Annotated in this window: 116 protein-coding genes and 5 tRNA genes (1 of these 121 only partly in view); 74 read left to right on the top strand and 47 right to left on the bottom strand. The window is 57.7% G+C overall.

The window, feature by feature from the left end; translation table 11 throughout:
- The 3 genes in view from C3B54_RS00610 to ppsA are tightly spaced (at most 15 nt apart) and all read right to left on the bottom strand, a layout consistent with a single transcriptional unit that may run on beyond the window.
- Positions 1–385: the start of a quinone oxidoreductase family protein gene (locus C3B54_RS00610; RefSeq protein WP_104912783.1), read on the bottom strand. 584 nt of this gene lie to the left of the window's left edge; 385 of the gene's 969 nt are visible here — the first part of the coding sequence; its start codon is at positions 383–385; its stop codon lies beyond the left edge, outside the window.
- Between the two features lie 15 nt (positions 386–400).
- On the bottom strand, positions 401–1,234 hold the full coding sequence (locus tag C3B54_RS00605) for a pyruvate, water dikinase regulatory protein (RefSeq protein WP_104912782.1): 834 nt from the start codon (positions 1,232–1,234) through the stop codon (positions 401–403).
- Between the two features lie 7 nt (positions 1,235–1,241).
- Entirely contained in the window at positions 1,242–3,620 is a 2,379-nt protein-coding gene (ppsA, locus tag C3B54_RS00600; RefSeq protein WP_104912781.1) for a phosphoenolpyruvate synthase, read from the bottom strand.
- 172 nt (positions 3,621–3,792) lie between these two features.
- Here ppsA and C3B54_RS00595 point away from each other — a divergent pair, with 172 nt between their 5' ends.
- A complete protein-coding gene (locus C3B54_RS00595) occupies positions 3,793–5,814 on the top strand; it encodes a bifunctional copper resistance protein CopD/cytochrome c oxidase assembly protein (RefSeq protein ID WP_245867951.1) in 2,022 nt (673 codons plus the stop codon).
- 25 nt (positions 5,815–5,839) lie between these two features.
- Here C3B54_RS00595 and C3B54_RS00590 read toward each other — a convergent pair whose 3' ends face one another.
- The gene (locus C3B54_RS00590) at positions 5,840–6,778 is read right to left on the bottom strand and encodes a zinc ribbon domain-containing protein (RefSeq protein ID WP_104912780.1); all 939 of its coding nucleotides are present in this window, start codon (positions 6,776–6,778) and stop codon (positions 5,840–5,842) included.
- A 66-nt stretch (positions 6,779–6,844) separates the two neighbouring features.
- Between C3B54_RS00590 and C3B54_RS00585 the strand changes: the two genes are divergently transcribed.
- On the top strand, positions 6,845–8,143 hold the full coding sequence (locus C3B54_RS00585) for an ATP-dependent DNA helicase (RefSeq protein WP_104912779.1): 1,299 nt from the start codon (positions 6,845–6,847) through the stop codon (positions 8,141–8,143).
- Between the two features lie 30 nt (positions 8,144–8,173).
- Here C3B54_RS00585 and C3B54_RS00580 read toward each other — a convergent pair.
- A tRNA-Gly gene (locus tag C3B54_RS00580) sits at positions 8,174–8,247 on the bottom strand.
- Between the two features lie 46 nt (positions 8,248–8,293).
- Between C3B54_RS00580 and dcd the strand changes: the two genes are divergently transcribed.
- Entirely contained in the window at positions 8,294–8,884 is a 591-nt protein-coding gene (dcd, locus tag C3B54_RS00575; protein WP_104912778.1) for a dCTP deaminase, read from the top strand.
- Here dcd and idi read toward each other — a convergent pair.
- The gene (gene idi, locus C3B54_RS00570; RefSeq protein ID WP_104912777.1) at positions 8,851–9,411 is read right to left on the bottom strand and encodes an isopentenyl-diphosphate Delta-isomerase; all 561 of its coding nucleotides are present in this window, start codon (positions 9,409–9,411) and stop codon (positions 8,851–8,853) included. The two genes, dcd and idi, sit on opposite strands and share 34 nt — an antisense overlap.
- A gap of 86 nt (positions 9,412–9,497) precedes the next feature.
- Between idi and C3B54_RS00565 the strand changes: the two genes are divergently transcribed.
- Genes C3B54_RS00565 through C3B54_RS00545 form a run of 5 tightly spaced genes read left to right on the top strand, consistent with a single transcriptional unit; the run spans position 9,498 to position 13,559 of the window.
- Positions 9,498–10,406 carry a phytoene/squalene synthase family protein gene (locus tag C3B54_RS00565; protein WP_104912776.1) on the top strand — a complete coding sequence of 303 codons (909 nt, stop codon included), beginning with the start codon at positions 9,498–9,500 and terminating at the stop codon, positions 10,404–10,406.
- Positions 10,403–11,992 (top strand): phytoene desaturase family protein, encoded by a 1,590-nt coding sequence (gene crtI / locus C3B54_RS00560; RefSeq protein WP_104912775.1) that lies wholly within the window; start codon positions 10,403–10,405, stop codon positions 11,990–11,992. Before C3B54_RS00565 ends, crtI begins: the two co-directional genes overlap by 4 nt.
- 9 nt (positions 11,993–12,001) lie before the next feature.
- Positions 12,002–12,328 (top strand): lycopene cyclase domain-containing protein, encoded by a 327-nt coding sequence (locus tag C3B54_RS00555; RefSeq protein WP_104912774.1) that lies wholly within the window; start codon positions 12,002–12,004, stop codon positions 12,326–12,328.
- Entirely contained in the window at positions 12,325–12,666 is a 342-nt protein-coding gene (locus tag C3B54_RS00550) for a lycopene cyclase domain-containing protein (protein ID WP_104912773.1), read from the top strand. Before C3B54_RS00555 ends, C3B54_RS00550 begins: the two co-directional genes overlap by 4 nt.
- Positions 12,663–13,559 (top strand): prenyltransferase, encoded by an 897-nt coding sequence (locus C3B54_RS00545; RefSeq protein ID WP_104912772.1) that lies wholly within the window; start codon positions 12,663–12,665, stop codon positions 13,557–13,559. The genes C3B54_RS00550 and C3B54_RS00545 overlap by 4 nt, the downstream gene beginning before the upstream one ends.
- Before the next feature lie 45 nt (positions 13,560–13,604).
- Here C3B54_RS00545 and C3B54_RS00540 read toward each other — a convergent pair whose 3' ends face one another.
- Positions 13,605–15,011 (bottom strand): MFS transporter, encoded by a 1,407-nt coding sequence (locus C3B54_RS00540; protein WP_104914167.1) that lies wholly within the window; start codon positions 15,009–15,011, stop codon positions 13,605–13,607.
- A 209-nt stretch (positions 15,012–15,220) separates the two neighbouring features.
- On the opposite strand from C3B54_RS00540, the gene dnaK reads away from it, so the two are divergent.
- Genes dnaK through C3B54_RS00510 form a run of 6 tightly spaced genes read left to right on the top strand, consistent with a single transcriptional unit; the run spans position 15,221 to position 21,971 of the window.
- Complete coding sequence (gene dnaK, locus C3B54_RS00535; protein WP_104912771.1) at positions 15,221–17,077, top strand: molecular chaperone DnaK; 1,857 nt, start codon at positions 15,221–15,223, stop codon at positions 17,075–17,077.
- Positions 17,077–17,694, top strand: coding sequence for a nucleotide exchange factor GrpE (locus C3B54_RS00530; protein WP_104912770.1), 618 nt, complete (start codon positions 17,077–17,079; stop codon positions 17,692–17,694). The genes dnaK and C3B54_RS00530 overlap by 1 nt, the downstream gene beginning before the upstream one ends.
- Positions 17,695–17,754: 60 nt before the next feature.
- Positions 17,755–18,729: a DnaJ C-terminal domain-containing protein gene (locus C3B54_RS00525; RefSeq protein WP_104912769.1), complete on the top strand. Its 975-nt coding sequence runs from the start codon at positions 17,755–17,757 to the stop codon at positions 18,727–18,729.
- 24 nt (positions 18,730–18,753) lie between these two features.
- Positions 18,754–19,224 (top strand): heat shock protein transcriptional repressor HspR, encoded by a 471-nt coding sequence (locus tag C3B54_RS00520; protein ID WP_104914166.1) that lies wholly within the window; start codon positions 18,754–18,756, stop codon positions 19,222–19,224.
- On the top strand, positions 19,224–21,386 hold the full coding sequence (locus tag C3B54_RS00515) for an ATP-dependent Clp protease ATP-binding subunit (protein ID WP_104912768.1): 2,163 nt from the start codon (positions 19,224–19,226) through the stop codon (positions 21,384–21,386). Before C3B54_RS00520 ends, C3B54_RS00515 begins: the two co-directional genes overlap by 1 nt.
- A 9-nt stretch (positions 21,387–21,395) precedes the next feature.
- Entirely contained in the window at positions 21,396–21,971 is a 576-nt protein-coding gene (locus C3B54_RS00510; RefSeq protein WP_104912767.1) for a nitroreductase family protein, read from the top strand.
- Between the two features lie 69 nt (positions 21,972–22,040).
- Here C3B54_RS00510 and C3B54_RS00505 read toward each other — a convergent pair whose 3' ends face one another.
- The 3 genes from C3B54_RS00505 to C3B54_RS00495 are packed head-to-tail and all read right to left on the bottom strand — an operon-like array spanning position 22,041 to position 24,947.
- Positions 22,041–23,105, bottom strand: coding sequence for a threonine aldolase family protein (locus tag C3B54_RS00505; protein ID WP_104912766.1), 1,065 nt, complete (start codon positions 23,103–23,105; stop codon positions 22,041–22,043).
- A gap of 21 nt (positions 23,106–23,126) precedes the next feature.
- Positions 23,127–23,960 (bottom strand): exodeoxyribonuclease III, encoded by an 834-nt coding sequence (locus C3B54_RS00500; RefSeq protein WP_104912765.1) that lies wholly within the window; start codon positions 23,958–23,960, stop codon positions 23,127–23,129.
- Between the two features lie 3 nt (positions 23,961–23,963).
- Positions 23,964–24,947, bottom strand: coding sequence for a hypothetical protein (locus tag C3B54_RS00495; RefSeq protein WP_158665443.1), 984 nt, complete (start codon positions 24,945–24,947; stop codon positions 23,964–23,966).
- Positions 24,948–25,049: 102 nt separating this feature from the next.
- Between C3B54_RS00495 and pyrE the strand changes: the two genes are divergently transcribed.
- From pyrE to C3B54_RS00470, 5 genes are read left to right on the top strand one after another with little or no spacing between them, the layout of a single operon-like run.
- Positions 25,050–25,556, top strand: a complete 507-nt coding sequence (pyrE, locus tag C3B54_RS00490) for an orotate phosphoribosyltransferase (RefSeq protein ID WP_245868024.1) — start codon at positions 25,050–25,052, stop codon at positions 25,554–25,556.
- Positions 25,553–26,164, top strand: a complete 612-nt coding sequence (locus C3B54_RS00485) for a septum formation family protein (RefSeq protein WP_104912762.1) — start codon at positions 25,553–25,555, stop codon at positions 26,162–26,164. The genes pyrE and C3B54_RS00485 overlap by 4 nt, the downstream gene beginning before the upstream one ends.
- Positions 26,165–26,203: 39 nt before the next feature.
- The gene (locus C3B54_RS00480; RefSeq protein WP_104912761.1) at positions 26,204–26,857 is read left to right on the top strand and encodes a TrmH family RNA methyltransferase; all 654 of its coding nucleotides are present in this window, start codon (positions 26,204–26,206) and stop codon (positions 26,855–26,857) included.
- Positions 26,858–26,897: 40 nt separating this feature from the next.
- The gene (locus C3B54_RS00475; protein ID WP_104912760.1) at positions 26,898–28,190 is read left to right on the top strand and encodes an adenylosuccinate synthase; all 1,293 of its coding nucleotides are present in this window, start codon (positions 26,898–26,900) and stop codon (positions 28,188–28,190) included.
- A 23-nt stretch (positions 28,191–28,213) separates the two neighbouring features.
- Complete coding sequence (locus C3B54_RS00470) at positions 28,214–28,510, top strand: chorismate mutase (RefSeq protein ID WP_211286298.1); 297 nt, start codon at positions 28,214–28,216, stop codon at positions 28,508–28,510.
- Here C3B54_RS00470 and C3B54_RS00465 read toward each other — a convergent pair.
- The 8 genes from C3B54_RS00465 to purD all read right to left on the bottom strand — a co-directional run bounded on the left by C3B54_RS00465 (position 28,490) and on the right by purD (position 35,918).
- Positions 28,490–29,083, bottom strand: coding sequence for a YqaJ viral recombinase family protein (locus tag C3B54_RS00465; protein ID WP_104912759.1), 594 nt, complete (start codon positions 29,081–29,083; stop codon positions 28,490–28,492). The two genes, C3B54_RS00470 and C3B54_RS00465, sit on opposite strands and share 21 nt — an antisense overlap.
- Before the next feature lie 12 nt (positions 29,084–29,095).
- Positions 29,096–31,402, bottom strand: a complete 2,307-nt coding sequence (purL, locus tag C3B54_RS00460) for a phosphoribosylformylglycinamidine synthase subunit PurL (protein WP_104912758.1) — start codon at positions 31,400–31,402, stop codon at positions 29,096–29,098.
- A gap of 5 nt (positions 31,403–31,407) precedes the next feature.
- Positions 31,408–31,875, bottom strand: a complete 468-nt coding sequence (locus C3B54_RS00455) for a DUF3817 domain-containing protein (protein ID WP_104912757.1) — start codon at positions 31,873–31,875, stop codon at positions 31,408–31,410.
- Positions 31,872–32,567, bottom strand: coding sequence for a phosphoribosylformylglycinamidine synthase subunit PurQ (purQ, locus tag C3B54_RS00450; RefSeq protein ID WP_104912756.1), 696 nt, complete (start codon positions 32,565–32,567; stop codon positions 31,872–31,874). Before purQ ends, C3B54_RS00455 begins: the two co-directional genes overlap by 4 nt.
- Positions 32,567–32,821, bottom strand: coding sequence for a phosphoribosylformylglycinamidine synthase subunit PurS (gene purS / locus C3B54_RS00445; protein WP_104912755.1), 255 nt, complete (start codon positions 32,819–32,821; stop codon positions 32,567–32,569). The genes purQ and purS overlap by 1 nt, the downstream gene beginning before the upstream one ends.
- Positions 32,822–32,867: 46 nt before the next feature.
- Positions 32,868–33,662, bottom strand: coding sequence for an SGNH/GDSL hydrolase family protein (locus C3B54_RS00440; protein ID WP_104912754.1), 795 nt, complete (start codon positions 33,660–33,662; stop codon positions 32,868–32,870).
- A 149-nt stretch (positions 33,663–33,811) separates the two neighbouring features.
- The gene (locus C3B54_RS00435; RefSeq protein ID WP_104912753.1) at positions 33,812–34,675 is read right to left on the bottom strand and encodes a phosphoribosylaminoimidazolesuccinocarboxamide synthase; all 864 of its coding nucleotides are present in this window, start codon (positions 34,673–34,675) and stop codon (positions 33,812–33,814) included.
- On the bottom strand, positions 34,659–35,918 hold the full coding sequence (purD, locus tag C3B54_RS00430; RefSeq protein WP_104912752.1) for a phosphoribosylamine--glycine ligase: 1,260 nt from the start codon (positions 35,916–35,918) through the stop codon (positions 34,659–34,661). Before purD ends, C3B54_RS00435 begins: the two co-directional genes overlap by 17 nt.
- A gap of 39 nt (positions 35,919–35,957) precedes the next feature.
- On the opposite strand from purD, the gene C3B54_RS00425 reads away from it, so the two are divergent.
- Together C3B54_RS00425 and C3B54_RS00420 are read left to right on the top strand one after the other, a co-directional pair.
- Positions 35,958–36,332, top strand: coding sequence for a sterol carrier family protein (locus C3B54_RS00425; protein WP_104912751.1), 375 nt, complete (start codon positions 35,958–35,960; stop codon positions 36,330–36,332).
- Positions 36,333–36,336: 4 nt separating this feature from the next.
- On the top strand, positions 36,337–36,648 hold the full coding sequence (locus C3B54_RS00420) for a hypothetical protein (protein WP_104912750.1): 312 nt from the start codon (positions 36,337–36,339) through the stop codon (positions 36,646–36,648).
- Here C3B54_RS00420 and purF read toward each other — a convergent pair.
- Positions 36,645–38,102 carry an amidophosphoribosyltransferase gene (gene purF / locus C3B54_RS00415; RefSeq protein ID WP_104912749.1) on the bottom strand — a complete coding sequence of 486 codons (1,458 nt, stop codon included), beginning with the start codon at positions 38,100–38,102 and terminating at the stop codon, positions 36,645–36,647. The two genes, C3B54_RS00420 and purF, sit on opposite strands and share 4 nt — an antisense overlap.
- 155 nt (positions 38,103–38,257) lie before the next feature.
- Positions 38,258–39,823 (bottom strand): hypothetical protein, encoded by a 1,566-nt coding sequence (locus C3B54_RS08840; protein WP_211286297.1) that lies wholly within the window; start codon positions 39,821–39,823, stop codon positions 38,258–38,260.
- Positions 39,824–40,175: 352 nt separating this feature from the next.
- Between C3B54_RS08840 and purM the strand changes: the two genes are divergently transcribed.
- Positions 40,176–41,279 (top strand): phosphoribosylformylglycinamidine cyclo-ligase, encoded by a 1,104-nt coding sequence (gene purM / locus C3B54_RS00405; RefSeq protein ID WP_104912748.1) that lies wholly within the window; start codon positions 40,176–40,178, stop codon positions 41,277–41,279.
- On the opposite strand, the gene C3B54_RS00400 is transcribed toward purM, so the two are convergent.
- The 3 genes from C3B54_RS00400 to C3B54_RS00390 form a co-directional block, all read right to left on the bottom strand.
- The gene (locus C3B54_RS00400; RefSeq protein WP_104912747.1) at positions 41,276–41,446 is read right to left on the bottom strand and encodes a DUF3073 domain-containing protein; all 171 of its coding nucleotides are present in this window, start codon (positions 41,444–41,446) and stop codon (positions 41,276–41,278) included. The two genes, purM and C3B54_RS00400, sit on opposite strands and share 4 nt — an antisense overlap.
- A 133-nt stretch (positions 41,447–41,579) precedes the next feature.
- Positions 41,580–41,963: a CrcB family protein gene (locus tag C3B54_RS00395; RefSeq protein ID WP_104912746.1), complete on the bottom strand. Its 384-nt coding sequence runs from the start codon at positions 41,961–41,963 to the stop codon at positions 41,580–41,582.
- The gene (locus C3B54_RS00390; RefSeq protein ID WP_158665442.1) at positions 41,960–42,433 is read right to left on the bottom strand and encodes a fluoride efflux transporter FluC; all 474 of its coding nucleotides are present in this window, start codon (positions 42,431–42,433) and stop codon (positions 41,960–41,962) included. Before C3B54_RS00390 ends, C3B54_RS00395 begins: the two co-directional genes overlap by 4 nt.
- Positions 42,434–42,495: 62 nt before the next feature.
- On the opposite strand from C3B54_RS00390, the gene C3B54_RS00385 reads away from it, so the two are divergent.
- A complete protein-coding gene (locus C3B54_RS00385) occupies positions 42,496–43,215 on the top strand; it encodes a hypothetical protein (protein ID WP_158665441.1) in 720 nt (239 codons plus the stop codon).
- On the opposite strand, the gene yczE is transcribed toward C3B54_RS00385, so the two are convergent.
- Positions 43,188–43,796 carry a membrane protein YczE gene (yczE, locus tag C3B54_RS00380; protein WP_245867950.1) on the bottom strand — a complete coding sequence of 203 codons (609 nt, stop codon included), beginning with the start codon at positions 43,794–43,796 and terminating at the stop codon, positions 43,188–43,190. The genes C3B54_RS00385 and yczE overlap by 28 nt on opposite strands.
- Positions 43,797–43,818: 22 nt before the next feature.
- Entirely contained in the window at positions 43,819–44,691 is an 873-nt protein-coding gene (locus C3B54_RS00375; RefSeq protein WP_104912743.1) for an EamA family transporter, read from the bottom strand.
- 98 nt (positions 44,692–44,789) lie between these two features.
- Between C3B54_RS00375 and cysK the strand changes: the two genes are divergently transcribed.
- The 3 genes from cysK to C3B54_RS00360 are packed head-to-tail and all read left to right on the top strand — an operon-like array spanning position 44,790 to position 46,982.
- Positions 44,790–45,725, top strand: a complete 936-nt coding sequence (gene cysK, locus C3B54_RS00370; protein ID WP_104912742.1) for a cysteine synthase A — start codon at positions 44,790–44,792, stop codon at positions 45,723–45,725.
- Positions 45,726–45,728: 3 nt separating this feature from the next.
- The gene (gene cysE / locus C3B54_RS00365) at positions 45,729–46,268 is read left to right on the top strand and encodes a serine O-acetyltransferase (protein WP_104912741.1); all 540 of its coding nucleotides are present in this window, start codon (positions 45,729–45,731) and stop codon (positions 46,266–46,268) included.
- Positions 46,269–46,271: 3 nt separating this feature from the next.
- Complete coding sequence (locus C3B54_RS00360; RefSeq protein WP_104912740.1) at positions 46,272–46,982, top strand: lysophospholipid acyltransferase family protein; 711 nt, start codon at positions 46,272–46,274, stop codon at positions 46,980–46,982.
- A gap of 19 nt (positions 46,983–47,001) precedes the next feature.
- Here the strand turns inward: C3B54_RS00360 and trxA are convergent, their stop codons facing one another.
- A complete protein-coding gene (gene trxA / locus C3B54_RS00355) occupies positions 47,002–47,385 on the bottom strand; it encodes a thioredoxin (protein WP_104912739.1) in 384 nt (127 codons plus the stop codon).
- A 122-nt stretch (positions 47,386–47,507) separates the two neighbouring features.
- On the opposite strand from trxA, the gene C3B54_RS00350 reads away from it, so the two are divergent.
- The 8 genes from C3B54_RS00350 (at position 47,508) to C3B54_RS00315 (ending at position 54,413) form a co-directional block, all read left to right on the top strand.
- The gene (locus C3B54_RS00350) at positions 47,508–49,154 is read left to right on the top strand and encodes an amidohydrolase (RefSeq protein ID WP_158665440.1); all 1,647 of its coding nucleotides are present in this window, start codon (positions 47,508–47,510) and stop codon (positions 49,152–49,154) included.
- Between the two features lie 26 nt (positions 49,155–49,180).
- Entirely contained in the window at positions 49,181–49,645 is a 465-nt protein-coding gene (locus C3B54_RS00345) for a methyltransferase family protein (RefSeq protein WP_104912737.1), read from the top strand.
- Between the two features lie 61 nt (positions 49,646–49,706).
- Positions 49,707–50,450: a TetR/AcrR family transcriptional regulator gene (locus C3B54_RS00340; protein ID WP_158665439.1), complete on the top strand. Its 744-nt coding sequence runs from the start codon at positions 49,707–49,709 to the stop codon at positions 50,448–50,450.
- 24 nt (positions 50,451–50,474) lie between these two features.
- Positions 50,475–50,657 carry a hypothetical protein gene (locus tag C3B54_RS00335; RefSeq protein ID WP_104912735.1) on the top strand — a complete coding sequence of 61 codons (183 nt, stop codon included), beginning with the start codon at positions 50,475–50,477 and terminating at the stop codon, positions 50,655–50,657.
- Between the two features lie 79 nt (positions 50,658–50,736).
- Positions 50,737–51,894, top strand: coding sequence for a Re/Si-specific NAD(P)(+) transhydrogenase subunit alpha (locus C3B54_RS00330; protein ID WP_104912734.1), 1,158 nt, complete (start codon positions 50,737–50,739; stop codon positions 51,892–51,894).
- Between the two features lie 3 nt (positions 51,895–51,897).
- Complete coding sequence (locus C3B54_RS00325; RefSeq protein WP_104912733.1) at positions 51,898–52,209, top strand: NAD(P) transhydrogenase subunit alpha part 2; 312 nt, start codon at positions 51,898–51,900, stop codon at positions 52,207–52,209.
- Positions 52,206–53,579 carry an NAD(P)(+) transhydrogenase (Re/Si-specific) subunit beta gene (locus tag C3B54_RS00320; RefSeq protein WP_104912732.1) on the top strand — a complete coding sequence of 458 codons (1,374 nt, stop codon included), beginning with the start codon at positions 52,206–52,208 and terminating at the stop codon, positions 53,577–53,579. The genes C3B54_RS00325 and C3B54_RS00320 overlap by 4 nt, the downstream gene beginning before the upstream one ends.
- Before the next feature lie 18 nt (positions 53,580–53,597).
- Positions 53,598–54,413: an SDR family oxidoreductase gene (locus C3B54_RS00315; protein ID WP_245867949.1), complete on the top strand. Its 816-nt coding sequence runs from the start codon at positions 53,598–53,600 to the stop codon at positions 54,411–54,413.
- 86 nt (positions 54,414–54,499) lie between these two features.
- Here C3B54_RS00315 and C3B54_RS00310 read toward each other — a convergent pair whose 3' ends face one another.
- Entirely contained in the window at positions 54,500–55,204 is a 705-nt protein-coding gene (locus tag C3B54_RS00310; RefSeq protein ID WP_104912731.1) for a LuxR C-terminal-related transcriptional regulator, read from the bottom strand.
- 119 nt (positions 55,205–55,323) lie between these two features.
- Here C3B54_RS00310 and C3B54_RS00305 point away from each other — a divergent pair, with 119 nt between their 5' ends.
- Together C3B54_RS00305 and C3B54_RS00300 are read left to right on the top strand one after the other, a co-directional pair.
- Complete coding sequence (locus C3B54_RS00305; RefSeq protein ID WP_104912730.1) at positions 55,324–56,169, top strand: UbiA family prenyltransferase; 846 nt, start codon at positions 55,324–55,326, stop codon at positions 56,167–56,169.
- The gene (locus C3B54_RS00300; protein WP_104912729.1) at positions 56,166–57,578 is read left to right on the top strand and encodes a phytoene desaturase family protein; all 1,413 of its coding nucleotides are present in this window, start codon (positions 56,166–56,168) and stop codon (positions 57,576–57,578) included. Before C3B54_RS00305 ends, C3B54_RS00300 begins: the two co-directional genes overlap by 4 nt.
- Before the next feature lie 66 nt (positions 57,579–57,644).
- On the opposite strand, the gene C3B54_RS00295 is transcribed toward C3B54_RS00300, so the two are convergent.
- Positions 57,645–58,262, bottom strand: coding sequence for a nucleotidyltransferase domain-containing protein (locus tag C3B54_RS00295; RefSeq protein WP_158665438.1), 618 nt, complete (start codon positions 58,260–58,262; stop codon positions 57,645–57,647).
- Positions 58,263–58,552: 290 nt separating this feature from the next.
- Here C3B54_RS00295 and C3B54_RS00290 point away from each other — a divergent pair, with 290 nt between their 5' ends.
- Both C3B54_RS00290 and C3B54_RS08965 read left to right on the top strand, forming a co-directional pair.
- Positions 58,553–58,837 carry a ribbon-helix-helix domain-containing protein gene (locus C3B54_RS00290; RefSeq protein WP_104912727.1) on the top strand — a complete coding sequence of 95 codons (285 nt, stop codon included), beginning with the start codon at positions 58,553–58,555 and terminating at the stop codon, positions 58,835–58,837.
- Positions 58,834–59,157, top strand: a complete 324-nt coding sequence (locus tag C3B54_RS08965; protein ID WP_104912726.1) for a type II toxin-antitoxin system RelE/ParE family toxin — start codon at positions 58,834–58,836, stop codon at positions 59,155–59,157. The genes C3B54_RS00290 and C3B54_RS08965 overlap by 4 nt, the downstream gene beginning before the upstream one ends.
- Positions 59,158–59,327: 170 nt before the next feature.
- Here C3B54_RS08965 and C3B54_RS00280 read toward each other — a convergent pair.
- From C3B54_RS00280 to C3B54_RS00270, 3 genes are all read right to left on the bottom strand, one after another.
- Positions 59,328–59,400 (bottom strand) — tRNA-Phe (locus C3B54_RS00280).
- A gap of 57 nt (positions 59,401–59,457) precedes the next feature.
- Positions 59,458–59,531: transfer RNA gene (locus C3B54_RS00275), tRNA-Asp, on the bottom strand.
- Between the two features lie 20 nt (positions 59,532–59,551).
- Positions 59,552–59,624: transfer RNA gene (locus C3B54_RS00270), tRNA-Glu, on the bottom strand.
- A gap of 102 nt (positions 59,625–59,726) precedes the next feature.
- On the opposite strand from C3B54_RS00270, the gene C3B54_RS00265 reads away from it, so the two are divergent.
- The 3 genes from C3B54_RS00265 to C3B54_RS00255 all read left to right on the top strand — a co-directional run bounded on the left by C3B54_RS00265 (position 59,727) and on the right by C3B54_RS00255 (position 63,831).
- On the top strand, positions 59,727–60,974 hold the full coding sequence (locus C3B54_RS00265) for a Mur ligase family protein (RefSeq protein WP_104912725.1): 1,248 nt from the start codon (positions 59,727–59,729) through the stop codon (positions 60,972–60,974).
- Positions 60,971–62,524 carry a poly-gamma-glutamate biosynthesis protein PgsC/CapC gene (locus tag C3B54_RS00260; protein ID WP_104912724.1) on the top strand — a complete coding sequence of 518 codons (1,554 nt, stop codon included), beginning with the start codon at positions 60,971–60,973 and terminating at the stop codon, positions 62,522–62,524. The genes C3B54_RS00265 and C3B54_RS00260 overlap by 4 nt, the downstream gene beginning before the upstream one ends.
- A 92-nt stretch (positions 62,525–62,616) precedes the next feature.
- A complete protein-coding gene (locus tag C3B54_RS00255; RefSeq protein ID WP_104912723.1) occupies positions 62,617–63,831 on the top strand; it encodes a M23 family metallopeptidase in 1,215 nt (404 codons plus the stop codon).
- A 72-nt stretch (positions 63,832–63,903) separates the two neighbouring features.
- On the opposite strand, the gene ppa is transcribed toward C3B54_RS00255, so the two are convergent.
- Entirely contained in the window at positions 63,904–64,392 is a 489-nt protein-coding gene (gene ppa, locus C3B54_RS00250) for an inorganic diphosphatase (protein WP_104912722.1), read from the bottom strand.
- 52 nt (positions 64,393–64,444) lie between these two features.
- Between ppa and tilS the strand changes: the two genes are divergently transcribed.
- From tilS to C3B54_RS00180, 14 genes are all read left to right on the top strand, one after another.
- The gene (gene tilS / locus C3B54_RS00245) at positions 64,445–65,530 is read left to right on the top strand and encodes a tRNA lysidine(34) synthetase TilS (protein ID WP_245867947.1); all 1,086 of its coding nucleotides are present in this window, start codon (positions 64,445–64,447) and stop codon (positions 65,528–65,530) included.
- Between the two features lie 42 nt (positions 65,531–65,572).
- Positions 65,573–66,139, top strand: a complete 567-nt coding sequence (gene hpt / locus C3B54_RS00240) for a hypoxanthine phosphoribosyltransferase (protein WP_104912720.1) — start codon at positions 65,573–65,575, stop codon at positions 66,137–66,139.
- 218 nt (positions 66,140–66,357) lie between these two features.
- Positions 66,358–68,454, top strand: coding sequence for an ATP-dependent zinc metalloprotease FtsH (gene ftsH / locus C3B54_RS00235; RefSeq protein WP_104912719.1), 2,097 nt, complete (start codon positions 66,358–66,360; stop codon positions 68,452–68,454).
- Between the two features lie 69 nt (positions 68,455–68,523).
- Positions 68,524–69,135, top strand: coding sequence for a GTP cyclohydrolase I (folE, locus tag C3B54_RS00230; RefSeq protein WP_104914162.1), 612 nt, complete (start codon positions 68,524–68,526; stop codon positions 69,133–69,135).
- 11 nt (positions 69,136–69,146) lie between these two features.
- Positions 69,147–69,959, top strand: a complete 813-nt coding sequence (gene folP, locus C3B54_RS00225) for a dihydropteroate synthase (RefSeq protein WP_104912718.1) — start codon at positions 69,147–69,149, stop codon at positions 69,957–69,959.
- Positions 69,959–70,333 (top strand): dihydroneopterin aldolase, encoded by a 375-nt coding sequence (gene folB / locus C3B54_RS00220; protein ID WP_104912717.1) that lies wholly within the window; start codon positions 69,959–69,961, stop codon positions 70,331–70,333. Before folP ends, folB begins: the two co-directional genes overlap by 1 nt.
- On the top strand, positions 70,330–70,929 hold the full coding sequence (gene folK, locus C3B54_RS00215) for a 2-amino-4-hydroxy-6-hydroxymethyldihydropteridine diphosphokinase (RefSeq protein ID WP_104912716.1): 600 nt from the start codon (positions 70,330–70,332) through the stop codon (positions 70,927–70,929). The genes folB and folK overlap by 4 nt, the downstream gene beginning before the upstream one ends.
- On the top strand, positions 70,926–71,426 hold the full coding sequence (locus C3B54_RS00210; RefSeq protein WP_104912715.1) for a DUF3180 domain-containing protein: 501 nt from the start codon (positions 70,926–70,928) through the stop codon (positions 71,424–71,426). Before folK ends, C3B54_RS00210 begins: the two co-directional genes overlap by 4 nt.
- Positions 71,423–71,995, top strand: a complete 573-nt coding sequence (locus C3B54_RS00205) for a PH domain-containing protein (protein ID WP_245867946.1) — start codon at positions 71,423–71,425, stop codon at positions 71,993–71,995. Before C3B54_RS00210 ends, C3B54_RS00205 begins: the two co-directional genes overlap by 4 nt.
- Positions 71,992–73,716 (top strand): PH domain-containing protein, encoded by a 1,725-nt coding sequence (locus C3B54_RS00200; protein WP_104912714.1) that lies wholly within the window; start codon positions 71,992–71,994, stop codon positions 73,714–73,716. Before C3B54_RS00205 ends, C3B54_RS00200 begins: the two co-directional genes overlap by 4 nt.
- The gene (locus tag C3B54_RS00195; RefSeq protein WP_158665437.1) at positions 73,713–74,507 is read left to right on the top strand and encodes a DUF2520 domain-containing protein; all 795 of its coding nucleotides are present in this window, start codon (positions 73,713–73,715) and stop codon (positions 74,505–74,507) included. The genes C3B54_RS00200 and C3B54_RS00195 overlap by 4 nt, the downstream gene beginning before the upstream one ends.
- Complete coding sequence (panC, locus tag C3B54_RS00190; protein WP_245867945.1) at positions 74,507–75,382, top strand: pantoate--beta-alanine ligase; 876 nt, start codon at positions 74,507–74,509, stop codon at positions 75,380–75,382. The genes C3B54_RS00195 and panC overlap by 1 nt, the downstream gene beginning before the upstream one ends.
- A gap of 276 nt (positions 75,383–75,658) precedes the next feature.
- Positions 75,659–77,170, top strand: a complete 1,512-nt coding sequence (lysS, locus tag C3B54_RS00185; protein ID WP_104912712.1) for a lysine--tRNA ligase — start codon at positions 75,659–75,661, stop codon at positions 77,168–77,170.
- 23 nt (positions 77,171–77,193) lie between these two features.
- Positions 77,194–79,248 carry an acyltransferase family protein gene (locus tag C3B54_RS00180; RefSeq protein WP_104912711.1) on the top strand — a complete coding sequence of 685 codons (2,055 nt, stop codon included), beginning with the start codon at positions 77,194–77,196 and terminating at the stop codon, positions 79,246–79,248.
- A gap of 68 nt (positions 79,249–79,316) precedes the next feature.
- On the opposite strand, the gene C3B54_RS00175 is transcribed toward C3B54_RS00180, so the two are convergent.
- The 3 genes from C3B54_RS00175 to C3B54_RS00170 are packed head-to-tail and all read right to left on the bottom strand — an operon-like array spanning position 79,317 to position 80,531.
- Complete coding sequence (locus C3B54_RS00175; RefSeq protein WP_342749543.1) at positions 79,317–79,505, bottom strand: hypothetical protein; 189 nt, start codon at positions 79,503–79,505, stop codon at positions 79,317–79,319.
- The gene (locus tag C3B54_RS08960; RefSeq protein WP_281256238.1) at positions 79,502–79,636 is read right to left on the bottom strand and encodes a hypothetical protein; all 135 of its coding nucleotides are present in this window, start codon (positions 79,634–79,636) and stop codon (positions 79,502–79,504) included. Before C3B54_RS08960 ends, C3B54_RS00175 begins: the two co-directional genes overlap by 4 nt.
- A 25-nt stretch (positions 79,637–79,661) precedes the next feature.
- Positions 79,662–80,531 carry a pirin family protein gene (locus C3B54_RS00170; protein ID WP_245867943.1) on the bottom strand — a complete coding sequence of 290 codons (870 nt, stop codon included), beginning with the start codon at positions 80,529–80,531 and terminating at the stop codon, positions 79,662–79,664.
- A gap of 1,390 nt (positions 80,532–81,921) precedes the next feature.
- Between C3B54_RS00170 and C3B54_RS00160 the strand changes: the two genes are divergently transcribed.
- The 3 genes from C3B54_RS00160 (at position 81,922) to C3B54_RS00150 (ending at position 85,799) form a co-directional block, all read left to right on the top strand.
- Positions 81,922–84,399: an ATP-dependent Clp protease ATP-binding subunit gene (locus C3B54_RS00160; RefSeq protein ID WP_104912709.1), complete on the top strand. Its 2,478-nt coding sequence runs from the start codon at positions 81,922–81,924 to the stop codon at positions 84,397–84,399.
- A 72-nt stretch (positions 84,400–84,471) separates the two neighbouring features.
- Positions 84,472–85,017: an amino-acid N-acetyltransferase gene (locus C3B54_RS00155; protein WP_245867942.1), complete on the top strand. Its 546-nt coding sequence runs from the start codon at positions 84,472–84,474 to the stop codon at positions 85,015–85,017.
- A gap of 182 nt (positions 85,018–85,199) precedes the next feature.
- Positions 85,200–85,799: a hypothetical protein gene (locus C3B54_RS00150; RefSeq protein WP_104912708.1), complete on the top strand. Its 600-nt coding sequence runs from the start codon at positions 85,200–85,202 to the stop codon at positions 85,797–85,799.
- On the opposite strand, the gene C3B54_RS00145 is transcribed toward C3B54_RS00150, so the two are convergent.
- Entirely contained in the window at positions 85,800–87,098 is a 1,299-nt protein-coding gene (locus C3B54_RS00145; protein ID WP_104914156.1) for an ATP-binding protein, read from the bottom strand. It abuts the gene before it with no gap.
- 226 nt (positions 87,099–87,324) lie between these two features.
- Positions 87,325–88,668 (bottom strand): DNA repair protein RadA, encoded by a 1,344-nt coding sequence (radA, locus tag C3B54_RS00140; protein WP_104912707.1) that lies wholly within the window; start codon positions 88,666–88,668, stop codon positions 87,325–87,327.
- 212 nt (positions 88,669–88,880) lie between these two features.
- On the opposite strand from radA, the gene C3B54_RS00135 reads away from it, so the two are divergent.
- Positions 88,881–88,967: transfer RNA gene (locus tag C3B54_RS00135), tRNA-Ser, on the top strand.
- 125 nt (positions 88,968–89,092) lie between these two features.
- Here the strand turns inward: C3B54_RS00135 and C3B54_RS09025 are convergent.
- Positions 89,093–89,317, bottom strand: coding sequence for a sigma factor-like helix-turn-helix DNA-binding protein (locus C3B54_RS09025; RefSeq protein WP_104912706.1), 225 nt, complete (start codon positions 89,315–89,317; stop codon positions 89,093–89,095).
- Positions 89,318–89,545: 228 nt separating this feature from the next.
- Between C3B54_RS09025 and C3B54_RS00125 the strand changes: the two genes are divergently transcribed.
- Entirely contained in the window at positions 89,546–90,466 is a 921-nt protein-coding gene (locus C3B54_RS00125; RefSeq protein WP_158665436.1) for a putative nucleotide-diphospho-sugar transferase, read from the top strand.
- Positions 90,467–90,470: 4 nt separating this feature from the next.
- Here the strand turns inward: C3B54_RS00125 and C3B54_RS00120 are convergent, their stop codons facing one another.
- A complete protein-coding gene (locus C3B54_RS00120) occupies positions 90,471–91,172 on the bottom strand; it encodes a sulfotransferase family 2 domain-containing protein (protein WP_104912704.1) in 702 nt (233 codons plus the stop codon).
- 126 nt (positions 91,173–91,298) lie between these two features.
- Here C3B54_RS00120 and C3B54_RS00115 point away from each other — a divergent pair, with 126 nt between their 5' ends.
- The 7 genes from C3B54_RS00115 to C3B54_RS00085 all read left to right on the top strand — a co-directional run bounded on the left by C3B54_RS00115 (position 91,299) and on the right by C3B54_RS00085 (position 98,053).
- Positions 91,299–92,012 (top strand): hypothetical protein, encoded by a 714-nt coding sequence (locus C3B54_RS00115; RefSeq protein WP_104912703.1) that lies wholly within the window; start codon positions 91,299–91,301, stop codon positions 92,010–92,012.
- 67 nt (positions 92,013–92,079) lie between these two features.
- Positions 92,080–93,033 (top strand): hypothetical protein, encoded by a 954-nt coding sequence (locus tag C3B54_RS00110; RefSeq protein ID WP_158665434.1) that lies wholly within the window; start codon positions 92,080–92,082, stop codon positions 93,031–93,033.
- 115 nt (positions 93,034–93,148) lie between these two features.
- Positions 93,149–93,841, top strand: coding sequence for a sulfotransferase family 2 domain-containing protein (locus C3B54_RS00105; protein WP_104912701.1), 693 nt, complete (start codon positions 93,149–93,151; stop codon positions 93,839–93,841).
- 492 nt (positions 93,842–94,333) lie between these two features.
- On the top strand, positions 94,334–95,068 hold the full coding sequence (locus C3B54_RS08725) for a sulfotransferase domain-containing protein (protein WP_245868023.1): 735 nt from the start codon (positions 94,334–94,336) through the stop codon (positions 95,066–95,068).
- An 11-nt stretch (positions 95,069–95,079) separates the two neighbouring features.
- On the top strand, positions 95,080–96,042 hold the full coding sequence (locus tag C3B54_RS00095; RefSeq protein ID WP_158665432.1) for a glycosyltransferase family 2 protein: 963 nt from the start codon (positions 95,080–95,082) through the stop codon (positions 96,040–96,042).
- Positions 96,035–97,150, top strand: coding sequence for a hypothetical protein (locus tag C3B54_RS00090; protein WP_104912698.1), 1,116 nt, complete (start codon positions 96,035–96,037; stop codon positions 97,148–97,150). The genes C3B54_RS00095 and C3B54_RS00090 overlap by 8 nt, the downstream gene beginning before the upstream one ends.
- Positions 97,151–97,213: 63 nt before the next feature.
- Entirely contained in the window at positions 97,214–98,053 is an 840-nt protein-coding gene (locus tag C3B54_RS00085) for a hypothetical protein (protein WP_158665431.1), read from the top strand.
- Between the two features lie 131 nt (positions 98,054–98,184).
- On the opposite strand, the gene aspS is transcribed toward C3B54_RS00085, so the two are convergent.
- A complete protein-coding gene (aspS, locus tag C3B54_RS00080; protein WP_104912696.1) occupies positions 98,185–99,528 on the bottom strand; it encodes an aspartate--tRNA(Asn) ligase in 1,344 nt (447 codons plus the stop codon).
- Positions 99,529–99,578: 50 nt separating this feature from the next.
- Between aspS and C3B54_RS00075 the strand changes: the two genes are divergently transcribed.
- The gene (locus C3B54_RS00075) at positions 99,579–100,799 is read left to right on the top strand and encodes a pyridoxal phosphate-dependent aminotransferase (protein WP_104912695.1); all 1,221 of its coding nucleotides are present in this window, start codon (positions 99,579–99,581) and stop codon (positions 100,797–100,799) included.
- Positions 100,800–100,879: 80 nt separating this feature from the next.
- On the opposite strand, the gene C3B54_RS00070 is transcribed toward C3B54_RS00075, so the two are convergent.
- The 6 genes from C3B54_RS00070 to cysD form a co-directional block, all read right to left on the bottom strand.
- Complete coding sequence (locus C3B54_RS00070) at positions 100,880–102,055, bottom strand: UDP-N-acetylmuramate dehydrogenase (RefSeq protein WP_245867940.1); 1,176 nt, start codon at positions 102,053–102,055, stop codon at positions 100,880–100,882.
- Between the two features lie 43 nt (positions 102,056–102,098).
- On the bottom strand, positions 102,099–102,536 hold the full coding sequence (locus C3B54_RS00065) for a MaoC/PaaZ C-terminal domain-containing protein (protein WP_425440305.1): 438 nt from the start codon (positions 102,534–102,536) through the stop codon (positions 102,099–102,101).
- Positions 102,533–102,979 carry an FAS1-like dehydratase domain-containing protein gene (locus C3B54_RS00060; protein ID WP_104912692.1) on the bottom strand — a complete coding sequence of 149 codons (447 nt, stop codon included), beginning with the start codon at positions 102,977–102,979 and terminating at the stop codon, positions 102,533–102,535. Before C3B54_RS00060 ends, C3B54_RS00065 begins: the two co-directional genes overlap by 4 nt.
- 120 nt (positions 102,980–103,099) lie before the next feature.
- Positions 103,100–103,996, bottom strand: a complete 897-nt coding sequence (locus tag C3B54_RS00055; RefSeq protein WP_104912691.1) for a phosphotransferase — start codon at positions 103,994–103,996, stop codon at positions 103,100–103,102.
- Positions 103,997–104,287: 291 nt separating this feature from the next.
- Positions 104,288–106,201 carry an adenylyl-sulfate kinase gene (gene cysC, locus C3B54_RS00045; protein WP_104912690.1) on the bottom strand — a complete coding sequence of 638 codons (1,914 nt, stop codon included), beginning with the start codon at positions 106,199–106,201 and terminating at the stop codon, positions 104,288–104,290.
- Entirely contained in the window at positions 106,201–107,673 is a 1,473-nt protein-coding gene (gene cysD, locus C3B54_RS09020; protein ID WP_245867938.1) for a sulfate adenylyltransferase subunit CysD, read from the bottom strand. Before cysD ends, cysC begins: the two co-directional genes overlap by 1 nt.
- An 80-nt stretch (positions 107,674–107,753) precedes the next feature.
- On the opposite strand from cysD, the gene C3B54_RS00035 reads away from it, so the two are divergent.
- The 6 genes from C3B54_RS00035 to ccsB all read left to right on the top strand — a co-directional run bounded on the left by C3B54_RS00035 (position 107,754) and on the right by ccsB (position 113,535).
- Complete coding sequence (locus tag C3B54_RS00035) at positions 107,754–108,557, top strand: sulfite exporter TauE/SafE family protein (RefSeq protein ID WP_158665430.1); 804 nt, start codon at positions 107,754–107,756, stop codon at positions 108,555–108,557.
- 120 nt (positions 108,558–108,677) lie between these two features.
- A complete protein-coding gene (locus C3B54_RS00030; RefSeq protein WP_104912688.1) occupies positions 108,678–109,364 on the top strand; it encodes a histidine phosphatase family protein in 687 nt (228 codons plus the stop codon).
- Positions 109,361–110,065 carry a TlpA family protein disulfide reductase gene (locus C3B54_RS00025; protein WP_104912687.1) on the top strand — a complete coding sequence of 235 codons (705 nt, stop codon included), beginning with the start codon at positions 109,361–109,363 and terminating at the stop codon, positions 110,063–110,065. The genes C3B54_RS00030 and C3B54_RS00025 overlap by 4 nt, the downstream gene beginning before the upstream one ends.
- Positions 110,066–110,154: 89 nt before the next feature.
- Positions 110,155–110,895: a cytochrome c biogenesis CcdA family protein gene (locus C3B54_RS00020; protein ID WP_104914153.1), complete on the top strand. Its 741-nt coding sequence runs from the start codon at positions 110,155–110,157 to the stop codon at positions 110,893–110,895.
- Complete coding sequence (gene resB, locus C3B54_RS00015; protein WP_245867936.1) at positions 110,873–112,528, top strand: cytochrome c biogenesis protein ResB; 1,656 nt, start codon at positions 110,873–110,875, stop codon at positions 112,526–112,528. Before C3B54_RS00020 ends, resB begins: the two co-directional genes overlap by 23 nt.
- On the top strand, positions 112,525–113,535 hold the full coding sequence (gene ccsB / locus C3B54_RS00010; RefSeq protein WP_245867935.1) for a c-type cytochrome biogenesis protein CcsB: 1,011 nt from the start codon (positions 112,525–112,527) through the stop codon (positions 113,533–113,535). The genes resB and ccsB overlap by 4 nt, the downstream gene beginning before the upstream one ends.
- Here the strand turns inward: ccsB and C3B54_RS00005 are convergent.
- Positions 113,524–114,561, bottom strand: coding sequence for an o-succinylbenzoate synthase (locus C3B54_RS00005; RefSeq protein ID WP_104912686.1), 1,038 nt, complete (start codon positions 114,559–114,561; stop codon positions 113,524–113,526). The two genes, ccsB and C3B54_RS00005, sit on opposite strands and share 12 nt — an antisense overlap.
- Between the last annotated feature and the right edge of the window lie 138 nt (positions 114,562–114,699).

The raw sequence follows: 114,699 nt of genomic DNA, 5'->3' as shown, positions 1-114,699 counted from the left end.
ACAGGTAGTGCGCTGTCAGACCTTGAAGCATCGCGGCTGCTGCTTGGGAAAAATCAATGGAATCCGGCACCTTGTTCAACGCCTCAAGGGGGACGGCAACGTATTCGGCGTAACTACCACCGACCATTGCCCAACAGACTCGGTCACCAACCGACCATTCGGAAATGCCCGGACCAACCTCCACAACCTCGCCGGCGCCTTCTTGACCAGGGGTGAAAGGCAGTGGCAGCGGGTAGGCACCTTCTCGGTGGTAGGTGTCGATGTAGTTCACGCCGATGGCGTGAACCTTGACGACGACTTCGTTGTCTCCCGCTGAGGGTGGATCCAGTTCCACATATTCCAGAACGTCAGGCCCACCGGTGTGTGAAATCTGTATTGCCCGCATCACGCCATTGTTGCACTACGGAACAAAACGATTGTCAGAGTTCAAGCGGTGAAGGAAACCCAGAATCACGGTAGAAATTTCTTCGATCGACCGTGTGCTGGTGTCTAGGTAGGGAATGTCGTGTGCGGCAAACAGGCGTTTGGCGGCAGAAATTTCAAACCGGCACTGTTCGAGCGAGGCATAGGTGGAGTGCGGTCTGCGTTCAGTGCGCACTTGGTGGAGGTGTTGCGGTGAAGAGACCAAACCATACAGTGTGCCATGCAGTTCGCGGAGGCTTTCGGGTAGCACTTGAGCGTCAAAGTCTTCATCGAGCAGTGGGTAGTTTGATGCCCGCACACCGTGGTGGATAGCCAAATACATGCTGGTGGGGGTTTTGCCGCAACGGGAGGGCCCGACCAAAACGACGTCGGATAGTCCGAGTACTCGAAGCGATTGGCCGTCATCGTGTTCGAGGGCGAACTCCACAGCGGCCATGCGGTCGCGATAGGTTTCCGCATCAGCAATTCCGTGAGCTTGCCCATAGCGCCTGGTCGCGGTTTGGCCTAGTGCACTCTCTAGTGTTTCCAGGCCATGGTTGACCAGGTCAATGACGATTCCCGGTAGACCCTCTAAGGCGTGGCGAACATTACGGTCCATCACCGTGAGAAACACAATGGGTTCCGAGTGTTCTGCCGCTGTGTGTACTTCGCGAACCACATGGTCTGCCTCTGTGGTGTCTAAGACGAACGGGTAGCGGCGTTTGTCGTAGTGGCCCACAAATTGGGTGAGCAGAGAGTTCCCTAACGTTTCTGCGGTAATTCCGGTGCCATCGGAAATGAAAAAGACGGGTCGACGCTGTGGCTCGCTCACCGGGGCACTACTTTCCGTAATGCTGTGCCAGTTGCTGCCATACCGGAACGACACTGTCGGGGTTGAGTGAGAGCGAACTAATTCCTTGATCTGCTAACCAAATGGCTAACTCTGGGTGGTCGCTCGGTCCCTGCCCGCAGATTCCAATGTATTTGCCCCGTTCAACGCATGCGGTGATGGCCTGGCTCATCAGTCTGGTCACCGCGTCATTTCGCTCGTCAAACAGTTCCGCAACAATTCCTGAGTCGCGGTCGAGACCCAAAGTCAGTTGGGTCAAATCGTTTGAGCCGATGGAGTATCCATCAACGTGTTCGAGAAACTGGTCGGCCAACACCACGTTGGAGGGAATTTCACACATCATGATCACTTCCAGCCCATTCTCGCCCCGGGCGAGGCCTTGGCCGGCGAGAAGTTCATTGACGGCAATCATTTCGTCCACTGTTCGGACAAAAGGAATCATGATTTTGACGTTGGTTAGCCCCACATCGTTTCTGACATGGCGGATTGCGTCACATTCCATGTCGAACGCGGGGCGAAAGTGTTCCGACGTGTAACGAGATGCCCCGCGGAAACCGATCATCGGGTTTTCTTCATGGGGCTCGAACGCCACGCCGCCCAAAAGGTTGGCGTATTCGTTGGTTTTAAAGTCCGACATGCGAACAATGACCGGTTGGGGGTAAAAAGCGGCTGCAATCATCGCCACACCACTGGCCAATGTCTGCACGTAAAAATCCCTCGGCGTGGGATAGTGAGCCGTCTTGTGAACAATCGCGTCACGGGTTTTCGCATCCTGGCCATCGGGGTCTAATAGTGCGAGGGGGTGAATACCGAGTTCCCGATTGATGATGAATTCCAGACGGGCCAAACCCACTCCCTTATGGGGCAGGTGAGAAAAGGAAAAAGCTTGGTCGGGTGTACCAACGTTCATCATGATGTCGACGGGAATCTCCGGCAAGGCTTCCAGCGAGCGCTCCTGCACTTCAACAGGAAGCAGACCTTCGTAGATAAAGCCGGTTTCGCCCTCTGCACACGACACCGTGACATCCCCCGCATCACGCAGCGAATCCGTCGCACCCAGTGCGCCCACCACGGCAGGTATGCCGAGTTCTCTGGCGATAATCGCCGCATGGCAGGTGCGACCCCCACGATTGGTCACGATGGCGGCAGCTCGTTTCATGATCGGCTCCCAGTCGGGGTCGGTCATATCTGCAACTAACACGTTGCCTTCGGTGAAGTTCACCATCTGGTCGATGGACTCCAACACAGTGGCCCGACCTTGACCAATTTTTTGACCGATTGCGCGGCCCTCAACCAGCAGCGGCCCCTTCTCGCTCAGGTGGAATGTTTCCTGAATTCGACCCTGTCGCTGTGAGGTGACCGTCTCCGGGCGGGCTTGGAGGATGTAGAGCAGACCATCAACACCGTCTTTGGCCCACTCAATATCCATCGCCCGCCCGTAATGGTCTTCAATGGTGACGGCATGCTGCGCTAGTTCCAGTACTTCGTCGTCGGTGAGGGAAAATTGGCCTCGCTGTGCAGGGTCGACATCGAAAAAGTCGATTGATTTGCCGAGCGCAGCGTCTTCGGTGTACATCATCTTGACGGCCTTTTCGCCGAGTGATCGACGCAGGATGGAGCGGTGGCCTTCGCGCAGTGTCGGTTTAAACACGTAAAACTCGTCGGGGCTGACAGCACCTTGGACGACAGCTTCACCTAAACCGTAGGCGGAGGTAATAAAGACGGCCCCATCGAAACCCGATTCGGTATCGACGGTGAACATCACGCCGGAAGAAGCCACATCAGAGCGAATCATTCGTTGGACACCCGCAGAGATGGCGACTTCACCGTGTGCAAAACCGTGGTGCACTCGGTACGCAATTGCCCTGTCGTTGTAAAGGGACGCGAAAACTCCGCGCAGAGCCTCTAAAACTCCGTCTTCGCCCCGGACGTTGAGGAAGGTTTCTTGCTGTCCCGCGAACGACGCTTCAGGGAGGTCTTCGGCGGTGGCACTGGAGCGGACCGCCCAGGAAGCAGCCTGCTCGTTGGGGAGCGATTCGGCCATTTGGGCATATGCGGCGCGCACATCTGCTTCTAGTTCAGGTGGAATGGAGCCGGCGAAAATTATTTCCCGAATGGCTGAGCCCACTTTCGATAACTCAGCAACATCTTCTTCGTCGAGGCCGTCAATTGTCTCTGCGATCTTCTCGGTCAACCCGTTGTAGTCGAGGTATTCCCGGTAGGCATCGGCAGTGGTGGCGAAACCTTCAGCAACCCGCACACCTAACGGAACCAGCTGTTGGGCCATCTCACCCAAAGACGCATTTTTGCCTCCCACTTGGGGTACATCAGTCAAAGACAACTCGGTCAGCATCTTCACTAGGCGCATGTGGCCAGACTACGGATAACTATTCAATGTCTCCAGAGTCCAGGCTGGACTTTCAGTAAGCCAGCCTTTTCTCACTCGATGTGAGGTGTTGATTCACGGTGTCCGTCGTTGGCGACCAGGCTGTGTATCTCGCTCCGGGCAGTTGTGTAGCGGGGTGTCTTAGCCTGAAGGGGTGAGTGTGACAACGCCGGCGACGACCAGTCGTCTTCCCCTGGCACTGTTGGTGCTGGGTGGTGTTCCCGCTGTGGTGTTTGGCCTCGTGTGGGGTGGCGGTGCCTTGGCTCCTTTGGTGGTCGATCCGGGTGTGGCCGTGAGGTTTGGTTTGCCAGGGGCAATGTTGGTGTTGCGTCTCGCCTCCGCACTGACTCTGGGTGCACTGATGTTTGCCGCTGTGGCACTACCCAAAGATGAGCCTGCATACGAAAAGACCATGCAGATCGCGGGCTGGTCCGCGGCAACCTGGACGATATCCAGTGCCCTCGCGGCATTTCTCACTTTCCAGTCGGTGTATTTGGAGCCCATCGCCGCCAATGATCGTTTCGGAAGCCTACTGGCGCTGTTTTTTAGCCAAACAGAGTTTGGTCGCGCGTGGCTGATCTCCACCCTGTTGGCGGCGACTGTGACCATTGTGACTATCGCTTCGAGGGCTTACGCTCCTGTCTTTGTTGCGGGTCTTCTCGCCGTGGCGGCTCTGTGGCCTCTTGCAGAGTTGGGTCACACCGCGGGTAGTGCGTCGCACAATCAAGCACTCACATCAGCGTTTTTGCACTACGTCTTTATCGGTTTCTGGGTGGGCGGTCTGGCCGCTTTTGCGTTAGTGTTCAACACCCTTCGCCGCCGACCCACTCTGTTGCTGGCCGCACTGAAACGGTTTTCGAGCATTGCGCTGATTTCGGTGGTCGTCGTCGCGTCTTCTGGTGCGCTGAACGCCTACATTCGGGTGGGCTCTTTTGCGGAACTATCTACCCCCTACGGCCAGTTGGTCATTGCGAAGACCGCGGCGCTCGCGGTGTTGATTGGGGCGGGTGCGTGGTATCGCACTCGAACAATTAGGCAGGTGGCCGCGGGGGGTGTTTCGGCGCTTGGTTCCCTGTGGCGGACAATTACTGCCGAATTGGTGGTGATGGGTGTCGCAGTGGGTTTGGCGGTCGCTTTGGCGAGAACCGAAACACCGGTTGACGACACCCCAGCCAGTGAACTGCTTTCTCCCACCCCTGCCGAATATCTGACGGGAAAGCCTCTTCCTCCGGAGTTTGACTGGACGAAGGTCTTCACCGTGTGGGAGTTGGATTTGTTGTGGGCTCTCATTGCCGTCATGGGCACGGCTTTTTATCTTCAGGGCGTCTGGCGTCTGCGAGCCAGAGGTGACCGTTGGCCGATCAGCAAAACACTGTTTTGGGTAATCGGTATGGCCCTGCTGTTGTTCACCACCAGCTCGGGGCTTTACGTGTACGGGGTGTTTCTCTTCAGCGTGCACATGGTGGCGCACATGATTCTCAGTATGGCCATTCCCCTTCTGTGGGTGTTAGCCACACCGGTGACTCTGGCGGCGAGAGCGATAGAGGCGAGAAAAGATGGCTCCAGGGGTCCCCGGGAGTGGATTCTCACTGCCGTGAACTCGCGGTATTTGGCCATCATTGGCCACCCTTTAGTGGCGGCACCCTTGTTCGCGGTGTCTCTGATTGTGTTCTACTACTCACCACTGTTCGCGTGGGCCTTGGAGGACCACCTCGGGCACGTCTGGATGACGCTGCACTTCCTGCTCAGCGGTTATCTTTTTGCCCAAGTGCTGGTTGATGGTGACCCACACCCACACCGACCGGCGTATCCCCTTCGATTAGTCATCGTGTTGGCCACTATGGCGTTCCACGCCTTTTTCGGGCTCGGGTTGATTATGGGTGAAGCTCTTTTGGTCCCTGAATGGTTTGGTGCGATGGGCCGTGAATGGGGACTACCCCCCTTAGAAGACCAACAGCAAGGTGGCGAGTTGGCCTGGGGTTTGGGCGAAATCCCCACCCTCGTCTTGGCCATTCTGGTGACTTGGGCGTGGAGTCGAGGCGATGAGCGGGAACAAAAACGTCGTGACCGTCTGGCGGATCGGACCGATGACGCCGAACTGCAGGCCTACAACGCCATGCTTCAACAGCGCGCCGCCCAGGATGAGCGGGTGCCCAATCGGCCGGGCCCACGTTAGCTGGGTAATCGCTCGGGGGGCACTCTCAATCAATGCGCAGTGCTGGTGAATTCGAATCTATGCCTGTGACGTCACCGGTGAGCCCAAAGGACACCACTTCGCTGTAGGAGCGAAGCGAACCGTCAAACAAAGACTGCAAGGTCGCGTCAATGGTTGCTCGGCCACCTAGCGCCACCATGTCCCACGTGCCGTCGTCGTTGGTAGGTGCGAGCGAGACCGCAGGAACCTGTGAAATTGACCACTCGGGCAAGGTGTAGAGCCGATCGGTCACTTGAACACCGAACGGGCACGATGACGGCTGCAGCACTTCCCGCATCGCACACTCCCCGAGGTATTCGGTGAGTGCCAGATTGACTTCATCGAGCAGGGCGCTGGTGGGTTGGGCTCGTAGGTCCACGCTCCACACTGAAGCCGGTTCAGACACAACAGCCGTATACGACTCGGTTTCCAACCATTGGGTTTTTGCCTCCACGGTGTAACTACCGGGAACAAGAACGGTGGTGTTGAGAGAGCCCTCCGTCGGGAAACCGAGACCCGAAATGATGACCCGATCTAAACCGGTCAGTGTCGTCTCAATGGTGGCAGTGGGGGTGAGAGAAAACTCCCACTGGTCAAAAAGCCCCCACACGCGGCCTTGACGAGAGAGCGTAAAGACAGAGGATTCAGCGGTGTCGGCCATGAGGTATTCGGCACGAATCAACACCCGGTTGTCTTCTGTGTCCTGCACACCCGTAATGGCAATACTGGTGAGTTTCGCTTCAGCAACGGGCGACACTGCCGGGGTGGCCTCGAGTCCAGCAATCGCACTCGCGGCGAGCACATCGCCGTCTTCTAGGGCCTCCAAATAGTCCGTAACGAGTGCCTGTGGTGAGTACACGGTGGCGTTAAGCCACGACACCCCACCCGCCCACAGGGCAACCACACCGGCGAGCGCTACTGCCCAGGTGATGATGACTCGCCTCATCACCCCAGTCTAGGAAGCCGGTGGTGTCAGCCCGGTAGCCTGGTCACAGGGAACAGTCGGGAGACCATGACTACCGCGTCAGACCAGAACGAGGACATCCTCGCGTTATTGGAATCTAGTTTCGACCACGTGTTTATTACGGGTCCAGCAGGGACCGGTAAAACCACGCTGCTGCACGCGTTTGTTGAACAGACCAATAAACAGGTCGTTGTCGCAGCGCCCACTGGTGTGGCGGCTCTGGCGGTAGGCGGCCAAACACTGCATTCGCTGCTTCGACTGCCGCTGGGGATTATTGGCGACCGCGATTTAGGTTTCTGTCCAAAAGAAGTGCTGCAAATGCTTCGCGCTGCTGACGCGCTCGTGATTGATGAAGTGTCCATGGTTAGTGCTGACATGTTGGACGCTATCGACCGGCGACTTCGACAGGCTAAGGGCCGAAAGACGGTTCCTTTCGGCGGGGTTCAATTGATTATGTTTGGCGATTTGTATCAGTTGGCTCCGGTGGTGAGCGGCGATACGGAAAAACAATATTACCGCGACCGCTACGCCTCTGCCTGGTTTTTTGACGCCAAAGTGTGGCAGCAGGCGGGCCTCCGGACCGTGGTGTTGGAAACAGTGTTTCGCCAGTCAGACCCCGTCTTTCAGGCGGTATTGAACTCCCTGCGCGATGGCAGCATCGACCCTGACACCGGTCGGATGCTCAACGAACGGGGGTCCATTCCTCCCGATGACCCCGACACGATTACGCTGGCCACGACCAACGAGACGGTGCGAAGAATTAATCACGCACGCCTCGATGCGCTGTCGGGCCAAACCCAAATCGCCGTTGCGGATATTGAGGGAGATTTTGGTAAATCCCGCCAATTCCCCGCAGATGAAGAACTTGCCCTCAAACCGGGCGCCCAGGTGATGTTTTTACGAAACGACACCGGGAATGATCACGGCCCCCGCTGGGTGAATGGGTCATTGGGTGTTGTCGAAGATATTGCGGACACGGTCGTGGTGAATATTGACGGTGAGTCAGTAGAAGTGGAGCCGGTCACCTGGGAAAAAATTCGTTACGAATACAACCCGGGTACGAAAGAAATCACCAGCGACGTGGTCGCCGAGTTCACACAGTTTCCGCTGCGCCTCGCCTGGGCGGTCACTATTCACAAGGCGCAGGGTAAAACGCTTGACCGGGCCATTATCGATTTAGGCCCGAGGGCGTTCGCGGCTGGACAAACCTATGTGGCGTTTTCCCGACTCACAAGCCTCGACGGCCTGCACCTTGCTCGGCCCCTAAAACCTTCAGACATCATCGTCGACGGGGATGTCAAAAGGTTTTTCGCCACCGCATCGGATGAGGCCCACGCGCTCTGGTAGTCCCACTAACGGGTGAGGGCAGTTTTTCTGTGGAGCGAGTGACGGGAATCGAACCCGCGCTATCAGCTTGGGAAGCTGAAGTTCTACCATTGAACTACACTCGCCGGCGCCAGCCGGGGCTGGTGGCCAGCAGTCTACTAGGCTCTCTTCATGCTCTTATCGGATGGTGACATTCGCGCTGAGGTTAGCGCCAAGAGGGTGTTGTTGGACCCGTGGGATGAATCGATGGTTCAGCCCTCCAGTGTCGATGTGCGACTGGATCGATTTTTTCGACTTTTCGATAATCACAAGTACCAACACATTGACCCAGCAATCGACCAGCCCGATTTGACCCGGCTGGTCGAGGTTGAACCGTCTGAAGCGTTTGTTTTGCACCCGGGTGAGTTTGTCTTAGGCGCCACCTACGAGGTGGTCACACTGCCTGACGATGTGGCGGCCAGGTTGGAAGGAAAAAGCTCCCTGGGGCGTCTGGGCCTATTGACCCACTCGACGGCAGGTTTTATTGATCCTGGTTTTTCGGGGCACGTCACCTTGGAGCTTTCCAACGTGGCCACACTGCCCATTACCCTCTGGCCGGGGATGAAAATTGGCCAACTGTGTTTCTTTAGACTGTCATCTCCCGCGGAACACCCTTACGGTTCCGAGCGTTACGGAAGCCGATATCAGGGCCAGCGCGGCCCCACCGCATCACGCTCGTCGGCGAATTTTCACCGCACCGACGTCTCCGACGCCGCGCGGTAGTCACCGGGCCACGCCTCGAGTTGCATTGCCAGCCACGGGCTAAACGCAAACGGTGTTGCCCGGACGGCTTGTTGCAGCTGGGTCGGGTCAACCCATTGCCACTCTGAGACTTCATCGTCTAACGGTGTGGGGTCGGAGTCGGTAAGAGCAGTAAAGACGGGACAGATTTCGTTTTCCACCACCCCGGAGGCGTCCACTGCCCTGTATCGAAAGCCAGGAAGCATCGGCTCGATGTGAGAAATTCTGAGCCCAATTTCGTGTTCGACCCGTCTGGCAACCGCTTCACGCATGTCCTCACCCGGAGCGGGATGGCCACACACCGCATTGGTCCACACCCCAGGCCACGTCTTTTTCCCCAATGCGCGCCTGGTCACCAGGACGTGTCCTTCGCCATTAAAGATGTGGCAGGAGAAGGCAAGGTGCAGGGGAGTGTCCGTGTCGTGCACGGTGGCTTTATCGGCCACACCGATTGCGGTGCCCTGCTCGTCTACTAAGACGACCTGCTCGGAGGATTCTGTTTTCTCCACGCGCTACCCTTCAGTTGGACACGTCTGGTGACGTGTTGTCCTGCCAGTATTGAGCCTAACCACGCACGATAGAGAGGTCAGTGTCGATGACGCAGTTGGACACTCGAATTGACCTTTATACGAGGGCTGCGGAAGAAACTGCGTCGGGTGTCATTCGGCTTTATTCGACATCGTTTGGTTTGGCCTCCCGCCTGCTTGACCCGCTGTGTCGTCGACACATTGAAAACATTTATTCCCTGGTGCGCTTAGCGGACGAGGTGGTTGACGGTGTGGCCGGCGAGGCGGGAATTGATCAGGCCGAAGCGGGTCACATGCTCGATCGGTTGGAGTCGGACACTGAGCGGGCAATGGAAACCGGCTACAGCACCAACCTCATTGTTCACGCTTTCGCCCATTCCGCCCGCAGTGTGGGAATTACGCCAGAGCTCACCGGGCCGTTTTTCGCGTCGATGCGCGCTGACCTGTCGGAAACCTCCCACGATGAGGAAAGCTTCTCCCTCTACGTCTACGGCTCAGCCGAAGTCGTCGGGTTGATGTGTTTGAAAGCGTTTGTGAAAGACCTCGACTACAGCCCGGCTCAACACGAACAGATGATTTCTGGAGCCAGGGCGTTGGGTGCAGCGTTTCAGAAGGTCAACTTTCTGCGCGACCTTGCCGTCGATTTTGATGCGTTGGGGCGAAGCTACTTCCCCGGCGTGACTCCTGATTCGATGGATGAGGACACAAAAAACCGTCTCCTCGATGACATCGATAAGGATTTGGCTGAATCGGCGAGAGCGTTGCCGCTGTTGCCGGCGCGCTCGAGGAAAGCGGTCGCCCTTGCCCAAGCACTTTTTGACGAGCTGGGTGTGAAACTGCGACAGACACCTGCCGAAAAACTGTTGACCCAGAGGGTCAGTGTTCCCAGTGCCAGAAAAGCCCAGTTGGCGGTCGCGGTTGCGGCTGGTTGGTTGCCGGGTGCCAAATGGAGACAAGAGAAAAGGAATAACGCATGACACAACGCGTGGTCGTCATTGGTGCCGGTATGGGCGGTTTGGCTTCGGCTTCACTGCTCGCGAAAGACGGTTACGACGTGGTGTTGCTGGAAGCGCTAGATCACGTCGGTGGTCGCGCGGGCAATTGGGAAAAAGACGGTTTCCGTTTCGACACGGGTCCGTCCTGGTATCTGATGCCGGAAGTCTTTGATCACTTTTACAAACTGATGGGCACCAGCGCTGCCGAACAGTTGGATCTGCAACGACTCGATCCCGCCTACCGGGTGTACTTCGAACCCGAAGAGGGCAAGCCGGCAGATTCGGTCGATGTGATGGGTGACCGGGAATCCAACCTGCAAATGTTTGAACAGTTGGAGCCCGGTTCCAGACCCGCGATGGAGCGCTACCTCGATTCGGCAAAAGAAACGTACGACATTGCCAAAAAGTACTTCCTCTTTACGTCATTCCAAGACCTACGGCCACTATTTGTTGGCGAGGTGTTGAAGCGGGTGGGAACCCTGTATCGCCTGCTAACAACCCCCATCTGGAGTTTTGCGTCCAAACACGTGAAATCACACCGAGCCCGCCAATTATTGGGTTACCCCGCAGTGTTTTTGGGCTCCAGCCCCTATTTGGCGCCGGCAATGTTCCACCTGATGAGCCACCTCGACTTGGAAGACGGCGTGCTCTACGCACAGGGTGGTTTTAACCGGGTGATGGAATCGATTAAAGACATCGCGGTTGATCACGGTGTGGACTTGCGGCTGAATTCTCGTGTGACGGGAATTGAGACCGAAAAAGGCTCTGGCAAACCGAAAGTCACCGCGGTGACCTATCAGGACACCGACGGTGTGACCCACCGGGTCGAAGCAGACCTTGTGGTCTCTGGTGCTGACCTGCACCACACAGAAACCACCCTGTTGGATACGGCGGAGCAAACCTACGGCGAGAGCTACTGGAAAAAGCGCACCGCTGGTCCTTCCGCCGTGTTGTTGTATTTGGGTGTGAAGGGTGAGGTGCCCGAGCTTCTCCACCACAGCCTGTTCTTCACCGAAGACTGGGAGGGAAGCTTCGGCAAAATTTTCGCCAGCCCGCCCCAGATTCCAAACCCTGCCTCTCTCTATGTCTGCAAACCCAGTGTCATCGACCCTGATGTTGCACCGGACGGTCACACCAACCTGTTCGTCTTGGTGCCGATGCCCGCCGATGTGTCGATGGGTAAGGGTGGTCTCGATGGTGCGGGTGATCCGGTCGTTGAAGAAATTGCCGATCGCGCTATTGAACAAATCGCCAAGTGGAGCGGCGCGGATGATTTGGCTGAGCGTATTGTGCTTCGTCGTAGTGTGGGGCCGGCAGACTTCGAATCGCATTTGAACGCGTGGATGGGTTCTGCGTTGGGCCCCGCCCACACGTTGACCCAGAGTGCACTGTTTAGGACAGGAAATGTCAGCAAAAAAGTGGACGGTCTGTATTACGCAGGAAGTTCAACCATTCCGGGAATTGGCCTCCCGATGTGCATCATCTCAGCAGAGGTGATGTTGAAGCGCCTGCGCGGTGACACCTCCACTACGGCCCTGCCCGAGCCTCTGGTGCCACAGCACCGTTAGGACGTCCCGGTGTTGTCATTTGCCTACCTCACCGCGTTAGTGGTGTCACTGTTGGGCCTTGGCTTAATTGATCGGCGACACCGGTTGGCCCTTTTTGCCGGCAACGTCACACGCACGCTCATCACCGTTTTGGTGGGTGTGGTGTTTTTCCTCATCTGGGATGTGGTGGGTATCGCACAGGGTGTTTTTTTCCGGGGTGGTGGCCCCTACCAAACGGGGATACTCATCGGCCCTGAGTTGCCGTTGGAGGAAGTGTTTTTCTTGACGCTGCTGTGTTACGTCACACTGTTGTGTTATCTGGGCTTTGAGCGGTTTTTTGCGAGGGCGAAGCGATGACGTATTGGTTCATCAACGTGTGGTTTCTGCTCGCCGCAGTGCTCATCGCCGTCGTCGCGCTGCTACTGACCCGGCAATCACAGGCCGCGGGCACACGCACACGCCCCGATATCCGGGCCGCGTTGGGCGCCCTCGCGGTGGTGTTAGTACTCACGGCCATATTCGATAACGCCATTATCGGTTTCGGCATTGTGGATTACGACCCCAGCAAAATCTCCGGCGTTCGGTTGGGTTTTGCCCCGCTAGAAGATTTCGCGTACACGGTCGCGGCCGCCCTGATTGTTCCTTCGGTGTGGGCATTCTTGGCTAAGCGTCCGAATCGTTCGGAAAGCTCATGAGTGTTCTCCAGTCGCTAGTGCTGAGCTCTAGGCCGCTCAGTTGGGTCAATACGGCTTTCCCGTTTGCCGTGGCCTACTACGTCAGCACCGGACAATTCGATGCGCTGTTCCTCGTGGGGACAGTGTTTTTCCTGATCCCCTACAACGTGTTGATGTATGGAATCAATGACGTTTTTGACTACGAATCCGATGTTCTCAACCCCCGAAAGGGTGGTGCGGAAGGCGCCCTGTTGCCTCCGGAACTACACCGCCCCATGTTGCTCACCTCAACACTCTTGGCGTTGCCTTTTGTGGTGTGGTTGGTTTTCCAGGGGAGTTGGCCGTCGTGGGTGATGCTGGCTCTGTCCCTCTTTAGCGTTGTGGCGTATTCGACGCCACCTTTGCGGTTTAAAGAAATTCCTGGCCTGGATTCGGTGACCTCCAGTGTGCATTTTGTATCCCCCGCGCTCTATGGTTTGGCCCTCGGTGGTGGCCTGTGGGGCGACGGCCTGTGGGGTGCTGAGCCGCCCAGTTCCACCACGGCGCTGGTGTTGAGCGCCTTTTTCTTGTGGGGGATGGGTTCACACGCTTTTGGTGCCGTGCAGGATGTGATTTCTGACCGCGAAGCGGGAATCGGTTCGGTGGCAACCATTTGGGGGGCGAGAACAGCGGTCTGGATCGCCGTCGCCCTGTATGCCATTGCGGGCGGGCTCATGCTGTTGGCTCCCTGGCCGATTGCTCTGACCGCCATTATTGCTGTGCCCTACTTGGCGGCAGTGCTTCCGTTTGTCACCATCACTGATGAGAGTGCCACTAAAGCCCATGGCGGGTGGCGCTGGTTTCTAGGCATCAACTTTTTCGCGGGGGCCGTGGTCACCCTGGTCGGGATTAACGCCGGGTATCTACCCGGCTAAATACTCCACACGTGTTTAGCGCCCAGGTGTTTAGCCCACACGTCTTCAGCGCACGTGGGTGGGGAGTTTCACCAGAATCATGAGGACCAGGCCGATGGCCAGGACCACCATGATTCCGAGAATCCCCCAATACTGGGCACCACCAATGGCGATAAACAGCGACCACAGGGTCGGAGTGAGGAAACTCACCGCTCTTCCAGTGGTGGCGTAAAGGCCAAAGATTTGGCCTTCTTGACCGGCGGGAGTGACCCGGGCAAGAAACGACCTACCGGCTGCTTGAGCGGGGCCGACCGACGCCCCGAGGACAAGCCCCCCAATCCAGAACGCTAACGCTCCGGCATCCCGCAGGAAAAACAACGCCAGACCGGAGGCGAGCAGCAGGGTCAAGGATCCGATGATGACCGACCGGGGTCCGAACCAGTCATCTAGTTTCCCGGCAGCCATGGTGGAGATGCCGGCAACCAGGTTGGCCACAATGCCGAAGATGAGTACCTCGGTGGCAGAAAAACCGAAGGTAATTGCGGCGAGGACACCACCAAAGGTGAACACACCTGCGAGGCCGTCGCGGAAGATGGCGCTCGCCAGAAGAAACCAAAAAGTAGTGCGGGCGGTGCGGTAAAGGTGGGCGATGTCCTGAAAGAGCACACGGTAGCTGGCGAAGAAACCGGTTTTGGGTAACCCCTCGGCTGAGTGCACTTCGGGCACAGAGATCAATATGGGGATGGCAAAAATGACGGTCCATGCGGCACAGGCGACAGCGATTGCTCGAATATCGATTCCGTTGTCAGAACCCAACCCGAATACGTCGAATTGGATGAACCCGAAGTAGGACACCAGCAGCATGCTGATGCCGCCGAGGTAACCAAAACCCCACCCCAGCCCGCTTACTCGACCCACGGTGCGGGGTGTGGCCACTTGGGTGATGAGCGCGTTGTAGTTGACGTTGGCAATTTCGGAAAAAATGTTGCCAATGGCAACCATGGTGATGCCAAAGATGAACATGTTGGGTTCGATGGTGGCGAAAAAGAGGCTCGCTTGAACCGCGACCAACAACACCGTGTTGATGGCGAGTAGTCGTTTGCGCCGCCCGGAACGATCGGCACGTTGGCCGAGGACGGGGGCGAGGATCGCGACCGCGATGCCGGCTATGGCCACAGCAAACCCAAAATCTCGGGAGAGGACAGATAACGCCAAGTCATATTCGGCGCCACTGCCCAAGGCCCGAATCTCGTCGGGAAGGAACAGTTCCGAGGTGAGGTACACACTGAAGACAAAGGTCGTGATGACTGTGGCGAAGGGTTGGGTGGCCCAATCCCACAGGGCCCAGGCAAATACTCGGCTTTTGGGGATAGCGGCACCGTCGTTGGCGGCCAGTCCCATGACCGGCAGGGTGTCGTTGTCGATTGCAGGCGGGAGCTTTCGCGGGGGGCGTGCCTCGCCACGGGCGTTCATACCCCCAACCGTAGCCAAAGCCTGGGTCTTTGGAGCGATCTGGCGTTGAATTGTCAGTGAACCGGGGCCACTTCGTCCGCTGGTGGCGAAATATGAGCCAACATGACTCATATTTGTCGATTCAGACTTGACGAACGCCCCTTCCCTCTGCAAACTTGATTTGTGCCGACTCAAGTTGTCGGCCCCACGACATAAAAGGAGCACAGTAGATGTCCCGTGCAGTAGGAATTGACCTCGGAACCACCAACTCGGTGGTCTCCGTACTGGAAGGTGGCGAACCCACCGTAATTTCCAATGCCGAAGGGTTTAGGACCACCCCCTCAGTGGTGGCCTTCACCAAAGATGGCGAAGTTCTCGTCGGAGAAACCGCCAAACGTCAAGCCGTCACCAACGTCGAGCGCACCATGTCCTCGGTGAAACGCCACATGGGGACCGACTGGACCACGCAGATTGACGACAAAAAGTACACCCCGCAGGAAATTTCTGCCCGTATCCTGCAGAAACTGAAGCGTGACGCCGAACAGTACCTCGGCGAAGCCGTCACCGACGCGGTCATCACCGTTCCTGCATACTTCAATGACGCCGAGCGTCAAGCAACCAAAGAAGCCGGCGAAATCGCCGGACTCAACGTGTTGCGCATCATCAACGAGCCCACCGCTGCAGCCCTCGCCTACGGCCTGGACAAAGGTAAAGAAGACGAACTCATCTTGGTCTTCGACCTCGGTGGCGGAACCTTCGACGTCAGCCTTCTCGAAGTGGGTAAAGACGACGACTTCTCCACCATTCAGGTGCGCTCCACCGCCGGTGACAACCGACTCGGTGGTGACGACTGGGACCACCGCGTCATGGACTACCTCGCCGAACGGTTCAAAGACACCACCGGTGTGGACATCTCGAACGACAAAATTGCCAAACAGCGCCTGAAGGAAGCCGCAGAGCAAGCCAAGAAGGAACTCTCCGGATCCAGCCAAGCCCAAATTCAGTTGCCCTACCTGTCACTGACCGAATCGGGTCCGGCGAACCTCGACGAGACGCTCTCACGCTCGAAGTTCGAAGAGCTGACCGCCGATCTGCTCGAGCGCACCCGCAAGCCCTTCCAAGACGTCATCAAAGAAGCCGGTGTGAAAGTCGGCGACATTGCCCACGTCGTCTTGGTCGGTGGCTCCACCCGTATGCCGGCGGTGACCAAGCTGGTGACCGAGCTCACCGGGGGTAAAGAACCCAACAAGTCGGTGAACCCCGATGAGGTAGTCGCTGTGGGGGCCGCCCTGCAGGCTGGTGTGTTGAAGGGTGAGCGAAAAGATGTGTTGCTCATCGATGTCACGCCGCTAAGCCTCGGAATTGAAACCAAGGGTGGCATCATGACCAAACTGATCGAGCGCAACACCGCGATTCCGACCAAGCGCAGTGAAACGTTCACCACCGCAGAAGACAACCAGCCCTCCGTGTCGATTCAGGTGTTCCAAGGTGAGCGCGAATTCACCAGGGACAACAAACAACTCGGTACCTTCGAACTGACCGGAATTGCCCCCGCTCCGAGGGGCGTCCCCCAGGTCGAGGTGACCTTCGATATCGACGCCAACGGCATCGTCCACGTCAGTGCCACCGATAAGGGCACCGGTAAAGAACAGTCGATGACCATCACCGGTGGGAGCTCCCTCGCGGAAGAAGACATCGAGCGGATGGTGCGCGAAGCTGAAGAACACGCCGAAGAAGACAAAAAGCGTCGTGAAGCAGCGGAAGCCCGCAACAACGCCGAACAGCTCGCTTACTCGGTGGAAAAAATCCTCACCGACAACGACGAGAAGTTGCCTGACGATGTGAAGTCTGAAGTCCGCACCGACCTGGATGCTCTAAAAAGCGCACTGGCCGGCGAGGATGCAGATGCCGTTCAAAAAGCAGCCGACACTCTCGCAGCAAGCCAAACGAAACTCGGCGAAGCCCTCTACCAAACCGGAGAAGACGCTCCCGCCGACGGTGCCACCGAAGACGAATCAGACGAGACCATCGTGGACGCCGAAGTGGTCGACGATGAAACCGATGAGAAGTCGGACGACAAGAAGTAATGGCCAAGCACAGTAATAAAGGCCCCGATCAGGAGCCTGAAGAGCACGAAGAACCCGTCGTGTTTGACAAGCGCCGGATCGACCCGGAGACGGGGGACGTGAGGTCCCCCTCTCCGGAGGGCGAACCGGAAGCGTTAGGCGACGAGGATCTGGAAATCCTGGATGAGGCTGAACGTGATCTGGTGGCCGAATACCGTGACCGTGCGGCCAGGGCAGAAGCAGAGCTCGCGAACTTCCGCTCTCGGGTGGAACGCGACCGTCAGTCCAATCGCGAAGCCATCATTGTCGAAGTGATTCGGTCACTGCTGCCCGCAATTGATGACTTAGATCGTGCGGAAAAGCACGGCGACCTCGCCGGAACACCGCTGGAAATCGTGGCGCAAAAGATGCGTCAATCTTTTGAGCGCTACGGCATGAGCGCCGTGGGTGAAGCCGGCGAAGCATTTGACCCCGCCATTCACGAGGCCATGGTGCACATGCCCTCCGATGAGGTTCAGGTCGACACCGTTGCCGATGTCATCGAAGTGGGATACCAACTGGGTGAGCGACTTATTCGCCCGGCCAAAGTGGCTGTGTCCTCACCGCCACAACAGTCCACATCAGAAAACGACAAGTAACGCCGCTTCACAGTAGCGGCACCGCAGTTTGCGACAACACATTCGGAAGGAGGAGTCACCATGGCAAGTCAAGACTGGTTAGAAAAAGACTTTTACGCCATCCTTGGCGTGTCCAAAGACGCCTCCGAAGCGGAAATTAAGAAGGTGTACCGCAAGCTGGCGCGGGAAAACCACCCCGATTCCAACCCGGGTGATGACAAAGCCGAACAGCGCTTCAAAGAAATCTCGGAAGCCTATTCGGTACTGTCCGATGCTGAGCAACGCTCCGAATATGACCAAATTCGCGCCATGGCTCAAGGCGGCCCCCGTTTCACCGCGGGCGGTCAAGGAGCAAGCGGCTTCGAAGACATCTTCGGAGGCATGTTCGGTGGCGGAGCGCCACGAGGTGGCCCAGCCGGTTTCGGTGGCGGCCTCTTCGATGGACTGTTCGATGGCGGTATGGGACCCGGTGGTCCCGGAGGTTACCCCCGCTACCGCGAGCCCACTAAAGGCCAAGACGTGCAAGCCCGTATCACGCTCGACCTGGCCACCGCTGTGGAAGGGACAACCGTTTCGGTTGATACCGCGTCGGGGAAAAAAGTGTCCGCCAAAATTCCGGCAGGAGTAAAAGACGGACAAAAAGTGCGCCTACGCGGTAAAGGGCGACCAAGCCCGGACGGCGGAAAAGCCGGTGATGTGATCATCACCGTCGGAGTTCCCAAACACCCCGTGTTTGCCAGGGAAGACCAAAACCTCCGAGTGGTCGTTCCGGTGACCTTCCAAGAAGCAAGCCTGGGCGACACCATCGAGGTGCCTACCCTCTCGGGTGACATTGTGAAAGTGAAAGTGCCGCCTGGAACCCAAAGCGGTCAAGTGATGCGCGTTCGCGGCCGTGGAGTTACCTCCAGCCAAGGCCTTGGCGACCTGTTAGTCGAAATCCGTGTCGCTGTGCCAAGCCACCTGTCAAAAACGGCTAAAGCCCACCTGGACAAACTCTTCGAGACGCTCCCGCAGGAAAACCCGCGGGATGACCTGATTGCGAAAGCCAAAAGGTAGGAGGTGAACATGGTCTCGCCCGATATGGATGAGAACACTCCCCTGTTTGCCATTGCTACCGCAGCGGAACTCAGCGGATTACACCCCCAAACACTGCGTCAGTACGACAAGTTGGGGTTAGTGAGCCCCACCCGAACCGCAGGGCGCACCAGGCGGTATTCGATGCGTGATGTAGTGGCACTTCGAGAAATTCAGACACTCAGCAACGAGGGGTTAAACCTCGAGGGCATTAAGAGAATTTTGGAGCTTCAACGAGAAGTGGGTGACCTCACCGCTCGAGTGCGGGAATTAGAAAGTGCGCTCGCTGACGAGGTGCTCAAACGCCAAGGTCGGCGAGTCTTTGCAGCCGGAGCAGAGGGTGAAGTAATACCCCTCCGAGCTGGTGAGCGGGCTCAACGCGGTGGCCAAATGGTGGTCTGGAATCCGCTGTGGCGAATGTGGAATGAATGGTTTAGTCCCCCCCGTTCTGGTGGGACAGAAGTGGAGAAGCGCTAATGGCAGAGGCACAACCCCAAGGTGGGGAGAACCAGTCTGCGTTAGAACAGTTTGGCCAAAACCTGACCGAGATTGCCGCGCAAGGCAAACTCGACCCGGTGATTGGGCGCGATCAAGAAATCCGTCGAGTGTCCCAAGTGTTGACCAGGCGCACCAAAAATAATCCTGTCTTGATCGGTGAACCCGGTGTGGGAAAAACAGCTGTCGTTGAAGGGCTCGCGCAGCGCATCGTCGCGGGCGATGTGGCCGATTCGCTGAAAGACAAACAGCTCATCGCCCTCGACATGGCCGCCTTGGTCGCCGGTGCGAAATATCGCGGTGAGTTTGAAGAGCGCCTGAAAGCCGTGTTGAAAGAAATCAACGACGCCGAAGGCCAAATCATCACCTTTGTCGACGAATTACACACCCTGATGGGTGCCGGCGGTGGTGAAGGATCGGTCGCTGCCGCCAACATGCTGAAACCCATGCTGGCCCGTGGTGAATTGCGGCTCATTGGGGCCACCACCTTGAACGAATACCGCGAATACATTGAAAAAGATGCCGCTCTGGAGCGACGATTCCAACAGGTCTTTGTCGGTGAACCAAGCGTCGAAGACACGGTCGCCATTTTGCGCGGTCTGAAAGACCGCTATGAGGCACACCACAAGGTGGCAATCGCTGACAGCGCGTTGGTTGCCGCGGCCTCCCTGTCCAACCGCTACATCCCGTCGAGGCAACTACCCGATAAAGCAATCGACCTGATTGATGAGGCGGCCAGCCGCCTCAAAATGGAGATCGAATCATCCCCGGTCGAAATAGATGAGCTTCGGCGGATCGTCGATCGCATGAAAATCGAAGAGCTCGCCTTGAAGAAAGAAAAAGATGAGGCGTCGAAAGAACGCCTCGCCAAACTTCGCGAAGACATGGCCAAGCGCGAACAAGAGCTCGGTGCCTTACAGGAGCGCTGGGCCAGTGAAAAAGCGTCCCTCCAAGACGTGGGTGAGTTGAAAACTAAGCTCAGCGAAGCGCGCATCGACTTAGACCGAGCCATGCGCGAAGGCGACTACCAGCACGCCTCCAAACTGAACTACGAAGTGATTCCCGGTATCGAAGCGTCCATTTCGGAAGCGGAATCTGCGGAGCGCTCTGAGGAGCGCATGGTGAACGACCAAGTAGGCGACGAAGATATTGCCGCTGTGGTGGCGGCATGGACGGGGATCCCCGTCGACAAACTCACCCAAGGTGAAACCGAGCGCCTGTTGCACCTCGAATCCGAACTGGCCAAACGGTTAGTCGGCCAGAAAGATGCAGTGCGCGCGGTGAGTGAAGCAGTCCGGCGCACCCGGGCGGGCCTATCTGACCCGGATCGGCCCACGGGTTCGTTCATGTTCTTAGGCCCGACCGGTGTTGGAAAAACAGAACTCGCGAAAGCGCTCGCAGATTACCTTTTTGACGACGAAAAAGCACTCATTCGTATTGACATGAGTGAATACGGTGAAAAGTTCTCCGTCTCCAGACTCATTGGTGCCCCTCCGGGGTATGTCGGTTACGAACAGGGTGGCCAGCTCACTGAAGCGGTGCGCAGGCGCCCCTATTCGGTCATCTTGCTCGACGAGGTCGAAAAAGCACACCCCGAAGTGTTTGACCTGTTACTTCAGGTACTTGATGACGGTCGACTGACGGATGGTCAAGGTCGGACCGTGGACTTTAGAAACACGATTCTCATCCTGACCTCGAACCTGGGCTCTGGCTATTTGACGGATTCGACGTTGAGTTGGACCGAAAAAACCGACGCTGTGCACCAGGAAGTGCGCAAAGCCTTCAAGCCGGAATTTGTGAACCGGCTGGATGACATTGTCGTGTTTTCTTCCCTGTCCACCGAAGAGTTGGGGCAGATTGTCGAAATCACCATCGATCGACTTCAACACCGTCTTGCAGAGCGCCGGCTCGAGTTGGCGGTCACTCCGGCGGCGAGGGCGTGGTTGGCCGAAAACGGGTTCGACCCGACTTACGGGGCGCGCCCGCTTCGTCGACTGATGCAACGACATATCGATGACAGACTGGCGACCAAGCTTCTCGCTGGCGACATTCATGACGGTGACACGGTCAAAGTCGACATCAATGATGACCACAGCGGGCTTGAGCTGACGCGCTTCGACCTTTCCGCTAGCCCCGAACACTAGAAAGAGACCATGGACACTTCTGCCCACACCGACTATCCACTGATGCCGGAATTGGCCAGGCGCCACAGCCCCAGAGCGTTTGATCACGATGCGACTCTTACTGATGAACAGTTGGGTTCACTGCTGGAGGCTGCGCGCTGGTCGGCGTCGTCATCGAACTCACAACCGTGGCGGCTGTTCGTGGCAAAGCGCGGAACACCACTGTTTGATTCCATGGTGGACGCCTTGGCGTCGGGTAATCAGGCGTGGGCTGTCCACGCATCAGCACTGATTGTGAATGTGGCCAAGATGGTCACTGACGAGGGAAAAGACGAGAAGTGGGCGGTCTATGACATCGGTCAAGCAGCGGCACATTTGAGCATCCAGGCCACCCACATGGGCCTCATCGTGCACCAAATGGGTGGTTTTGACAAAGAAGCGATGCATGGCGCCCTGAACCTGGATGACGCTCACCAACCGTGGGCAGTCCTCGCAGTGGGGCACCAAGGGGATCCTGCGCTTTTGCCAGAAAAGCTCCAAGAACGAGAGAAAAACCCCCGCGTGCGTAAGCCTCTCGATGAAATTGCTCCAGGCTGGCGCCAGTAGTTTTCTCGCCGCGAAAGGCTGTTCTTTTACTGGTGGCTGTGCGGGCTCACCGTCCGCCACGGTGGCGCTTTACTGATTGTTCAGTGCGGAGATGATGTCGCCCACAAACGCTTCGATGTCGTCCTCGGTGGTGTCAAACGCACACATCCAACGGACTTCTCCAGCCGGTCGGTCCCAGTCATAAAACTGGTGGGTAAGCCGCAGCCGGTCCGCTGCCGCATTGTCTAAGACGGCGAAGACAGCGTTGGCCTGCGTGGGGTGGGAAAAGTCGAGACCTGTGATGTCACCACTTTCGATTGCCGCGTCCAGACGGCTGCGCAACATGCGGGCCATCGCATTGGCGTGACTGGCGAGCTGGAGGCCCAGTTGATCGTCGAACAGGGCTTGGATCTGTGCAGAGAGAAAACGCATTTTGGAGGCCAGCTGCATACTGAGCTTCCTCAAATACAGCATCCCGTCCACAGCATCGGGATTAATCACCACGATAGCTTCGGCCGCCATCGCGCCATTCTTGGTCGCCCCCAAACTCACGAGGTCGACCCCAACATCGGTGGTGAATTCGCGAAAGGACATCCCCAACGCGGCTGCGGCATTCCACAGCCTCGCACCATCGACGTGAACGACCATTCCGCGCTCGTGGGCGAGACCCGCCAGGGTGCGAATCTCGTCTGGGGTGTAGAGCGTACCGAGCTCTGTGGACTGGGTGATCGATACCGCTAAGGGTTGGGCGTGGTGTTCATCACCGCGCCCCCCAGCTTGGCTGAGTAACCCCTCCGGGGTGAGCTTTCCTCCCACTGCGGGTGTGGTGAGAAGTTTCAAACCACTCACACGTTCGGGTGCACCACCTTCATCGGTGTTGATGTGTGCCGAGTCGGTCGCGATTACCCCGCCCCACCGGGGCATTGCCGCAGTGAGGGCAATGACGTTTGCTCCTGTGCCGTTAAACACGGGGAACACTTCAGCCTGTTCACCAAATTCGACCCGGATAGTCTCGGCAAGTTTCGCCGTCGTGTCGTCTTGGCCGTAAGAGGTCTGGTGGCCCCCATTGGCAGCTTCCATCGCTTTCAACACGGTGGGGTGAACACCCGCGTAATTGTCGCTGGCGAAACCTCTCGAATTCGCGGGAGTGCTCACTGTGTAGGCCTCTGCGGGTGACTAAAACACCATGGGTGCATCGAAATCTTCTTCCTCTTCGTGTAGGTCCACGACGACGGGAACGTGGTCACTGGGTTGTTCACCGGTGCGCTGGTCGCGTTCAATGGAGGCGCCGACCACAGCATCGGCCACCGTGTGGTTCCCGAAGAGAAAATCGATGCGGATGCCGTGGTTTTTTCGAAATTTCCCCTGCTTGTAGTCGAAGTAGCTGAATCCTTCGGGAACAAGTGGCCGCACCAAGTCGCTGAGGCCTGCCGTGTGGAGCATCGAATCGAGCGCTCCACGCTCCGCGGGGGAAATATGTGTCGACACCCCTTCGACAAAATCGGGATCCCCCACATCTTCTGGTTGTGGGGCGACGTTGAAGTCACCGCCGACAAGTGTTCCGATGTGAGGATTTTCTTTCGAGTAGTCAGCCATGGCCTGGCCGAGTGCTTCTATCCAGTCCAGTTTGTAGGCCATGTGGGGGTCGTTTAGCCCGCGACCGTTTGGTACATACACACTCCACAACCGCATGTTTCCGACCGTGGCTGAGACTGCTCTGGCTTCTGGTTGTGGGTCAGTACCGTTCTTGTCGAAACCGGGCATGCCGACAAAACCCTGTTCGCCGTGGCTGATGCCGCGGCGAGACACGATCGCCACACCGTTCCATTGGTTCAGACCCCAATGGAACACTTCGTAGCCGGCAGCCTCAAATTCTTCCAACGGGAACTGTTCGTTGGTGCATTTGGTTTCTTGTAATAGGGCGACATCAATGTCGGCGTCGACAAGAAAATCCACGACCCGAAGTTTTCGCGTCCTAATGGAGTTCACATTCCAGGTGGCGATCCGCACCGACTACCCCCTTTTTGCCTTAGAGGTGTGCAGAGCTTTTCGCACCCTGGCCGCTAGCTCTAACGCTAACCACTGCCATTTCAGGTGACGGTAGTGGCGAAGGGCGTCACCTGGGGCGAGGCGACCCCGACGGGAAATTTTTTCGAGAATGAACTTGTCGACCGGCAGGTGAAGCATGAAATGGTGTGCGAAGGTGCGAAACGGAGCTTGGTGGTGTTTCGTCGGCATGTTCCAATACCGGGCCACCAATCCGAGGGTTCCCGCATCGTCGATGCGGTAGCCCTCATGTCGAAGAATGTCCAAGGCGGCAGCCTGGTAGGGCTCGTTGCCCACCCTTGCGGCAGAGGGAATGAGTTCGAGGTAGCGCTCGTAGATGCTCTCCGAAGCGCGAGTGAGCGCACTAAAAAACTCCGGTGGCCCGGCCAAGAATTCCCCGCCCGACCAACGGCCCGGACTGGGCCGGCCCAAGATGTCCTCTAGTTGGTTGCGCAGCGCATCGGGTGTGGTGGAGGGAGCCACTTGGGCAGTGATGTCATAAGCCAGCGCGACGCCATTTTCGACGTAGTAGCGAAGAGATTCGGGGGGCGGATTAATTGCCAGCATGTCCAGATCAATCGCCGCCATGTAGCGGTGTGTGTGTTGGCCGAGGTAGCGAAAAACATCCAGTTTGTAATGACCGGAAAAGAATCGCACCCCTTCGGGCACGTGGGTCGAAAAGGGGATTTCGACCACATTGACTTCATTGGCCGCCTCAGGGTGTGCGGTACGAATCAGCTCAGGCTGGTTGGTCAGAAGAGTAAAAGGGAGGTCGTAAGCCGCCAAGGATCGACTGACCGTGAGCGCGTTAGAGGCGTAAATGCGCACTTGATCGAGAAATGACGACACTTGCACGTTCACGGTGGACTGTTGAGAGTCGCGAAGGTGAAGAAACCCGTAAAACTGGATATCCATCATCGCGATTGCCCCCGCCTCATGCCGACTCCCCATCCTACGAGCCAAAGTGGCCAGTCGCTGGGTCGGCGATACACTAACCCCGTGACAGGCCACGACACGAAGTCCCGGGAACAACTCGCCACACACATCTCTCAGATGGCCGTGCAGCGGGGAGATTTCACCCTCACCAGTGGCAAAAAGGCCACCTTTTATATCGACTTGCGCCAAGTGAGCCTCGACCACCGGGTTGCTCCACTAATCGGTGATGTCATGCTCGAGCTTTTGGACGAGTTTCCCGAAGTGGAAATCGTCGGAGGGTTGACCATGGGGGCCGACCCCATAGCGTCGGCCATGTTGCACCGAGCCGTAGTGCGCGGGCGAGCGTTAGATGCCTGCGTGGTGAGAAAAGAACCCAAAGATCACGGCATGGGTAAACAGGTTGAAGGCCCTGATGTGGCGGGCAAAAAAGTGGTCGTTGTCGAAGACACTTCCACCACGGGTGGCTCACCGTTGAAGGCAGCCGAAGCGTTAGAAAAAGCGGGGGCAGAAATTGTCGCCGTGTTGGTGGTTGTTGACCGCGACACCGGAGCCAAGCAGGTCATCGAACAAGCGGGCTACCCCTACCGGGCGGCTTTGGGACTAAGCGACCTCGGCTTGGCGTGACCGAGCGCCCACACTTGCTTCGCTCCCGGTGGTTCATTGTCACCGCCGTGGGCGTGCTCCCCGCGCTCGCCGTGGGCTACTGGCTCAGTGTGTCCGAAGCCAATCAGAACCAGAGCGTGGAGGATGTCGCGACCGCCGAGCCGCCCATTTCTGAAGCCACTACAGGGACCCCGCCGGGTGAGGCGTCCACACCGCCAGTGGTGGTCGATTTTCCCGCCGTGGGAAGCGGCCCACGGCCTGCGGGGTCGTGGTCTTGGGAGGAACTTCTGGGCGGTGAATGCCTGACATCTTTTGACGGACCGTTTGCCGCTGAATTTGAGGTGGTCGGCTGCGAGCAACCCCATCAGGCAGAGTTTCACCGAGCACAACTACTCAATGACGATCCGGATGCCGACTACCCCGGGGATCAATTCGTGCGTGATCAGGCCAGTGGGTTGTGTGAGCAGTGGGACCTTGCGGATTTGAGGGAACCAGAACGCTACGACGATCTTGTTGTGGTCCCCAGCTATTCGATTGGTCAGACCCAATGGGAAAAGGGCCAGCGGGTGGCGGGCTGCTTTATCTACCGTGAGAGCGGGGAGCTGCTCGATGATCAACTGGTGGACTGAGGGGGCATCACGATTCTCGCTGGCGCTTAGGCTGAGGCCGTGACTGATCAGCCAGAGAGCCACCCTGAACGCTCCACCCACGGAGTAGGACCATGGGTGGGTCCTCTTCCCACCGGGCCGGAATATGACGCTGAGCTTCTCGCGCACGGCGATTCGAGGAACGTTGCCGACCATTACCGGTATTGGAGCATGGAAGCAATCGTCGCTGACCTGGATCAACGCAGGCATTCGTTCCATGTCGCCATCGAAAACTGGCAACACGATTTAAACATTGGCTCCATTGTCCGCACGGCGAATGCTTTTTTGGCCAAAGAGGTCCACATTGTGGGACGCAAGCGCTGGAACCGCCGGGGCGCAATGGTCACCGACCGCTACCAGCACGTCCAACACCACCCCGAAGTACAGGGCTTTGTCGACTATGCCGAGGGCGCGGGCCTCAGCATTATCGGTGTCGACAATGTGCCAGGCTCGACCCCCATTGAACACACTGTTCTACCCGAAAAGTGTGTTTTTCTTTTTGGACAAGAGGGACCGGGATTGTCCGAAGAAGCCTTGGCGGCGTCCGACCAGGTCATCGAAATCACCCAGTTTGGGTCGACCCGCTCAATTAACGCCTCAGCGGCGGCAGCGATAGTGATGCACCAGTGGGTGATGCAAAACCGTTTCGGTGTGGCACCCGCGCCTGGCGACTAGACTGAAAAGGTTGATGCCTGAGGTTAGCTGAGGATTTTGCATGTCTGCAGTGGTGATTGTGGGCGCCCAATGGGGCGACGAGGGCAAAGGGAAAGCGACTGACCTTCTGGGCGGGCGCATTGACTATGTCGTCAAATTCAACGGCGGTAACAACGCCGGTCACACCGTCGTCATCGGCGATGAAAAATACGCACTGCATCTTCTCCCTAGCGGCATTTTGACCCCTGGTGTGATCCCCGTAATCGGTAACGGCGTCGTAGTCGATTTGGATGTCTTGGCCGAAGAGTTAGATGGCCTGATCGAGCGCGGACTCGATGTGTCCAAGCTGTTGGTGAGCTCCGACGCGCACGTCGTTACGCTGTATCACCGCACGTTGGACAAAGTCACGGAACGATTCTTGGGGAAGCGCCAAATTGGTACGACGGGCCGAGGAATTGGTCCCACCTATGCGGACAAGATCAACCGAATCGGTGTGCGCATCCAAGACATTTTCGACGAAGGCATCCTTCGCCAAAAAGTCGAAGGTGCCTTGGATGTCAAAAATCATCTACTGGTGAAGGTGTACAACCGCAGAGCAATCAGTGTCGACGAAGTCGTTGACGATTTGTTGGCCCACCGTGAGCGTTTAGAACCCATGGTGGCGGACACCGCACTTGAACTACACCGCGCCCTAGATCGCGGTGACACCGTGCTGTTTGAGGGCGGTCAGGCCACCATGTTGGATGTTGACCACGGCACATATCCGTTTGTGACGTCGTCTAACGCCACAGCAGGTGGTGCAGCAACAGGTTCCGGTATCGCCCCGGGGCGCCTCGACACGGTCGTGGGAATTGTGAAGGCGTACACCACCCGAGTCGGCTCAGGGCCTTTCCCCACCGAATTAGAAGACGAGTGGGGCGACTGGTTGCGTGAACGTGGTCACGAGTTTGGAACCACCACGGGACGGCCCCGCCGCACCGGTTGGTTCGATGCACCGATTGCCCGCTATGCGACCAGAATCAACGGCATCACCGATTACGTGTTGACCAAATTGGATGTGTTGACCGGGTTGGAAGAAATCCCTGTCTGTGTTGGCTACGAGGTTGACGGTGTCCGCGTGGATGAGGTGCCCTGGTCGCAAAGTGATTTCCACCACGCCACCCCCGTGTACGAATCGCATCCCGGTTGGAGTGAAAACATTGAGGGCGCCAGGGAATTTAGTGACCTTCCCCAGGCCGCGCAAGATTACGTTGTCGCGCTTGAGCAGATGATTCACCAGCGCATTTCGGTGATTGGTGTGGGTCCTGGTCGCGATGAGGTCATTGTTCGACACGATTTGCTGGGTGGGGCTTAAGCCTGCGGGTTAGGCTGTCACACATGTCCTTGGATCCCATGGCCGAACTGCACGAACTGCGTGGCAGCATCGACAACATCGATGCGGCACTCGTTCACCTGTTGGCGGAGCGGTTTAAAAACACCAAAAAGGTGGGCCGGCTGAAAGCCGAATCGTCCATGCCGCCGTCTGATCCGGCGAGGGAAGCCACACAGATTGCCCGCCTGCGCCGTTTGGCTGAAGAAGCCGATCTCGACCCGGCCTTTGCGGAAAAATTCTTAGAATTCATTCTTGCTGAAGTCATTCAGCATCACGAAGCCCTAGCTGCGGATAGCGAGTAAGTCTGCGTAGAGGCGGTGGGCGGTTTCTTGAAGCCGCTCAATCAGAACTTCATCTCGGGTGACTTCCAGAAATTTTGGTCCAGGCCAGGCCGGTTCCATCACACTGCCGCGCTTGACGCGCAGCATCCAGGCGAAAATACACACCTCTGCACCGGTGACAAAAAGTTGCCATTGGACTTGCCGGTGATAGTTACCGGGAACTTTGGCCCAGCGCTCCCAATCACGCCCAGTCGTTTTCACCTCAGCAATCACATCGTGGTTGCTGGATAGCCCGTCAGGGGTGGCCATCATCCACTTTTTCTCGCCCGTGTCTCTGGAGATCAGCCAGTCGTTCGGTTGAATATCGACAAGTGACTGCAATTTTTCAATGATGGGACCTTCTTGTTCCCGCCCGAAACGCATGTAGTCGTTGTCGGGAATGTCGGTCGGTTTACGCAACTGCTCGAGAACTTCACGGTAACCATCAGGGGTGACCGCTTTTGATACTGCGGTGGCGGTGACGCCCTGTTGGCGCACTTCCAACCACTTTTCGCGCTGACTGGAGGGGACGAGGAATCGCTCTTGTTCAATCACGGTGACTTTAGGTTAGACCTGTCCACCGACGACGGGTCCGAGGACGCCCGGGAGGGTTGATTCGTGGAGCTCACGAAGTTCGTCAAGGCTCAGTGTTCCCACGTCGGCGATATCCAGGGCCATTCCGGGTGCGTCGGTTACACCAATGCGCATTACGGGGACACCCCGGCCGGCACACAGGCCCCGGAACTTCACGTCGTCTTCTCTCGCGACGGACACGATTACCCGGGTTTGAGATTCGGAAAACAGTGCCGTCACCAAATCAACGTTGTCTTCTTCCAACATTTCGCCGAGCCACACCCTGGCTCCCACACCGCGGCGCAGGCACGCCTCGGTGAGCGACTGGATCAAACCACCAGTGGAGAGGTCGTGAGCGGAAGTGACTAACCCGTCGTGGGCTGCGTGGTGGAGTAAGCCAGCGAGGGCTTTCTCTTTGGTGAGGTCCACTCGGGGTGGCGTGCCACCGAGGTGCTGATGCATGGCATCGGCCCAGATCGAACCATCGAGTTCTAACCCCGTGCTTCCCAATAGGTAAATGTTTTCACCGTCGTCTTGCCAGCCTGATGGTAGACGCCTGGCGACCTCATCAATGACACCCATGACGGCAACTACAGGGGTGGGTTGGATGGGGGTGGACCCGGTCTGGTTATACAGACTGACGTTTCCGCCGGTGACAGGGATTTCAAGGACCACGCAGCCATCGGCGAGACCGGTGACCGCTTCGGCGAACTGCCACATCACTTCCGGATCTTCCGGGCTTCCAAAGTTCAGACAGTCGCTCACAGCGACCGGTGTCGCGCCGGTCGCGGCGACGTTTCGATACGCCTCGGCGAGAGCAAGAAGGGCGCCCTGGCGGGGGTCGAGTTGGCTGTATCTGCCGTTGGCGTCAGTGGCGAGGGCGACACCCAACCCAGACTCCTCATCCACGCGGAGCATGCCACCATCATCTGGAGTCGACAGCGCAGTGTTGCCCAACACGTACTGGTCGTACTGGTTGGTAATCCAGGCCATCGACTGCAAGTTGGGGTGGGTGAGCACCGCTCGAATCTGCTCCATCACCGCGGGGGGTTCATTAGCCCTGGTGGTGTTGTGGATGGTGTCGGCTTGGAGGGCATTCAGCCAACCAGGTCGCTGCATGGGCCGGTTATAGACGGGGGAGTCGATGGCGACTGTTTTCGGGTCCACATCGACAATGGTGTCGCCACGCCAGTGGATGACCAGTCGGCCGGTGTCGGTGACTTCACCCAACACACTGGTTTCGACATCCCATTTGTCGGTGACGGCGAGGAATGCGTCGAGTTTGTCGGGCGAAACGATGGCCATCATCCGCTCTTGCGATTCCGACATCAGGATTTCTTCTGCCGTCAAGGTGTCATCGCGCAGGAGGACTTTGTCCAAGTCGACCACCATGCCGGTGTCGCCGTTGGCGGCCAGTTCACTGGTCGCACAACTAATTCCGGCAGCGCCCAGGTCTTGGATGGCTTCGACCAAGCTGCCCTGGAATAACTCCATGCAGCACTCAATGAGAACCTTTTCGGCAAACGGGTCACCAACTTGAACGGCGGGGCGCTTCGCCGGCCGACCATCATCACCGAAGGTTTCACTGGCGAGGATAGAAGCCCCGCCAATACCGTCCCCGCCGGTCCTCGCACCAAAGAGCACCACTTTGTTTCCCGCACCGGTGGCGTTTGCGAGACGTAAGTCTTCGTGGCGCATCACGCCGACTGCGAGTGCGTTGACCAGAGGGTTTTGTTGGTAGCTGGCGTCAAACCAGGTTTCGCCACCAATGTTGGGCAGGCCTAAACAGTTGCCATAAAAACTGATGCCGGAGACCACTCCGGGCAGCACGCGGGCGGTGTCCTCATGCTCGAGTTCACCGAAACGCAGAGCGTCCATCACTCCGATGGGCCGTGCGCCCATCGAAATAATGTCGCGCACAATGCCGCCGACACCGGTGGCTGCCCCCTGGAAGGGCTCAATGAAACTGGGGTGGTTGTGGCTTTCGATCTTGAACGTGACCGCCCAGCCTTCACCCACATCGACCACACCCGCGTTTTGGCCCATGCCCACCATGAGGTTTTTCCGCATCGATTCGGTCATTTTTTGACCGAATTGTTTGAGGTGCACTTTGGAGCTCTTATAGGAGCAGTGCTCCGACCACATCACCGAATACATGGCTAATTCGCCTGAAGTGGGTCGCCTACCGAGCAGGCCGACAATGTCTTGATACTCCTCGTGGGTGACCCCGAGCTCCGTGTAGGGAAGCTCGCGCTCCGGAGTGTTTTCCGCGTTGGTGACCGAATCAACTGTGTGAGACATTGTGCCTATCCCCACTCTCTGGGAGGGCCAAGGGCGAGAGCGACCGCGGTCAGCACCACGACGACGCCGAGAATAGTGAGCATTAACAACACCGGACGGGCGATAAACCAGCGAAACAGTGGGTCGGGGAAGCGTTGATCACGCGGGTCATCACTGGCAGTGGTGCGCCAGTCACCTTCGAGGAGCCCTAGTTTATGTAAGGAGCGGTCAAAGGGCACCGTCAGGTAGGGCGGAATGGCGGACGCCAAAGCCAGTAGGAGGCGACCCAGTGACCAGCGTTGATTGTGCCCCACAATCAACGCCACCGTGCAGTAGGCCAAAAACACTGTGCCGTGCGAGATCCCGGCATAGAAAAACCATGGACCGTATTCGCCAAAGCCGTAGCGAATAATCATCGCGACAATCAGACCCGTCCAGGTGACCATTTCGGACACCGCCACAATGCCGTAAAGGTTTTTCGGCTTCAGCGTCATCGAAGGACCCCCTCCAACGCCACTGATGTGAACATGGTGAGTCCGTCAACACCGCTTCGCATTGCCAAGTCGGTGTCTGGCCCAAAGCCTGGCTCAGCGGCGTGTTCCGGGTGTGGCATCAAACCCACGACCGTGCCTGACTCGTTTCGAAGACCCGCGATGTCGTGGAGTGAACCGTTCGGGTTTACCCCCCAATAGCGAAAGACGACCAAGCCGTCGCCTTCGACCCGCTTCAGCGTGTCATCGTCAGCGATGTAACCGCCTTCACCGTTTTTCAGCGGGATCGTGATGTGTTGGTTGTCGTGAAAACCACCCGTCCACGCCGTCGAAGTGTTTTCCACCACCAGTTCTTGGTCGCGGCAGACAAATTGACCGTGGTCGTTGTGGATCAGGCCACCGGGAAGTACACCCGCTTCAACCAAAATTTGGAACCCGTTACAAATACCCAAGACGGGTGTTCCTTTAGCGATGGCGTCCAGAATGTCGCTCATGATGGGTGAGCGGGCGGCAATCGCCCCACATCGCAAATAGTCGCCGTAGCTGAAGCCGCCCGGCAAGACAATGGCGTCAACATTCTGCAAGTCGTGGTCTTTATGCCACAGTGCTACCGGGGTGTGGCCGGCAAGTCGGACAGCCCGCAAGGCATCGCGGTCATCGAGTGAACCAGGAAAGGTGACAACCCCGACTCGCATCAGGGTGTGTCCTCCACTCGGATTGCGACCACGTCTTCAATCACCCCGTTGGAGAGCAGGTCGTCTGCCAGCGCACGTGCCTTCTCGAGGTGCACTTCGGTGACATCGCCGTCAATGGTGAGCTCGAAGCGTTTCCCGATTCGCACGGCAGCGATGTCGCTGTGACCGTCTTGTTGCAGTGCGCGGTGAACGGCTTTGCCGGCGGGGTCAAGAAGTTCACGCTTGGGCATCACGTCGATGATGATGGTCGACACCAGATGTCATCCCCTAGGCCTGTGTGGGCAGTAAGTCAGTGACAGTCTACCGGGAGGCAAGGTGGGCAAACCCGCCTCGACCCGCGACATAATCCAACGCAAAGCCCGCCCAGATGCGGTATCCCTCAGCACTGGGGTGAAAACCGTCAGAAGCAAAGAAGCCGGGCGGGTAGTTCGGTGGTGGAGGTGTCATTACCGCGAAACGCCTCGCTTCCACCAGAGGTCGCGCCGATCGCTCAATGGATTGAGCGTGGCCGGCGATGATCGAACGCAATGGTTGCGCCAATGTGTCGAAAAGGTGGAAGGCGGGTAGCGACGACGCAATGACCAGAGCGTTCGGGTAATGCTGGTGAAGGGTGTCGATGATGCGGACAATGTTGCCTACTGCACGGGAGGCGGACACCAAATTTTTCGCATCATTGGCCCCAATGGACAACATCACTACATCCACATCGTCATGTTCGTCCAGTGCCAAGGGAAGGTAGTGGTCAAGAAGCTGCGCGCTGGTGATCCCTCGTTGCCCGACACTGTCCCACTCCACACCCCGGGAAGTGTGCGCGTAGAGGGCTTTCGCAAACTGCGAGGTGAGACCCAACATGGGGTTGTACACTCCCACACCGGCGATAGTTGAATCGCCGAGACCAAGAACGCTCAACGCTTTGGGTCCCTCGATTACTCCGGACCACGGCATGGGAGCGTTTGGTAGCCGGCCACGTTTGGCCCGAGCGAGGCGTCCCTGTCCAATGAGCAGAGGGGCGAGGGCATGTCCGGCAGGTCGTGCCAACTTGTGCCAGAGCTGTGCTGGCTGCACGCGGGGACCCGAGTCGAGATTGACAACCATCTTGTTATTGTCTCGCTAGTTCTTTGAGTGCTTACCCACACTGTTCATAACCACACTGTTTATTCCCACACTGTTCATTCCGACGCAGTCCCTCCACGCACTGGGCTCGCCACCAAGACGAACGTGTGGGAGCACGCCGCGAGGGCGCCTTAGCCCCGAAGACGTCTTTCCAGTTCGAGGTAGCGCTCCTGAGTGGTCGCCACAATGTCTGCCGGCAGGCGTGGCGGAGCGCCGGTCTTGTCCCAGGTGCCGGCCAACCAGTTGCGAATCACCTGTTTGTCGAAACTGTCTAACCGGTCGTCGCCGCCTGCGCGGTAGCGCTCCACATCCCAGTAGCGACTGCTGTCAGGGGTGAGCAATTCGTCGGCTAGAACAATCTCACCGGGCTCACCCCCGCGACCAAATTCGAATTTGGTGTCTGCCAGTATCAACCCGCGCTCCCAAGCAATCTGATGGGCCCGGTTGTAAATGTCGAGGCTGGTGTCGCGAAGGGCGTGGGCGTCTTTTTTCCCCACGAGTTCGAGGACTTGTTCGAAGCTGATGTTTTCGTCGTGGTCTCCGATGGCCGCTTTCGTTGCCGGGGCGAAGAGGGGCTCCGGAAGCTTGTCCCCTTCGTGTAATCCGGGGGGTAGTTCAATGCCGCAGATGGTGCCGGTGGCCTGATAGTCCTTCCACCCCGAGCCGACCAAGTACCCCCGAACAACACATTCCACTGGGAGCATGGACAGGGAACGGGCGACGACAGCGCGATCAGCCACCTCCTCAGGGGGGCGCTCATCCAGCAGATGGTGAGGAATATCAGCAAAGGTGGACATCCACCACGCACTGACCCGCGTGAGTGCAGCGCCCTTACCGGGGATGTTTGGCTCGAGGACTACGTCGAAAGCGCTCACTCTGTCACTGGCGACAATGAGCAACCGATCGGCATCAGCCGCACTAGATGCGCTATGTGGAATATAAATATCCCGAACCTTGCCCTGGTAGGTGAGGGCCCAATCAGCCAGAGTGGTCATCGCTCACTCGTTGGGCAATGTCGAGGCGATAGTGGCCACCCTCCAGGGTGATGGCCTGGAGGGCATCGTAGGCACTTTTTCTGGCGCTATCGAAGGTAGTGCCTGTGGCAATCACGCTTAAGACTCGACCCCCTGTGGCAATGAGTCCATCGTCACTGTGGGCAGTTGCGGCGTGGGCAACGGTGACACCGGGGATGGCCAACGCGTCATCAAGCCCGGTGATCACTCGACCGGTAATCGGTTTTTCGGGGTAACCCTCACTGGCGAGAACCACAGTGAGGGCAACATCATCGGAAAAGGCGGGTGGTTCATATTCGCCCAATGTGCCATTGGCAGCAGCCAGAAGTAGTGGGGCTAAGTCTGAGGTGAGCCTTGCCAAGACGACCTGGGTTTCTGGGTCACCAAAGCGAGCATTGAATTCGATGACTCGGACACCTTTTGCGGTGACGATGAGGCCGCAGTAGAGCAGCCCCACAAAAGGAACACCCCTGCTGGCTAGTTCGTTGATGGTGGGTCTGGCCACGGTGTTCGTGACGAGTTCCACAAAATCGTCGTCCAACCAGGGAAGAGGGCTGTAAGCACCCATGCCTCCCGTGTTAGGCCCCTGGTCACCATCAAATGCGCGTTTGTAATCCTGCGCGGGTGCTAAGGGCACCACGGTGTGACCATCGGAGAGGAAAAACAGCGACACTTCTGGGCCGTCAAGAAACTCTTCGACGACCACAGTTCCGTCTTGCAGGTAATAGGCGGCGTGGTCGATGGCGGCTTGACGGTCGTCTGTCACCAACACCCCTTTACCGGCGGCAAGGCCGTCGGCCTTCACCACATAGGGCGCACCCATTCGATCGAGTGCCGCAACAAGAGTGGCTTCGTCCGCGACCGTTTCACTCTCACCGGTAGGGACACCGGCGGCGGCCATGACGTCTTTGGCGAAAGATTTGGAACCCTCAATTGCTGCTGCTTTGTGGCTGGGCCCAAAGACAGGGATGTTTTCGTTCTTCAACGCGTCTGCGACACCGGCAACAAGGGGTGCTTCGGGTCCGACAACCACGAGATCCACATCCAGATCTTTGGCAATCTGGGCCACCACAGACTTGTTTGTCGGATCGAGAGCCACATTTTCTGCCCACTCTGCGGTGCCGGCGTTTCCTGGTGCGGCGTAAAGAGTGTGGGCGTTTTCTTTGGCGAGGGCCATAATCAGCGAATGCTCTCGTGCGCCAGAGCCCAGAACCAATATCTTCACGACGCCACCCTACACAGCCCCCATTGTTAGCGTGGGGCTATGTCCAGAAGGAAGATTCCCGATACTGAGGGGATGCAGGCGGTCAACGCCTGGAGCGCGGGTGGGCACGGTTCCGAGCTGGATCCAGACGTCCTGGCCCTCGCCGTGCGCTACACCCTTCAGGTGCTCCAGGTGCGCGCACCGGGGCGAAGTGTCGAAATTCGAGTGCCCCCTTTCGGGGCAGCCCAGATTGTGGAGGGCACCAGACACACCAGGGGGACACCGCCGGCGACGGTCGAGTTGAGCCCTGACGCGTTTCTTCAGTTGGCGACTGGCCAGGCTCACTGGTCGCAGTTGAGCGAAGCGGGGGCCATCCAGGCCTCTGGGGAGCGCTCAGACCTCCGAGAGTTTTTTCCACTCTGGCGGTTAGGCTAACCGCGTGAGCCAGACCCCAGGAGAAGACCAGTCCGCACCACCTGCAGCGGATGGTAACGAGCAGCCGATGCGCCTTCGGCGCGCACCAAAGCTCGCACCGTTTGTCCTGTTGGGTGCAGGGGTGGGGCTGATTGGGACACTGGCGGCGACGTCACTGTTTCCCGCCGATCCGAGCGTTGGCTTTTCTGTTCTCGCGGGCTATTTTTCCCTCTACGGCGTGACGGGCGGAATCGGAGCCGGGATAGTGGTGTGGTTGGTGCTCGATCGCCGGTCGAAAAAGCGTGAGCGTCAGGTTACTGCGGAGCGTGAAGACTAACTCGACTGGTTGCCCTCTAACCAGTCCAAGTATTCCTGGTCGACGTTGCCGGTGCAGTATTCACCGGTGAAACAGCTCATATCAAGCTCCGTGATGTCGGAGCCTTCGAGGATGGCGTCCTTCATGTCCTCAACTTCTTGATAGATGAGGTAGTCCGCACCAATTTCTTGAGTGATTTCGGGAATGGTTCGCCCCGCGGCGACCAATTCACTACTGCTTGGCATATTGATGCCGTACACGTGGGGGTAGCGCACCGGTGGCGCCGCTGAGGTAAACGTCACCGATTTGGCACCTGCACGCCGTGCCATTTCCACAATCTCTTTCGATGTGGTGCCCCTGACGATGGAGTCGTCGACAATGAGGACGTTTTTGCCCTCAAATTCGCTGGGGAGGGCGTTGAGTTTCTGTTTCACACTTTTTGTCCGCTGGGCTTGACCCGGCATGATGAATGTCCGCCCGACGTATTTGTTCTTATAGAAACCTTCGCGGTATTCGATGCCTAAGCGTCTGGCGACCTGCATCGCGGCGGGTCGCGCGGAGTCCGGAATGGGCATCACCACATCGATGTCTTTCACCGGGGCATGTTTGGCGATGGTGGCGGCGAGTCGGTCACCGAGTCGAAGCCGGGCTTCGTAAACCGAAATACCGTTCATGGTGGAGTCTGGTCTCGCCAAATAGACGTATTCAAACGAGCACGGGTACATCTGCGGGGAGGGTGAACACTGTTGTTCGAAAAGTTCACCTCCAGTGGAAATAAACACCGCTTCGCCGGGGGCGATGTCTTTCACAATGTCGTAGTCGCCTGATTCGAGTACGAGCGATTCACTGGCGACAACCCATTCGGTTCCCAAAAGCCCTGCTTGCCGGCGCCCTAACACCAGAGGTCTGATGCCAAACGGATCCCGAAAAGCCAACAAGCCATGGCCCGCGATGAGGGCAATCGCCGCATAGGAGCCCTCGACTCGTTCGTGAACGCGAGTGATTGCCGTGAAAAGCTGTTGTGGGTTGAAGTCTTTGCCATCCTGGGCAACTTGGAGCTCACGGGCTAACACGTTGACCAAGAGTTCCGTATCCGAGGTGGTGTTTAAGTGCCTGCGGTCTTGGTCGTGAAGTTGGGCGGTTAACTCGCGAGTGTTGGTGAGGTTCCCGTTGTGCACGAGCACGATGCCAAACGGCGAGTTCACGTAAAAAGGTTGTGCTTCTTCTTCTCGTTTCGCACTTCCCTTGGTGGCATAGCGCACGTGACCAAGACCCGTCGTACCGCGCAGTTTGCGCATATCGCGGGTGCGGTAAGCCTCTTTCACTTGGCCTTTGGCCTTGTGGATGTGAAAGCCGCCACCTTCGAGGGTGGCCATCCCGGTCGAATCTTGCCCGCGGTGTTGGAGTAGGGCCAAAGAGTCGTAAATGTCTTGATTAACCGGGCCCGTAGAGACCATGCCCACAATGCCACACATGCCCCGGCCAGACTCCCCTTCGGAGGTCTCCTGATCCGCACCAGGAGAATGAACCTTGACCTTAAGTGTGGCACACCCACCCGGGTTGGTGTGGGTGCACGTGGTGGTCACAACGCCCTGGCCATCGCCCAGACACTGGCGGGCCTCAGCCCGCCCTAATAGGTCGGGCGTTGTGGCTCTTTTCTGCGCTTCCAGGCTAACAACACGGCCCAGCTAATGAGCCCCCCACCGGTGGCGACCCACACCCACCAGAAACTCCGCCACAGGTTGAGCTCTGGTGGCGCGGCAACTTCACTCGCCTCAGGCAGTTCGGGGCTCTCGGGTAGCGGCGTCGTGGGTCCAGAGTCTTGAAGCTGGAAATCGGGCTCTGGGGTGTCTTCCGCTTCTAAACCCGAATCATCCACCAATTCGGGCGTCACTGGTGATGGTTGTGGCGCCGGGATCGGCGCCGGCATTGCCGGTGTGAGTGGCACGATGAGCGCCTCGGAGTCATCGTCGTCTTTCGATGAGGAGCGCTTATCCAAACGGGAAACAGGCGGGGTTTCGGTTTCGGGTTCCGGTTCCACTTCTGGCTCTGGCTCTGGTTCTGGTTCTGGCTCGGGAGACGGTGGCGGTGCGGCGACTGTGAGAGAGATGTCGGAAATGAGTGGCGCTTCGCGCAGTGTGGTCTCACCGCTGGGTGTTTCTCGCCAACTGCGCAACGTGAGCGGGTAGGTACCGGTGGTTTCTTCCGAGCGGGACGTGAGCGAAAGTGTGGCGGGCTCACTCTCGAGGTCGATGCTGGAGTTGAGGAAGCTCGGGAGGCCCTCGATCGAAAATCGACGGGTGGTGCCTTCGGGGTCAGACAGAGCGTTGTCGAGGGCGAGTGAGATGGTCTGGGCTTCCTCCACACCACTGGTGTATTCCCACGTCGTGTTGCTCACGCATTCTGAGTGGACAGGGATCACTTCGCCAAACCAACTTGTCGGGTCTGCAGCGATTGCTTCTGCAGTAGCGAGAGCGGCCTGTTTGGCACACGGTTCATAGTCGATGACAAAAGCGTGGACGGTGACAGTCAGACTGGCGCCAGTGATGTTTCGCACATACGCGGTGGCTTCGGAATCGCCGTCTGCCAGCGGATCGGTGTGTAGTGTGCGACCTCCGATGACGGCGTCGCCGTCATCGGAATCGACGTGGAGCACGACGAGTGCTTTCTCATCCGAACTATCGGCGGCAATGACTGCCTGTGGGACGGAATCGTCGTAGACGATGGTCCCACCGGCAGCGAAATCGACGTTCAAGTACACCCGCTGGCTGCTTATTGAGTTTGGTCGCTCATCAGCGAAGTCGATATCAAATCGCAGCGAACTGCCTTCAGCGGTGATGGTGGGTTGTACCTGGGCCCTGCGAGTGCCATCAATGATGATGCGGTTATCCAATTCCATCGTGTGGATGACGCCCTGTTCGATGGTGGTCGTCTCATTCCGGTTGACATAGTCCACCCGCCGCGAATCGATTCCGGGGAAGGTCATCGCGAGACCAAACTGGCCAATCGCACTAAAGGGTGCGTCGCGCCAACCGTTTTCTTCTCGCACAAAATCGACGGGAGCTCCACCGGTCCAGATGGCGGTATCCGAGTCTGCGCTATCCCACTTCACACTCGCCGTCTGGAGGACACCCTTATCGGCCGCCAGCGCTACAGGGCTGCCGGCCCCAATCACCAAAAGCAACGCAAGACACATGGTGAGGGCCGTGAGAATTGACCGGGAGGGGTCCCCGACCCCAACATGCGACGCTCGCGGCGTGGCGTTGCTGCCCCACGGGCGTCCGTGATTGCGGGGTGGAATCAGCTGGTGGGGTGAGATCGGCTGGTTCGGTGACATGGGGCCCTCCGGTTGTGACAACACGTGCGGGCTCGAGCGTAGGAATGGCTTTTCTTCGGTCGTCAGAATTATCCACAGAACACTTTTTGTTGACTACTGAGCGAAGCCGAGTGTCGGCCAGCCGCGCCGTCCTTCACTCCCTGATTCGGTGTGGTGTTGTTGACCCGTCCACGACGAATGTGGGGTGGCTTGTCTCGGCTAGGCTTCAGGTGTGAGTGAGCCCACTGCCTATCAGCGCTCAGGTGTGGACACTGCCGCCGGAGATTTGGCCATCGAATTGATGCGCGCCGATGTGCAAAAAACTCACAGCGGTTTGGTCCTGGGGGGTGTCGGCGGCTTTGCGGGATTGTTCGACGCGAAGGCGCTGAAAGATTTCGACCACCCCGTCTTGGCCACCTCCACAGACGGCGTCGGCACCAAAGTGGCGATTGCTCAAGCCTTAGATCGCCACGACACCATCGGTCAAGACCTGGTCGCCATGGTCATCGATGACATCGTCGTTGTGGGGGCGACCCCACTGTTTCTCACCGACTACATTGCGTGCGGAAAAGTCTTTCCCGACACGATTGCCTCAATCGTGTCGGGCATCGCCCGTGCCTGCGCGGCAAGTGGTGTTGCTCTGATCGGCGGAGAAACTGCCGAACACCCGGGACTTTTGGGCGAGCGCGAATACGACGTGGCGGCTGCGGCTACGGGTGTAGTCGAAAAAGATGCGCTTTTGGGGCCGGAGCGGGTCCAACCAGGCGATGAAGTCGTCGCTATTGCCTCTAGCGGTCTCCACAGCAACGGGTATTCCCTCGCTCGAAAAATCGTGTCTGATGCGGGCTTGTCTTTGCAGGAGTCCCTCTCTGGCCAACAGCAAAGCCTTGGGGACATGCTGCTGGAGCCCACACTGGTCTACACACCAGGAATTCTCGACGTGCTTCGGCGCATGCCGGGCGTTGTTCACTCCGCCAGTCACATCACCGGTGGCGGTATTGCACAAAATATTCAACGCGTGTTGCCACTGGGAACAGCGCTCACCTTGGAGCGAGGCAGTTGGGCTCTCCCTTCAGTGTTTTCTGTGCTGACCGCCCATGGCGGCTTGGGCCTGGACGATGTGGAAGACAGCTGGAATCTCGGGATGGGCGCAGCCTTGATGGTGAAAGCCGGTTCAGCTGGCGACGTGGTCTCGGTCCTCGCCGAGAAAGGCTTTCACGCACAAGTGGTGGGCACGGTGCGCGATGCCACCGAAGTGCCAGGCGCAATGAGCGCGGAAGCAGCGAAGGGCGTTAAAGGTGGCGCTGTGCGCCTAGAGGGGCACTGGCCGAACTAGCGGTCTTCGTCCGCGTCATCGGCCCAGCGGTCCACATACTGGTCTTCACCTTCACCCGACTGGGCGGCAAGTTCGCGCTCCAGTTGGGTCAAGTCAGTGTTCGGGCTGCTGTATTTGAGCTCCCGAGCGACTTTTGTGTGCTTTGCTTTCTGACGTCCGCGACCCATGCCACTCCTTGAAAAAGGTCACCGTTTCCCAGCGAAGGGACGCGCCTCAGGGGGCGCGAAATCGATGACACTGTAGCACGCACACCCTTGAGTGGGGCGAGGATACCTCCACAACACGTGCTGTGTGCCAGTGTCACAGCGCGGACGCTAAGACCATTCCCGCCCCGACACCCAACGCGCCACCCAGTACGTGCAGGAGCAAAAGGGTGACACCTGATCGAAGTCTCTTGGTGACAGAAAACTCCACCACATCGACAGCGAGAGTAGAAAATGTGGTGAGTGAACCCCACAGGCCCGCAGCTAACACCATCCCCCACACACCCCAACCGCCGGCAAGACCCCACCCGGCAGCACACGCACCCACACTGTTCACCACCACAATCATGAGAGCTCGCGGGTAACTGGTCACCCAAGCACTCATTGCCCAGCGCAAGAGCGCGCCCAGTGCCCCTAGACCGGCGACTAGGAGCCATTCACTGCCGCCCACGACGCTGATCCCAACGACGCTGCCGCTCATGACGCCACTTTCGTCTTCGCCACACCAGAGCGCAGTCCCCACCACGCGGCAGTAAGGCCTAACACGAGGGTCAAGAAGAGGTAACCAATGCCCAGCATCCAATGACCCCCACCGTGGAGGACGGCGAGTTGAACCATGACAGCAGACCAGGTCGTAAACGCACCCAGAAAACCCACCGTGAGCCCTGAATAAAGAAATCCTGTGGGCCTGAGCGCCTGTGGGCGGCGAAGCAGGCCCAAGGCGAATGCCCCCACCGTGTTGATGCCCAGGGTGATGACGAGAGTGCTGGTGGACGAAGCATCTGCTCCGAACCATTCGCTCAGACCTACTCGAGCCAGTGCACCTAGTGCTCCACCGATAGCGATGGCCAGTGCGGTGAGCAGGCCCGTGGGTGCTGTCGCCTGGCCGGAGTCTCGACGCGGGCTGGAAGGCTCACCGTCTGGTGTGGCTCCTATGGAAAGTCCGGACACGTGTAGAAGGGTACTGTCTCCGATTTAGACTGACGAGTGTGACAAAGGATCCGTCAAGAGAGGTGTCAAGAGACACAGCAGCGGGAGCCCGCGGTGGTTCACGCTCAGGACGAACCGTCGGAGCTTCCCCCTCGGTGTTTCGCCGGCTGGGGCGTGTCGTGCTGTGGGGGATCGCCGGTTTGTTAGTGCTCGCCCTCGCCTTCGGTGTGTATGTGGCGTGGCCAATCCTCTTTCCCGGTGCCATTGGTGTATCAGGGCAACAGCCGGTCAGTGGCTATCCCACAAGTGTGGTCGCCACTGGTGAAGACGGGCGCACCCGCACCCTTTCGGTCACCGCAGAGGATGGTTCGGAAATTGACCTGTCCATGCTTCGCCCGGGTGATCGTGTGGTGGTGACTGGTGCGGGGTTTAACCCGCAGCGAGGCGTTTATGTCGCGGTGTGCCGCATTCCTGATGCCCCCACGAGCCGGCCAGGGCCGTGCCTTGGCGGGGTACCGAGTGCTGATGCGGCGGACGCTGACACTGATGTCGATGGTGAACGGGTGGCCCAGTGGGCTCCAGCGAACTGGATTAATGATGACTGGGCGTGGAAACTTTTTGGTGCCCGCGGGTTTGATGACCGCGAGTTGGGCACCTTCACTGCCTACATCGATATCCCTGCGGCGGCCGATGAGTATGTGGACTGCACCCGCGAAGACTGTGGACTTTTCACCCGAAACGACCACACCGCGTTAGATAACAGGATGCAGGACCTTTATTTGCCGGTGTCTTTCACCGAGTAGGGCGGGACCCGAAGCGCGGGGATGGTGCGGTGGACGAGCGGCCCGATACTGAAGGCAAAGACGATGGTTCCGAGCCCAAAGTTGCCGCCAAGTGCCCAACCAATCAGCAACACCGTCACTTCGATACTGGTGCGGACAATCCAGATGGGCCAACCGAAGCGTTTATTGGCTCCCGTCATGAGCCCATCTCTTGGTCCTGACCCAAAACCGGCACCGATATAAAGGCCACTGGCGATCGCGAGCATCAATACTCCGGTGAGAAACACCAACCACCGCTGAACGAGCGTGTCCGGTGTGTCGATATACAACAGGCCAATTTCCATGAACGGCCCCACCAGAAGGGCGTTCAACACGGTGCCGAAGCCAGGCCGCTGTCGAAGGGGAATCCACAACAGCAACACCACCAGACCCAAAATGACCACCCACCAGCCGATGCCAATACCGGTGGTAAGCATTAACCCCTCGGCGAGTACTGTCCACGGGTCGACACCTACTTGGGCGCGAAGCATCATCGCGGCGGCAAAACCAAAAAAGAACAGTCCGATTAAGAGTCGGACCATTCTGTGGGTCAGGTGGAACACCCTGGCGGCCTTTTGGGCAAAGTTATTGGGCAAGGAGCATGCTCGCAATCAGAGCGAGAGCCAAGCCCACCCATTGGACGGGTTGGATACGCTCACGCAACACCACGGCGGCCAACAAGATGGTGCCCGCCGGGTAGAGGGCAGTCAACACGGCGACGATTGTCATGTCGCCCAATCGGAAGCCGGTAAGAATCAAAATGTTTGCTGTGGCGTCGAGCACACCGCCAATGACGACGAGGGTCCACAGTTTTTTCCACGACATCACCCACTGGGTGTCGGGCTTAATCAGACTGGCAAAACCTTTTCGGCTCACCAGCACCAGAAGCAACACCACGACCAAAGTGGTTTGGATGCCTCGGTTTGCGACCAAGGGGGTAATGCCCGAATCGGCCGGGGCGATATCAATGAAAATATAAAACAGTCCGATGAGCAGTCCAGATCCAACAGCCATCAGCAACGCGGTGGGTGTGGGTCGAACCGCCCGCTCGTCCGGAATAAATCCGACCAAGACTGCCGCAACCAACGCGAGCGCTAACGCGGGGTAGACAAAACCAGAAAGTGCCTCACCGGTGAGTGCGCCCCAAGTCATCGGAACGAGCGCGGACAGAACCGCTGTTGTGGGTGAAAGTACGCTCATGGGCCCACGCGCCAAACAGGCGTAGAGCAACCCGATCGCACCGAGGCCCGCAAGGCCAGACAGCCCGCCCCACAATAAAGACTGTGCACTCCACTGATCGGCGGAGAGTAGTGAGACGCTCACGAGGACAATTAAGCCCACTATGGCGACGACACCGGTGACAGCTAACGCATGGAGTCTCTTTGTACCCATACCGCCCGCGAAATCGGCAGCCCCGAAAGAAAGTGCGGCGAAAAGACCGATGAGGACAGTCAGCATTTCCGAACCAGCATGACTGTAACTCTATGTCGTGTTCAGCCCGTAAGGCCTACGCTGGAGGTGCTCTCGCCGGGACCCCAATACCCCAAGGAGGAGAAATGGCAGCGGTATACGGTGACATCACCGAAGCATTCGGTCAGACTCCCCTGGTGCGACTCAATCGAGTTCCGGGTGACACCCAAGCGACCGTGCTCGCCAAACTCGAGTTCTATAACCCTTCAGCGAGCGTGAAAGATCGCTTAGCAATCTCAGTGGTTAATGCTGCTGAAGCGTCTGGTGAGCTTCGCCCCGGCGGGACCATTGTGGAGGCAACCAGTGGTAACACCGGTATCGCGTTGGCCATGGTGGCCGCCGCGAGAGGTTACAAGGCGATTCTTGCGATGCCCGAGACGATGAGTACTGAGAGGCGCATGCTGCTTCGCGCTTACGGCGCCGAATTGGTCCTCACTCCGGGCTCTGAGGGCATGTCGGGGGCGCTCACGGTAGCGGAAAAGATTGTCGCGGACACACCCGGTGCGGTGTTAGCCAAACAGTTTGCCAATCCAGCAAACCCCGAAATTCACCGCAAAACGACGGCAGAAGAAATTTGGCGTGACACCGACGGCAGTGTTGATGTGTTTGTTGCCGGTGTGGGCACCGGGGGCACCTTGACCGGGACGGGCCAAGCGTTGAAAGAAAAGAAACCGTCTGTGCGGGTAGTGGGTGTTGAACCCGCCGAATCGCCCCTGCTCAACGGCGGTGAGCCCGGCCCACACAAAATTCAAGGAATTGGTGCGAACTTTATTCCCGAGATTTTGGATCGGGACCTCGCGGATGAGGTCATTGATGTCTCCAGTGAACAGGCCATGGTGATGGGCCGGAGGTTGGCGGCTGAAGAGGGAATCTTGGGGGGTATTTCGTCTGGTGCCACCGCCCACGCTGCGGTCGAACTGGCGAATCGTCCCGAATTTCAGGGAGCTACCATTGTGGTGATTTTCGCCAGTTACGGTGAGCGCTACCTGTCAACCCCGCTGTTTGAAGGACTCGGCGACTAGTTGATGTCCCCTCGCACTCGCCTCGGTGACGATATCCAGGCCACGCTGGCGCGCGACCCTGCCGCGAGGGGTGCCCTCGAAGTGTTTCTCACATCTCCGGGGGTTCGTGCGCTGTTTTGGCATCGCATCTCGCATCGACTGTGGCATTCGGGGTGGATGCTCCTTGCCCGAATGATCGCTGCGCACTCAAGGCGGCGCACGGGTATTGAAATACATCCGTGCGCAACCATCGGGCGTCGTTTAGTGATCGACCACGGTATGGGTGTGGTGATTGGTGAAACGGCCGAAATTGGGGATGACTGTCTGATTTATCACGGGGTGACGTTGGGGGGTAAAAAACCGGGGGACCGCAACCACATTCCGGGTAGGCGCCACCCCAAGGTGGGCTCGAACGTGACGATTGGTGCAGGAGCCCTTTTATTGGGCGATATTGTCGTGGGTGACGATGCGCGGATTGGTGCGCAATCTGTGGTCACCATTGATGTTCCTCCCGGTGCGTTGGCGCTGGGGGTGCCAGCGACAATTCGAGAAGGGCAGGCCTAGCGGATGTTGAAACTCGCGTCGAGGGCCTTCCTCACCCCCCTTGTGCGGTTGTTGTTCCGAGCCAAGGTCGAAGGTAAGAAGAACGTGCCCATGCAGGGCCCGGTGATTTTGGCCAGCAACCACCTGTCGTTTATCGACAGTGTGGTGATTACTCTTCTCGCGCCACGAACGGTGTCGTTTTTGGCCAAAGACTCTTACTTCAACGGCACTGGTCTCAAAGGGTTTGCCTCGAGAGCGTTCTTTCGCTCCATTGGAGCGATTCCGGTCACCCGCGGTGTGGGGCAGGCCGCCCAAGATGCCCTGGATGCGGGCTTAGAGCTACTCGAAGAGGACAAAGCGTTTGCGATTTATCCAGAGGGTACTCGCTCCCTGGATGGCCGGTTGTATCGGGGTCGAACGGGTGTGGCGTGGTTGGCATTGAAATCGGGTGCACCGGTGGTCCCGGTAGGAATTGACGGCACCGACAAAGTGCAACCCCCCGGTTCGAAGGGCATTTCGTTTGCGCGAATCAGAATCCGTTTTGGTGAACCGTTAGACCTCACGACCTATGGCAAAGCGGAGTCGGGCAAAGCCCGACGCCACGGAACCGATGCGGTGATGGCCGCCATTGCAGATCTCACCGGTCAAGAAGTGGTTCCCCACTACAACGAACCGCCTCCCAAGGGTCTTGTGGAGACGGTTCGTAGGCGGTTCTTCGAGCGCTTCAGGCTCTAAAGACCGATCACATTAAGGCCTAGGCCTGGTCGGCGTTTTGTTTCGCTTCTGCTTCGGCAAGTTGTTTGCGCACATCGTCCATGTCGAGGTCTTTCACCGCGGTGATGACCTCTTCGAGGGCGGGTCCGGGCAGTGCGCCGGGCTGGCTGAAGACCAGGATTCCGTCACGGAATGCCATCAGCGTGGGGATGGAGCGGATGTTGGCGGCACCGGCCAGTTGCTGTTCCGCTTCGGTGTCGACCTTGCCGAATCGGACGTCGGTGTGTTGATTACTCGCTTCCTCATAGACGGGAGCGAACGCTTTGCAGGGGCCACACCATTCGGCCCAAAAATCGACCAGGGTGATTCCGTCTTTGGTGACGGTGTCTTCAAAGTCTGCGGCGGTCAGTTCAATCGTTGGCATTACTGTCCTTTCGTCGCCACCAAGTATACCCCTTGGGGTATAGCCGTCAACGGGCTGTGCCTCGCTCGTAGCGAACAGTGACCATGCGTAGCATGGGGCAACCCCAAGAAAGCAGGTGGCGTGTGTGGAGCGTTGACAAAGTGGTGACCGGTGGTCTCATTTGGACAATGAATCCCGCTCAGCCGGAAGCTCACTGGATGGCGCTTCACCAAGGCCGGGTCGTGGCTGTGGGTACCCGCGACGAGGAAGCACCCCAGGCCCGAGTGGTCGAGGATGTTTCTGGGCAGACCGTCTTACCCGGTTTTCACGACGCCCACTGCCACACCATGTGGTTTGGGCTGTCCCTCGGTGAAGTCGATGCGAAAGCCCACTCGAACCTCGATGCTCTCTATGGCGCGCTCGCGGAGCGGGCGCGCCAGACGCCTGCTGGTGGTTGGGTGTTAGCGACTGGGTACAACCAGGAAGCCTTCGGGGGTGAGTATCCCGACATTCGCGCGTTGGATCGGGTGTTACCCGACCACCCGCTCTTTATGCGACACACGTCCGGGCACTCCTGCATTGTGAACACCAAAGCGCTGGAGGCGTCGGGCATTAGCGGCGCCCAGTTATCGGAGGTCGACCTAGCCGGCGGGGCGATTGTGTTGGACGAGCACGGGAAGCCAACGGGGGTGCTGGAAGAGCGCGCCCAGTCGGTTATTCAGCAATTGTTGTTGCCGAAATCGATGGATGACATGGTGCAGGCATTGGCCAGAGCGAGTGCGCGCTATTCCCAAGAGGGTCTCACCAGTTTCACCGAAACGGGTATCGCCGGAGGCTGGATCGGCCACAGCCCCAGGGAGTTTGCGGCCTATCAACTGGCCAAGCAGCAGGGCGTGCTGGCTCAAAGGGCGCAACTCATGGTTGTCTCCGACGTCTTCCACGACGTGGAGGGTCACCCCAATGACCCAAATGTGTTGTCCCTAGATGCCGGCATTCGCACAGGCCTGGGTGATGACCACCTCTCTATTGGCCCGGTGAAAATCTTCCTTGACGGTTCCATGTTGGCGTGGACGGGTGCCGTGTCTGAGCCTTTTTCTGCGGGACCACCGGACAACTACGGATATTTCCAAGCCGAAGAGGAAGCCCTCCGCGAGACGATGCTCCGCGCCGCAGCGGCGGGGTGGGCGGTTGCCGCCCACGCCATAGGCGACCGCGCGGTGGCACTCGCTCTGGATACTTTTGAGAAAGCACTGTCTCGCTTTGGTGCACCAGTGGTGCCCCACAGAATCGAACACGGCGGGGTAGTCACCGATCAGCAAGTGGTGCAGGCGGCACGACTCGGTGTGGCGATAGTGACCCAACCGGGTTTCATGCCGGAGCTCGGGGTGCAAATGCGGGCGGCAATGGGTCCACACCGTGAGGGGTTGATTCACCGCCACCGGTCCTTGCTGGATGCCGGCGCGATGGCGACGGGCAGTTCTGATCGCCCAGTCGCTACAGGTGTTCCGTTGGAGATTATTCAGTCGATGGTGCAACGCATCGATGCAGAAGGTGTGGTCGTCGGTGAACACGAGCGGGTGAGTGTGGAACAGGCGCTCTGGAGTTACACCGTCGGCTCAGCACAAGCCACAGGTTCTGCCGATTTCAAGGGCATGCTGGCGCGCGGGATGCTGGCTGATTACGTGGTCCTCGCGAAAGACCCACTCGCGACAGCGGTGGAAGAGTTATCTGCCATTTCCATTTCGGGGACCGTGGTGGGTGGCCAGCGAGTTTTTGGTGAACACGGCTAAGGGTTTTCGGCGTAACGTGGGGCGTTGTGAAACCAGTCAGCGCGTGGAGCCTTGTCGCTCTTCAGTTTTTCTTTATTGCCGCCCTCGTGGTGTTACCCCAGGGTGGTCTGTGGCCTGGCGGAACACTGGTCACCGTCCTGGGCGGTGTCTTGGTGAGTGTCGGCGTCGCGATTGGGCTCGCAGCCGTTCTTCGTTTGGGTAGGACGCTCACTCCTAGCCCGATTCCTCGCGAAGATGGCCATTTGGAGACCACTGGGGTGTATGCCTGGGCACGGCACCCGATTTATACGGCACTGTTGACGCTGTCTTTGGGTCTGGTGGTGTGGGGGGCGTCCACCGGGCATGTGGTGGTTTTCGTGTTTCTCAGTATGCTTTTAGGGTTGAAAGCGCGAGCTGAAGAGAAAATGCTTTTCACGAAATATGAGGCCTATGCGGAATATGCCGCCCGGGTGGGACGGTTTTTTCCGGGGATTGGCCTGTTGAAAAAGTAGTGAGATAGGCAGATCTCGAAATCGGGTGTCAGAGACAGTCAAGTTTGGTAAAGGTGGGGCCATGGCACGCAGAAGACTGAGTGACACCTCTCACCCCGACACCACACTAGATGATGAGTATTGGCTGCGTTTTGGTGAACTCCCGCAGCCGTCAATGCGCGACAAAATCATTTTCTTGACCTCAGAGGAAGGGGCCACCGTCGGTCCGGCGGTGTTCAACGTCGCGAGTGTGTGTGATCGACTGGGCGTCACCCATCCGATGGTGAACCACTATTTCGGGGGTCGGGATAGTTTGCTGGCCGAGACCGCGTTTGTTGTTTACCAGCGCTATATCGACAGCCTGTGGAAGGCGGTGCGCCTGGCGCCCGCCGACCCGAGAGCGCGGCTTCGTGCCTGGATGGTGCAACAGATTGAAGGGACCGCTGATCTTGGTGGGTGGGGTGGCATTTTGAACTACCCGTCAAGCTCAATGCACATCAGCGGGTTGCTCGAAGAGCGCTACGGAGGGGACATGCGGCGTCTGTTTGAAACCAACATCATTCGATTGGGTGTGTTGATTGAAGACTCGCGCAACAACGTAAACACCGCGCTCGACCAGATTGATGTCAGTGCCTTGCGGGCACAGTTCTTGGCTGACCCGCAGACTATGTCCAGAGCAGCCACCATGGCGTGGTCCACTTTGGGTGTGGCGGTGTGGAACGCGGGTCAACATCTGGCCTCCGCAGGAGTCACAGAGCTTCAAGCCAACAAGGAAGCCCTCATTGAGGGGCACATCGAACGAATGATTGCCACTATCTTAATTTGATTTAGTTAATGGTAATCTGGGGCTGTGCTCGTCGCCGTCATCGATTTTGGTGTTGCCGTACCCGTCGCGGCGGGGCTTTTTATTGGCGCACTAATTCTCGCCACACTGGCTGCTGCTGTCCACCGAAGAGAAAACCCACCGAGCGAAAATATTCGCCGGCGCGGCGAAGCCTCCCGTGTGACTGAGCGAGACAGTGAAGTTCGTTAACCCCATCTGCTAGCGTTACGACGTCGCTGTCCATGGCGCACCGCACTGAGGCGGTGCTAGCGAAGGCTGGGAGAACAAGATGATTGTCGGTGTTCCCACCGAATCCATTAGCGGTGAAAACCGCGTGGCACAAACCCCTGAGACGGTGAAACAACTCGTCGACATGGGGCTGAAAGTCCAAGTCCACAAAGGTGCAGGAGTCGCGGCGGGGTATCCCGACAAGGACTACCAAGACGCCGGTGCCAGCATCGTGGCCACCCTCAACCTCGAAAAAGTCGACGTGCTCACCCACGTACGTCCTCTGTCGACCACTGTGGTGAACAAGCTGCCGGCAGGAACCATCACCGTCGGCCTCGGTTCACCGGCCTCTGAGGGCCCCGTCGTGAAAGCACTTGCTAAAAAGAAGGTGACGTCTTTTGCGCTCGAATTAGTGCCCCGTATCTCCCGCGCCCAATCGATGGACGCCCTCACCTCACAAGCCCTTGTTGCCGGATATCGCTGCGTGTTGGAGGCAGCGATGCGCTTCCCCAGGTTCTTCCCCCTCTACATGACCGCTGCCGGCACGGTGCCGCCGGCCAACGTGTTGGTACTCGGAGCGGGAGTGGCTGGCCTTCAAGCCATCGCCACGGCGAAACGCCTGGGCGCAAAAGTTCAGGCGTATGACGTCCGGGCTGCCAGCGCCGATGAGGTGCGCTCGATGGGTGGACAGTTCATCGAACTGGACTTGGACGCCCAAGCCGATGGCCAAGGTGGTTACGCCAAAGAACTCTCCAGTGATCGCCAAGCGCGACAGCAAGAGCTGCTCACTCCCTATGTCACCCAAGCAGACGTGATTATCACGACGGCTGCCATTCCTGGCCGACCGGCACCCCGCCTGATTACCAAAAAAATGATGGCTGACATGAAACCAGGATCAGTACTCATCGACCTCGCAGCAGAAACCGGCGGAAACGTCGAAGGCTCTGTTGCCGGTGTGGACACCCCGGTGAAAGTCCAAGGCGGCAAAGGTCACGCCACCCTGGTGGGCATGAAAGACGTACCCTCCGCGATGGCCTATGACGCCTCCAGGCTTTACGCGAAAAACATCGCCAACCTTCTTGCCCTGATGAACGTGGATGGCACGATCCAGCCCGACTTCGAAGACGAAGTCGTCGCGGGAGCATGCCTCACCCATGAGGGCGAGATTCGACACGAACCCACCCGTGAGGCGTTGGCCTCACCGAAGAAGGGGGCTTAGGCCATGGACGCCATTACCCTGTTGACCTTCTTTGTGCTGTCGGTGTTTGTCGGCTTCGAGGTCATCTCGAAAGTCTCCAGCACCCTGCACACCCCACTGATGTCGGGGGCAAACGCCATCCACGGAATCATTTTGGTTGGCGCCATCCTGGTCGCCGGCCAAGCAGAAAGTGCTTTCATCCTCGCGGTGGCACTGCTCGCAGTGCTGATGGCGACGGTAAACCTCGTCGGAGGTTTCGTTGTCACCGACCGCATGTTGGAAATGTTCTCGGGTAAGAAAAAACCCAACCCAACCACTGAAGGGGCCGCCAAGTGAACGTTCTTAGCCCCACTATTACCGCGCTCGCCTACCTTGTCGCTGCGGTCTTATTCATTCTCGCCCTGAAGGGGCTTAGCTCACCGAAGTCCGCGAGGCGCGGCAACCTGCTCGGTGCACTCGGTGCACTGATCGGTGTGGTCACCGTGTTCTTGTCCCACGAGTTGGAAAACATTGGCTGGATTCTGGGCGTGATTGCGGTGGGTGCGGTGCTCTCGGTGCCCGCCTCCCGCATGGTGCAGATGACCCAAATGCCGCAGCTCGTCGCACTGTTCAACGGTGTCGGTGGTGGCGCAGCTGCCGTCGTGGCCCTGCTGGAGCTCCAACACGCTGACACTTTGGGCTTCCTCATCGCGGTGGCGTTCACGGTGTTTGTCGGAAGCGTGTCCTTCTCCGGCTCTGTCATCACCTTCCTCAAACTCCAAGAGCTGATGACGACCAGGCCGGTGACTTTCCCCGGACAGCAGTTCGTGATGATCGCGTTGGTCGCAGTGGTCGGCGTCGGGTCATACTTCGTGATTGCCGATGCCAGTTACACCTGGGCGATTGCTCTGATGGCACTGGGTCTTCTCGGCGGCGTCCTCGTGGTGCTGCCAGTGGGTGGCGCCGATGTGCCCATTGTGATTTCACTGCTGAACGCCTTGACCGGTTTGGCTGTTGCGGCATCTGGTCTGGTGCTCGGCAACACCCTGCTGTTGGTCGGTGGAACCCTGGTCGGTGCCAGTGGAACAATCCTCACCCGCGAAATGGCCCAAGCCATGGGACGCAGTGTCTCCAACACCATCTTCGGTGCCTTCAAGGGCGGATCAACTGCCGGTTCGACCGAAGCGTCTGACCGGCCGGTGCGCTCCAGCTCCGCTGAAGACATCGCCATTTTGTTGGGCTACGCCAACCGGGTCATCATCGTTCCCGGTTACGGTCTCGCTGTTGCCCAAGCACAACACACGATTTCCGAGCTGCAACAGGCCCTCGAAGCCAAAGGCATCGACGTGGTCTACGCCATGCACCCTGTGGCGGGACGTATGCCCGGACACATGAACGTGCTGTTGGCCGAAGCGAGTGTGCCCTACGAGCTGCTGGTGGAAATGGACCAGGTGAACCCGCAGTTCAAGAACGCCGATGTGGCGCTCGTGGTGGGGGCAAACGACGTGGTGAACCCGGCAGCCAAGACGACACCCGGTTCCCCCATCTACGGCATGCCAATTTTGGATGTGGGAGAGGCGCAGCAGGTCGTGTTCCTGAAGCGCTCCATGCGCCCAGGATTCGCCGGCATCGAAAACGAATTGCTCTTCGAGCAAAACACCACACTGCTCTTTGGTGATGCGAAAGATTCGCTCACCAAAGTCCTCGGTGCGGTGAAATCGCTCTAGGACGATTCCCTCATTGCCGTGACGACACAGGCTGACCAACGCGCTCACCAGCCCGCGAGACGCGTGCTGGTGACCGGAGCGAGCTCCGGTATTGGTGCGGCGACCGCCACGCTGTTGGCCGAGCGGGGTTGGTATGTGCTGGCGGTTGCGAGGCGAAAAGACAAACTCGATGAGTTGGCCACCCACCCCCAGATCGACTCCTATGTCTGCGATATCACTCACGATGATGAGGTGGCGGCCCTAGCGTCTTGGGTGGAGCAGGGCGGCGGCCTGGACGTGTTGATTAACAACGCTGGTGGGGCCATCGGGATGGATTCTGTTGAAGGCGGGTCCATCGACGAGTGGCGCTGGATGTATGAAATCAACGTGCTGGGGACAAAGCGGATGATTTCCACCTTCCTGCCGATGCTGCGTAAAGCCGCGGACAGCAGTGGTGGTGCCGATATTCTCACCGTCACCTCAACCGCAGGGTTCACCCCCTATGAGGGGGGTGGGGGTTACAACGCCGCAAAATACGCCGCCCACGCGATGATGCAGGTGTTGCGTCTGGAATTAAACGGCGAACCCATTCGAGTAATCGATATTGCACCGGGCATGGTGAAGACCGACGAATTTGCCCTCAACCGTTTTCGAGGCGACAGTGCCCGTTCGCAGTCGGTCTATGCCAATGTGGATCGGCCGCTGCTTGCTGAAGATGTGGCGCTCACGATTGCTTCCGCCCTGGAATTGCCCGCGCACGTGAACCTCGACTTGGTCACCGTGAAACCTGTGGCCCAATCAGCGCAACATAAGACGCATCGCGGTCCACTGAGGACTAAACCTTCAGACGCGTAGCCTCTCAACGAGCCAACGTGGTGTGGTCCAATGGCTGTGACGTCGGCGCTTACGCGCCTATGAGGGCCACCATCAGATGGGCGGTGTTACGCGGTGTGAGCGAGGGGTCGCTCCATCTGGGGGGAACAGGCGAGGAGGAAGTGTCTGGCTGCTAATACCCGTCTGTTTCCGTCACCTCCGGGGAAGTGAATCTCAAGTTGATCGAATGTGCGGCCGATGAGTGCTTCCACTGATCGCACTTGGGTACCCCGAAGCGCCGCAATTTCTTTATTCGAGTGACCCTCGGCGATTAGCCGCAACACATCAATTTGTTGGCTGGAGAGGTGTTCCCAGCCTGCTGCGTACTCCCGATCGTGTCGAGGGACATCGGCTCGCCCTCGAAGTACTCCATCCAGTGCCGACACAATTTCTTCGGTTCCCGATAGGGACGATTTGTGCAGGAACGCCGCACCTCTTGGAAGGTCGCCGCGTTCAGGGTCAATGATTTTTGGGTGTCTCACGCCGGTGAGGAACACCAAGCCGATTCCCGGAGAGAGTTCAAGCATTGCTTCGGCGAACTCCACACCGCTCTCACAAGAGTTGATGTTGAGCTCCAGTAGAACGGCATCAGGGTCATGTTGACTGATGCCCCGCCAGGCCTCTTCCGGGGTGCCAGCACCGTAGGCGTCAAAGTCGGCGTGTTTCAAGCTACACACCACGAGGTCCCGGAAAAGGGGTTGAGGGTCGAAGACGAGCACGCGTCGTTGGACCAGTGGGTCACCCACCGACATCCCGAACAAAAAGTTTTCCACGATACACCCTTCCCTACTAACTATAGTGAGTTTAGTTAGTGGTCTGCCAGGAAAAGGCCATAAATAATCCGTTTTGTGCCCGGGATTGGGCCTTAAGGGGAGGGGGCTAGAGTGAAGGGGTGCTTCGCCGCCTCGTGGAAATTTCTCGGCCCGTTCTGTGGGTCAACACGATTGGCACCACGGTCATTGCGATGTGGTTGTCGGGTTACCTCTGGACCTGGGACATTCTTCCCATCCTCATCTGGGTGACTTTTCCGTTCAACCTGCTGATTTACGGCATCAACGATATTTTCGATCGAGAAACCGACGACCCCAACGCCCGGAAGGGTGGTTACGGCGGAGCGAAGATTGTCGACGGGGAAGTCCGAGCCATCGCCTGGGGAGTGGCGCTGACGAACATCCCCTTCCTTGTCTACTTTGTGGTGACCTTGCCGTGGCCGGCTTGGGCGTGGATGCTCGCCTATGCGTTTTCTTTCTGGCAGTACTCTTCAACCCCGCTGCGCTTTAAAGGTCGTCCGGTGTGGGATTCGATATCTAACACCGATTACGCCTACCCACTGGTCTTTGTCCCCTTCGCACTCGGCGAGCAGCCTGTCTGGGCGGCTGCCATTGGCCTGATGGCGTGGAGTATGGCCAAGCACGTCTACGACGCCATCCAAGACATCGACGAAGACGCTGATGCCGGGATCAGGACCACCGCTGTGGCGTTTGGCACCAAAGGTGCACTGATCTGGTCGGCCGTGTTCTGGGTAATCTCCACCGTATTTTTCGCCCTCGTGAACTGGCCGGTGGCGATTGTGAACGCGCTGATTGCCGGATGGTTGGTCATTGCCCTGTGGCGAGAGCCCACCACCCCTAAAGCGCGGGACCTTTACCGATTCTCTGTGGCTTTCCCCTACGTGGCAGGCGCTGTCGCCGGATTCCAGCTGGTTGTCGGCCTTGTTGTGGGAAGCTACCCCGCATGAGTCGTCGCGTCATCATCATCGGCGCGGGCCTCGGAGGCCTAGCCACCAGCGCATTGCTTGCCAAGGCAGGCTTTGACGTCACCGTGTTGGAAAAAAATGACTGGGTGGGTGGCAAATCCCGCCGAATCAGTGTCTCCGGCCAGCGCATCGATACTGGCCCGTCGCTCGTGACCTTCCCCCAAGTGTTGGAGCGCTTCTTTGACCGCTACGACTCGCTCGGTCCCGGGGTACCCGCCAGAGAAATCGCCGCCTTGAATTTAGAGCGGCTTCCCGAAGTGGGTCGCTATTTCTACCGAGGGCACGTCACCGATATTCCTGTGGCCCCCAATCACCCGTGGGCAGAAGCCTGGGCAGCATTCCAATCCGAACACGCGACGCTGGGCCCGGCGATTACCGACCTGCTCACGACCGATCCGCTCGGAGCGGGAGTGATGGCACCAGCGGGCAAACTCGTCTCCTCCTACGGCAGGCACCTAAGCACAAAGGCCTACCTGGATCATCGCTTGGACCTCCCCGAGCCACTGCGCGACATCATCGCCATCCACACTCTCAATGCGGGTGTGGCTCCCGAACAGACCCTCGCCCTCTACGCCACTATGCCGGCAGTGATGGCCGATGAGGGCGTCTTCGTTCCCACGGGAGGTGTCTGGGAAATTGCGAACTCCCTTCACCGCCTAGCTGAAGCTGCTGGAGCACAGTTTCGACTCTCCGAAGGCGCTACTGCGGTCTCAAAAAAGTCGGTGACTACAGAACAAGGACACTACGAAGCCGACTTCGTCGTCAGTGCCTTGGACGCGGGAGTGTTGGAGCGGCTGATGGGCCACCCCCGACCTGACCCAAAGAACCTGTCCTGCTCTGGGGTCGCCGTCTTTGCTGCACTTAAAGAAGACCTACCCGATGACACGGTCACCCATTCGGTGGTGTTGCCCGATGAGCCTGATGAGCTTTTTGACAGCGTTCTGAACAGACGCATCCCACAACAAACGATGGCGTTTGTGAACTATTACAAAACCGGCCACATTTACCCGAACGACAAAGCCACAGCAGCATTCCTGCTGACCGCCCCGGCTAATGGCGAAAGCGCGGGAGTGGCCGATGACTGGGTGTCGAGCGAACTGCAGCGCTCGCTCGATGTGATGGGCATTGATGCCAAATGGTCCGACATCGTCGAGGACTACACCACCTTGCACCCGGAGTATTTTGAAAGCTTTGGCGCAGTTGGCGGCGCCTTGTATGGGGCGGGACGCCCCTGGTGGCAATCGGGTCCCTTCCACAGCCCCGGCTACCACTCCCTTCGACACCGTTGGTTGTGGCGGGTCGGAGCAAGTGTTCACCCTGGAGGCGGAATCCCCGCAGTGCTCGGTGGATCACTGATTGCGGGCAACCGAATGGTTTCCCACTACAGCTAAAGAGGCCCGCTCGTCTTTTCGTCCATGAAGGGGCTGTGTGCGGACCGCCGACTTACTGGGTCGGGGTCATCGATGCTCAATGGATGACGAAAAGTCGCGCCTGGCGCCGACAAAGAAAAGCCCCTCTCGCTCGATGTCGGATAGGACCGGTTCGAGATCTTTTGCTCCCGTGAGGGACTTTTCGGGGATTACCAGCGCCTGCACGTCGTTTCCCGTCCAACGTGACGCTTCGGCGCAAAGCACATCAACCTGTTCGGAGAAGGTGTCGTCGTCGGCGTTGATTGGCTCAACGATGAAGAGGTCAATGTCGCTTTCTGGGGTCATTTCGCCTCTCGCTGCTGAGCCAAATAGCGCAGCGAACACAGGGGGGCTATCCCACGAGGCGCAACGCTGGACAAGTCGATCAAGGAAGCATTCCTGGGCCTCGGCGATTTCCACTACTGCCGATGCGAGGAGATGGTCACGATTGAGGGAAAACACCCGCGATCTGCCAAAAACCTTTTCGAGGAGTAGGCCGTGCTGGACCAAGCGAGTGAGGGTCTTGCGAATGCCCTCGTCGGAGCGCTCGGGCAGAAGAGCGTGAATCTGAGGAACCGAAAGCCAGTCGGTGGCGCGTGCTACTCGGGCGAGGACGTCCCCGTCGAGGCTCGGGGTCACACTGAGAAACGGTTTTTTAAGAATCATGACGCTACCAATAATACTTGGTATTGACCAAAAATAATTGGTTAAGGGATTAGTTCTAAGAGGGCTTGGGCGGAGTGTGTTGGGGATGGCCATGCGGGGACAGTAAATCCCACCACCGACAAGTGGAGGAAGTGGTGATTTCGACCGCTCTTGATCGGGTGATTACTGCCGTGTTGATAATCACGACGCCCCCACCGAAACACGTCTTCTACTTCTTCGTACCTACTCGGAGGTGGTCTGTATTGAGAACGAATAGTAGGATTGAGTCATACTCACCGAGAGGGCCGATTATGCGCACCACGAAGCAGCTCAGCATCACGCTCCCTAACAACATGGCTGAGGCGTTGAAGGAGCGCGTCGCCTCTGGCGCCTATGCGAGCGAAAGCGAAGTTATCCGCGACGGACTCCGTGCGCTGTTCTCACAAGAAGAGGCTGTCGAGCGGTGGCTGCGAACCGAGGTGGTGAACTCGGTTGAGGCGATGCGAGCCGACCCGGCTCGGGCACTCAGTGCCGAAGACATGCGCGCCTACCTTTCAGGCCTGAGAGCTAAATATGACGCTGAAAATGACTCGTGACGTATCGGGTCACCTACTCTCCTGAAGCTCAGCAGCAACTGACCGATATCTTCCTTTGGGTCGCGAATCAGAGATCATCCGAAGCAGCGGAACGCTTCGTGCTATCGGTCTATGACTTCTGCGACAGCTTGAGTACTTTTCCTCATCGGGGCATCGCGCGAGACGATCTTTACCCTGAAATGAGAACCTTGGGTTTCAGGCGACGGGTAATGATCGCGTTCATCATCAGTGAGCGGGAGGTCAAGATTTATGGCGTCTATTACGGCGGTCGGGATCACGAAGGCCTCATCAAAAACACACTTCCGGATGGCGGTTCCTAGAACTCGGATCAAGGCAGAATCGCTCTGTATTGGCGGGACTTGTCTCTGGCGAAAGTAACCCCGAAAGAGCGTCTGGTTACCCGTGGAGGGAAACAGGCGCTGGACGAAGCTGGATCACGAGTCCGAGAATGAAACAATCCTCGCGGTGTGGGGACTCCGCGAGGGTCCGGTGGCTCCGACCGGCATCGATCCGGTGACCTTTCGATTTTCAGTCGAACGCTCTACCAACTGAGCTACAGAGCCAAGGACACTGATTGTGTGTCCTCACTAAAGAGCCCCGCTGGGGGGCTCTTTAGTTCGCGACCCTGACGGGACTTGAACCCGCGACCTCCGCCGTGACAGGGCGGCACGCTAACCAACTGCGCTACAGGGCCTTGCGATATTAAATTATACGTGACCCCAACGGGATTCGAACCCGTGCTACCGCCGTGAAAGGGCGGCGTCCTAGGCCGCTAAACGATGGGGCCGAGCTGGTTTCAGCGCTCTATGAGTGTAGGTCGACGGGGATGGGAATGCAAACAGGGATATCGACCACTAATCTGGGCCCACGTCAGTAAGGGTGCTATGCCATGGGAAATGCCGTCGATTTTGGCAGTTGGGTTGCAGGGTGGACCGCGCTCGCTTTCGTCGTTTCTTACGGGATTTTTGTCTTGGTGAATGCCCGCGCCAACCATCGCGCCCGGGAGGCGTTGGACTATCGGATCCTTGTGACGGGCTCTAGGGGAAAGTCGGGAACCGTTCGGCTTGTTCACGCAGCGCTATCGGGAGACTTCCGGGTGTATTCGAAAGTCTCCGGTGTCGCCGCACGTGAGCGGCGCGGGGATGGCAGCGAAATCCCCACACCCAGGGCAGGGACCACTTCGGTGTGTGAGCTTCCCCAAGCGATGCGGCGGGCGGCGAAAGATCTGGCAGATGTGGGGGTGTTCGAATGCATGGCGGTCACCCCGAGCCTTATCGAGCTGGTGCAGAAATCTCACATTCGTGCCCACATGGTGGTCATCCCCACTATTCGCCTCGACCACCTAGAAGAGGAGGGGTTGAGCGAATTCGAGATCGGTAAAAGCATTTTCGATTCGATCAACCGCTGTGATGTGGTCATCACCGCAGTGACCCAGCCAGACATTGTGCAGTACTACCGCGAACAGTCTGAGCGACACAGTATTGAACTCATTGAGGTGGACCCACGAGAAGGTGGGGTTGCCATCAGGGGCCACCACCCCACTAACGCTGTGCTCGCGTTGCAGGTTGCCGAGTATTTGGGGCTGGAGCTACGCCACGCCCGCAGCAATATGGAACGGGCAAGCCTCGAGCCCCACGCTCTTGAGGGCTACCAGGTGAGAAGGGCAAACGGTCACACAGTGACCCTCATCGACTTGGGCAGTGCCAATGACCCGGAGTCCTCGTGGGAGGCATTTGCGAGCTTGGAGCGAGAATCGCAGGTGCTTGTGCCCGTGATGGTTAATCGGTGGGAGAGACCCCTACGGGCCATTTCTTTTTTTGCCAGCCTTCGCCAACATTTTGAGGTGGTGGGTGTTGCTGGCGGTTTAGCGCGTTGGATGAACACCCGCCACCACCATCACCTTTACCGCGATTCGGTAGTGCACACCCCCACCACATTTTTTTCACTGACCAGGTCATTGGTGCGGGACCCCGAAAAGCTCGCTCAAGAAATGAGTAACCACTTAGGTCAAGACGTCGAGCAGTTAGCCCTCGTGTTGGTGGAAAACGTCCACGAACCCACCGCAGACATTTTGCGCAACACGTTTAGACGCCGGGGAACTATGGTGCGCCTGGACCAGATGGGCGCCCACGTATGACCGGTGTGGATATCGAAATGGCTCGGGCCATCCTCGTCATCGGCTTGGTCCTCTCCGCGATGCTTTACAACGTGTCGCGGATTGCCAGTGGCGGCATTGTCACCGGCCCCTACCTGGCGCTCATGGTGCTGGGTGAGCAGTGGCTGACAATTGCCGGATGGGTGGTCTTAAGCCTGGTCGGTATTGCCGCCGTGACGTGGGCGGCCAAGACGTGGCCACTGCCGCGAGCATGGTTGTTCGCCATTGCCGTCCTCGTACCAGCCGGCGTGCACGTGTTGTTGATGTGGCTTGCGGGTGCACCCGCACTCAGCAACCTTTCTCCGTACTTGGCAGCCGGACTGTATGTCACCAACGGCCTCACCGCTTACGACGCAAAACGGCAAGGAACGCTGAAGACTTTCACTGCCGCCGCCGGGGTTGGACTCATCACCTACCTGGTGATCCTCCCTCTGGGCTGGGCGCTAGAGGAGGTGCGCGATCGCCCGCCGCTGGTCAGCGCACCGAGCCTTCAAGAGCCGCTATTGGTGTTCGCCACCATTGCGATTGCGCTCGCGGTGCGGGTCGCACTCGGCTGGGGCAGTGCAGGAATTATCGGCGCACTGTTCTTCGTGGACCTACTCAACCCCACGTCGGCGATTGTGGTGGTGGCGATGGCGCTGATCGGTGCCGTCATTTACCGGGCCGTTGCCCGGTATGTGGGGCTGAGCCCCAAACAACGCCTGTACTCGATCATGATCGTCTCCGCGATTGCCTCATGGTTTGGCCTGTTCTGGGCCGACTGGTGGGGGATACCCGGTGCAGAAATTGCCCAACAGTACGCGGTGGAGCCCCTGTTAGTGACCGGGCTAATGGTGAGCGAAACGGTTCGTCGGGGTATCCCTCGAATGCTGGGCGGTGGTGTGCTCGTGGTGGGCCTCACATTTGTGGCCCAGTGGTTACTGGCCGAGCACCCCCGCGGGGGTTTGTTTGTGATTTTGGGACTTGTCGCACTCGTGGTGTGGGCATTTGGTTTCGCAGCCGGCGCGATGCGCAACACGTGGATTCGAGTCCTCCGAGAGTCCGATCACTACGGCCCGGACAATCCGGGCCAAAAAGCCCGGTACCACCCGCGCAGGGTGGCCAGAGTTGACCGCGAGCGGCGACACCACCCGGTTGCTTTTCGGCCGGTGGAACATGTCGCCCTCGCCACATCCGTTGCCTTAGTGGTTGTGTTCTCGGTGGTCGGTTATGTCAGCGGACGGCCCGACCAGGTCGTTACCCAAGACCCGGGGCAACTGCAGGTCAACACGGTCGATGTGTTGGCCCTGCAACAGCTAGTGCCTGAACTGGAGTCAGCCGAGCGGGTGCGCATTGTGGGTTTTCCGCTTAGTCCACGCTTTGGCGAACCCGCCGTATACCCCAGGCCACTCGCGGCCCAAGTGGAAACTTATTTGCGGAAACTCGCCGGTGAGCGCTCATCTGATATTCAATGGCTGGTCACCCCCGATGCCACCACCACGATGAGTTGGGTGTTGACACCAAAAACTGTGGTGGAAGTGTTTGTTGAATAGCTCGCACTCGTGCCTGGCGGAACTGTCGGCCTCCGCGCCACACCCCACTGGCTCCCGGACTCGTGTGGTTGGTGTGACTATCGTGATATTTCGTGCGAAGCCTTCGTGACAGTGTTATTAGCCTGCCGATCATCACATCGGTCGTTGCCGCCTTGGTGCTGAGTGTCACCATTGTCTGGCACGAACAAGCCTTCGCCAAAGAGTATCCCTCCTGGCAGGACGTTTTAGAGGCCCGGGAGAACGAAGAAAAAACCCAAGAAAAAATCGAAGAGCTTCAAGGCCTGATCGAAGAGCTCGCCACCGAATACCAAGCCGCTGAAGAAGAAGCGGCCAGGCTTGGCCAAATTTTCGTTGAAGCCCAACAAGACCTCGACGACGCCATTTACACCCAAGAACAACTCCAAGCAGAAGCAAATGCCGCAGCGGAAACCGCTGAAGAATCCCGCATGCAAGCGGGCCAATTCGTCGCCGAATTGGCCCGGGTGGGCGGTGGTGACCTCCAGGCCACCATTTTTGTGAACGCTGATGAAGCAGACGGCTTACTGCGACGGTTGGGTTACGCCTCCAAAATTGCCGAACAAACCGACGGCATCTACTCCAAAGCGCTCGCGGATCAAAACACCGCCCAATCGTTAACCGACCAAGCCGAGGTCGCTTCCGACATTCGAGAAGAGCTCCAAGTCGAAGCAGAAGCCACCTTCGAAGTGGCCAATGCTGCGGCAATGCGCGCCGCCCAAGCACTCGACGAACAACTAGAAGCCTCCGCCACCCTCGAAGCACAGCTCGCTGTCCTCATCGAGGAGCGAGAAGCCACCGAAGAGGACTACCAGGCGGGTGTGATCGCCAGACAGCTTTCCGAAGTGCGGGGAATGATCGACCCCGGACAAATTTCCGGGGCAGGGTGGGCACGTCCCACCGGGGGTTACATTTCTAGTCACTTTGGAAACCGCATCCACCCCATTTATGGCACCACCCGCTTCCACGCCGGCATCGACCTTGCCCACCCCTGTGGGCAACCGGTCTATGCCGCAAGGGAAGGCACTGTGTCGTATGCCGGATGGTTGGGTACCGGTGGAAACTTCATTCGCCTCAACCACGGCAACGGGGTTACGACCGGCTATATGCACCTCCAGTCGGGCTCAATGTATGTGAACTTTGGTGAACGGGTGCAGACCGGGCAACTCATTGCCCGCGTGGGCACCACCGGTGGGTCCACGGGTTGCCACCTGCACTTTGAAACCAGGCGTGACTGGGACCCGGTGGACCCGTACTACTTCATGGGTGACCGAGGCGTTCGACTCGGTTAATACCGTTAGGGCACCAAGACAGAGCCCGACCTACTGTCGGAACTGCGTGAATACCGGCAACCCCGGTAGGGGTTACTTCGCGTCGTTGTAGGCCTTCACCGATTCTTCGATGATTTTCTCGGCTTCAGCCTTGTCACTCCAGGCCTCAGTCTTGACCCACTTACCGGGTTCGAGGTCTTTGTAGTGTTCGAAAAAGTGCTCGATTTCTTTCTTCGTGTACTCGGGCACATCGTCAATGTCTTGGATGTAATCCCAGCGGGGATCCCCGGAGGGCACACAGAGCACTTTGGCGTCGACACCACCGTCGTCGGTCATGTTGAATACCGCCACCGGGCGGACTTTCAGACCCACACCGGGAAACAACGGATATTCGGTCATCACGAGGACATCGACCGGGTCGCCGTCATCGGCAAGAGTGTGCTCAATAAAGCCGTAGTCAGCGGGGTACACAAATGACGTGTAGAGCACGCGGTCGAGAAACACTCGACCGGTTTCGTGGTCTACTTCGTATTTGTTGCGTGATCCGCGGGGGATTTCAATGACGGCGGGGTAGTCGGCCATGGGAGTGCTCCTTGAGGGGGTCTCGCAAAAACGTGTCAAGTAACCTTACCGGGTGGCACTAGAGCCCCCAGAAGCCCCCCGGCGCCCCCGGCTCACCCCGCCGATGGCTGATGCCAGGCGGGCCATCACCGACTGCCTAGAAGCAGAAGATGCCGCCCGACCGGGCGGCATTGCCCCTGGTTCTTTGTTTCTTATTGCCGTGAGCGGTGGTGCCGATTCCCTGGCACTCGCCTACGCCGCATCGTTTGTCTTTGCCAGAGCGGGACACCGCGTAGAAGCCATCATCATCGACCACCAACTCCAACATGACTCCGCCGAAGTCGCCCTCACGGCCCAAGAGACCCTGAAGACCATGGGTGTCGACGCTCACATCGTGCCGGTGGATATCGGGCCAATGGATATCAGGTCAGGGGACAGCGAGTCAGGTGATGTGATGTCACGCGAGGTTGCCGGCAACGCCGGCAACATCGAATCGCGTGCACGCGATGCCCGCTACGAGGCCTTGTCTGCTGTGGCGGCATCTCGCGGGGCAACGGCCGTGTTACTCGGTCACACCAAAGACGATCAAGCAGAAACCGTTCTTCTTGGTCTGACCCGTGGGTCTGGGCCACAGAGCATCGCTGGGATGCAGAGCGTCTCTGGACTGTGGTGGCGACCGTTTTTGGGACTCTCCCGGGCGGCAACCGAGCAGGTGTGTGTCGATGCGGGGCTCGCCTGGTGGTCTGACCCCCACAACAGTGAGGATCGTTTTGTCAGACCACGCATTAGACACCGCGTGATGCCGGTGTTGGAGCAACAGTTGGGCCCCGGTGTGGCCGATGCCCTAGTGCGCACTGCGGAACTGGTTCGCCAAGACGGTGAAGTGTTGGATCAGATGGCGAACGACGTCTACGAATCGTTGGGAGACCAGGCCAGCGCAGGAATCGTTCCGGTGGGGCTGTGGCAATCGCAGCCGGCGGCCGTGGTGTCCCGGGTGTTGCGCTTGGTGGCAAAGAATGCTGTGGGGTCCCACCTCAGCCACACCCACACGGAAGCGTTGATGCGCCTGGTCACCCACTGGAGGGGGCAAGGCCCAGTCGATATTCCCGGCGGTAGGGTGGTCAGGCAAGGAGATGAGCTGAGGTTTTCACCCCAGTAAGGCCCGCCACCACAGGGAAGAGCACACCGATGGACACTGTTAATGGACACTGCTGACGTTCAGGGCGATTTAGAGGACATTCTGCTCACTCCGGAGCAGATTTCGACGAGGATCGCCGAAATCGCCCGGGAGATCGAATCGGATCTGGAGGGTGAAACCCCGCTGTTGGTGGGGGTGTTGCGTGGTGCGGTAATGGTGATGGCCGATTTGTCGCGCGAGCTTCGACTGCCGCTGGAAATGGATTGGATGGCGGTGTCCAGTTACGGTAACGACCACAAATCCAGCGGTGTGGTGAAAATTTTGAAAGACCTCGACACCGCCATGGAGGGTCGACACGTGTTGATCGTGGAAGACATTGTCGACTCGGGGCTTACCCTCTCCTGGTTGTTAGAAAACTTCCGCTCCCGCGGGGCACAGTCATTGCGGGTCATGACCCTTCTTCGTAAACCAGACGCCATGACGGTCGATGTGCCGTTGGACTATGTGGGCTTTGATATTCCCAACAAATTTGTTGTCGGTTACGGCTTGGACTACGCCAACCGCTATCGAAGCCTCACCTCAGTGGCTGTGTTGAAACCTGAGGTTTACGGCGGCAACCCGCCAGAGTAAAACTCGCCCGAGTAAAACTCGCCTGAGTAAAACCCGCTGTGGGGGAACCGCCTGGTGGGACAGTCCGAAACCCGAGTAGGAACCCCGCCCCGGAAGGCCAGTGCCAGAAACCGGCACTTAGCCCCCGGCGAACGCTCCGGGGCATCGAACACGCCTGGACGATACTCTTAAGCGTTGGTGTCACCAGCCCCCATCTTGTGAAGTGAGGCATCCGGCCAATGGCCAAAAAGAAAGAGTTTTCCTGGAAGTCGCTTGTGCGCGGACCCATCCCCTACATCGGCGCCGGAGTGTTGGTCGTTGTGGTGGGCCTGTCACTGCTGAACCTCGGTGGTTACCGAAGTATTTCCACCCAAGAAGGCCTCGGGCTCTTACAAGATAACCGCGTGCAAGAAGCCACCATTATCGACATCGAACAACGCGTCGATCTGGAGTTGAAAAACTCGTACGAGAACCAGGGCAACTTGGTGCAGTTTTACTATGTGGCACCCCGCGGTGACGAAGTTGTCGCTGCGGTCAATAACTCCCAGGTGGAATCCTTCACCGACGAAGTTCCCCAAGGAAACTGGTTTCTTAGTTTCCTGGGTCTGATGTTGCCGTTTTTGATTATCGGCATCATCTTCTGGTTCCTGCTCACCTCCATGCAGGGTGGCGGCTCCCGGGTGATGCAGTTTGGAAAATCTAAAGCCAAGCTGGTCAGCAAAGAAACTCCGACGGTAACGTTTGAGGATGTGGCCGGGGCAACAGAAGCCATAGAAGAACTCGACGAAATTAAAGACTTCCTCAAAGACTCGGAGCGGTTTACCAAAGTGGGGGCAAAAATCCCTAAAGGTGTCCTGCTCTATGGCCCACCCGGAACAGGTAAAACACTGCTCGCCCGGGCTGTCGCCGGCGAAGCCAATGTCCCGTTCTATTCCATCTCAGGTTCCGACTTTGTCGAAATGTTTGTCGGTGTGGGAGCCAGTCGTGTGCGCGACCTGTTCAACCAGGCGAAAGAGAACGCCCCGGCGATCATCTTTGTTGACGAAATCGACGCCGTCGGTCGACACCGCGGTGCCGGTATGGGTGGCGGACACGATGAGCGTGAACAAACTCTCAACCAGTTGCTGGTCGAAATGGACGGGTTTGATCCGAAACTAAACGTCATCATGATTGCGGCGACAAACCGGCCCGACATTTTGGACCCAGCACTGCTTCGCCCAGGCCGGTTTGACCGACAAATCCAAGTCGACGCACCGGATATGAAAGGCCGTGCGGCCATTTTGAATGTCCACGCCAAAGGAAAACCGATGGCCAAAGACGTCGACCTCGACGTGTTGGCCAGAAAAACCCCCGGTTTCACCGGGGCAGATTTGGCCAACGTGTTAAACGAAGCCGCACTCCTCACCGCACGCGGTGGGAAGAACAAGCTCACTAACGAACTGCTTGATGAAGCAGTCGATCGGGTGATGGCCGGACCGCAGCGGCGAAGCCGCATGATGTCGGATCAAGAAAAACTGATTACTGCCTATCACGAGGGCGGCCACGCTTTAGCTGCTGCGGCGATGCGTAACACCGATCCGGTCACGAAGGTCACCATTTTGCCCAGAGGCCGTGCACTCGGTTACACCATGGTGGTTCCCCTCGACGACAAATATTCGGTGACCAGAAATGAACTTCTCGATCAGTTGACCTACGCCATGGGTGGCCGTGTTGCCGAAGAAATTGTCTTTCGGGATCCCACTACGGGTGCATCTAATGACATTGAGAAGGCCACCAGTATCGCCAGGCGCATGGTCACCGAATTTGGCATGAGTAGTGACGTCGGTGCGGTGAAACTGGGTCAAGCAAGCGGTGAAGTGTTTTTGGGCCGTGACATGGGACACCAAAGGGACTATTCGGACTCGGTGGCGGAACGTGTCGACCAAGAAGTGCGGGCGCTGATTGACAACGCCCACAAAGAAGCGTGGAAAGTCTTAAGCGATAACCGCAGCATTTTGGACCGCCTCGCCACGGAACTGTTGGAAAAAGAAACCCTCGACCACCACCAGTTGGCTGACATTTTTGACGGCGTAAAGCAGCTGCCCGAGCGGCCACTCTGGCGCTCCTATGAAGGCCGTCCGCAGTCGAAAAAGCCACCGGTGAAAGTACCGGAAAAACCCAAAGCTCCGGCGAAAAAAGCTCCGGCTAAAAAGGCCGCTCCAAAGAAGCCTGCCGCGAAGTCGACGGCCAAGTCGGCGACAGCAGGGAAGCCGGCCGGCACAGGCTCTCGCAACACTTCCAGTTCCGATGGTTCCCCTTCCCAAACCACCGGTTCCGATACCCCATCGGGTGCGTAATGCTCACCCACCAACAGGGCACTGGAGCTCACCGGGTAGACGCGCTGAGTGTGGCAGGTGGGTCGTTTCGTGGATGACCAAAGGCTCCAGGATGCCGTCACCGAACTGCTAGAAGCCTTGGGGGAAAACCCCGAGCGTGATGGTTTGCAGGGCACACCAGGGCGGGTCAGCAAGCTGTTCCAGGAGCTCTACCGCGGTGTCGGGATTGACCCAGTGACTGTGCTGGAGGAAGCACGGCCTTTGGCCGAAGCAGAAGATCAGTTCGGTGATTTTGTCGCCCTTCGCGGCATCGCTTTTAGTTCCATCTGTGAACACCACCTTCTGCCTTTTCGGGGCACAGCGGATGTGGGGTACCAACCGGCAGACAAACTGGTCGGTTTGGGAATCCTGGCCGACGTTGTCGAAATCGCCGCGTCCAGGCCACAAATGCAAGAGCGCCTGGGCGACATGGTCGCCGACGCTCTTGTCCGCTCCGGCGTTGCCGCCGGTTCGGTAGTGGTCTTGCGTGGAGAGCACGGTTGTGTCCAGCACCGCGGACCAAAACTGTCCGAATCAGAAACCGTCACCGTGGCGACCGCGGGAAGCTTTCGTGACCCGGCCGCCAGGCGAGAAGCACTGTTATCGATGGGTAGTGCACCATTAGCTGACGCTGACCCGACGCTCCCACACGGAAGCAACTAGGGGCTGAAGTAGTGAGCGTCCAGGTCCCGGCGTTGTGGGGAGTGTTAAACGTCACCCCCGATTCGTTTAGTGACGGAGGCCTCTACCTTGACCCGGATGCAGCCATCGCCCGGGGTGTGCAGATGGCCTTGGATGGTGCGAGCGTCATTGATGTGGGTGCCGAATCCACGAGGCCAGGTGCCACACGAATCGATGCGGACACAGAGATTGCTCGACTGGAACCCGTGGTGCGGGGCCTGGTGGAAGAAGGAATCATTGTCAGTGTCGACACGATGCGCTCGGACACAGCACTGCGCATGGTGGAGTGTGGTGCGGACATCATTAACGACGTATCCGGTGGCCAAGCCGACCCGGAAATGTTCCACCGCATTGCGACAGCCGGTGTCGACTACGTGATGATGCACTGGCGTGGCCACAGTGACCAGATGGACTCTCTCGCCCACTACGGCGACGTCGTCAGCGACGTAGTCGCTGAGCTTGGCACGCGCCGTGATGCTGCCGTAGACGCCGGTATTGACCCTGAGCGGATCATGCTGGACCCAGGGCTAGGTTTTGCCAAAAACACCGAGCACAACTGGGAGCTTCTTCGAGGTATCGAGGCCATCGCCCAGATGGGACACGACGTGCTCGTGGGAGGCTCCAGGAAACGATTCCTCGGAGCACTGCTGCCTGAAGGACACACTGCCACTGAGCGAGACGGAGTCTCCGTCGCGCTCAGTGTCGCGCTCGCCGGTAGGGGAGTGCGAGCACTTCGGGTCCATGAACCGAGCCAACACCGGGTGGCCCTTGAGGTCTGGCGCCGCGCGCAACCAGGAGGTGAGTAGTGGCTGATCGGATTGTCGTGACCGGGTTAGAACTGTGGGGCTACCACGGGGTGTTTGACCATGAAAAACAAGACGGCCAGCGCTTCCTCATCGACTTAGACATTGAGTTGGACACTGCTGTGTCCGCCGACAGTGAGGATGTGGCAGACACCGTGAACTATGCCGAACTCATCGACGCGGTCGAGGCGGTCGTCACCGGAGAGCCGGTGGACCTGATTGAAACCTTGGCAGCGAAGGTGCTGGGTGTGGTGTGGGAATTTCCACAACCTGTGGCCGCAACGGTGACCGTTCACAAACCGGGTGCCCCGCTGTCACAGAAGGTGGCAGATATCGCTGTCACCGTGACGAGGAATCGACCAGAATCGACACCATGAGTCACGAAGATATCCCGGCTGCTGCCACACCGGTCGAACATGAGGCGCGTGATCGGGCCTTGCTGCCCCGCGAACATTGGCATCACGCAGTGGTGGCTCTGGGCAGCAACCTGGGTGACCGGGAGGAAACACTGTTCCAGGCTGTTGCCGACCTGAGGGCCACTGAAGGAATTCGTGTCCTCGTTGAATCTGGCCTTCACGAGACGGTGGCGCTCACCGCATCCGGTTATGACGACACAGCACCGGGCTATGTGAACCAAGTTGTCTTGATCGAAACGGCATGGCAACCAGAAGCCCTGTTAGACATTTTGTTAGGAATCGAAGCTCAGCACGGCAGAACGCGCGATGGAACCGCGTATGCCAACCGCACACTCGATCTGGACCTCATCAGCTACGACGATGTCCAGTCACACTCGTCGCGGCTCACTCTTCCCCACCCCCGCGCGCACGAACGAGAGTTCGTGCTTCGCCCGTGGAGTGAAATCGATCCAGAGGCCACCCTTCCGGGCCTTGGCCCGGTCAGGCAACTACTCAGCCATTTAGGGGACCAGGTAGTTTCCCAGGCCAACCCCACCGGAGCCCAGGAGCAGGCGTGACTCCCACTCGCCCGGGGATCATCACAGCGTTGTTCGCCGTGGGGGCGGTAGTCATGTTTGTGGCCGAAATGGTGTTGGTGCGAATGGGCGAACCGGTGTTCACCCCATCACTCACCCTCGGAGTCACCCTGCTACTTATTGGGGGACTCTTGCCGGCACTGGCCTGGCCTATTCGACAGGCCACGAAAGACAGGTCGGACGCTAAAGACGATGCGCCCACGACAAGGGCACCCGCAATAAATCCCTTTTACGCGATGAGGGTGTTACTTCTCGCGAAAGCCGGATCCCTCACAGGCGCCCTATTGGCCGGTGTGGGCGTGGGTGTTGTGGTCTTTTTCTTGGGACGAATGGTGGTCGTCTGGGATTCGGTGATTGTCGCCGCTGTGACAGGACTCGGCGGAGTCATTCTGGTGGTCGGTAGTCTGCTAGCCGAGCGCTGGTGTCAAATACCACCCAGCGACGACGACAATTCCGCAGTGGAAGGAGAACTCGCATGAGTGACACCGAACCCACTTCGCCCTCAGAAGGCAACGCTGGTAATGCCGCTGTGCATGCCGGTCCCACCGATTCTGCGGTGGCCAATAGTGAGCAGGAAGAGATTACCTGGCAGGGCATTTCACCCAAACACATGGTCGACGAATTTGTCACCCTCGGCTTTCTTTTTGCGCTCATTATCGGCGCCACCCTGCTGCCACTCCTTCGCCCCGACGTGCTGCCACCATTTCTGGCGTGGATTGTCTTTGGACTGGCCGTAGTCGTCGGAGTGGGAAACCTCGTCCTGGTGCCCTTCAGGGTTCGAGCCATGCGCTACTGGCTTCGAGATGACGACTTTGTGTTTCGCCGCGGAGTGATCTTCCAACGTCAAGTCGCTGTCCCCTACGGCAGGTTGCAATTGGTCGACATCAACCGCGGGCCCTTGTCTCGCCTTCTCGGTTTGGCAGAAATTCGACTCGTTACCGCAGCGGCAAGCTCCGGCGTCACGATTCCAGGAATCGTGATGGCCGATGCGGAAGTGCTCCGTGACGACCTTGTCGCGCTCGCCGAATCGAGGCGAGCAGGACTGTGACGGAGGCGGCGAATGGGCCAGCCCCCACCAAACGCGCCCAGACATACGCCGATGGGGACTGGCACCGACTACACCCACTGACCCCAGTGCTCCGCGGGGGTTTAGCAGTAGCCGCCGTTGCGGGTGTGTTTCTGGCTACCGTGTGGGACCAAGCCCTATCAGCGTTCTCGAACTACCTGGTCTACCAAGAGTTTCCGGACACCGAAATTGGTGAATTACCTCCACTGCCATTTGGGGGTTCCCTGCTGGTGGGGACAGGACTCATCCTGTTGGTGGCTGCTTTAGGTGCCGGGTGGCTGTGGCTGACCTGGTTTATGCACACCGTGCGCATTGACGATGACGTGATTGAAGTGCGAGACGGGGTGCTATTTCGCACACACCGCCGTGCACGGCGAGACCGAATCAACAGTGTCGCCATTTGGCGACCACTCATCCCCAGACTTCTCGGTTTGTCAAAACTGGAATTCCAGGCAGCAGGATCTGACGCGAACGTCAGCCTGTCCTACCTCGCCTACCCAGTGGCAACCGAACTTCGACGCATTGTCGTGCAGTCAGAGCACAGCCACAGGGAGCCAAGTCAGAGCCAGCACAGCCAGAGCATGGAGGGTGCCACCGATGCAGAGGGTGGTAATTCCGCCGCAGTGGGTGACTCTGTCGATTACGCCACGGTTGCTTTGGGGGGAAGCGACGGTGTGGAACCGGACGTGGTCCGCCACGTCGAAGTGCCCTTCGGTCGACTTTTAGGTTCGCTGATTGTGAGCTTGGAAACCTTTTGGTTCGTTCTGGTGTTTGCGGTGATCATCGGGGGGTTCGTGATCACCGGGGATCTGGAGTGGTGGATTGGGGCGTTTCCTGCTGCCTTGGTCTATGTGATCTCCATTGCCAGGGGGTGGACTAGGGCCAGCCAATTCCGGTTAGAAACAGTGGGTGATTCGGTTCGAGTCAGCTACGGCTTGCTCTCAACAACCGCTGCCAGTATTCCCCCCGACAAGGTTCACGCCCTCCACATCTCACAACCGTGGCCGTGGCGGCTTTTTGGTTGGTGGCGAGTCGAAATACACCGCGCGATCACCCCAGGCCAGTCCGAATCAAACCAAGGCCCCTCACACCAAATGGTTCTGCCCGTTGGCCACCTAGATGACGTTCGCACTGTGGCGAAGTTGTTTGTTCACGAAGCTCTAGGCGACCGCGGCCTCGCTGCCATCGAGGCCGGAGCGACCGGCTCGCTCGCCCAGACACTGGCGGCGGACAACACATCCTTGGATCACGACACCGCGGGACGCGGTGGCACAGACGACCTCATCATTCGACCGGGCAGGATGGCACGCCTGCGCCTCATTTTGTCCTTCCACGTTCACAGCCTCGGGATTATTGAGGGCGCCCTGTGGCTTCGCACCGGAGTTCTGGTGCGAAAGTTGGGGATTGTGCCCCTTCGCCGCATTCAAAGCGCTGCGCGCTTTCGCGGCCCGTGGCACGCAATTACCGGTTTAGACGGGTTGGAATGCAATATCGTTCCAGGGCCCGGAGTGACACGCATGGTGGGGTTTGAAAAGACTGACGCCAGACCATTCTTGGAAACTCTTTCCACGCGAATAGTGCGAGCAATTGAACACAACCGTGAAACCAGCACCGGGCACCTCACCCCACCACGCCCAGACACTGTGAGCCCCACTGCGTTAAGTGCCACTGCAACCACGCAACAGATAGGCCACGAATCGTGAATCACGACGCCAGGATGGGCATTGGGTTAGTCGGTGACTCACCGGCTGGAGCCGTCATGGCGCAAGCGTTGGCCGGAGCCGGTCACGCACTGATCGGTAGGAGTGCCCCACCGGAAGATCGTGCCGACCACGTCGAAGCACTCTTGCCCGGTGTACCGGTCATGGACATTGACGACATTATTCGCCGCAGCGAGATGGTGATTCTCGCCACTGATGGCGACGCACTCGCCCATGTGGTGGACGACATTGACACCAAGAAACTCTGCCAACCAGGCCAAATTGTCTGCCAACTCTCCGCACACGACTCCCTTGAGTCACTGGCACCCGTGATGGCCCAAGGGGCCATCACGGTGCGCCTTGTGCCCTTGTTGCCACTGACCGGACATTCGTTAGATATCAGGCGCCTAAGAGGCGCATGGTGTGGTGTGGTGGCGCACGGCCCAGTAGCGCCCATCGGTCAAGCCTTGGCCCTCGAGATGGGGATGGAAGCGCTCGTGATTAGCCCCGAAGCGGAAACGGCTTTTAACGAGAGCGTGGCGCTCGCGACGGAGCAGACCCAACGTTTCGTTAACGCGTCCCTCCAACCGCTGCTGGATGCCGGTGTTGACCACGCACCACAGGCGCTTCAAAGCCTCCTGCACGCCACCATTGACGGCATCATTCGAAGTCACTCAGTAGACCAACCTGATGGTGTGACTGCGTCTGAACTGCTCGACATGGACGGCTTTGGCCCAGAAATACCAGGCAGTGACCCCACTGGCCAGCAACCGCATCATCCAGAGGCCCGGTAGTGATTACCAGCGCCCAAGACATGCAGGCGTGGTCCAAGCGTGTCCACGGTGCGGGGGAAACCATTGGTTTTGTCCCCACAATGGGCTCACTACACCGCGGGCACCTCTCGTTAATCGAAAAGGCTCGAGCTGCAGCCGACCATGTCGTAGTCAGTATTTTCGTGAACCCCCTGCAATTTGGCCCAGGAGAAGATTTTGAGCGCTACCCGCGCTCACTCGAATCAGACCTAGAAGCCCTCCGCCACAGTGGCGTGGATGTGGTGTTCACCCCAGGACTGTCCGACATTTATCCGGATGGGCCAGAAAACACCCCCACGCTGAGCGCGGGGGAAATCGGTGATGTGTTCGAGGGAGAACACCGCCCGGGCCATTTCGACGGTGTCCTCACCGTCGTGGCCCGGTTGTTTCAGCTTGTGGCCTGTGACGTGGCAGTGTTTGGCAAAAAAGACGCCCAACAACTCATCGCTATTGAACAGATGGTTGCTCGCGAAGGGTTCCCGGTAAAAATCATCCGTGGAGATATCGTCCGCGACGATGACGGTTTGGCGCTGAGCTCACGAAACGTGTATCTCACGCCGGAGGGAAGGGCTGATGCCCTGATCCTGCAACGGGAACTGCGCGCCATTGAAAACGCCTCCAACACAACTGACCCCACAGACTCACTGGAGCGAATCAAACAGGCACGCCAGGTGCTGCGCGAAGCCCCAGGGATTGAACTTGATTACCTTGAGGCTGTATCCAGTGACACCTTCACACCCTGGGAGCAGCACCCAACCGGCGAAATGGTCGTTGTGGGGGCCATTCGGGTCGGCACGACCCGACTACTCGATAACGTGTGGATGCCGAGCGTTGGAGCGCACAGCTCAGGCCAGTAAAGCCCAGCCCAGTAGAGCCCAGCCCAGTAGAGCCCAGCCCAGTACAGCCCAGCAGGGCCCAATGCCACCGCACGCAGCAAACCAGCGTATGACGCTCCATCAGCCGACGGGTCTCAGTAGGCTGGAGGGCGTGCGCCCCTGCACACCTTTTTGGTGGTAGTGGTGAATGCGGTAGTCCTCAATAGCGGCCAACTGGTTTAGGGATTAAGACTGCTGCACGGGGGCCCAAGCCCCGCACTACAGCGAAGCTCCACCCAAGCGAAATTGAGACATCACATGGAACAACAGCCCACCGGTTCAGAGTCGGCCGCCGATGACGCCTTCGAAGATGTTGTCGAACAGCAGGCCGTGCGTATGGCAAAGAGGGCCGACATGCTCTCTGCCGGTGTGGAGGCCTACCCGGTGGAGTTGCCCATCACCACCACCATTCCGGAGGTGCGGGAGCGCTTCGGCCATTTAGAGGCCGAAGCGAAGACTGGTGAACATGTTGGGGTCGCCGGTCGTGTGATGCATGTGCGATTGACCGGGAAGCTTGCTTTTGTCGCCCTGCAAGATGGTGCGGGCACCCCACTGCAGGCCATGGTGTCGTTTGGTGAAGTGGGCGAAGAATCTTTTGGCCACTTTCGGGACTGGGTAGACCTTGGCGATCACCTTTTCGTCTCCGGTGAAGTGGTCACTTCAAAACGCGGTGAGCTATCTATCTGGGTATCCACCTGGCACATTGCCGCTAAGGCACTGTTGCCTCTGCCCAACCTTCACAGTGACCTGAACGAAGAAACACGGGTTCGACAGCGCTACCTGGACCTCATTGTCCGGCAACAAGCCAGGGACACTGTGCGCACCAGGGCATCGGTGATGCGCTCCCTTCGAGACACCTTCGCAGAACACGACTACCTCGAAGTGGAAACCCCGATGTTGCAAACTCTGCACGGTGGTGCCACCGCACGACCCTTTGTGACCCACTCCAACGCTTTTGATACCGAACTGTTTTTGCGGATTGCACCGGAGCTTTTTCTGAAGCGCGCGGTTGTCGGAGGTATTGAGCGCGTTTTCGAAATCAACCGCAACTTCAGAAACGAAGGCGCAGACTCCACCCACAGCCCAGAGTTTTCCATGCTGGAGGCCTACCAGGCCTATGGCAACTACAACACCATGGCCGACCTCACCCAAGAACTCGTCCAAAGCGCCGCCAGCGCGGTCGCTGGCGGCCATGTCGTGACCTGGTCTGATGGCACCGAGTACGACCTGGGTGGCCAGTGGGACAGGTTGTCGCTGTATGGCTCGTTGTCGGAAAAAGCTGGTGAAGAAATCACTCCTGACACGGACGCCACGACCTTGCAGAAAATGGCGGACTCGTTGGAGCTTGAGGTGGCACTACCCACCCACGGGAAACTGGTTGAAGAGCTGTGGGAACACTTTGTGAAACCAGGCCTCGTCGCGCCCACATTTGTGATGGACTTCCCCGTCGACACCTCACCCTTGGTGCGCGACCACCGGGACATTGACGGTGTGGTTGAGAAGTGGGACCTCTATGTCAGAGGTTTCGAACTCGCCACCGGCTATTCAGAACTTGTGGACCCGGTCATTCAACGGGAGCGTTTCGTGCTCCAAGCTCAGCTTGGAGCACAGGGTGACCATGAGGCCATGAGGCTCGATGAAGATTTCCTCCGCGCTCTTGAGCACGGCATGCCACCTAGTGGCGGAATGGGAATGGGCATCGATCGCCTATTGATGGCTCTGACGGGCTTGGGCATCCGCGAGACCATTCTGTTTCCTCTGGTTAAGTAATCCGGGCTGGGCACACCACGGCAATGTCGGTATCTAATCCTGATCGGACGAGAGATGTGGCCAACGATGGCGGGGGTCTGACTCATTTGGCTTTAGGCCCTCGAAGGAATCCGGGAATTCAGGTCCTCCGGGCCGTTGCGGTCGTGGCCGTGATCGTTTTTCATCTCAACAAGGAGTGGCTTCCCGGCGGTTTTCTCGGTGTGGACATCTTCTTCGTCATTTCGGGTTTTGTCATTACCCTCTCTCTGCTTCGAGATTGGTCACCCGGTTTGGGAGGGATGCTTTTTCGCTTTTATTCGAGGCGATTCCTCCGCATCGCACCCGCCCTATTTGTGTTCCTTGCCGTGGCAGCGGTTTTTGTTGCCCTTTTCATCCCGCGCGGGTTCTTCCTAGGTGGGGATGGGCCAAAAACCGCGCTTGCCGCGAGTGTTGGCTTGGGCAATATTTCCCTTTACTTATCTGACCAGGGGTACTTCAACGAGCGCTTAGCCTTCAACGCGTTCTCTCACACGTGGTCACTCGGCGTCGAAGAGCAGTTTTACCTGATCTTTCCGCTCTTATTGTGGGTGGGAATCTGGGCCGCGGCGCGGAGCGCTGGTTGGCAAAGTCGATTGCTCGCCATGGCTGCTATCGCTATTGCCACGGTTTTTTCCTTCATTTGGTCTGTCTGGGAGACCACGGCCAACCCCATTGGTGCGTTTTACCTGTTGACCTCGCGGTTTTGGGAATTAGGCGCAGGGGCACTACTTGCTTTGGCCTTTGCGTTAGGGCTGATGCGGCCCCCGAGGGGCCGTTGGGTCAGTGTCCTCCTCGTGCTTGGTGCTGCCGCGGTGGTGTGGGCGCTGTTGTTTGCCGATCAGGCCTCGTTCCCTTTCCCGTGGGCGATACCCGCAGTGATGGGCACAGCGGTGATGATTGCCGCGCTTCAGGCCAGTCCCGAGGAACTACCGCAGTTCGGCAAGACGGTGTTTCACAACCCGATTGCCATCACTGTGGGTGACTGGTCCTACTCCCTCTACCTCTGGCATTGGGCGTTCATTGTGTTCTTACGCTGGACAATTGGTCTCGAACTGTGGTGGCACTACGTGCTCGCGACGGTACTCACCTTCCTCTTTGGGTGGATGTCGTATCGCTTTGTGGAGCAACCCATCCTGCGGCAAAAATTCCACCTGTCGCTTTCACCCCGCAAAATGGTCGCGGCGGCAGTCGCGACCACGGTGTTTGTCGCCGGTTCTCTTTATTTAGGGGATAAAGGGACCAAACGGTTTCTGTCCTTGAGTGTGACCTCGCAAGGCCAACTTTTTGATCCCCCAGCGTCAGTAGGTGACCCTGAAGACGAATATGCGGAGTATGCAGGGTGGGCAGAGGGTCGCACGGTGTTTGTTGTGGGCGATTCTCATGCTGGGCACTTTGGAACATTGCTCACCGAATTACGCGCTGTGGCCGGATTTGACTACCGAGTAGTGGACGACCGGCAATGCCGTGTCGTCAGTTTGTTGACCCCACGCGATGGCTGCACCGAGTACCAGGATGTTGTTGAGGAGATTATCGCGTCGTCACAACCCGGCGACCTTGTGCTGTTCTCCTCGCTTCGCACACCACGGATTTCGAGTCTGATTGATGGTCAAACACAAAGCCAACAGGCAATCCTGGACGACTTCATGGTTACTCAAACGGCGGAAGTTGAAGAGCAAGTGTTGGTGGAAGCAAGGGAGCCATTAATGACTCTCAAAGAAGCGGGTCTGGTTGTGACGATACCTTCGCCCACTCCGGTTTTCCCTTCGCCGGTTTTTCGCTGCGCTGATTGGTTTAACCAGATGAACCCCCAATGCCAGGGCGGTTTTTCTGTGTCCCGGCAATACATCGACACACTCGCCGCCCCGGCCAATCAACGCATCAGCGTCCTCGAACAAGAAGGCCTGGTAACCAGATGGGACACTTTTTCCACGCTGTGTCCGGGGTTGGAGTGCGAGACCCTCCGGGATGGCCACCACATGTTTTATGACGGCGACCATTTGAGTAGGTGGGGAAACTACCTACTCATGCCAAGTTTCATCGAACTTCTCAGCACTGAATAGGGTGACCCCGTCTCGTAGGTCGCCACTACTGACTTTGAAACAAGAGCACTGTTGCCGGTGAAAACCCTCTAAAGGATGGGTTTTTCATCCGCGCCAAGCCCCCGCTTGGCGCGCTCTTGATCTTCAATGTCCGCGTATGCCTTACGTTCACCGCGGTCCGCGCTCAAGATTGAGCGCATGATGAACCAAAAAATCAGTCCGATGAGGATGGTGGGGGTGACGGAGTACAGGGCGTTTAGCCAAAAGTTTTCAATCACAGCGCCATCCCTACAGAAGCAATAACCCAACTCACCACAATTAACCCGACGATGGCGATTAATCCCACCCGGGCTGGGGGCATCGACGACTTCTTCATGTCAGAAGCCCGGCTGGTTGTTTGGAGAAACACATTCGCAGTTTAAGGCGGGTAGCTGTTAGCGGGCTTTAGACCCAGAAGGTCGGGCTTTTAATCGAACACTGGGCATTTCCGGCGCAGGAAGTGCTACCATGTGGTCAAGATGGCCAAACCGGTGAGATCCATCGGCTAACCCTTCTTGCCACTGGGTCCTCGCTGCTTCAACGTCTTCATGGGTTCGGCCCACAAAGTTCCACCACATGACCAACTCTTCCTCGAAGGGTTGACCCCCAATCAGGATTACTCGTGTAAAGGTGTCGCCACTGGTCATTGTCAGGGTGTCGCTCCCGGTGGGCAGATAGCCCAGGTGGTGTTCGGAAACCACTTCACCCTGAAGTTCTAGTTCCCCGTGGTCTACCAACAGTCCATGCTCAAATGACGAGTCCACCCTTAGGGTCAGAGTGTGTCCTGCCGGGAGGTCAATTTGGGCTGCGACCATAGGCCAATAGTGTGGTGCGTCGACAACGCCCACATCAGGCAGTTGGCCGGTAATGAGTTGAACTTTGGCACCGCCAACATCTGCTGCCAGCGAGGCTCGGACATCAAAGTGTGGTGGTTGATCTCGGTGTGAATCCGGCATTGCGACCCACAACTGCACACCGTGCAAGGTGGTGGTTTCTGGTGTGGAAATTTCCGAGTGTTGAATACCGTGGCCCGCTGTCATCAGGTGCAACTCGCCGGGCTGAACGAGCGCATCCGATCCGGTCGAGTCGCGGTGATGAATAGCACCCTCAAATAGCCAACTCACGGTTTGTAACCCGGTGTGGGGGTGTGGTGCCACCTGCATACCCCCGGTCACACTGACCGGGTCCGGCCCGTAGTGGTCCAAAAAACACCAGGGCCCAATGGTGGTGCGATGTCTACTGGGCAGAGTGCGCCGAACGGTCATCGTCCGTAGGCCCCCAAGAGGCACCTCGCGAGGGGATGTAACAACTGGGCCAGCAGAAGGTATCGAAATGGCGGTACTGCCGTTAACTGGCGGTTCGCCCACATCTGTTCTCGACGTATAGCCCACTTCCCAAAATGTCGCCTGAATGGTTCTAATCATTGATTCCGACACTACTTGGGGCGGTCTTGGAGGCTCCCGATTACTGCGTCGCAACAAAAGGGCCAACTCAGGGCACCTGGTTCGGAGCAAAAATGCACCGAACCCCAATTTTGCCTATCCCACCAGTTACTCGGGATTCGATGGACAGCCAGACCGGACAGTCGCTCAATGAAGCCGAGCGGAAGTGTGGAAAGGAGTACTCTCATTTCCTCAATTAGGGTCCAATTTTCAGCCAGGCTTCTTCTGGTTTTAATCTTCTCCCAAACGTCCCGTATTGGCCTCTGGTAGGAAAAACCGTTTAGCGCGTGCACAGCTAGGGGGGCAGGCGAAACGTACGGTGGGCCCCACTGGTCAAGGAATTGCAGCCCGAGCGCGTAATCTTCCGCGATTTGTCGGGGGCCTAGATAGGTTCTCTCGGAATCTAAGGAACTCGAATAAAAAAGGGTTGAAGGGTGGGGAAGCCCTGTGAGGCCCTTTTCCAGGAGTCCCGCGAATTTCTCCCCAGTGTCTCCTATTCGATGAAGACTGAGTGCCATTCCTTTGGCCCGAATCAGCTGACCGATGACCCAATGCCCCTTTGATTTCACCTGTGAGGCGTCAATTGCCACTTTTGCTAATTCAATCGAATTCGTTCCCGCGAGCCGGTCACTGGAGTTCAGCCACCACAGGTAGCTTCCCGGCTTCGGCAGACTAAGAGAATGGTGCATAGCTGGATAAATACCACGGGGTTCAACCCAGTGATATTCCGCACCCCCCGCTTCAGCAATAGCGCGCATTTCGTGTTGGTGAGCCTTTTTCGAGCTGTCAAGAACAATGTGTTGGTCTGGTGGTGTCGATTGAAGTTTCACCGAGCGAACTGTGGTGAATAATTCCTCGGGGTTGTCCCGGCTGAGGGTAATGATGGCAACACGGTTGCCATGAGGGAGGCTCATAGTTATTCAGCGTAGTCATGCCCCATCGGGCCTGTGCCATTGAGACTGCCCGGCGACGTCCTGGGGCTGATGCGGAGCACCAGGACTTTTTCGTTTCAGCACCTCCCCGCGCAGCACCGGCCGTGACGGGTGCGCCAGGAATCCTGAGGTGTTCCGCCCGGGGATGTGTCGGTTCTCGAAGGCAACTAATATCTCGAACGCTGGGGGCGAACACCCCCCTAAGGGAGCCTGCTTCCAATTACTCTCGGAGTCATCGCGGAGTGTATCCAGCACCCCACCCCGCGGAGAGGATAGAAAATATGTTTGAGCGGTTTACTGACCGAGCACGTCGTGTGGTGGTCTTGGCCCAAGAAGAGGCCAAGATGCTGAACCACAACTACATCGGCACTGAGCACATCCTCCTGGGACTCATTCACGAGGGTGAAGGCGTTGCCGCAAAAGCGTTGGAATCTTTAGAGATTTCGCTTGACGCTGTGCGCGAGCAGGTTCAAGACATCATTGGCCAGGGCCAGCAACAGCCCACCGGTCACATTCCTTTTACTCCTCGTGCCAAAAAGGTACTGGAGCTGAGCCTCCGCGAAGCGCTCCAGCTGGGCCACAACTACATCGGCACCGAACACATCCTCTTGGGCCTCATTCGTGAGGGGGAGGGCGTTGCCGCACAGGTCCTGGTGAAGTTGGGTGCTGATTTGAACCGCGTGCGCCAGCAGGTCATTCAACTGCTCTCTGGTTACCAGGGTAAGGAGCAGGTCTCGGTGGGCGGCCAGGAGGGTGGCACCGACAAGGGTTCGCAGGTGTTGGACCAGTTTGGTCGAAACCTCACCCAGGCGGCCCGCGATGGCAAGCTTGACCCAGTCATTGGCCGTGAGCGTGAGATGGAGCGGGTCATGCAGATTCTTTCTCGCCGCTCTAAGAACAACCCTGTTCTGGTTGGCGAGCCAGGTGTCGGAAAGACCGCGGTCGTTGAGGGTCTCGCCCAAGCGATCGTGAAGGGTGACGTTCCAGAAACACTCAAAGACAAGCAGCTCTACTCGTTGGATCTGGGTTCGCTGATTGCTGGTAGCCGCTACCGCGGTGACTTTGAAGAGCGCCTGAAAAAGGTCACCAAAGAAATCAAAAACCGCGGAGACATCATCGTCTTCATCGATGAGATTCACACCTTGGTCGGTGCCGGTGCTGCTGAAGGTGCCATTGATGCGGCCAGTATCTTGAAGCCACTGCTTGCCCGGGGTGAGCTTCAGACCGTGGGTGCCACGACTCTTGATGAGTACCGCAAACACTTTGAAAAAGATGCCGCGCTGGAGCGCCGCTTCCAGTCGGTCCAGGTCAACGAGCCAAGCCCCGCCCACACCATCAACATTTTGAAGGGTCTTCGCGACAAGTACGAAGCCTTCCACCGTGTCTCCATCACCGATGGTGCAATCGAAGCGGCAGTCAACATGTCCGATCGTTACGTGCAGGATCGTTTCCTGCCGGACAAGGCCATTGACTTAATCGATGAAGCCGGTGCCAGGATGCGCCTTAGTATCCTCTCCAGCCCCCCGGAGCTGCGCGAGTTTGACGAAAAAATTGCCGCAGTTCGGAAGCAAAAAGAAGAAGCAATCGAAGGTCAAGACTTCGAAAAAGCCGCGTCGCTTCGCGACGAAGAGAAGACGCTGCTGGGTGAGCGCCTGCGCTTAGAAAAGCAGTGGAGAAGCGGTGAGGCTGGTGGAACCGGAACCGTCAACGAGGGTGTGATTGCTGAAGTCCTCGCCGCAGCGACCGGTATTCCCGTGTTCAAGCTCACCGAAGAAGAGACTGCGCGTTTGGTCTTCATGGAAAAAGCACTCCACGAGAGGGTCATCGGTCAAGAACAAGCCATTTCTGTTCTATCCAAGACGATTCGCCGCACGCGTGCGGGTCTGAAAGACCCGAAGCGCCCCAGCGGTTCGTTTATTTTCGCGGGCCCCACCGGTGTGGGAAAGACGGAGCTGGCAAAAGCACTCGCCGAGTTCCTCTTTGACGACGAAGATGCCCTGATCTCACTCGACATGAGTGAATACGGTGAAAAGCACACCGTCTCTCGCCTGTTCGGTGCCCCTCCAGGGTTCGTCGGGTTTGAAGACGGTGGCCAGCTGACCGAGAAGGTCCGCCGGAAGCCCTTCAGCGTCGTCCTCTTCGACGAAATCGAAAAAGCCCACCCAGACATTTTCAACTCGCTGCTCCAAGTGTTGGAAGAGGGACGCCTGACCGATGGTCAGGGTCGAGTGGTGGACTTTAAGAACACTGTCATCATCATGACCACCAACCTGGGAACCAAGGACATCACCGGAGGCCCTGTCGGCTTCACCTTGGAGGGCAACGAAGAAGCCAGTTACCAGGCCATGCGCTCCAAAGTGGTCGAAGAGCTGAAGAAGAACTTCAAGCCGGAGTTCCTCAACCGTGTCGACGAGACGGTCGTCTTCCCGCAGCTCAGCCAAGAAGAGCTTCTGCAGATTGTGGGGCTGTTCATCAAGAGTCTCCGCGAGCGGATGCTGGACCGGGATATGACGGTCAACGTCAGCGACAAAGCCAAAGCAGAGCTCATCACCCTCGGCTGGGACCCCACCTTAGGCGCGAGACCACTGCGCCGGGCCGTTCAGCAAAACGTCGAGGATGCGCTCTCCGAGCGAATCCTGACGGGAGATTTGAACCCCGGCCAGCACGTCGAAGTGGACTTCGACGGGTCTGAGTTCACGTTCACCACCAGCACTCCGGCCAGCCCGGAACCGGTGGGTGCGGGAGCAACCGAGTCCTAGGGGTTCAATCCCTTCAGGACGCCCCGGCATTCTGAGGAAGCCAACAATTTAAGAAAGCCGTAGCCTGGGGGAGTGAGTTCCACTCCCCCAGGCTCTTTCTCTTTAGGCACCCTGTCGCCAGGAATTGAACTGCGGCCTGCCACCACGGCCGATATTCGCCCGATTCAAGAGTTGATTCAGCCTTTGGTGGAAAAGCGCATCCTGCTGGGTAAAGAACTGGTGATGCTCTATGAGGCCGTTCAAGAGTTTGTGGTGGCAGAGCAAGACGGTCAACTGGTGGGTTGTGGTGCGCTTCACGTGTTTTGGGAAAACCTCGGTGAGGTGCGTACCCTCGCGGTGAGCGAATCTGTGAAAGGCCACGGGGTGGGCGGAGCCATTTTGGATGCGCTTGAGCACAGAGCACGGTCGCTCGGCCTTACCAGCTTGTTTTGTTTGACCTTTGAGGTGGAATTCTTCCGCGGCCACGGATATTCGGAAGTGACTAATTCGATCGTCGACACCGATGTGTATGTCGAATTGGTGCGATCCCCCGATGAAGGTGTCGCAGAGTTCTTGGATCTCGCGCGGGTGAAACCAAACACCCTCGGTAACTCTCGGATGCTGAAGCAACTGGACTAATCGCGGCACTAGTTGCTCTGGCTACTAATCGAAGTCGTAGCTCCCGCAGGAACGCGATATGACGAACGTCATTTTCCTTAGGTCTTTGCGTTTTCTGAACAGACCCTCACAGTGTGGCGTTGCATCTGGGCACGCCGGCTCGGTAGGCGGGATTTGGCCCTGCAGGCTCGTACTCTTATGACATGTCCGGTGCCCCTCACGAGCCATCAGCCGCGGTGTATCGCCGCAGGCGTATTGCGGTGTTTGGTGGGCTGCTTGCGGTGCTGGTCGTTGTGACCCTAATCATTTGGCGGCCAAGCCTCGGGGGAACTCCGACCGCGGTGGAGGAACCGGCCGAGGATCAGCTCACCGAGGAAGTCGTCCCGGTTGCCGAGTGCACCGAGTCCCAGATCGAACTGATCGCCCAAACCGATGAGCTTCGCTACGCACCGGGTGCTGTGCCCCAGGTGTGGCTGACGGTGCGAAACACTGGTGCCCTTGAGTGTGAACTTGAGGTGGGTACCGATGTTCAGGAACTCGTGATTGATTCCGGCTCGAGAGATAATCCTGACCTCATTTGGTCATCGACCCACTGCCAGGAAAGTGGAACACCGATGACGATTACCCTTCAGCCTGGGGCAGAGCGCAGCACCACAGCGATTGCGTGGGATCGCACCCGATCCACTCCAGAAACGTGCAATGACTCAAGGCCGCAAATGCCAGGGGGTGGTGCAAGCTACCACCTCTCGGTGAAGCTTGGCCCATTCGAATCAGAGGGCACCAGACAGTTCATTCTCGAGTAGCTAGGCGAGCCCGAGGGGAATGTTTCGATCCACCCCAAGGCATGCAAGTGGAATCACGGCCACGCCGTCGTCAGCTCGCCGATAGGCGTGCTCGCCTGTGGTGATGACGGCGACATCGGCCACTTGGTCACCAAGCTTTTGTTTTAGCCACAGCAGGTGCTCTGTGTCGTCCGGGCCCACTTGCGGGGCGAGCTTGATTTCAAGGCCAATAATCCTTCCGCCCTCACCACTCAAGATGACGTCCACTTCTCGCCGACCCCCGTGGAGTCTGAAGTGGCTGATTTCCCAACCCAGTGTGGCGGCATAGCTTTTCAGACTCATCACCACAAGAGACTCAAACAAGCGCCCAAGGAGTGAGCCCACTTGGGGGCCGAGGGGCGCCCCGGTGTCACCGGAAATCAGCTGGTCGGTGGTCACAGAGAGAAGCCTGGCCGCCAGGGCGGGGTCGGCGAGATAGTGCTTGGGAGTTTGGGTGAGGGCTCCGATGGCGGAACCCGGCGGATACCAGTGTTCGAGTGGGTCAATTAACCACAGAGCATTCAAAGCATCAACATAAGTCGATGTGGTGGGCCTGGCAGGTTTGTCGGCGACGCCAGGGGTAGCGGCCCGGAGAATCTTTTCGTAGCTGGCGCTTGATCCGGTCGCACTGGCATATGCGCGAAGCCACAATCGCAGTGTGTCGGGGCGGCGGATCGAGACCCCTAGTTCGACAAATTCTCTCTCGACAATGCGTGTGATGTATCCGTCGAGTCGTTTGGCGCGAGCGACCCCGCTGAGTGGGCGAATACCCGGAAATCCCGAAGAGGTAATCTCCTCGACATAGTCGCGAAGCGTCAAGGGGGAGCGCCCTTCGATTTCCTGGTTACCCGCCATAAGGTCACTGAGGAATACGCTCTGGTGTTGCGGGAAACGCTCAGCCACTGACAGAGGGCGCATCCGCAAAAAATCAATGCGTCCCGCGCCGGAGTGGACCGGGTGGTCAATCGGTGGACGGCTTCCAGTGAGGAGAAAAGACCCTGGTGTCGCCCCGGAGTCGACGAGGCGTCGGATGGCGTCAAAAACCTCTGGAGTGTGCTGCCACTCATCGATGAGGACCGGGCCATCTAGAGCTCCGAGGCCCCCGAGGGAGGCCCGGAGCAACTCAGCTTGTTCTCTGCGATCCACGTGGAAGATGGTTGCTGCCCGCCTGCTGGCGGTTTCTGTTTTTCCGACACCTCGTGCACCCTCGAGTGCAATTGCAGGGAGCTCGGGCAGAAATTGATTCAGCTGGTGGTCGATAAGGCGGCGCAGATAAGTCATGTGGCCCACCCCTCTCTTCGCCCCAGTTTCCACAGCCCAAGGACTCTAATATACAATTCCTGCAGCTTTTACTATACAATTCCTGCAGGCTTTACTATACAATTTCTGCAAAACCCTGGACACGCAAACCGAAAAATCCACTTGAAGAAGCCCCGAAGGTGATCCCCTAGTGGAAACTCCCGCCTTTCGGCCTCAGATGCTTCCCGACGGGATGTGCCAGACCGGACTAGAAGGGGGCTTTCTTGCCTTGTGTCGTTCCAAACGCTTCTGTGATGGCCTGCCGGATGGAACCACTTCGTCTATCCAAAGTTGTGTTGAAGCCTAAGCGCTTGCCTTCGCTCTGGCGCTGATCGCCGGATGTGACAGCGCGAATCTCGCCGGATAACGAGATCTCCCCCACCGCGGCAAGAGTTGATGGCAGTGCAACGTCTTTAATTGCGCTGGCGACCGCCAGGGCAATGGCAAGGTCGGCTGCGGGCTCGGTGAGTCGAATCCCGCCGACAGTAGAAATATAGACATCTGCTTGGGAAAGCTTGAGGCCTGCTCGGCGCTCCAAGACCGCAAGCACCATGGCAACCCGGGATGAGTCGACACCGTTTACTACCCGCCTAGGCTGCGGTGCGGTAGTCGGCACCACAAGGGCTTGAATCTCCACCGGAAGTGCTCTCCTGCCCTCTAGGGCAATCGTGGTGCAGGTCCCACTGGCTTCTTGGCCGCTGCCTGATCGAAACAGGGCACTGGGGTCTGGTACTTCTTGAATACCGTCACCGGACATTTCAAAACATCCGACTTCGTCGGTGGGACCGAACCGGTTTTTCAATGCGCGGACAAATCGGAGCGCCGTTTGACGGTCCCCTTCAAAATGACAGACCACATCGACTAGGTGTTCCAGTGTCCGGGGTCCAGCGACTTGGCCATCTTTGGTCACGTGGCCGACAAGAATGACCGGGATGTTCTCGGATTTTGCGAGGCGAATCAGGGAAGAGGCCACTTCTCGCACTTGGGCAGGCCCGCCGGGAAGTGAGTCGACGTTGTCAGCCTGAATCGTTTGCACCGAGTCAACAATCAGGAGCGACGGCCGCAGTTGTTCGACCTGTCCGAGCACGGTCGCCAGATCGGTGGTGCTCGCTAAATAGAGCGAATCAAGTAGTGCGCCTGTGCGCTGTGCGCGAAGGCGCACCTGCCCCACAGATTCTTCCGCGCTCACATAAAGTGCATTGCGCCCGGTGGCAGCGACCCGGGCGGCAACGTCGAGAAGAAGAGTCGATTTCCCCACACCGGGTTCACCGGAAAGCAAAATGGCCGCACCGGGGACAATTCCGCCCCCCAGCACACGATCAAATTCGCCTATTCCGGTGGGTTCGTGGCGGGTGTGCTCGGCACTGTGCTCAGTGATGGGCTTCGCGCGGTTGTCTTCGCCGACAATCGCGGCCTCGACTCGGGGTCGGTTGGCTTTGGTGCCCGCCTCCACCACAGTGCCCCACGATTGGCATTCACCGCAGCGACCGACCCACTTAAGGGTTGTCCACCCGCACTCATCGCATTTGTAGGCGGCAGCGGTTTTGGGCATGACTGAAGGCTACCTGTAGCTACTGACGCGCAGCATGGTCAAGCGTAATGACCTTTGTGATGAGGCAAGTAAGAGACTTTGGCAGGGCATGCCCACCGGAGCGGTGTTCCCAGGGGTTCTCCCGCCTCGCTGGCGAAAGAGCTCCTTGTTCCGGGCGCTTTCTCACTTCGCCAACGAGTTTCGGCCGGTGGGAGCTGTGTAGAATCGGGGGCGGTACCGTGTCCGAGCGGCCGAAGGTGCAACTCTCGAAAAGTTGTGTGGGTTAGCGCCCACCGTGGGTTCAAATCCCACCGGTACCGCTGTGTGATGTCGCAAGACATCGGAATACTCCGAACCCACGGTTTCGACTCTTTCCCTTTCCTTTTTCATTGCTGTGGCCGGTTTCCCCGGCCTGTGTTGAGGATGAGCGAGTTGCCAAAAGCCACTATGAGCGCCCGAGTCGTGGACTTGGTGGTGACGTTTCGGCGCAGCAGGAGGATCGGTTGGTTTTTGTTCTCGTAGAGTCCCCGAGGCCAGCTTTGCCTTCGAGGTTGAACCATGTGATGAGCTTGGAAACCCAGCTTTGAGAGACCCCGTATCTCTTGGCTGCTTCTTGTTGTGTGAGGTTCTCGACGTGGATCGCAGTGATGATGAGCCGGGCTTTGTTCATGGCTCAATTCGAGCAAGGAATTATTCCTATCTCGTGCGACAGGGTATTCCTATGTCCTGCAACCAAACACCACCGGTACCGCCGATGGGTTGGGACGTTCTGGAGCTTCCCTTCCCAGATCTGATGTCAGCTTCTTGGCATTGACGATTGAATCAGACATCCGTATATTTCTTTGCCCCGGGCTTGGCGGGGACGTCCGACACCTCATTCAGCCAGTAGATTTGGCTGGTGTCCGCGGTTAAAACTCCTCTGCCCGGCCCCGGGAGGGGTTTCTTTCGCGGGGTGGACCGCGTGGTTGCTCGGGCTGTAAGTTCAGCCCGGTTGCCTTATGTGGTTTTTGCTAACTGGGCGTACCGTGAGGTTCTCCTGAACTGGTTGGTGGCTTCTGCCCGGGTTGAGCTGACAAATATTGTGATTGTGGCCTATGACAGGCGTCTCGCAAGGTTTCTTAAGGGGCACGGTTTTGAATGTGTGTTTCTGCCGATGAAACCTGGCAAGTCAAATTTGTGGTGGCGGCTGTTTGTCTTTCAGGCTCTTTGTGAGTCTGGCGTTGATTTTGTGCACTGCGATGCGGATGCAATTCTGCTCAAGAATCCCGCTAAGGCCCTAAGCGATTTTCCGTCAGCAGATTTGGTTGCAAGTCAGGGAACGGTGCAACCGAAGAACGTAGTTGAATTGACGGGTTTTGTTGTCTGTATGGGGTTTTTTCTGCTGCGCAGCAACGAACGGACTAGGGCTTTCATGAGGAGAGCGGTTGAGCGGGCGCCTCATGATGGGACGGACCAGTCTGCAGTCAACAACACCCTTCTGGAATGGGTATCGGGTTGGGTGGGACCTATCGATACTTCTACACGCATCTCGCACCTGGGTAGAAGCTTTGACGTGTTTCCCGATGTGTTGGTTTCGAGGCCTGAGGAGAAATTAGATGCGGCGGTGCTTCCCCACCACCTCTTTCAGCGCTACTTCTTGGGCCTTCAGCATGATCCCGTGTTGGTGCACCCTCTGGCAAACCAGAAGGGTAAAACCAAGATGGAAAAGTTATCCCGGTTGGGATTGGTCTTTTTGAGGCAGGACTGGGAGAACCTGCGTTTCACACGAGACTCTCTCGGCGTCCTTGATCGGGATTCGGCCGTTCCCGTAGACGACTAGTCGACTACCTTTTTGGGACGCGTGGGTAGCCGTGTTGGGAGAAATCTTTACGCCAAAGGTTGCGGATCAGTTGTCGGGATATCAGTGAGTAGTGGTCAGCGTCAGCGATTCTTCGGGGATTGACGCGGGTCTTGTAGGCCGGCAGGGTCATGTCGTTCGGGTTCCCCCCAAGCTCACGGATTAGTGAGTTGAAGTCCTCGTGGAGATGTTCAAAACGAATGATGAAACGTTTTGGTCCTAGTGCTCGCGGGTTGGTGAACCGCTCAAGCCTGGCCCATTTCACAAACGGGCGATTTCCCAGCAAAAAGCCCTGGAAAGCTTCTCTGACTTCGGTGGCAGGTGCTTTCGCCAAAGCATGGTAGGAGTCGGGTTGGTTCTGTCGAAGGTGCCACCAAAACAGCGAGATTGCTCGCGAAAAAGGCTCTCGCACGATAGAAATTTTGAGGTAGTCATCGAAAATGGGAGCGCCAATTAGCGTTCGTGCTTGATAAATCGACATGTGGGGTTTTAGACCAGTGACGGGAACCGTATTGCCCGACTCGGTCACGATTCCTGCGCCCGAGATGGTTTCCGGCCATATGTGCGCAGACACACCTTCAGGCTCAGAATTGGCAACGCAAAAGAGGCGAAGTGCTGACTCGACTGAGCTTCCCGCCGTCTTGGGTGGTTTGATGAACACGAAGCGGTGGCTGTGGCTCAGGAGCAAGGGCTGTTCCTCAAAGGTTTAAAGGGGTAACGTCATGACGTTGCACTGGCTTGTGGTCGCCTCTCTGTGACACTACCGGGTTGCTCGCCCCACTGGCAGAGCCGTTGTTGAAGAAAGGCGCTGCTGTTGATTGTCAATTTTTCGGTTCCTTTTGTGTTTTTTAAGACTCGAAAAACGGCTAGCACCTCTGTGGAGGCCGCCCTGGAGGAGGCATTTTGGGGCTCACCGGCCAGCCATGGAAAAAGGGCTTCCATTTACCGGGACGGGTTTGTCACCGGTCGACCCCATAACTTCCGCCACCCAATTGCCGCGCGTTGGGGGTACCTTACAGCGCGACGGTATTTTGGGGAGTTCTCCCTCACCAGCCGCGAGGTCGAAAAGCTTTTGGCTTTGAGCCCTCACTCTTCTGTTTTCGCTGCAAGACAGGCCCTGCCCGAAGACATCTGGCATCGGGCAAAAAAGATTGTTGTGGTACGAAACCCTTGGGACAAAGCGGTTTCCGACTTTTATTGGAAGACGCGAGGGCGCGGGTTGCTAGATAACGACTTTGACTTGTTTCAAAGCTACGCGCATCAGGCGATGCCAATTGCGTTGGAAAGTGAAATGACTCAGCATTGGGACGACACTTGGGTCTGCATCCGTTTCGAAAACCTGTTGGAGGATTTCCAGCGGCTAGTGGTCAAGCTTGGCGGTATTCCGCCGTCGGCTCTTCCCAAATACAAGACTGCAGTGAGGCCTACCGGAAGTGCCTATCAACATCTTTACACTCAAGAATCACGGGATACTGTCGGAGCCAATTGGAAAGGTTGGGTGGAACAATTCGGCTATCGTTTCGAGTAAATAGGCCTGTTTGCGATCTGAGTGAAAACTGCGGTGACGCCGCTTACGCCCCGAGTGGAGGGCTGTGATGAGGAGTAAGCCTTCTGCGGTGCGCGGGCTCACAACACTTCGGCTCCACCTGGGGCTTCCCAAGACAGCGACCACCACGTTGCAACAATATTTTGCTCGAAGCGTTCCCGCTTATGTCGGACCAGGCGCGCCAAATCTGCCTGCCGGGTTTTTCGGCCGCTACCGCGCAGCTTTCTTGCAGCAGGAGCCAGAATGGTGGGCCAGCCGGGAGTCTTCTCGATTACGCGAAAAACTGGCTGCTTCCTGCGAGCAAGCGCTCGCGCGTTCTTCTGATGGTGAGCTCACCTTGAGCTGGGAGGGCGCGCTCACTCCAGGCTTGTTCGTGGGTTCGGACTTCCCTGAGGTGGGTGGACACCCCCCTGGTAGCAGGTGGGTCCGCCACCTGGCGGCGCTGGTCAGAGCCATTGCGCCTAAACCTGTGGAGATCCAGGTGCTCTTGACTGTGCGGCGCCAACCTGAGTGGCTGGCCTCACTTTATGCCCAAAGGTCGCGGAGGATCTTGGGAGCATCCCAGGAAGATTTTGAGGACCAGTTGAGGCGGTTACTCGCTCGAGATCAGTTACCCATTCCGCTTGACTTCGCCCGTACGGTTTCTGAGCTTGAACTTTTGATTCCGGTTCGTTCAGTTCTCGTATTGCCGATTGAATCGATTTCCACACTCGGGTACCGCAGGGCGCTATCTGCTTTCTTGGGTGTGGAAGAGCCCAGTCCGGATGTTTTTGAGGAAAAACTGAACCAGAGGAGGCGTGATTCGGTCACCTGGAATCTTCGAGACGCGGATGAACGCCTCCGCGATTCTCATTCTTTTCGAGTTGTCAGCGGTAGTGACGCAGTAGGTTCTGAGCCTTGCATTGTGTTGACCGAATCTTTACGCCAAGAAATCCTTGAGCGGGTCAAGGACTCAAATTCTCGTCTTACGGCAAACTCACCTTTGCCACTGAGCGGCTACTGATCGATATTGCTTGTGGCTTCCTTTGAGCCCTCCTTCTCACCTCATAGAGGGTTGGTGTGGGTATTTTCGATTAATCTGGTTCCTCGCTGCGCTTCAGCCCTGAGAGGACGGTGTCATGATCATCAGCTACCGCCACCGGTTGCTCTTTCTGAAGACGCCAAAAACCGCCAGTTCGTCTATCGAGGCTTGGCTGGCAGAGGAGATCTTTGGCGGGAGCGAAAGCTTCTTCCGTGAAAGCGAAGAGCACGAGCCGTTTGCGGATGAAAGGGGCATTGCGACGCGGATGGGCAACGGAAAAGCCGGAGACTCTGAAATCAAGCCACACATCAGCCTCACTGACACTCGAACGTTATTGGGCAAGCAAAGTTTTCGCGCGTTGACCACGGTCACAACGGTCCGTAACCCTTTTGATCAGATTGTTTCCCTGTTTTGGTGGCGAACCGCTCGATTGCACCCCGAACTTTATTCCGACCTGCTGGGGGCTCCTCTCAAAGAGGTAGCGAAAGCGTTCCAGGAATTTGTTGGGAAGGTTCCACGAAATCCTTGGTTTCGTCAACGAAACTGGTTGGTATCCGAAGATCGTGAGGATGAGGCCCAGCGAGTGATGAGGTTTGAGAAACTCGAAGAAGGCTTCGAAGCCGTGCGACACGATTTCTGTGGGGCGACTCAGACGGCTGGCCTACCAGCGTTCAAAAGCACATTACGAAGAGTCGATATTGAGTACCGGTCACTGTTCAATCTTTCGACTAGATATTCAGTCGGCAAGATGATGGATTGGGAATGCCAACGTTTCTCGTATAAATTCTGACCGCCTATCAGATTTAAGCTGGTACTGAGTGGCGCTTGGTCGCCTTTGTCTTGCTGTGGAGCAGCGAATTTTTCCCGGCTCCCTTCTCGATAATTGCCTTTAGCTGCGGGCACACTCCGATGGCGTGTGCACCGGAGGTGTCAGACAAAGCGAGTGAGTGCCCTACTAGCTCAAGGATTCTGCGGCGAGGCCTCTCACTACTTTCCGCTACCAAGCGAAATCTCCATACGGGTGTGGCCCCCGAATGCGCTTCTGGCGTTCCGGCAGGTTGGGCTCAGACATTCTCTTCCAGCGCCTCTATGGGGCTGCTCCCTCACTGAATCGGCCTGTTGACAAGAAAAGCCATTTCAGGAAGGGCACACGGACCGTGGTGAACGGCGTATGGGTTTTTCTTGGGTGGTCATTAGGCACTATTCGAAACGACTATTATTTTAATTGGGAAGGGAATTATCCATTTCAATAGAACATCGTCCTCCATTAAAGCCAGATTTCGTGGGAGTTGGGGTTCAAAAAGCTGGCACATCGAGTGTTGCCGCTTTCCTTCGTGAATCGGGGGCTCACATGCCCCTCTTCGCGCAATCGCGCTCCAAGGAATTGCACTGGTTCAAACCACGCCGACGCACGTCCCCTATTCGCCAAATGGCCTACAGGTTGAATTTCAGTCGCCATCGGGTCAGTGGCGAGTACACCCCGAATTACATCGAACATCCCCTAAGTCTTGGCCAACTCGCCGAGGCTGCTCCGCGGGCAAAAATTCTTGTGTTTCTCCGCAATCCATTTCAGCGAACTATTTCTGCTCTAAATCATGCTCGAGGGCTTGGCGTAATAAATCCGGACACCCCAGGGGATGTGCTGATCGAACAAGCGTGGAGGGCTGATGGAAACAGTTGGCTCGCGCGTTCGATCCGTCGGAGTACCTATGTGTCGGACCTTGAGGTGTTGTTCAAGCTTTTCCCGAGAGACAGAGTGTTCATCGGGTTTTTTGAACACTGGGTATCACCAGAGCACGGCATGACCGTGGCAACAGAGCTGACTCAATTTCTCGTGTTGCCCTCTCCCGACGAAACGGGAGCGAGCATCAGAAAAGCAAATGAGGCCGAGTGGCATTTGCGGAAAAACGGTGCCAAAAGGTTGGAAATCTCCGAGGCTACGGAGCACAGACTCCGGGATTATTTTTCTCAGTTTGTTCCACAACTTGAAGCTGAGGTAGGGCCAATTCCGTGGTGAAGCGAAGCGCTGTGAGCGTCGATATTGCAATCCCGGCAAAGGCCTTGTCTCCTGTGACATCGGAGTCATTGGGCAACGTGCTCGCCGACAATCCATTCCATCAGGGACGCATCATTGTTTACGGTGATGGAGGTTTGGGCGACCCGGAATCCCAGAGGATTCGGCATATCTTTGGTGATGCAGTGGATTTCATCACGCCCTCTGGTGCGTCCCGCGGCCCTGCTTGGGCGCGTAATCGTCTCGCGGAGCACTCCCGATCTGACTTCATTATTTTTGTTGACGCCGATGTGCTCCTCCCACCCCAGTTTCTGAGTCGAATCCTGCCCGAACTGCAGAACATGCCTGATGGTGTGGTTTTTGCACCACGTATTTCACCACTATCCCAACGAACAGTAATTTCCCGCTTTTTTTCCACCTTCACCCTTGGCCCGTCCATTGTCGGAGGGAGGGTTGTTGTCCCGACCACTGTGTTGGCGATGAGCCGGAACACCTGGCTTGCTGCGGGGCCTTTTGATGAGCGCTTCGTGAAGCCTGGTGGTGAGGACTGGGATTGGATGATTCGAAACAATTGGCGGCCGACTCACGAATTTACGGTGAGGTATGCGCCGCACCTCAGTGTGCCACATCGTAATCCGGCTACACCGAGCGGTTTGCTCAAGCGAGCGTGGGTGTATGGGAGCCAAACCCACTGGGTCTCAAAAGAACGGCAAGGGTCACTGACACATGACGAAACGCTCATGGCACCCATAAATGGCGAGTGCGCTCGGGCCGAGTCGCTCAAAGAATTATTTGCGCTCGTGAAGCGCGGCGGAGGTAAGGGGCTGATCCTGTGGCGAAATCGTGTCCTGGTGGATGTCCGCCCAGGGGATGTCGCCGGTTTTATCTTGTTGCTTATTCTGTTTCGACTGACCCACCGCAGTAGTGCATCGTTTCAGAAGATATTTGGTGGTCGGGGTGTTTCATCCAATGGGTAACCACCAGGTTGTCGATGTCGCCCTCGTCCATGACGAGGCCGAACTACTTGCTTTTCGGGTCGCCTATATGGACCCCATGATTAGTCATCATATTTTCGTGGAAGCGAATGTGACACATCGGGGCCGAGCCCGGGCCTTCTCCCTCACCGACATTTGGCCCGGTCCACTTCCGCCCAACGTTCAGGTAGTTCGGATTGAAATTCCCACCGCTGTGATCGAGTGCCACGACCGTTGGGCAATCGAAGAATATTCGCGCCAGTGGGCGATGAGTTATGCCTGCTATAACTACCCTGAAGCCACCATCGTCATCTCAGACGCTGATGAAGTCCCATCCCGAGACCAACTGGAAAAGCTCCCGGATGCGACCAAACGATTTGGACGCATCGCGCTTCCTATGGTTACCTCCTACCGTCACCTCAATTGGGTGGAACACTGCGGATTAGCTACCTGGAAAAAGGCCCGCGCCTTTGCCGCTGCGGACTATCATCACGCGATGAGGTTCCGCAGAGCTCATCCGCTGGCAGCCCTCACCGGGCAGCACTTTCGCTACCTAGGATATCGGGCAGATCGCGTGAATCTTAAGCATCAAGACTTCGCGCACGAAGAGTTTGATAGAGGCCTTTTCGCCCACAAAACAGCCCTGCGCCTGTCTGAAGAGTTTGTTTTGAGTACCTTGCCTTCGACCGACAAATGGGGTTGTGGTGTGCTGCGAGTCCAGGGTCCACATCAACTGACTGGCCCAGCCACACAGTTACTTCAAACACGGCCGGACTTCATGGAGGAGCGACAACACATTCCCGGCATTGTCAATCGGGTTGCCGCAGCGACCCGATTGGCCAGGAATTTTTCACCCCCCTCTAACAAATCGGTGGCCGAGGATCTCCCCACCAGTAATCGACACGACTTTTTTGAAGCGGTGCGCCGGCAGCTTCTGGTTATTTCCGGACTCGGGGTGTTCATCCGTACTCTCCGGCGCGTACTTACAACTCGACCAAGCGGACAAGGTCGTTCAATCACGGACATTGCGCGGGGGGTCAATAGGTTTGGTGACTGGGGAATGACCTCCGCGGCACCAGTGGAGAATTTCCAAATAATGAGTGTGAAGTGACACAACTGTGAGTGGTCTGACACACCTCGATATGGTGTCCCCTTGTCCCGGAGGGCCCCCAGAGTGAATCATTTGCGCCCGCTACAGGTGCACCACTTTGTTTTGGGTATCGAGTCCGACACCACCACAGAACTCATCGAGCAGCACCGTCTCGCATTGAGAAGTATCACCCGGGCAAGAGACATTGGTGTCGATGGCGTTGAGGTGTCCTTGGAACTCATTCTGAGTGAAACAGGATTCGACTATTCAGACATTGATGCCGGAAGCTCCATCGTGCCTCACAACGCACGCGATCTGTTTGGGCCCCACGCGAGACCGCTACCCTCGGCCCGCGACGTGTTTCGACTGTTGGCGCAGTCGCCAGCAGAGATAGTGATTTTGAGCAACGCTGATATTTGTGTGACGGAAAACTTTTACCAGCGTGTGTACGAGCTGCACCGTGACGGCGTCCACAGCTGGACGGCACACCGCAAGACTATCCTCGGTGACCCCCAAGTTGGTGTTGACCCCTTGGACTGGGCCAACAGTCAACCTGGTATTGACCATCCAGGATCGGATCTGTTTGCGACCACTCCGAACATTGCGAAGAAGGCGTTTTTCGGCGACTGCGTCTTTGGGATGGCCGGTATTGGCGATCTTGTTTTACTGAACCTGGGTGTTCTGGATGACACCTTCCAGCGCTACTGGAGTCTTGGTATCTCCTTTCATTTTGGAGATGATCGAGACTGGGAAGTGGATGAGCGCAGCACCAATCAGTCGGCTCACGATCACCTACTCAAAAAGGCGGCCTCAGGCCTCCGACGTTCGGTTCCTTTCTGGGCATACCGACGAGGTCTAAACCGAGCCGAATTAGGGAAATACTCCAGGAATCGATTGCGCCGGGGCGGGCAAGACCACGCCTAACTGATTAGGTTCCTTTTGCCCAAAAATTTATGCAGGCGCGGGGCGGTTGGCCTGCGCGTAAATCCTTGGCGGGAGGCCCCGGAGAAATTTCCTGTACCGAAAGAGAGTTCGTCGATGAGCAGGATTGGAGGCTAGGGCTGTAGTCGGTTGGGTCCCCGGAAAAGATAGGTGCTCTCTCGAATGCTGGTTTGTTCCAACATCAACATGATGACCCTTGCGAGTCCCATACCAAAACCGCCGTGTGGGGGGACGCCGTAGCGGAAGAAGTCAAGGTAGTGCTCGAGGTCTTCTAAGGACATGCCTTTGTCTTGTGCTTGGGCTTCCAACACGTCAATCCGGTGCTCACGTTGAGCACCGGTGGCAATTTCTGTGCCGTTGTAGAGCAGGTCGTAAGACTTCGTCAGTGCCGGGTTGTCATCGTGGCGCATGTGATAAAACGGCCGAATTGCGGTGTCGTAGTCGGTGACAAAGACAAAGTCGCTGCCCGTTTCGGCCTTAATCAGTGCCGAGAGGCGCCGTTCGGCCTCAGGGTCAAGGTCGCCGTCTTCACGGGGGATCGTGTAACCATCGGCGGCGACCTTTTCCCTCGCTTCTTGGAGGGCGACGCGGGGGAAGGCCCCGGTGGGGGTAACAAGTTCCACGCCTATTCGATCACGTATCGCCTCGCCGTGTCGTTCCACCACTGACTGGATACCTGCGGTCAGGAGCTCTTCGTGCATGACCATGACATTTTCGTGGCTGTCGATCCAACTGACTTCCATGTCCACCGAAGTAAATTCGGTGGCATGGCGGGCCGTGAACGACGGGTCGGCCCGAAACGCCGGAGCAATTTCGAAGATGCGGCCAAAACCTGCCGATTGCGCCATCTGTTTGAAAAACTGCGGTGACTGCGCCAAATACGCAGTGGTCTCGAAGTAGGGGACTTCGAAGAGTTCTGCTCGGGATTCACTGGCACTGGCCATGAGCTTCGGCGTGTGAATTTCGATGAAGTCGCGTTCAATCCACCAACCACGCAGTGCGTGTTCGAACGTTGTTTGAACACGAAAGAGCAGTTGTGCATCAGGGCGTCTGAGGTCAACAAAGCGCCAGTCCATCCGCTTATCGACACTGGAATCTTCGGCGATGGGAAGCTCTGGCAGAGACAGCGATGCGAGATCCACTGAGCCAATCTTGACCTCTAAACCGCCGAGTTTCACCCGCTCATCGTGTTTCAGGGTTCCTGCAACACTCAGCATGCTGCCGTGGGTAAGAGTCGAAATTGACTCGGTCAGTTCGAGGGCTTCCGGGTTGGTGGCGGCGGCTTCGTCGCCTTCCCTGGTGGCGGGGTTCACCAGTTGAAGGGACCCTGTTTCATCGCGAAGGATGACAAACTGCACCTTTTTTTGATCGCGGACAGTCTCAACCCAGCCGGAAACGCTCACCTCACTGCCGTCTGGAAGGTGGGCAAGGTCGCGAATGAGAGTCCTAGTGGTCACGAGGCCCGAGTCTACTGTTCGAAGCCCACCCAGAGGGCTACCCTGGGGGTATGAGCCCGCTTGCCCCAGGAATTTCCCATCGCCTGTCCCATATTGCACCGTCCGCCACCCTGAAAGTCGACCAAAAAGCCAAAGCCCTCAAAGCAGAGGGCCGGCCAGTCATTAGCTTTGCGGCAGGCGAACCCGACTTCCCCACACCCGCGCATGTGGTGGAGGCTGCCGCTGCTGCGGTTCGTGATCCAAAAAACCACCGCTACACACCCGCAGTCGGGTTGCCCGAATTGCGACAGGCCATTGCGGAGAAAACGGCGCGGGATTCCGGCTGGAGTGTTGATGCCTCCCAGGTGGTGGTGACTAACGGCGGAAAACAGGCTGTGTATCAGGCATGCCAGGCTGTTTTAGACGCTGGGGATGAAGTCTTAGTTCCCGCCCCCTACTGGACGACGTATCCGGAAGCGATTGAGCTGACCGGTGCGAAAGCCGTATCGGTGTTCGCAGGAGCCGACCAAGATTACAAAGTGACGGTCGAACAGTTAGAGGCCGCCCGCACAGAAAATACTGCGGCGATCCTGTTTGTGTCGCCGTCTAACCCCACCGGTGCGACCTACACCTTCGATGAAACACGGGCGATCGGTCTGTGGGCCACAGAACACAAGATTTGGATCATCGCCGACGAGATTTACCAAAATCTCGTCTACGACGACCTGTCGGACCCTCACTCCCACGCCGTATCGATCACTGAGGCTGCCCCAGAAGCAACGGGTAACACCATCCTGGTGAACGGTGTGGCAAAAACCTATGCGATGACCGGGTGGCGGCTGGGTTGGATGGTCGGACCAGAAGCTCCGATTAAAGCTGCTGCGAACCTGCAGTCACACCTGTCCAGCAATGTGGCAAACGTCTCGCAGATTGCCGGGCTTGCCGCACTCACAGGCGACCAGTCAGAGGCGCTTGCCATGCGAGACCGGTTTAACACCAGACGTCTCGCCATTGTCGAAGGATTAAACGCCATTCCTGGCGTCTTGTGCCCCGAGCCCACCGGAGCGTTCTATGTCTACCCCGACATGCGGGGGTTGCTGGGAAAAACCTTCGGCGGTGTTACCCCCACCACGTCTCTTGAACTTGCTGACTTGATTCTGGAACAATGCGAGGTCGCCGCAGTACCAGGTGAGGCCTTCGGACCCAGTGGTTACCTGCGCTTTAGCTACGCCCTTGGTGATGATGACCTCGCCGAAGGAGTGCGTCGCCTACAAGCGTTCTTCGGAGCCTAGAACCGTGCCCAGAACCTACGGTCGGTAGTGCCGACTCGGCTTTGTAGATCGAAGCGCCGTTGGCGGGAGACCGATGGCGGTTAGTCGAGGGGGATCCCCACCAGCGTCGGCTCTGGTTGAAGAACCACACCGAAAGTGTTTGCCACATGTGTGCGGATGTACCTCGCAAGGGAACCCACATCTTCTGCGTTCGCACCACCGGGATTAGTAATCGCCAGAGTGTGTTTTGTCGATACTCGGGCCTTACCGCCGGGTAACTGGAATCCCTTAGGGATTCCAGAGTGTTCAATCAGCCACGCAGCGCTCAACTTCACCCGGGCCTCACTGGGCGCCTCTTTCACTGACGGTGCCCCTTTGGGTATCGCTCCCGCATTGCTCTCGCCCTGCTCGGCAAATAGGTCCGCGTCCAAGTCGGCGGTTGCGGCATCTTCTGCGTCTAGAGAGATCACCGTATGAGTGTTCTCATCGAGGAGCCATTTGGGCGCGTCACTCGGTAGTGAGTGAGCGAAGCGTTCTGTGACGACTGGGTTGATAAAAAAGGACCCCACACTCCAGGAATCAGGATCCGCCTCATCGTGGACCATCCCTTTCGAGCGACGAAGAGACAACACCGTCTCACGCAGTTTTTCTAAACTCACGCTGTCGCCTAGCTCCACGCCCAACGCATCAGAGACCTGCGGGTAGGCGATCGGTAGTGACTTGTCGCTTTTGGTGAGACGAAAAGTCACTGAGAGGACGAGCCCTTGGCGCTCGCCGGTCTTCATTACGCTGCTGCGGTGGCCAAGGGCTAAGTCGGCACCAGTAAGTGTCGTTTCGGCCGCAGTGGGCCACTCTAAAAAGTCCACGTGGTCAAGCACTTCAGAAATCTCGTGACCGTAGGCACCAATGTTTTGAATCACACTGGCTCCCACGGTGCCGGGGATGCCAGAAAGTGATTCCAGCCCACAAAGCCCCTCAGAAACGGTGTAGGCAACGAGTTGGTCCCAGTCTTCACCTGCTTGGACGGTGAGCAACACGGAACCATCTGGCTGCGCCTTGAGGCGTTTACCGCGCCAGGCCACGTGCAAGACGTGGCCTGGGAAACCCTCATCAGACACCACGAGGTTGCTACCACCACCCAGTGCCATCCATTCATCCCCCGATTCCCACACCGAACGTGCGGCAGCGACAGCCTTTTTCCGAGAGGTGAGGTGGTGGTAGTGGCCAATCTCACCCCCAATGGCGAGGGTGGTCAGGTCAGAAAAACGCGGTGACACCACAGGCCCAACCCCAGAATTCACCACAGACTCAACCACAGGCTTAGGCAGCGCGAATCACGGCTTGGGCTTTTCCGAGAACTTTTTCCCCCGCATCGGAGGTCACCGTCAGGTCGCATCTCACCTGGGGTGTTCCGTCCTCTGATTCGATTAGTGCCCCAACGCTCACCTGCACCTCGAGGGAGGCGCCGGTCTCCGGGTCCACGACGACAGGTTTAGTGAAACGCACTTGGTAGCTGACCAGTTCATACTCTGTGCCACACCACTCCAATAGTGGCGAGACAGCCACACCCATGGTGAGCATGCCGTGAGCGAGTACTCCTGGTAATCCCACACTCTCCGCGACGTCGTCGCGGTAGTGAATGGGGTTGAAATCTCCGGACGCTCCTGCGTAGCGCACCAGCGAATCCCGGGTAAGGGGGAAAGTTTGTGTGGCAAGAACCTGGCCGACTTCGAGTGTGGTGATGTCGTGGGTCATCATTCGCCTCCTCGAACAACCAGTGTGGAGATGGCGGTCACAATGTGATCGCCATCTGCGCCATTAATCCGTGTTTCGCTGGTAACCATGGAGTGGCCACCCAAGGACTGCACTTTGGTGACGTGGATGGTGGCGTGTAGCTCATCGCCGGCGACGACCGGCCGGCTGTAGTCAAAGCGTTGTTCTCCGTGAACGATGCGCGAGTAGTCAATGCCGGAATCTGGGTCGGCTAAAAGGACCTGCAGCGCTCCTTCTTGGACGACAACTGGGAAAGTCGGTGGTGCAACCACGTCCGGGTAACCAGCATCTTGAGCGGCGTGCACATCGTGATGGATGGGTAACTTCGAGAACACCGCCCTGGCAAATTCCCGAACCTTTTCCCGACCCACCAGGTAAGGCGGAAGCGGCGGATAGTCCCTGCCAATAATGGCTTCGTTTACTGCCATGACTTCAGTCTAAGTGGCCGGTGTCTAGCGCGGGTGAAAGGAGGTGGTTGATGAGGCCGGGTTCGGGGAGTCGAATTGATGACGACTGTAGGTTACAGACCGGCAGGGCCCCTGTGGTGTTTAGAACAGTGTCGCGCCTGTCGCTTGTTCGACTCGCGACCAGGCAATCATTCGCGCTTTCTTCGACGCTTTCTTGGCGTGAGGGCCTGTGGTGAGTTGAACCCATGCCGTTAAGGCATCCATGGCGTGTTTTGCACGGAGCAAGACACCGTCTTGCTCCGTGGGGGTTTTGTCGTAACCGCTGAAGAATGCGGATTTAAGCTCTGGCGAGTAGCCCCAGTAGTCCCGCTCTAAGACGGCGGTGTCCATAATCCATGGGTCGTATTCGCTCCGGGAAAAGGACATCAACTGGACGCCGTAATCGGCGTCAATCATCCAATGCTCCGGAGATAGGTGTCCATGGAGGGGCTGTAGCGATAGTTCCCCAAGGTCGAGCAGCTCCATGCCCAGTGCGCGAAGCTCTGCTGTTCCAACCGGCCCCAGGTCCTGTTCACTTTGGTCAATCAGCCTGGAGAGCGTACTGGCCAGTTGGGTGGTGACATCCCGGGAGCGGGTCGCGGGGGCTGATTCGTGGAAGCGTCGGATGATTTGCCCCACTCGGTAGTGCACGACCGGGTCTTGGGCCTGAAGGGTGTCTGCCGGTGCGCCTGGAAGGGTGGTCATCAGGATGGCTTTTAAGCCATCCTGATGGTCGATGAGCCGTGGCGCACTGGTGCCGAGCGGTTTGGCGTAATTGCTTAGCGCATCGAAGGTCTTGAAATAGCTGGGCGCATCAGCGCACCATTTGGCAATCAAATCATCGCCTGATCGGGTGCGAAGCTTTGAGACCCGGTGTGGGCTTCCAGGCCGGGAAATGTTCACGTGGGATTCGATTAACCCCACTGACCTTTCGGCAAAGTCCAGCACTTCGGCCTCAGATTGGAGGCCTTTGCGGGGTGCTTGGGTGACTTGTGCCATCTGGTCACCCTTTCCCGAATAAAAGGCAAAGCCCTCGGTGCCTAGCAGGCTCCGAGGGCTTCACAGACGTCTTATGTGGTTACTGGCAGCTGTCGCACTGCAGCATGTCCATCGGATCGACGGGCACGTCGTAGCCACCTACGCGGTCCTGGTCCATATCCGCCTCCTTGCAACTAATTACGGGGCCTGGACTAGACACTATATATGAGGAACCACATCGGTGTCATTACCCCAGATATTGTGTTTTCGGGCGTGTCGCCACCTACTGGCGTGTTCCTGGTGTTGTGCGCCCTAGGAACCCATGGGCCCTGCGGGCGGGACAATGCGGTCTATGACCTGTTGTGAGGCATCCGAGGGTGACACTTCGTGATGGATGCGAATATCGGGTGTCGCAGGGGATTCATAGGTGGAGCCGATACCGGTGAAGTTGGGAATCAACCCAGCGCGAGCCTTCTGATAGAGCCCTTTCGGGTCGCGCTGTTCGCAAATCTCCAGCGGGGTATCCACGAAGACTTCGACAAACCGGCCTTCTCCCACAATTTCCTTGGCGTGTGCTCGGTCACTGCGGTAGGGAGAAATGAGACTCACCAACACCACAAGACCGGAATCGGCCATCAGCGCTGCCACTTCTGCAGCTCGGCGGATGTTTTCTACACGGTCGGCTTCACTAAACCCAAGGTCGCGGTTTAGTCCAAGGCGCAAGCCGTCACCGTCAAGAATTGAGTGTGGAACCCCGGCTCGGGTAAGCGAAACAGACACTTCGTTGGCCAGGGTGGATTTTCCCGAACCAGAAAGACCAGTGAACCAAGCCACCCTGCCCTGGTAGCCCGTGAGCGCACTGCGCTCTCCGGTCAACACACTGAAGGAGTGTTCCTTCAGGTTGTCTGCTCGGCGGAGTGTGTGGTTGACCACTCCGGCCGCGACGGTACTTCCACTCACCTGATCGACCAACACCAGGCGGCCCAGCTCCCGAAGGTTCTGGAAAGTCGTGAGACTCAATTTGTTGTGAGCTTCGATATTTACCTGGGAGAGGGAGTTCGCACCCAGGTGGTCAATTTGGCCCGCCTTTGAACCATCCGGGCCGATATCAAAAGCACGGGTAATGGTGGCTTTTGTGGTGGTGTGACCAAGCCGCAGTAGATAGGTGCGGCCAGGAAAACCCTGCTCTTCATCGAGCCAGACAAGGTCCACTTCGAACTGGTCGGTGTGCTCTACAACAGGGTGTCCCAAAGCAGTGTGTTCGACAGCACTGCGGTTGACCCCGGCAGGTTCTGACTGGTGTGCCGCTGCGTTTTCGGGGTCATTGTGTGTGGGCGCCCAGAGGACATCACCTCGCTCGAGGTCGACTTCTGCGTCGATGGCGACAGAAATTTCCGCAGGACCCTTGACCATCTCTTGGTGTTGGGTGTGGGCGATGAGTTCCGTGACGCGGAAGCTCTTGGCTGTATAACGCGGCGAATGTAGTTGGTCCCCCACGGAGAGCGTGCCGTGCAGGAGGCTGCCCAGGTAGCGGCGTCCCCCACCGGGGACGCGCTGAACATACTGGATAACGAAGAGAGGGTCAGTTTTTTCGGTGCGCGGGAGGCTAAAGGTATCCAGTGCCTGGAGGAGGGTGCCGCCTTTCCACCAACTCATGCGCTTTGTGGCGCGGACCACGTTGTCACCGGCGAGGCCACTGACCGGAATCGCTTCATAAGGGGGAGCGTCATCTTGGTTAAAAAGCTCATCAATTTGGGCACTAATGTCCGTAAAGACGCGCTTTTTATAGTCGACTAAGTCCATCTTGTTGACCGCGATGACATAGCGAGAGATACCCAGCTTGCGGGCAATACCCAAGTGGGTAAGGGTTTGGGGCTTAAGGCCCACCCTCGCATCAATGACGAGGAGAAGAGCGTCCGCGTGCGACGCCGCGGTCGCCATATTCCTCGTGTATTGCTCGTGGCCTGGCGAATCCGCAATGTGGTAGCGGCGTGTGGGGGAGTCAAAAAACCGGTGGGCCACGTCAATCGTGATGCCCTGTTCGCGCTCGCTATCCAAACCATCCAATAAGTCTGCGATGGTGGTGGCGTCGACCTTCTTGGGGTCAATTCCACCTAGTTGGTCCTCAAACACTGAACCGGTGTCGAGTAGAAGCCTCGCCAAAATGGTCGACTTGCCATCGTCGACACTTCCCGCGGAAGTGATGTGGAAAATTTCTTGGGGCATTAGAAGTAGCCCTCTTTCTTTTTTTGTTCCATGCTGGCGCCAGGATCGGAGTCAATCACTCGGGAGCTTCGCTCAGATACTCGGGTGTGCTCCAGTTCGCTAATGATGTCCGCCACACTGGATGCACCGGAGCGGTCCCCGCCGGTCAGTGGGTAGCAGCCCAGTGTCCGAAACCTGATGGGTTCGAAATAGACCCGCTCACCGTCTTCCAACTGGAATCGCTCATCATCGATGGCGATTAGTGCTCCGTCTCGCTCCACAAAAGGCCTGGTTTTCGAAAAATACAGAGGGACAACAGGAATGTGTTCCCGTTGGATGTAGCGCCAGACATCCAACTCCGTCCAGTTCGAGAGCGGAAAGACCCGCATGCTTTGACCTTTGGACAGTGTCGTGTTGTAGGCATTCCAGAGCTCTGGGCGTTGAGCTTTGGGGTCCCAGCCGTGGGTTTCAGATCTCAGCGAAAACACCCGCTCTTTTGCGCGGGAGCGTTCTTCGTCCCGGCGACCACCACCAAAGATGAAATCGGGGCGGTGCTCATTCAAAAATTGGCGTAAGCCTTGTGTTCGGGTGATGTCGGTGTGGGCGGCCGAGCCAAAGTCGAACGGGTTGACGTTTCGCTCAACCGCTTCCGGGTTGGTGTGAACAAGAAACCGCGTGCCCGGTTGATTGCTGATGTAATCCAGGACTTGGTAGACCTCTTGGAACTCCCAGCGGGAGTCAATGAGCGCCAGGGGGAATGGTGGTGGCTCTGGCCAGAATGCTTTCTGCGCCAAAGTCCACATCACCATGCTGTCTTTGCCTAAAGAAAACAACATGGCTGGGTTTTGGGCCACAGCAATTGCTTCCCGAATAATGCGGATGCTTTCTGCTTCCAACACGTCTAAGTGAGAGTGCTCCCCACCAGAGACTGCCTCTTCGTGAGCACGCGGCGCATAGGGCAGTGGTGGGTAGAGAAAATCGGCAACAGTCACGCCCTCAATGGAATGGCTGTCATCACTGTGTAGGCGAAGAGTGCCGTGGGGGATCACGATGATGTCCGCGTCGAACAAGCCTCGGATTCGCTCCAGAGCACCCGCGACATTCTTGGGTGAGGGGGCCGCCTTGTCTACGGTGTCCTTTTCCTCGTAAACCCTGGCCCACCACCTGGTTCCTCGGCGGTCATTGACCACCAGAACTTCCGCACCGTAAAGGGTGAGTAGTTGTCCGATGAGGAGGCGCTGTTTGCTTCGTTGGGCGTGGTCAGAAAGAGGGTCAATAAGTAGGCGGTTCGCGGGGCGACCTTCGTGATCCGTCAATGTGTGGAGGTCGGTGGGGGCAGGGCCGCCTAGAACGTCGTCTAGGACTCGCGTGAGGTGGCGCCTGGAGACGTCGGTGCCCTCTTCGTGGAGTTGCTCGTGGAGGTCGTCAACCGATCCACGCTCCGCGCGGACAATTCGGCTTAGGACCTCGTCAGCTAATGTCGCGTTTTCCACAAAAAATACCTTAGTAGCAAAAAAGGCACTTCTTTTTGCTTTTAAGAGAAAAAATACAAAAAATGCGACACAATGCTGTTGTGGATATCGACTGGTTGCTCGTCGTCGCTTCCTCAGTGGTGGGCCTTCTTGTGGGGCTCACCGGGGTGGGGGCAGGAGCGCTCATGACCCCACTTCTTATCGGGTTCTTTGCCGTTCCTATACCTGTTGCCATTGCCACCGACCTGCTTTTTGCCACCATTACTAAAGCCCTCGGTGTGAGCATTCACGGCCGAGCCGGCCGGGTCGACTGGTCGGTCACCAAAAAACTGTGGGCGGGCAGTATCCCTGGAGTGTTAATTGGTTCACTCTTTCTGGTTGCCCTTGTCACTCAAGATGCCGCTCGTTGGTTGACCTGGCTGATCGTGCTCTTTGTGGGACTCACAGCATGGACACTCCTTCGACGAGCATTGGGTACCCCGAAAAAGACTGCGTCCGTCTCCCAAACTCAGGGCTCCACGAAGGAATCCAACGGGCCAGAGCCAGCCCGGGGCTGGCTTGCCCCCGTTGGGGGCTTTGGTATCGGAATGGGTGTGTCATTGACGTCGGTGGGCGCAGGAGTGCTCGGTATGGCACTTCTTGTTCGGTTAAGCCCGAAAAACACCCCACCACAGCGTCTGGTTGCAACAGATTTACTTCACGCAATTCCGATTGCCTTGATTGCGGGGGTGTCCTATTCGCTCTCCGGCCTCGTCGACTGGTCCCTTTTGATGACCTTATTAATCGGGTCACTACCCGGGGTGGTCCTTGGTTCGCTGCTGTCCGGCAAGATTCCAGCCCGAGTCCTCAACCTTACCCTCGGGGTCATCTTGGCGCTTCTCGCCGTGACACTTGTTGTCTCGTAGGTAAGAACCCACTCACACCACAACAGGCTGGCGCACACTGTGGAAAAGCTTTGTGTCCTAAGCAGGTTCAGATAGGCGGGCTCCAAGGCCACTCCCGGCTGTGGAATCTAGACTGGAGCTGTGCCAGCAGAAATGGTTCACCTCGTTCGACACGGAGAGGTCACTAACCCAGACCGAATTCTCTACGGTCGCTTAGACGGTTTTGGGCTCACCGCACGGGGCCACCAGATGGCAGAAACCGTGGCTGGTTATTTTGCCGACAGGAGCATTAGTGCGGTTCTGGCTAGTCCACTACTTCGTGCCCAGCAGACCGCCACACCCATTGCCGCAGCACATGGACTGGACATCATCACTGACGACAGACTTATTGAAGGCACCAACATTTTTGAGGGCACACGGGTATCTGCCAAAGCAATCATGCGGAACCCCTCGGTGTGGCCAAAACTGTGGAACCCTTTTCGCCCCAGCTGGGGCGAGTCCTACAAAAGCATTGTTCACAGAATGATGGCGGCTGTAGGCGATGCGGTCGACAACCACGGGGGAGAAGTTGTTGTGGTCTCCCACCAGCTTCCAATTTGGATGGTCCACCGACATGTGAACGGTGAATCGCTCGTGCACTCACCCAAAGCCCGTCGGTGCACGCTGTGTAGTGTGACGAGTTTTCAGCCGGAGCAGGAGCCAACGCCAGGGCCAGGACAAGGATCCACAAAAACGTCCGGCGTCGATTCCCGCCATTGGCGCGAGGTGGCATACATCGAGCCAGCAGCATCGCTGCTGGCTGATGCGGTGGATTTAGGAGCAGTATGACCTCGCGCTTCAGGAAAGACGGCGGGATTGTGCCTCTGGGGCAGGAAGGCGCAATAAATCCCACGAGTGATCCCCGCCAGAAGCGGTCTGCTCGGCCAAAGGCGCTGCGGAGTGTGTTGGCTGTTGTTGCCGTGGCCGGCCTGGGGCTAGTCGCCGGCTGCTCTTCTGAACCTGACACCCTTGCCCAAGACTATGGGGACGTGGTTGAGCAGGATTATTTCTCCTCGGACGGAGCGTTTAGTTTCATTTCTTTGGGTAATCGCGGCGAGGCACTGAGCTTCTCGGGAGATCTCGACATTGGCGGCACTTGGTCTTCAGCTGATTACGACAGCCAACCCATGGTGGTCAATTTTTGGTTTGCCGGCTGCCCACCCTGCCGGGTCGAAGCGCCTGATCTCGAAGACTTGAACCAAGAATTTACGCCGCAAGGCGTGGAATTTATCGGGGTCAACATCCTGGACCGTGCACCGACGGCACTGTCATTCGCGGAAGAATTCGGCGTGACCTACGCGTCACTCATGGACGCCGAAAGCGGGCAGGTCAGGCTTTCTTTTGCCGGTCAGGCAAGCCCCAGTGCGGTGCCCACCACTCTGATACTTGACCATCAACATCGAGTAGCTGCCCGAGTGAACGGACTCATTACTGACGTGGATCTCATGCGCACAATGATTTCTGACGTGCTCGCCGAGGCCCCTCAGTGATTCCACGCCACCCAATAGACGCTCTTGCTTCGGCCCTTCCTGCAGAGTTGACCACAGAGTTGAGGGCTGGGGTCACCACCGCAACCTCTGTGGGTGAAGTGATTTTTAGTGGTTCTCTTCTTGCTGCCCTCCCACTCGCGCTGTTGGCAGGAATTATTGCTTTTGCCTCACCGTGCGTATTGCCCCTTGTCCCCGCCTACCTGGGATATGTGGGTGGTATGACATCTATGCCTGAGGCGGGGAATAACACCGCTAGGCGCCGCCTGGTGGCGGGGGTCTTTTTGTTTATCCTCGGCTTCGGTGCGGTTTTCGTCACCTTTTCGGTGGCGTTTGCATCCCTGGGCGCACTGTTGCAACAGTGGCTGCCTCTCGTCATCCAGATCTCTGGTGCCCTGGTCATTGTTATGGGCTTTGTCTTCATAGGACAGGTTTCTTTTTTGCAGCGATCGTGGGGGCCTGAACTCGGCCGATCTAGCGGCCTCATTGGTGCCCCACTGCTCGGTGTGGTGTTCGGTTTGGGCTGGGCGCCCTGTGTTGGACCCACCCTGGTGGCGGTCAATACTTTGGCTCTCAGTGTGGGAGACATCCCCCGGGCAGTGATTTTGGCCTCTGCTTACTCTCTGGGCCTGGGGCTTCCTTTTCTTGCTCTGGCGCTTGGTTTCCAGTTCGCCACTGGTGCGGTCGGTTTCTTAAAGCGCCACATGCGAACGGTCAACATCATCGGAGGCGTCTTCCTCATGGTGATCGGTCTGTCAATGGTGCTTGGTCTTTGGCAAGAGTGGATGTCCCAACTACAGGTGGTGATCAGTGGAACCGTTACGCCCCTCTGATCACTACGACTCCACGCCCACCGGTCAAAGCCAACAGGCTTCGACCGGTGAGAACAGCGCTGACAGTGCTACCGACACTTCCGGGGGCCCGCAGGGCCCCTCCCTGGGTGCTAGCGGCTGGTTGAGGTTTATTTGGCGACAACTGACCAGTATGAAAACAGCACTGTTTTTGCTGTTGTTACTGGCGCTAGGGGCAATCCCGGGGTCGCTTGTGCCTCAACGCGCTGCTGATCCCAACGGGGTCATCCAATTCCAACGAGAAGATCCCGAGCTGTTTGCGGTCCTGGACGCACTGCAATTATTTGATACCTACACGTCGGTGTGGTTTTCCGCTATTTACATCCTGTTGTTTATCTCGCTGGTCGGCTGCATCATTCCCCGCACCACCCACCACATCAAAGCTCTTCGTGCCGCCCCACCCAAAACCCCGAAGAATCTCTCCCGACTGGAGGGTTACCACCTGGTCGAATTGGAATCAGGTGTGGACCCGGATGCCACGGTCGCTCGCGCCAGGCAGGTGCTACAGAAAGCGGGTTACCGCACTGCGGTGTACGGCAACTCTGTTGCCGGTGAGAAGGGCTACCTGCGGGAAACAGCAAACCTGGTCTTCCACTTTGCGCTCGTAGGAGTTCTTCTGGGGCTTGCTCTCGGCACAGGGTTTAAATACTCCGGCCAGAGAGTGATTGTCGAAGGCACGTCGTTTACTAACCAACTGGCCAGTTACGACTCTTTTACTTCCGGTGCTTTTGTTGACGACGAATCATTGGTTCCCTACGGTTTGCGCCTGGAATCTTTTGAGGCCGAATACGAATTCGATACCAATGCCGGTGTGGCACAACCGCTCGACTTTGTCGCCACCGTCGATGTGTTGCGTGAAGGCACGAGCGAACAGCGGTCGATCAGAGTAAACCAACCCCTCGACTACGAGGGGACCTCGGTGTATCTCCTGGGTAATGGTTTTGCCCCCAGGGTGACCATCACCAACCCTGAAGGTGATGTGGTTTATAGCGAACCGGTGGTGTTCTTGCCACAAGATTCCAACCTGACAAGCCTCGGTGTGGTGAAAATTCCTGATGGCCTGGATGAACAGGTTGGCATGTTGGGATTTTTCTACCCGTCCGCTGTCGTGCTGGATAGTGGTGCACTCAGTTCCGTGTTCCCCGAACCCCAGCAACCGGTGATGACATTAAATGTCTTCACCGGTGACTTGGGCCTCGATGAGGGTATCCCCCGAAATGTGTATTCGTTAGAAACCGAAGACATGACGCAGATTGCTGGAGGAGATACCGGCAACCCTGCTGTGGTGTTGGGTCTCGGGCAAAGTGCCGAACTTCCACACGGTTTAGGCTCCATCACCTTTGAGTCGCTGCCAAGGTTTGTCAGTGTCGATATCCACCGGGACCCCACACAACTACCGGTCGGTATTTCTTCGGTGTTCATCGTGGCCGGTCTAGTCACCAGCTTGTTTGTCGTGAGAAGGCGGGCCTGGATCAAAGTGGTGGAAGGCGGCGACCAGCAAACGGTAATTGAAGTAGCGGGCCTTTCCCGGGGTGATGACCCAGGCTTGGACGCAGCCATGGACGCTCTTGCGAAAGAATTTTCCCAGGGCGCAGAAATTACACTGAAGCCGTGACCGAACAACTTGCGAGCTATTCACTGGTTGCCGTCTACTCGGCAATGGCGGTCTATACCCTCGCCTTTCTACTCTTCACCCTCGACTTAGCAAGGCGCCAAGCACCCACCCCGGCCCGCGGTAGGGCCATGGCGACAGCTGGCGCCACATCTGAGAGGGTCAGTGCTCAAGGGGTCGACGCTGGTAATGGCAGTGCTCTAGAGGGCAGCGGCAAGAACGGGGCTGGCGTCCAGCGACCGTCGGCAAGTGACCGGCCATCGATTTCCGTTTACGAACGGGTGGCCACCGGGCTACTCGTGGTCGGGTGGCTAATTCACCTCTCTGCAACCGTCCTCCGCGGGGTCGCCGGGGAGCGCGTGCCGTGGGCAAACATGTTCGAATTTGGCCTGACGGCCACAATGCTCATCGTTGCGGTCTACTTAGGGTCGCTGCTTTGGCGAGACCTTGGCTACCTGGGTGCGTTTGTGTCCGGTTTTGTCTTGCTGGCCCTGGGCATCGTCACTGTCAATTTCTACGTGGACGTGGTGCCACTCCCCCCAGCACTGCAGTCGTGGTGGCTGGTCATCCACGTGTTTGTGGCTAGCCTTTCCACGGCGTTTTTCGCGCTCGGTGCTGGTTTGTCGGTCTTCCAACTTGTCCGGGAGCGGCTTGACGCCAAGCCAGGCCCCACGCCTAGGTTGATGGCGTCCCTCCCAGATGCACCCACACTCGAATCTCTTGCCTACCGCCTCTATGTGATTGGTTTCGTGTTGTGGACCTTCACCCTGATCGCCGGAGCTATTTGGGCTGAGCGGGCCTGGGGCCGCTATTGGGGCTGGGATGTCAAAGAAGTGTGGACATTCATTATCTGGGTCATCTTCGCCGGATACATCCATGCCCGCGCCACCAGGGGGTGGCGCGGTAGTCGCTCGGCCTGGTTAGGCCTGACCGGTTTCGCTGCGGTGTTGTTTAACTACGGCGTGGTGAACATTTTCTTCACTGGCCTGCACTCGTATTCAGGACTCTAAACCGTTAGCCACCATTGGCAGGCAGCGGCGAAGCCGCTCCTGCCACCACGTGGTTCGCTCTTCTGCGGCAATGACTTTTCGAATTTTCCGAGGATCTAACACCGGCCGATTAACCGGAATCGATCCCGCCGCGACTTTGAGCGGTTGAGTGACCACGTCTGATTCGAAAAACACTGCCGTGCCAAGACCCGCAGCCAAAGGGGAGTGGGTCTGGTAGCCCACAATTGCCGCAGCTCTGGCACCCCACGACAGTCCCACACTCGTTTCAAGCCCCGACGAGATGACAACCTGCAAGCCGGCATCCTGAGCCTGCTGGGCAAGTGCGAGTGTGGGTCTAATCCCACCCAGGGGGCTTACTTTTAAGACAGCGATATCGGCAGCGCGTTTGTCGATGACTTCATCCAATGCACCTGATTGTCTGATCAGTTCATCGGCTGCCAAGCGGATACCCGTTCCTCGAAGTTGGCGTTTTAGGTACACCATCTCGTCCACAGTCGAGACAGGCTGTTCGACGTAGTCGATGTCAAAGGCCCGAAGCATGAAAAGGGCTTTGTCTGCTTCACTCACGCTCCACCTTGCGTTTGCGTCTAAACGCAGAGTGACGTCAGGCCCCACGGCCTGACGAATTGCGTTGACGCGAGCGACATCGTCAATGAGCAGTTGGCCGGGCTCGCCGACTTTCACTTTCGCTGCTTTCACACCGGGAAACTTTTTCCACCATGCGGCCCCATCGCCTGGATCCAGCGCGGGGAAGGTGGCATTAACTGCCACTTTTTCCACCCCGGCAGGCGCCGGGGCAACGGTGTCGTCGAAGGCTTGCTCCAAGGCGGCAGCTAACCATTTCGCCGCCACATTGTCCGGATATTCAGTAAAGGCCGCCCACTCACCGGGCCCTTCTGGTCCGTCAATGAGCATTACTTCCCGGTGGGTGAGGCCCCTAAAGGGCATCCGCAAAGGGATGCTCACCACATATGAGCGCTCGATTAACTCATTGATGTCTGTGATGCCAGAAATGTGGGGGCCCATAGAGCACAGTGTCCCACGTGCAGAAACCTTCAAGGTGAAAAACGAGATGCACTGTGAAAGGCCAATGTGAGACTACTTTGAGTGGCCATTATCAGCAGGCTTGCGGACCAGCTCTAGGGCAGGAGGACTCTGTGGAGC

It is taken from the genome of Pontimonas salivibrio (assembly GCF_002950575.1).
Classification (GTDB): Bacteria; Actinomycetota; Actinomycetes; order Actinomycetales; family Microbacteriaceae; genus Pontimonas; species Pontimonas salivibrio.
The sequence above is the reverse complement of the archived record's forward strand: the minus strand, read 5'-3'. Positions and strand labels throughout refer to the sequence as shown.

Excerpts from the sequence above, each read along its gene's own strand:
- C3B54_RS00170 (WP_245867943.1), bottom strand. The coding sequence starts at position 80,531 with ATGACCGTTCGGCGCACTCTGCCCAGTAGACATCGCACCACCATTGGG.
- trxA (WP_104912739.1), bottom strand. The coding sequence starts at position 47,385 with ATGCCAACGATTGAACTGACCGCCGCAGACTTTGAAGACACCGTCACC.
- purQ (WP_104912756.1), bottom strand. The coding sequence starts at position 32,567 with ATGCGAGTCGGGGTTGTCACCTTTCCTGGTTCACTCGATGACCGCGAT.
- C3B54_RS00395 (WP_104912746.1), bottom strand. The coding sequence starts at position 41,963 with ATGAGCGGCAGCGTCGTTGGGATCAGCGTCGTGGGCGGCAGTGAATGG.
- C3B54_RS00260 (WP_104912724.1), top strand. The coding sequence starts at position 60,971 with ATGACCGGTGTGGATATCGAAATGGCTCGGGCCATCCTCGTCATCGGC.
- purF (WP_104912749.1), bottom strand. The coding sequence starts at position 38,102 with ATGTGTGGCATTGTGGGCATGGTCTCTACGGGCCCGGTTAATCAAGAC.
- C3B54_RS00180 (WP_104912711.1), top strand. The coding sequence starts at position 77,194 with ATGTCGGTATCTAATCCTGATCGGACGAGAGATGTGGCCAACGATGGC.
- ppsA (WP_104912781.1), bottom strand. The coding sequence starts at position 3,620 with ATGCGCCTAGTGAAGATGCTGACCGAGTTGTCTTTGACTGATGTACCC.
- C3B54_RS00005 (WP_104912686.1), bottom strand. The coding sequence starts at position 114,561 with ATGGGCCCCCACATTTCTGGCATCACAGACATCAATGAGTTAATCGAG.
- ppa (WP_104912722.1), bottom strand. The coding sequence starts at position 64,392 with ATGGCCGACTACCCCGCCGTCATTGAAATCCCCCGCGGATCACGCAAC.
- C3B54_RS00455 (WP_104912757.1), bottom strand. The coding sequence starts at position 31,875 with ATGACGCTGAAGCCGAAAAACCTTTACGGCATTGTGGCGGTGTCCGAA.
- C3B54_RS00540 (WP_104914167.1), bottom strand. The coding sequence starts at position 15,011 with ATGAACGCCCGTGGCGAGGCACGCCCCCCGCGAAAGCTCCCGCCTGCA.
- C3B54_RS09025 (WP_104912706.1), bottom strand. The coding sequence starts at position 89,317 with ATGAACAAAGCCCGGCTCATCATCACTGCGATCCACGTCGAGAACCTC.
- hpt (WP_104912720.1), top strand. The coding sequence starts at position 65,573 with ATGGACACTGCTGACGTTCAGGGCGATTTAGAGGACATTCTGCTCACT.
- dcd (WP_104912778.1), top strand. The coding sequence starts at position 8,294 with ATGCTCTTATCGGATGGTGACATTCGCGCTGAGGTTAGCGCCAAGAGG.
- C3B54_RS00295 (WP_158665438.1), bottom strand. The coding sequence starts at position 58,262 with ATGATTCTTAAAAAACCGTTTCTCAGTGTGACCCCGAGCCTCGACGGG.
- C3B54_RS00300 (WP_104912729.1), top strand. The coding sequence starts at position 56,166 with ATGAGTCGTCGCGTCATCATCATCGGCGCGGGCCTCGGAGGCCTAGCC.
- purL (WP_104912758.1), bottom strand. The coding sequence starts at position 31,402 with ATGTCTCACACAGTTGATTCGGTCACCAACGCGGAAAACACTCCGGAG.
- C3B54_RS00530 (WP_104912770.1), top strand. The coding sequence starts at position 17,077 with ATGGCCAAGCACAGTAATAAAGGCCCCGATCAGGAGCCTGAAGAGCAC.
- ftsH (WP_104912719.1), top strand. The coding sequence starts at position 66,358 with ATGGCCAAAAAGAAAGAGTTTTCCTGGAAGTCGCTTGTGCGCGGACCC.
- C3B54_RS00545 (WP_104912772.1), top strand. The coding sequence starts at position 12,663 with ATGAGTGTTCTCCAGTCGCTAGTGCTGAGCTCTAGGCCGCTCAGTTGG.
- C3B54_RS00590 (WP_104912780.1), bottom strand. The coding sequence starts at position 6,778 with ATGAGGCGAGTCATCATCACCTGGGCAGTAGCGCTCGCCGGTGTGGTT.
- C3B54_RS00145 (WP_104914156.1), bottom strand. The coding sequence starts at position 87,098 with ATGACTTATCTGCGCCGCCTTATCGACCACCAGCTGAATCAATTTCTG.
- crtI (WP_104912775.1), top strand. The coding sequence starts at position 10,403 with ATGACACAACGCGTGGTCGTCATTGGTGCCGGTATGGGCGGTTTGGCT.
- cysK (WP_104912742.1), top strand. The coding sequence starts at position 44,790 with ATGGCAGCGGTATACGGTGACATCACCGAAGCATTCGGTCAGACTCCC.
- C3B54_RS00150 (WP_104912708.1), top strand. The coding sequence starts at position 85,200 with ATGTCCGGTGCCCCTCACGAGCCATCAGCCGCGGTGTATCGCCGCAGG.
- C3B54_RS00585 (WP_104912779.1), top strand. The coding sequence starts at position 6,845 with ATGACTACCGCGTCAGACCAGAACGAGGACATCCTCGCGTTATTGGAA.
- folK (WP_104912716.1), top strand. The coding sequence starts at position 70,330 with ATGAGTCACGAAGATATCCCGGCTGCTGCCACACCGGTCGAACATGAG.
- C3B54_RS00060 (WP_104912692.1), bottom strand. The coding sequence starts at position 102,979 with ATGGCAGTAAACGAAGCCATTATTGGCAGGGACTATCCGCCGCTTCCG.
- C3B54_RS00205 (WP_245867946.1), top strand. The coding sequence starts at position 71,423 with ATGAGTGACACCGAACCCACTTCGCCCTCAGAAGGCAACGCTGGTAAT.
- C3B54_RS00425 (WP_104912751.1), top strand. The coding sequence starts at position 35,958 with ATGTCCAGAAGGAAGATTCCCGATACTGAGGGGATGCAGGCGGTCAAC.
- C3B54_RS00520 (WP_104914166.1), top strand. The coding sequence starts at position 18,754 with ATGGATGAGAACACTCCCCTGTTTGCCATTGCTACCGCAGCGGAACTC.
- C3B54_RS00105 (WP_104912701.1), top strand. The coding sequence starts at position 93,149 with ATGATCATCAGCTACCGCCACCGGTTGCTCTTTCTGAAGACGCCAAAA.
- C3B54_RS00495 (WP_158665443.1), bottom strand. The coding sequence starts at position 24,947 with ATGGGGAGTCGGCATGAGGCGGGGGCAATCGCGATGATGGATATCCAG.
- lysS (WP_104912712.1), top strand. The coding sequence starts at position 75,659 with ATGGAACAACAGCCCACCGGTTCAGAGTCGGCCGCCGATGACGCCTTC.
- C3B54_RS00065 (WP_425440305.1), bottom strand. The coding sequence starts at position 102,536 with ATGATGACCCACGACATCACCACACTCGAAGTCGGCCAGGTTCTTGCC.
- radA (WP_104912707.1), bottom strand. The coding sequence starts at position 88,668 with ATGCCCAAAACCGCTGCCGCCTACAAATGCGATGAGTGCGGGTGGACA.
- C3B54_RS00110 (WP_158665434.1), top strand. The coding sequence starts at position 92,080 with ATGAGGAGTAAGCCTTCTGCGGTGCGCGGGCTCACAACACTTCGGCTC.
- cysE (WP_104912741.1), top strand. The coding sequence starts at position 45,729 with ATGTCCCCTCGCACTCGCCTCGGTGACGATATCCAGGCCACGCTGGCG.
- dnaK (WP_104912771.1), top strand. The coding sequence starts at position 15,221 with ATGTCCCGTGCAGTAGGAATTGACCTCGGAACCACCAACTCGGTGGTC.
- C3B54_RS00550 (WP_104912773.1), top strand. The coding sequence starts at position 12,325 with ATGACGTATTGGTTCATCAACGTGTGGTTTCTGCTCGCCGCAGTGCTC.
- C3B54_RS08840 (WP_211286297.1), bottom strand. The coding sequence starts at position 39,823 with ATGTGTCTTGCGTTGCTTTTGGTGATTGGGGCCGGCAGCCCTGTAGCG.
- C3B54_RS00515 (WP_104912768.1), top strand. The coding sequence starts at position 19,224 with ATGGCAGAGGCACAACCCCAAGGTGGGGAGAACCAGTCTGCGTTAGAA.
- C3B54_RS00525 (WP_104912769.1), top strand. The coding sequence starts at position 17,755 with ATGGCAAGTCAAGACTGGTTAGAAAAAGACTTTTACGCCATCCTTGGC.
- C3B54_RS00325 (WP_104912733.1), top strand. The coding sequence starts at position 51,898 with ATGGACGCCATTACCCTGTTGACCTTCTTTGTGCTGTCGGTGTTTGTC.
- C3B54_RS00265 (WP_104912725.1), top strand. The coding sequence starts at position 59,727 with ATGGGAAATGCCGTCGATTTTGGCAGTTGGGTTGCAGGGTGGACCGCG.
- C3B54_RS00510 (WP_104912767.1), top strand. The coding sequence starts at position 21,396 with ATGGACACTTCTGCCCACACCGACTATCCACTGATGCCGGAATTGGCC.
- C3B54_RS00160 (WP_104912709.1), top strand. The coding sequence starts at position 81,922 with ATGTTTGAGCGGTTTACTGACCGAGCACGTCGTGTGGTGGTCTTGGCC.
- C3B54_RS00375 (WP_104912743.1), bottom strand. The coding sequence starts at position 44,691 with ATGCTGACTGTCCTCATCGGTCTTTTCGCCGCACTTTCTTTCGGGGCT.
- C3B54_RS00090 (WP_104912698.1), top strand. The coding sequence starts at position 96,035 with ATGGGTAACCACCAGGTTGTCGATGTCGCCCTCGTCCATGACGAGGCC.
- C3B54_RS00565 (WP_104912776.1), top strand. The coding sequence starts at position 9,498 with ATGACGCAGTTGGACACTCGAATTGACCTTTATACGAGGGCTGCGGAA.
- C3B54_RS00400 (WP_104912747.1), bottom strand. The coding sequence starts at position 41,446 with ATGGGTCGCGGACGTCAGAAAGCAAAGCACACAAAAGTCGCTCGGGAG.
- C3B54_RS00360 (WP_104912740.1), top strand. The coding sequence starts at position 46,272 with ATGTTGAAACTCGCGTCGAGGGCCTTCCTCACCCCCCTTGTGCGGTTG.
- cysC (WP_104912690.1), bottom strand. The coding sequence starts at position 106,201 with ATGCCCCAAGAAATTTTCCACATCACTTCCGCGGGAAGTGTCGACGAT.
- C3B54_RS00475 (WP_104912760.1), top strand. The coding sequence starts at position 26,898 with ATGTCTGCAGTGGTGATTGTGGGCGCCCAATGGGGCGACGAGGGCAAA.
- C3B54_RS00290 (WP_104912727.1), top strand. The coding sequence starts at position 58,553 with ATGCGCACCACGAAGCAGCTCAGCATCACGCTCCCTAACAACATGGCT.
- C3B54_RS00435 (WP_104912753.1), bottom strand. The coding sequence starts at position 34,675 with ATGACCACTCTGGCTGATTGGGCCCTCACCTACCAGGGCAAGGTTCGG.
- C3B54_RS00330 (WP_104912734.1), top strand. The coding sequence starts at position 50,737 with ATGATTGTCGGTGTTCCCACCGAATCCATTAGCGGTGAAAACCGCGTG.
- C3B54_RS00055 (WP_104912691.1), bottom strand. The coding sequence starts at position 103,996 with ATGGCACAAGTCACCCAAGCACCCCGCAAAGGCCTCCAATCTGAGGCC.
- C3B54_RS00440 (WP_104912754.1), bottom strand. The coding sequence starts at position 33,662 with ATGGTTGTCAATCTCGACTCGGGTCCCCGCGTGCAGCCAGCACAGCTC.
- pyrE (WP_245868024.1), top strand. The coding sequence starts at position 25,050 with ATGGCCGTGCAGCGGGGAGATTTCACCCTCACCAGTGGCAAAAAGGCC.
- C3B54_RS00340 (WP_158665439.1), top strand. The coding sequence starts at position 49,707 with ATGGCACGCAGAAGACTGAGTGACACCTCTCACCCCGACACCACACTA.
- C3B54_RS00025 (WP_104912687.1), top strand. The coding sequence starts at position 109,361 with ATGACCTCGCGCTTCAGGAAAGACGGCGGGATTGTGCCTCTGGGGCAG.
- C3B54_RS00075 (WP_104912695.1), top strand. The coding sequence starts at position 99,579 with ATGAGCCCGCTTGCCCCAGGAATTTCCCATCGCCTGTCCCATATTGCA.
- C3B54_RS00470 (WP_211286298.1), top strand. The coding sequence starts at position 28,214 with ATGTCCTTGGATCCCATGGCCGAACTGCACGAACTGCGTGGCAGCATC.